The sequence below is a fragment of the Pseudoalteromonas rubra genome, assembly GCF_005887095.1.
GTDB classification, from domain to species: domain Bacteria; phylum Pseudomonadota; class Gammaproteobacteria; order Enterobacterales; family Alteromonadaceae; genus Pseudoalteromonas; species Pseudoalteromonas rubra_E.
In genome coordinates this window covers 1-106,234 of sequence record NZ_PNCI01000029.1, presented here as the reverse complement: position 1 = coordinate 106,234, position 106,234 = coordinate 1, and the positions used below count along the sequence as shown (strand labels likewise).

Annotated in this window: 89 protein-coding genes; 61 read left to right on the top strand and 28 right to left on the bottom strand. The window is 47.6% G+C overall.

Going from position 1 to position 106,234, the window contains the following annotated elements; genetic code table 11:
* Positions 1-264: 264 nt before the first annotated feature.
* Entirely contained in the window at positions 265-957 is a 693-nt protein-coding gene (locus CWB99_RS13435; RefSeq protein WP_283235366.1) for an EamA family transporter, read from the bottom strand.
* A 381-nt stretch (positions 958-1,338) separates the two neighbouring features.
* Here CWB99_RS13435 and CWB99_RS13430 point away from each other — a divergent pair, with 381 nt between their 5' ends.
* On the top strand, positions 1,339-3,555 hold the full coding sequence (locus CWB99_RS13430) for a TonB-dependent receptor (RefSeq protein ID WP_138552056.1): 2,217 nt from the start codon (positions 1,339-1,341) through the stop codon (positions 3,553-3,555).
* A 176-nt stretch (positions 3,556-3,731) separates the two neighbouring features.
* Positions 3,732-4,967, top strand: a complete 1,236-nt coding sequence (locus CWB99_RS13425; protein ID WP_138552057.1) for a hypothetical protein — start codon at positions 3,732-3,734, stop codon at positions 4,965-4,967.
* Positions 4,968-5,293: 326 nt separating this feature from the next.
* On the opposite strand, the gene CWB99_RS13420 is transcribed toward CWB99_RS13425, so the two are convergent.
* The 6 genes from CWB99_RS13420 to glk form a co-directional block, all read right to left on the bottom strand.
* Complete coding sequence (locus CWB99_RS13420) at positions 5,294-6,724, bottom strand: YfcC family protein (RefSeq protein ID WP_138552058.1); 1,431 nt, start codon at positions 6,722-6,724, stop codon at positions 5,294-5,296.
* Between the two features lie 201 nt (positions 6,725-6,925).
* The gene (gene gap / locus CWB99_RS13415) at positions 6,926-7,930 is read right to left on the bottom strand and encodes a type I glyceraldehyde-3-phosphate dehydrogenase (RefSeq protein ID WP_138552059.1); all 1,005 of its coding nucleotides are present in this window, start codon (positions 7,928-7,930) and stop codon (positions 6,926-6,928) included.
* A gap of 17 nt (positions 7,931-7,947) precedes the next feature.
* A complete protein-coding gene (locus CWB99_RS13410) occupies positions 7,948-8,568 on the bottom strand; it encodes a bifunctional 4-hydroxy-2-oxoglutarate aldolase/2-dehydro-3-deoxy-phosphogluconate aldolase (RefSeq protein WP_138552060.1) in 621 nt (206 codons plus the stop codon).
* 23 nt (positions 8,569-8,591) lie between these two features.
* Complete coding sequence (gene edd, locus CWB99_RS13405; RefSeq protein WP_138552061.1) at positions 8,592-10,445, bottom strand: phosphogluconate dehydratase; 1,854 nt, start codon at positions 10,443-10,445, stop codon at positions 8,592-8,594.
* Between the two features lie 271 nt (positions 10,446-10,716).
* Positions 10,717-11,730, bottom strand: a complete 1,014-nt coding sequence (locus CWB99_RS13400; protein ID WP_138543680.1) for a LacI family DNA-binding transcriptional regulator — start codon at positions 11,728-11,730, stop codon at positions 10,717-10,719.
* Between the two features lie 14 nt (positions 11,731-11,744).
* Positions 11,745-12,761, bottom strand: a complete 1,017-nt coding sequence (gene glk / locus CWB99_RS13395) for a glucokinase (RefSeq protein WP_138552062.1) — start codon at positions 12,759-12,761, stop codon at positions 11,745-11,747.
* 387 nt (positions 12,762-13,148) lie between these two features.
* On the opposite strand from glk, the gene CWB99_RS13390 reads away from it, so the two are divergent.
* Entirely contained in the window at positions 13,149-14,171 is a 1,023-nt protein-coding gene (locus CWB99_RS13390) for a LacI family DNA-binding transcriptional regulator (protein WP_138552063.1), read from the top strand.
* Positions 14,172-14,180: 9 nt separating this feature from the next.
* Here the strand turns inward: CWB99_RS13390 and CWB99_RS13385 are convergent, their stop codons facing one another.
* A complete protein-coding gene (locus CWB99_RS13385) occupies positions 14,181-16,484 on the bottom strand; it encodes a methyl-accepting chemotaxis protein (RefSeq protein WP_138552064.1) in 2,304 nt (767 codons plus the stop codon).
* 96 nt (positions 16,485-16,580) lie between these two features.
* Complete coding sequence (locus CWB99_RS13380) at positions 16,581-17,510, bottom strand: ABC transporter substrate-binding protein (RefSeq protein ID WP_249331890.1); 930 nt, start codon at positions 17,508-17,510, stop codon at positions 16,581-16,583.
* 200 nt (positions 17,511-17,710) lie between these two features.
* On the opposite strand from CWB99_RS13380, the gene CWB99_RS13375 reads away from it, so the two are divergent.
* A complete protein-coding gene (locus tag CWB99_RS13375) occupies positions 17,711-17,905 on the top strand; it encodes a hypothetical protein (RefSeq protein WP_138552065.1) in 195 nt (64 codons plus the stop codon).
* A gap of 35 nt (positions 17,906-17,940) precedes the next feature.
* On the opposite strand, the gene msrA is transcribed toward CWB99_RS13375, so the two are convergent.
* Entirely contained in the window at positions 17,941-19,188 is a 1,248-nt protein-coding gene (gene msrA, locus CWB99_RS13370; protein ID WP_138552129.1) for a peptide-methionine (S)-S-oxide reductase MsrA, read from the bottom strand.
* Between the two features lie 233 nt (positions 19,189-19,421).
* On the opposite strand from msrA, the gene CWB99_RS13365 reads away from it, so the two are divergent.
* The 7 genes from CWB99_RS13365 to asnB all read left to right on the top strand — a co-directional run bounded on the left by CWB99_RS13365 (position 19,422) and on the right by asnB (position 26,974).
* Positions 19,422-20,936, top strand: a complete 1,515-nt coding sequence (locus CWB99_RS13365; RefSeq protein ID WP_138552066.1) for a leucyl aminopeptidase — start codon at positions 19,422-19,424, stop codon at positions 20,934-20,936.
* Positions 20,937-21,135: 199 nt separating this feature from the next.
* Positions 21,136-21,792, top strand: a complete 657-nt coding sequence (pxpB, locus tag CWB99_RS13360; RefSeq protein ID WP_138552067.1) for a 5-oxoprolinase subunit PxpB — start codon at positions 21,136-21,138, stop codon at positions 21,790-21,792.
* A complete protein-coding gene (locus CWB99_RS13355; RefSeq protein WP_138552068.1) occupies positions 21,786-22,721 on the top strand; it encodes a biotin-dependent carboxyltransferase family protein in 936 nt (311 codons plus the stop codon). Before pxpB ends, CWB99_RS13355 begins: the two co-directional genes overlap by 7 nt.
* Positions 22,718-23,461, top strand: coding sequence for a DUF969 domain-containing protein (locus tag CWB99_RS13350; protein ID WP_138552069.1), 744 nt, complete (start codon positions 22,718-22,720; stop codon positions 23,459-23,461). The genes CWB99_RS13355 and CWB99_RS13350 overlap by 4 nt, the downstream gene beginning before the upstream one ends.
* Positions 23,458-24,477 (top strand): DUF979 domain-containing protein, encoded by a 1,020-nt coding sequence (locus CWB99_RS13345; protein WP_138552070.1) that lies wholly within the window; start codon positions 23,458-23,460, stop codon positions 24,475-24,477. The genes CWB99_RS13350 and CWB99_RS13345 overlap by 4 nt, the downstream gene beginning before the upstream one ends.
* Positions 24,470-25,132: a pyroglutamyl-peptidase I gene (gene pcp, locus CWB99_RS13340; protein ID WP_138543691.1), complete on the top strand. Its 663-nt coding sequence runs from the start codon at positions 24,470-24,472 to the stop codon at positions 25,130-25,132. Before CWB99_RS13345 ends, pcp begins: the two co-directional genes overlap by 8 nt.
* A 168-nt stretch (positions 25,133-25,300) precedes the next feature.
* Positions 25,301-26,974, top strand: a complete 1,674-nt coding sequence (gene asnB, locus CWB99_RS13335; protein ID WP_138552071.1) for an asparagine synthase B — start codon at positions 25,301-25,303, stop codon at positions 26,972-26,974.
* Between the two features lie 35 nt (positions 26,975-27,009).
* Here the strand turns inward: asnB and pssA are convergent, their stop codons facing one another.
* Positions 27,010-28,335 (bottom strand): CDP-diacylglycerol--serine O-phosphatidyltransferase, encoded by a 1,326-nt coding sequence (pssA, locus tag CWB99_RS13330; RefSeq protein ID WP_138552072.1) that lies wholly within the window; start codon positions 28,333-28,335, stop codon positions 27,010-27,012.
* Between the two features lie 258 nt (positions 28,336-28,593).
* On the opposite strand from pssA, the gene trxB reads away from it, so the two are divergent.
* The 4 genes from trxB to infA all read left to right on the top strand — a co-directional run bounded on the left by trxB (position 28,594) and on the right by infA (position 31,397).
* Positions 28,594-29,547 carry a thioredoxin-disulfide reductase gene (gene trxB, locus CWB99_RS13325; RefSeq protein ID WP_138552073.1) on the top strand — a complete coding sequence of 318 codons (954 nt, stop codon included), beginning with the start codon at positions 28,594-28,596 and terminating at the stop codon, positions 29,545-29,547.
* A gap of 126 nt (positions 29,548-29,673) precedes the next feature.
* Positions 29,674-30,390 carry a leucyl/phenylalanyl-tRNA--protein transferase gene (aat, locus tag CWB99_RS13320; protein ID WP_138552074.1) on the top strand — a complete coding sequence of 239 codons (717 nt, stop codon included), beginning with the start codon at positions 29,674-29,676 and terminating at the stop codon, positions 30,388-30,390.
* A complete protein-coding gene (locus tag CWB99_RS13315; RefSeq protein WP_138552075.1) occupies positions 30,383-31,087 on the top strand; it encodes an arginyltransferase in 705 nt (234 codons plus the stop codon). The genes aat and CWB99_RS13315 overlap by 8 nt, the downstream gene beginning before the upstream one ends.
* 91 nt (positions 31,088-31,178) lie before the next feature.
* Positions 31,179-31,397, top strand: a complete 219-nt coding sequence (gene infA, locus CWB99_RS13310) for a translation initiation factor IF-1 (RefSeq protein WP_002962494.1) — start codon at positions 31,179-31,181, stop codon at positions 31,395-31,397.
* A gap of 106 nt (positions 31,398-31,503) precedes the next feature.
* Here the strand turns inward: infA and clpA are convergent, their stop codons facing one another.
* Together clpA and clpS are read right to left on the bottom strand one after the other, a co-directional pair.
* A complete protein-coding gene (gene clpA, locus CWB99_RS13305; protein ID WP_138552076.1) occupies positions 31,504-33,771 on the bottom strand; it encodes an ATP-dependent Clp protease ATP-binding subunit ClpA in 2,268 nt (755 codons plus the stop codon).
* Positions 33,772-33,799: 28 nt separating this feature from the next.
* Positions 33,800-34,117 carry an ATP-dependent Clp protease adapter ClpS gene (clpS, locus tag CWB99_RS13300; RefSeq protein ID WP_054013812.1) on the bottom strand — a complete coding sequence of 106 codons (318 nt, stop codon included), beginning with the start codon at positions 34,115-34,117 and terminating at the stop codon, positions 33,800-33,802.
* Positions 34,118-34,323: 206 nt separating this feature from the next.
* On the opposite strand from clpS, the gene cspD reads away from it, so the two are divergent.
* The 8 genes from cspD (at position 34,324) to CWB99_RS13260 (ending at position 42,968) form a co-directional block, all read left to right on the top strand.
* Positions 34,324-34,542 (top strand): cold shock domain-containing protein CspD, encoded by a 219-nt coding sequence (gene cspD, locus CWB99_RS13295; protein ID WP_046003210.1) that lies wholly within the window; start codon positions 34,324-34,326, stop codon positions 34,540-34,542.
* A gap of 408 nt (positions 34,543-34,950) precedes the next feature.
* Positions 34,951-37,173, top strand: coding sequence for an NADP-dependent isocitrate dehydrogenase (locus tag CWB99_RS13290; protein ID WP_138552077.1), 2,223 nt, complete (start codon positions 34,951-34,953; stop codon positions 37,171-37,173).
* Between the two features lie 103 nt (positions 37,174-37,276).
* A complete protein-coding gene (locus tag CWB99_RS13285) occupies positions 37,277-37,936 on the top strand; it encodes a pseudouridine synthase (RefSeq protein WP_138552078.1) in 660 nt (219 codons plus the stop codon).
* A 107-nt stretch (positions 37,937-38,043) separates the two neighbouring features.
* Positions 38,044-39,144 (top strand): tRNA 2-thiouridine(34) synthase MnmA, encoded by a 1,101-nt coding sequence (mnmA, locus tag CWB99_RS13280; protein WP_054013814.1) that lies wholly within the window; start codon positions 38,044-38,046, stop codon positions 39,142-39,144.
* Complete coding sequence (gene hflD, locus CWB99_RS13275) at positions 39,144-39,746, top strand: high frequency lysogenization protein HflD (RefSeq protein WP_138552079.1); 603 nt, start codon at positions 39,144-39,146, stop codon at positions 39,744-39,746. The genes mnmA and hflD overlap by 1 nt, the downstream gene beginning before the upstream one ends.
* 35 nt (positions 39,747-39,781) lie before the next feature.
* Positions 39,782-41,152 carry an adenylosuccinate lyase gene (gene purB / locus CWB99_RS13270; RefSeq protein ID WP_138552080.1) on the top strand — a complete coding sequence of 457 codons (1,371 nt, stop codon included), beginning with the start codon at positions 39,782-39,784 and terminating at the stop codon, positions 41,150-41,152.
* An 80-nt stretch (positions 41,153-41,232) separates the two neighbouring features.
* The gene (locus CWB99_RS13265) at positions 41,233-42,387 is read left to right on the top strand and encodes a cupin domain-containing protein (protein WP_138552081.1); all 1,155 of its coding nucleotides are present in this window, start codon (positions 41,233-41,235) and stop codon (positions 42,385-42,387) included.
* A 122-nt stretch (positions 42,388-42,509) separates the two neighbouring features.
* Positions 42,510-42,968, top strand: coding sequence for a GNAT family N-acetyltransferase (locus CWB99_RS13260; protein ID WP_138552082.1), 459 nt, complete (start codon positions 42,510-42,512; stop codon positions 42,966-42,968).
* Here the strand turns inward: CWB99_RS13260 and CWB99_RS13255 are convergent.
* Positions 42,952-43,383 carry a DUF4826 family protein gene (locus CWB99_RS13255; RefSeq protein ID WP_138552083.1) on the bottom strand — a complete coding sequence of 144 codons (432 nt, stop codon included), beginning with the start codon at positions 43,381-43,383 and terminating at the stop codon, positions 42,952-42,954. The genes CWB99_RS13260 and CWB99_RS13255 overlap by 17 nt on opposite strands.
* A gap of 182 nt (positions 43,384-43,565) precedes the next feature.
* On the opposite strand from CWB99_RS13255, the gene CWB99_RS13250 reads away from it, so the two are divergent.
* Genes CWB99_RS13250 through CWB99_RS13205 form a run of 10 tightly spaced genes read left to right on the top strand, consistent with a single transcriptional unit; the run spans position 43,566 to position 54,096 of the window.
* Positions 43,566-44,705 carry a methyl-accepting chemotaxis protein gene (locus CWB99_RS13250; RefSeq protein ID WP_138552084.1) on the top strand — a complete coding sequence of 380 codons (1,140 nt, stop codon included), beginning with the start codon at positions 43,566-43,568 and terminating at the stop codon, positions 44,703-44,705.
* Between the two features lie 21 nt (positions 44,706-44,726).
* Positions 44,727-45,095 (top strand): response regulator, encoded by a 369-nt coding sequence (locus CWB99_RS13245; RefSeq protein WP_138552085.1) that lies wholly within the window; start codon positions 44,727-44,729, stop codon positions 45,093-45,095.
* Positions 45,096-45,100: 5 nt separating this feature from the next.
* Positions 45,101-45,382 carry an STAS domain-containing protein gene (locus CWB99_RS13240; RefSeq protein ID WP_138552086.1) on the top strand — a complete coding sequence of 94 codons (282 nt, stop codon included), beginning with the start codon at positions 45,101-45,103 and terminating at the stop codon, positions 45,380-45,382.
* 2 nt (positions 45,383-45,384) lie between these two features.
* On the top strand, positions 45,385-47,475 hold the full coding sequence (locus tag CWB99_RS13235) for a chemotaxis protein CheA (protein WP_138552087.1): 2,091 nt from the start codon (positions 45,385-45,387) through the stop codon (positions 47,473-47,475).
* Positions 47,476-47,497: 22 nt separating this feature from the next.
* Complete coding sequence (locus CWB99_RS13230) at positions 47,498-49,477, top strand: methyl-accepting chemotaxis protein (protein WP_171045335.1); 1,980 nt, start codon at positions 47,498-47,500, stop codon at positions 49,475-49,477.
* Between the two features lie 6 nt (positions 49,478-49,483).
* Positions 49,484-50,053: a chemotaxis protein CheW gene (locus CWB99_RS13225; protein WP_138552088.1), complete on the top strand. Its 570-nt coding sequence runs from the start codon at positions 49,484-49,486 to the stop codon at positions 50,051-50,053.
* A 1-nt stretch (position 50,054) separates the two neighbouring features.
* On the top strand, positions 50,055-50,600 hold the full coding sequence (locus CWB99_RS13220) for a chemotaxis protein CheW (protein ID WP_249331887.1): 546 nt from the start codon (positions 50,055-50,057) through the stop codon (positions 50,598-50,600).
* Between the two features lie 6 nt (positions 50,601-50,606).
* Positions 50,607-51,410 carry a CheR family methyltransferase gene (locus CWB99_RS13215; RefSeq protein WP_138552089.1) on the top strand — a complete coding sequence of 268 codons (804 nt, stop codon included), beginning with the start codon at positions 50,607-50,609 and terminating at the stop codon, positions 51,408-51,410.
* Positions 51,407-52,471: a protein-glutamate methylesterase/protein-glutamine glutaminase gene (locus tag CWB99_RS13210; RefSeq protein ID WP_138552090.1), complete on the top strand. Its 1,065-nt coding sequence runs from the start codon at positions 51,407-51,409 to the stop codon at positions 52,469-52,471. The genes CWB99_RS13215 and CWB99_RS13210 overlap by 4 nt, the downstream gene beginning before the upstream one ends.
* 5 nt (positions 52,472-52,476) lie before the next feature.
* Positions 52,477-54,096, top strand: coding sequence for a bifunctional diguanylate cyclase/phosphodiesterase (locus CWB99_RS13205; protein ID WP_138552091.1), 1,620 nt, complete (start codon positions 52,477-52,479; stop codon positions 54,094-54,096).
* A 50-nt stretch (positions 54,097-54,146) separates the two neighbouring features.
* On the opposite strand, the gene CWB99_RS13200 is transcribed toward CWB99_RS13205, so the two are convergent.
* Genes CWB99_RS13200 through CWB99_RS13190 form a run of 3 tightly spaced genes read right to left on the bottom strand, consistent with a single transcriptional unit; the run spans position 54,147 to position 57,280 of the window.
* On the bottom strand, positions 54,147-55,373 hold the full coding sequence (locus CWB99_RS13200; protein ID WP_138552092.1) for a lipoprotein-releasing ABC transporter permease subunit: 1,227 nt from the start codon (positions 55,371-55,373) through the stop codon (positions 54,147-54,149).
* A gap of 4 nt (positions 55,374-55,377) precedes the next feature.
* Positions 55,378-56,076, bottom strand: coding sequence for a lipoprotein-releasing ABC transporter ATP-binding protein LolD (gene lolD / locus CWB99_RS13195; protein WP_138552093.1), 699 nt, complete (start codon positions 56,074-56,076; stop codon positions 55,378-55,380).
* Positions 56,069-57,280, bottom strand: coding sequence for a lipoprotein-releasing ABC transporter permease subunit (locus CWB99_RS13190; protein WP_138552094.1), 1,212 nt, complete (start codon positions 57,278-57,280; stop codon positions 56,069-56,071). Before CWB99_RS13190 ends, lolD begins: the two co-directional genes overlap by 8 nt.
* A gap of 168 nt (positions 57,281-57,448) precedes the next feature.
* Here CWB99_RS13190 and CWB99_RS13185 point away from each other — a divergent pair, with 168 nt between their 5' ends.
* Positions 57,449-59,110 carry a SulP family inorganic anion transporter gene (locus tag CWB99_RS13185; protein ID WP_138552095.1) on the top strand — a complete coding sequence of 554 codons (1,662 nt, stop codon included), beginning with the start codon at positions 57,449-57,451 and terminating at the stop codon, positions 59,108-59,110.
* Here CWB99_RS13185 and CWB99_RS13180 read toward each other — a convergent pair.
* A complete protein-coding gene (locus tag CWB99_RS13180) occupies positions 59,107-59,973 on the bottom strand; it encodes a LysR family transcriptional regulator (protein ID WP_138552096.1) in 867 nt (288 codons plus the stop codon). The two genes, CWB99_RS13185 and CWB99_RS13180, sit on opposite strands and share 4 nt — an antisense overlap.
* Positions 59,974-60,067: 94 nt before the next feature.
* Here CWB99_RS13180 and CWB99_RS13175 point away from each other — a divergent pair, with 94 nt between their 5' ends.
* Positions 60,068-61,192, top strand: coding sequence for an S-(hydroxymethyl)glutathione dehydrogenase/class III alcohol dehydrogenase (locus tag CWB99_RS13175; protein ID WP_054013831.1), 1,125 nt, complete (start codon positions 60,068-60,070; stop codon positions 61,190-61,192).
* A 9-nt stretch (positions 61,193-61,201) separates the two neighbouring features.
* Positions 61,202-62,044, top strand: a complete 843-nt coding sequence (fghA, locus tag CWB99_RS13170; RefSeq protein WP_138552097.1) for an S-formylglutathione hydrolase — start codon at positions 61,202-61,204, stop codon at positions 62,042-62,044.
* Between the two features lie 49 nt (positions 62,045-62,093).
* Here fghA and CWB99_RS13165 read toward each other — a convergent pair whose 3' ends face one another.
* Positions 62,094-63,995, bottom strand: a complete 1,902-nt coding sequence (locus CWB99_RS13165) for a beta-ketoacyl synthase (protein ID WP_138552098.1) — start codon at positions 63,993-63,995, stop codon at positions 62,094-62,096.
* Positions 63,996-64,112: 117 nt separating this feature from the next.
* Between CWB99_RS13165 and CWB99_RS13160 the strand changes: the two genes are divergently transcribed.
* A complete protein-coding gene (locus CWB99_RS13160; protein WP_138552099.1) occupies positions 64,113-65,108 on the top strand; it encodes a GlxA family transcriptional regulator in 996 nt (331 codons plus the stop codon).
* Here the strand turns inward: CWB99_RS13160 and CWB99_RS13155 are convergent, their stop codons facing one another.
* The 5 genes from CWB99_RS13155 to CWB99_RS13135 all read right to left on the bottom strand — a co-directional run bounded on the left by CWB99_RS13155 (position 65,109) and on the right by CWB99_RS13135 (position 72,634).
* On the bottom strand, positions 65,109-65,585 hold the full coding sequence (locus CWB99_RS13155; protein WP_138552100.1) for a GreA/GreB family elongation factor: 477 nt from the start codon (positions 65,583-65,585) through the stop codon (positions 65,109-65,111). It abuts the gene before it with no gap.
* A gap of 135 nt (positions 65,586-65,720) precedes the next feature.
* Positions 65,721-67,631: a hypothetical protein gene (locus CWB99_RS13150; RefSeq protein ID WP_138552101.1), complete on the bottom strand. Its 1,911-nt coding sequence runs from the start codon at positions 67,629-67,631 to the stop codon at positions 65,721-65,723.
* A 12-nt stretch (positions 67,632-67,643) separates the two neighbouring features.
* Positions 67,644-68,738, bottom strand: coding sequence for a hypothetical protein (locus CWB99_RS13145; RefSeq protein ID WP_138552102.1), 1,095 nt, complete (start codon positions 68,736-68,738; stop codon positions 67,644-67,646).
* A gap of 61 nt (positions 68,739-68,799) precedes the next feature.
* Positions 68,800-71,841, bottom strand: a complete 3,042-nt coding sequence (locus CWB99_RS13140) for a hypothetical protein (protein WP_138552103.1) — start codon at positions 71,839-71,841, stop codon at positions 68,800-68,802.
* Positions 71,842-72,049: 208 nt separating this feature from the next.
* Positions 72,050-72,634: a hypothetical protein gene (locus CWB99_RS13135; protein WP_212748519.1), complete on the bottom strand. Its 585-nt coding sequence runs from the start codon at positions 72,632-72,634 to the stop codon at positions 72,050-72,052.
* A gap of 223 nt (positions 72,635-72,857) precedes the next feature.
* Between CWB99_RS13135 and ccoN the strand changes: the two genes are divergently transcribed.
* The 12 genes from ccoN (at position 72,858) to CWB99_RS13075 (ending at position 85,164) form a co-directional block, all read left to right on the top strand.
* The gene (gene ccoN, locus CWB99_RS13130) at positions 72,858-74,291 is read left to right on the top strand and encodes a cytochrome-c oxidase, cbb3-type subunit I (protein ID WP_138552104.1); all 1,434 of its coding nucleotides are present in this window, start codon (positions 72,858-72,860) and stop codon (positions 74,289-74,291) included.
* A gap of 12 nt (positions 74,292-74,303) precedes the next feature.
* Positions 74,304-74,924, top strand: coding sequence for a cytochrome-c oxidase, cbb3-type subunit II (gene ccoO / locus CWB99_RS13125; protein WP_138552105.1), 621 nt, complete (start codon positions 74,304-74,306; stop codon positions 74,922-74,924).
* A 6-nt stretch (positions 74,925-74,930) separates the two neighbouring features.
* A complete protein-coding gene (locus CWB99_RS13120; RefSeq protein WP_010373992.1) occupies positions 74,931-75,116 on the top strand; it encodes a cbb3-type cytochrome oxidase subunit 3 in 186 nt (61 codons plus the stop codon).
* Positions 75,113-76,078: a cytochrome-c oxidase, cbb3-type subunit III gene (gene ccoP, locus CWB99_RS13115; protein ID WP_138543728.1), complete on the top strand. Its 966-nt coding sequence runs from the start codon at positions 75,113-75,115 to the stop codon at positions 76,076-76,078. The genes CWB99_RS13120 and ccoP overlap by 4 nt, the downstream gene beginning before the upstream one ends.
* Positions 76,079-76,196: 118 nt before the next feature.
* A complete protein-coding gene (locus CWB99_RS13110; RefSeq protein ID WP_054013842.1) occupies positions 76,197-76,688 on the top strand; it encodes a FixH family protein in 492 nt (163 codons plus the stop codon).
* Positions 76,689-76,693: 5 nt separating this feature from the next.
* Entirely contained in the window at positions 76,694-79,069 is a 2,376-nt protein-coding gene (locus CWB99_RS13105) for a heavy metal translocating P-type ATPase (protein ID WP_138552106.1), read from the top strand.
* Entirely contained in the window at positions 79,066-79,248 is a 183-nt protein-coding gene (gene ccoS, locus CWB99_RS13100) for a cbb3-type cytochrome oxidase assembly protein CcoS (RefSeq protein WP_054013844.1), read from the top strand. The genes CWB99_RS13105 and ccoS overlap by 4 nt, the downstream gene beginning before the upstream one ends.
* Positions 79,226-79,897: a sulfite exporter TauE/SafE family protein gene (locus tag CWB99_RS13095; RefSeq protein WP_138552107.1), complete on the top strand. Its 672-nt coding sequence runs from the start codon at positions 79,226-79,228 to the stop codon at positions 79,895-79,897. Before ccoS ends, CWB99_RS13095 begins: the two co-directional genes overlap by 23 nt.
* A 227-nt stretch (positions 79,898-80,124) precedes the next feature.
* Positions 80,125-80,853: an FNR family transcription factor gene (locus CWB99_RS13090; RefSeq protein WP_138552108.1), complete on the top strand. Its 729-nt coding sequence runs from the start codon at positions 80,125-80,127 to the stop codon at positions 80,851-80,853.
* A 100-nt stretch (positions 80,854-80,953) separates the two neighbouring features.
* Positions 80,954-81,877: a universal stress protein UspE gene (uspE, locus tag CWB99_RS13085; protein ID WP_138552109.1), complete on the top strand. Its 924-nt coding sequence runs from the start codon at positions 80,954-80,956 to the stop codon at positions 81,875-81,877.
* Positions 81,878-82,025: 148 nt separating this feature from the next.
* Positions 82,026-82,943 (top strand): tRNA 2-thiocytidine(32) synthetase TtcA, encoded by a 918-nt coding sequence (gene ttcA / locus CWB99_RS13080; protein WP_138552110.1) that lies wholly within the window; start codon positions 82,026-82,028, stop codon positions 82,941-82,943.
* 241 nt (positions 82,944-83,184) lie between these two features.
* Positions 83,185-85,164, top strand: coding sequence for a methyl-accepting chemotaxis protein (locus CWB99_RS13075; RefSeq protein WP_138552111.1), 1,980 nt, complete (start codon positions 83,185-83,187; stop codon positions 85,162-85,164).
* Between the two features lie 63 nt (positions 85,165-85,227).
* Here the strand turns inward: CWB99_RS13075 and arsJ are convergent, their stop codons facing one another.
* The gene (gene arsJ / locus CWB99_RS13070) at positions 85,228-86,427 is read right to left on the bottom strand and encodes an organoarsenical effux MFS transporter ArsJ (RefSeq protein ID WP_138552112.1); all 1,200 of its coding nucleotides are present in this window, start codon (positions 86,425-86,427) and stop codon (positions 85,228-85,230) included.
* 2 nt (positions 86,428-86,429) lie between these two features.
* A complete protein-coding gene (locus tag CWB99_RS13065) occupies positions 86,430-87,443 on the bottom strand; it encodes an ArsJ-associated glyceraldehyde-3-phosphate dehydrogenase (RefSeq protein WP_138552113.1) in 1,014 nt (337 codons plus the stop codon).
* Between the two features lie 227 nt (positions 87,444-87,670).
* Here CWB99_RS13065 and rsmF point away from each other — a divergent pair, with 227 nt between their 5' ends.
* The 3 genes from rsmF to map all read left to right on the top strand — a co-directional run bounded on the left by rsmF (position 87,671) and on the right by map (position 90,554).
* Positions 87,671-89,110, top strand: coding sequence for a 16S rRNA (cytosine(1407)-C(5))-methyltransferase RsmF (gene rsmF, locus CWB99_RS13060; protein ID WP_138552114.1), 1,440 nt, complete (start codon positions 87,671-87,673; stop codon positions 89,108-89,110).
* A gap of 459 nt (positions 89,111-89,569) precedes the next feature.
* Positions 89,570-89,782 carry a ParD-like family protein gene (locus CWB99_RS13055; RefSeq protein WP_138552115.1) on the top strand — a complete coding sequence of 71 codons (213 nt, stop codon included), beginning with the start codon at positions 89,570-89,572 and terminating at the stop codon, positions 89,780-89,782.
* Positions 89,757-90,554 (top strand): type I methionyl aminopeptidase, encoded by a 798-nt coding sequence (gene map, locus CWB99_RS13050; RefSeq protein ID WP_138552116.1) that lies wholly within the window; start codon positions 89,757-89,759, stop codon positions 90,552-90,554. Before CWB99_RS13055 ends, map begins: the two co-directional genes overlap by 26 nt.
* A 148-nt stretch (positions 90,555-90,702) precedes the next feature.
* Here the strand turns inward: map and CWB99_RS13045 are convergent, their stop codons facing one another.
* Positions 90,703-90,951, bottom strand: coding sequence for a YkgJ family cysteine cluster protein (locus tag CWB99_RS13045; protein ID WP_138552117.1), 249 nt, complete (start codon positions 90,949-90,951; stop codon positions 90,703-90,705).
* A 228-nt stretch (positions 90,952-91,179) separates the two neighbouring features.
* Between CWB99_RS13045 and CWB99_RS13040 the strand changes: the two genes are divergently transcribed.
* The 4 genes from CWB99_RS13040 to CWB99_RS13025 all read left to right on the top strand — a co-directional run bounded on the left by CWB99_RS13040 (position 91,180) and on the right by CWB99_RS13025 (position 98,667).
* A complete protein-coding gene (locus tag CWB99_RS13040; RefSeq protein WP_138552118.1) occupies positions 91,180-92,355 on the top strand; it encodes an efflux RND transporter periplasmic adaptor subunit in 1,176 nt (391 codons plus the stop codon).
* 3 nt (positions 92,356-92,358) lie between these two features.
* On the top strand, positions 92,359-95,502 hold the full coding sequence (locus CWB99_RS13035; protein ID WP_138552119.1) for an efflux RND transporter permease subunit: 3,144 nt from the start codon (positions 92,359-92,361) through the stop codon (positions 95,500-95,502).
* Between the two features lie 219 nt (positions 95,503-95,721).
* The gene (locus tag CWB99_RS13030; RefSeq protein ID WP_138552120.1) at positions 95,722-98,067 is read left to right on the top strand and encodes a hypothetical protein; all 2,346 of its coding nucleotides are present in this window, start codon (positions 95,722-95,724) and stop codon (positions 98,065-98,067) included.
* A 162-nt stretch (positions 98,068-98,229) separates the two neighbouring features.
* Complete coding sequence (locus tag CWB99_RS13025) at positions 98,230-98,667, top strand: hypothetical protein (RefSeq protein ID WP_138552121.1); 438 nt, start codon at positions 98,230-98,232, stop codon at positions 98,665-98,667.
* Positions 98,668-98,783: 116 nt separating this feature from the next.
* On the opposite strand, the gene CWB99_RS13020 is transcribed toward CWB99_RS13025, so the two are convergent.
* Positions 98,784-101,048, bottom strand: coding sequence for an acyl-CoA dehydrogenase (locus CWB99_RS13020; protein WP_138552122.1), 2,265 nt, complete (start codon positions 101,046-101,048; stop codon positions 98,784-98,786).
* A 148-nt stretch (positions 101,049-101,196) separates the two neighbouring features.
* On the opposite strand from CWB99_RS13020, the gene CWB99_RS13015 reads away from it, so the two are divergent.
* From CWB99_RS13015 to CWB99_RS12995, 5 genes are all read left to right on the top strand, one after another.
* The gene (locus CWB99_RS13015; RefSeq protein WP_138552123.1) at positions 101,197-103,008 is read left to right on the top strand and encodes a M2 family metallopeptidase; all 1,812 of its coding nucleotides are present in this window, start codon (positions 101,197-101,199) and stop codon (positions 103,006-103,008) included.
* A gap of 129 nt (positions 103,009-103,137) precedes the next feature.
* Positions 103,138-103,947: an ABC transporter permease subunit gene (locus tag CWB99_RS13010; RefSeq protein ID WP_138552124.1), complete on the top strand. Its 810-nt coding sequence runs from the start codon at positions 103,138-103,140 to the stop codon at positions 103,945-103,947.
* Positions 103,944-104,861: an ABC transporter ATP-binding protein gene (locus CWB99_RS13005; RefSeq protein ID WP_138552125.1), complete on the top strand. Its 918-nt coding sequence runs from the start codon at positions 103,944-103,946 to the stop codon at positions 104,859-104,861. The genes CWB99_RS13010 and CWB99_RS13005 overlap by 4 nt, the downstream gene beginning before the upstream one ends.
* A 257-nt stretch (positions 104,862-105,118) precedes the next feature.
* Complete coding sequence (locus tag CWB99_RS13000) at positions 105,119-105,610, top strand: SixA phosphatase family protein (protein ID WP_138552126.1); 492 nt, start codon at positions 105,119-105,121, stop codon at positions 105,608-105,610.
* A gap of 200 nt (positions 105,611-105,810) precedes the next feature.
* On the top strand, positions 105,811-106,234 hold a 424-nt coding region (locus tag CWB99_RS12995; RefSeq protein ID WP_212748518.1), incomplete at its 3' end, for a hypothetical protein.

Below are 106,234 nucleotides of genomic sequence, written 5' to 3'. Positions count from 1 at the left end.
AGAACAACTAAATAGCAAAATCTTTGCCTTGTTATCGAGCATATTTTCTCGCCTCAAAATAGAACGCTTAATTAAGCAAATTGGTATTAACTGGATTTTAATTGTGTCGAATTTTTTCACATTGGGCTGGGATACTCAAGGGACTTAGACCAATTGTCTAGCGCTGATTGCAACAAGGCGAACAAAATTCGCTCACCTTGTAACAATATTCGGATTGCCAAGAGAATTTGGTCAATTAAACCTCGTCTTTGCCAGGTATAATTATCAGCTGACTTTTTGCTTTAACCCAGCCCTGCCTAAGACAGCTCTATATAGCCGCTCACCCAGAACCGAAAATGTCAGACCACTGAGGATCACGGCACCGCCAACCACCTCAAACAGGCTTATCTGTTCATCCAGGATCACGCTGGCCCCTATCATACCTACCAAAGGGATCAACAAAGCGAACGGCGTCACTGCCGCAGCGCGATGTTTGCCAAGTAACCAGCCCCACAAAGCAAACGCCAGCAAGGTAGAAACGGGCCCCACATAGAGTAACGCTAGCCAGGATTGTGCACTGGTATTTTGGATCAGGATGACTGGCGTATTACTTTCCAGATAATAAGACAATACGAACAAAGGCAGTGGCGCCACAGCACTGACCCAGACCATAAAATGCAGCAAGTTAACTTGCTTTAACTGTTTCATGATGAGATTCGACACCGCCCAGCTCAAAGCCGCACACAGGATCAACGCCATGCCATACAAAGTGACGCTGCCTGTTTCGCTCAAAAAGAACAAACCAAACCCACTACACGCAATGACCGCACCAGCTATCTGAAAACGACTTGCCTGCTCTTTTAACACCAGTGCACTGAGCACAATCGTAAACACCACCTGGGCTTGCAGTAATAAAGATGCAATGCCCGCTGAGGCATCTTTTTCCATTGCAAAATGAGTTAGCGCACATAATTGCAAATTACAGCACAATAAAAGCTGACTGTAGCGAGTTTTTACTAAAAAGGTACATTCATGTAAAATTACCTAATACAACGACAATGCTATGCAAAAATCGAGCAAAATAAAAATTTTTAACCAAGTTTTATTGCAAAATTATTTCATTCCATTGTAGAATGCACGCCCAACCGAATAGCAGCTTTTGCTGACCTTTCATTCTTAAAATTCTTGTTAACAAAAGTCATGCAGTCCCCATATGGTGATTGCTTTTTTGTGCGCGTCAATTTTATAAATGTCAAAAGTCAGCTCAGTGATAGCCATTCAACCTGGTTGGCGACTACCCTCGCAGAAACCACCACACACGAGATTTAAAATTAACCGTTTCTAACTTGAGGAACATACATGAGCACCACAGCACGCAATCTTACTCCGATCGCAACCGCCATGGCATTGGCAATGGCCGGCCTATCTTCAGCCACAGTGTTGGCAGAAGAAGCCCAAGCTGAGAAATCAAAAATCGAAGCCATCACGGTAACCGCGACCAAGCGTTCACAGGTTATCTATGAAGTACCGATCGCTATGAGTGCATTCTCAGGGGATGATCTGGATGCACAAGGTATCTCAGACATCACTGATGTGGGCAAATTTGTTCCAAACCTGAATATTACCGGCTTCTCAGCTGGTCACAACTCCTCTGCCAACCCGTTTATCCGCGGCATTGGTTTACAAGATCACCTGATCACCACAGATCCTGGCGTAAGCGTTTATGTTGACGGTGTTTACCTGGGTCGCCAGGTTGGCCAAAACTGGAACCTGGCCAACATCGAGCGTATTGAAGTACTGCGTGGTCCTCAGGGTACGCTGTATGGCCGTAACTCAATCGGTGGCGCAATTAACATCATCACTAAGCAACCAGATCAGGAAGCAGTGACTAAGGTTAGCGCAGAGACTGGTACACGTGGTCGTATCAAAGCGAGCATGTTCACGAACCAGGCAGTGACTGATGAACTGGCGTTCAACTTCAATATGGGCTTCAACCGCCGCGGTGGTCTGGGTGAATTTACTAACCTGCCAAATGCTGAATACGATGTGGGTGAAAACCAGGAATTCCACGGCCGCGTCTCTGTTAAATACACCCCCACTGATGACCTGCGTCTGGTACTGACTGCGGATGCGAATGACGGTGAAGGTGGTACACGTCCGTTTACCGTTTTGATCGATGAGATGCCGGAAGGACGTCTTTATAAAGCAGGTTTACGTAACCACATGGTAGCTGCTGACCCATATGACAATGCCACCAGCAGCATTGAGACGGCCACGGTATCAAACAAGGCAAATGGTGTATCACTCACAGCAGAATACGATATCAACGCAGATTTTGGCACTAAGTTCATCTTCAGTAAGCGCTCGTCAGAGTACAAAGCAGGGCTTGATGATGACGGAACTGCCATTGCACTTGACCACTACCCTGAGCGTGGTGAAGCCGATCAAACTTCTGTAGAACTTCAGCTAACTGGCTATCTGGGTCGCGCAGACTTCGTAACCGGCATTTACTGGTTTAACGAAGAGGGCAGCAACCGCCAGAGCTCAGACGAAGCAAGCTTTGATGGTGGCCCAACTAAACTAGAACTGGATCAGGAAACGACCAGTCGCGCTGTATTCTTTAACCTGGGCTATGACCTGACAGATGACTTACGCCTGAGTGGTGGTGTGCGCTATACTGAAGACGAAAAAGAAGCGTCAACAAATGTATTCGACCCTGTCGGCACCATCTCGTCTAGTAAAGACTGGGATGAAATTTCCTGGGAAGCCGCTGCCAACTATACTTTTGAAAATGGTCTGAACTGGTACGGCACAGTGCAAACTGGCTACCAGTCTGGTCAGTACCCTGCTCGCCCATATTTCTTGATCGGCCAGTTCTTTGGTGAAGGTGGCTTTGACAACCCGAATGCAGCCGCCGCTGTGCGTGCAAACAACGCATTTATGGCGAGCGAAAACATCAGTGCGATTAATTACGAAACCGGTTTTAAAGGTCAGCTGACTGATGACTTCAGCATGAGTGTGGCATTTTTCAATACAGAATATGAAGACTTGCCTTATCAGGTAAACGTTGTTACCGATGCTGGGTTTGACACCAACAATCTGATCGTTGAGCAAACTTCTCGCGGTATCGAGTTTGAGAGCACCTATTATGTTACAGACAGCTTCACCCTGCATTCAAGCTTTGGCTATATGGATGTGGATGTAGAAGAGCAAAATGGCATCAAGCCGGTTGCACCTCTGACTCCAGAGTGGACTGCCTCAATCAGCCCGTCTTATGAGTTTGAACTGGACAACAATGCAACAGTAAACACCCGTTTTGACATTTCATACCGCGACAGCATGTATGGTGAGCCGAGCTCAGATCCACGCCGTATGACGCAAATTGATGATCGTACCACAGTAAACTTTGATATTTCGTACGCGCCAGCTAATGCCAACTGGGATATCTCTCTGTATGGCCGCAACATCTTTGATGAGCGCTACGACGATGCACGCCTCAACACCGGAGACTACATCCTGGTTATCAAGAGCAATGATGCCAGCGAATTCGGCGTTCGCTACCGCGCAACATTCTAATTCGCAATGAATTTAACAGACTGTCATCTTCTTGCTGACAGTCTGTTTACCCTCCCAAATTACACCTATTCGGCCAGCCTCTCCTGTCGTTTACAATAGTTCACCCTCACAGTTGAAGAACAAAGAAGAACAGACTAGAATCCGCGTTTTTCATATGGATACGGAATAAATCAAACATGAGATTCTTACCTAACAAGAAGCTGTTCTTATGCGCAACAATGGCCTTGTCACTCACTGCATGTGGCGGTGGTTCAGACAACAAGGACCCAAATACATCTTCTGTCGAAGACAATAAAATTAGCTACACCGAATTACCCAATTTTATTAATGTAAAAGAAGGTGAAAAGGTCACGCTATCTCTGAATACTTCCGGGGCAAATGCAAGCAACCTCAATTTTACCTGGACCGTTCGTGGCGTTGATGGTGACGTGCCATTTACAGGACAAGGCACTGATACAATCACATTTACCGCGCCAGAAGTGACTCAACAGAGCTCTCTGAGCATTTCTGTAAAACTGAACACCTCTAATGTGATAGGTTTTGTGGACCAGCACAGCTCTGTGTCTGTCGCGGATACAAACTCAAACACCGTTACACCACAACCTGATACGGGTAGCGTAGTCGAGGAGCTTGATTTAAGTGTGCTTGTCTCTGGCAGTACCTGGATGGAGACCGTTCACCAGTATATTAAAACACCGCGTACGGAAGGTGGCTATGATCACACTACCGTCAAAGTCTCGCGCCCTTTCGACATTGTTAGCTTCGATCAAAGTGAACATACGTTTTCTGCTCAAGTGTGCGGTGAGCAACAAAGTACCAATGTGAAAGTCGATGACTTTTTTGCCAATACTGACTGTACAGAGGGTACTAAGTCAACTGTACTGACTCAAGGTCAAGACAGCTTTACCATCACCAAAATGTGTGGTGACGACGTTGCTGCTACCAGCACATTCAAACAAGTCAGTGAAAACACTCAAACGAGTTTTGGCAAGTTAGCAGTTAACTTTGCGAACTACCCGCAGCTTGCTGAAACAAACCAGCTTTGCGGTATTATCGCCACATCTCATGTGGAAGCAAAGGACGGTAATGGTCAGACATTAACCAGTGCCGACGCCACAGTCGTGCGTTTGGTTAGTCAGTACGAAGGTAGCCCGTTTGAGCTATCCTTCACATTTGGCGGCGAGCCAAGTGACTCATTTGCTAGCTTATCCAGTGTAGGAACTGGCAATTTTGCGCAGCTCGAAACATCCTTATACCCTGAGATAAGTCAGCTCAAGAGCGACTCAGGGATGCTCAGACTGGACTGGGACAATACGGACACACATATCAAGGCTGAATTTAACTTCGACCTGCCGCTTAGCACGTTCGAAGATGAAGAGGTCACAGGTAATTTCGAGTTAAAACTCGACTGATATCAATTCACTGATCATCAGACTATAAAAAAGGGCTACGATTAAATCGTGGCCCTTTTTTTAGCCTGTAAACCAGCACACAACATCGGCTGATCGTCACACCCCCTGCGATTGAATTTACGATGATAGCCAGAAGAACGCCCTATCGATTCATAGCAATCGGCATAATTTATACCAATCTTGAGACGAGTAAATATCGGCGATTGGTTATGCATTAATGCGGGTTGATATCACACTGTAAAATGATGGCTATTGCAGTTTGATTGATACGCCGCATAGAGTGAGCACGTGGCTCACTCTATGCGATACAAAGTATCTTATCCGGCTTACTTTGCTTGTGTTTGTGCAGTCTCTTCCACTTTAGGCTGGACGTCTTCGCCGTAACCAAAGGTAACAGCCAGAACCAGTACAACGGATGCAGCCAGCATCAGTTTACCAAACAGTGGCAGACAGAACCGGAACCATAAGTGATAAGGTACTCCTGCCATACCAATGATCCCCATCAGAACCGCATTGGTCGGAATGATCATGTTAGAGAAGCCATCACCAAACTGGTATGCCAGTACTGCAACCTGACGGTATACACCAATAATATCACCGACCGGTGCCATCAGTGGCATAGTGACATAGGCCTGACCACTGCCTGAAGGAATAAACAAATTCAGCAGCGTTTGCATTATAAACATACCTACAGCTGCCAGTTCAGCACCCAGATGTGATAATGGTGACGACATGGCATAAACCAAAGTATGAAGGATCTGACCATCTTCCATTATCAATGCAATACCACGTGCCACACCGATTAAAATAGCGGTGCTTGCTAAGTCTTTCACCCCTTCAATAAACTCATTGGCCGCACGGTCTGCCCCTATCTGGCCAATTAAAGTCGTGAAAATACCCCAAGAAATAAATACGGCACCCAGTTCATACAGATACCAGCCCTTTTGAGAAATACCCCATACCGCCGTCACAATCGCGGCAACCAGACCAAACAAAATCATTTGGTGACGTTTATTTAGTGCCGGATAATTTGCCTCAGCACTGCCGGCTAACGGACATGGTAAACCTTTGGTCAAGGATAACTCAGGGTTTGCCTGGACTTTTTTGGCATAACTCCAGACATGATGAAAACCAATCAATACAAACGGCAGGAATATTGCCAGCCGCAGTTCAATGCCCGAGTACACAGGAATGTCTGCTACCTTCTGAGCCACCATTACGGTAAAAGGATTAAAGGCGGACACGCCGTAACCGATACCGTAACCCGCAACCACCATGCCCACGGCAGTCATTGCATCAAGGCGCATCGCTTTACATAGTCCGACCAGGATAAGTACAAAAGGAATATACTCTCCGGCTGTGCCTATGGCACCTGAGGCCAGCGCAAAGCAGAATACCACCATGAAAATTAGAATATTCGGCTTATGACCAAATCGCTCCAGCAAGCGGCCAATTAGCGCATCTATGGTGCCCGTTGCACGTGCGATTGACAGTACACCACCAACAATAAAGACGAAGAAAATAACATCTTGTGCCGCTGCAAAGGCGCGCGGAATCGCAACCAGAAAATCCATTGGAGTTAGATGCGTTTGCGCTTGTGCAAGCGCGTAAGTACCAGGAACTACGGCCTGACGACCGTTGTCGAGTGTTACTGTCTCGAAGAAGCCTTGCGGAACAAGCCAGGTTGCGAGATACGCTACCAGCATCATAGACAATAATAGGATGAGCGTATGGGGAACTTTGAACCCTTCTTTCATGTTAATTCTTTGTCGTTAATTTAAATTGTGCGCAGTGTAATAAAAATTGGCCCTATGGTGCAAACACCACGCGCCTAATGAGCCAACTTTGTCGTTAAAAAAGGTAACAAGAAGCCCCTTGGGGAAAAATCCAACAGAAATAAAAAGCCCTGCACTAAGCAGGGCTCACATGACGCAAGAAAAAATGCTAACTGATCCGGCTTACAGGAATTGGCCTAGTGCTTTTACCTGGTCAAGCATACGGTTTGAGAAACCCCATTCGTTGTCGTACCAGGCCATCACTTTAACCAGTTTGCCATCCACTTTAGTCTGGGTTGCATCAAATACTGATGAAGCTGGGTTATGGTTAAAGTCAACGGATACCAGTGGCAATGTGTTGTACTCAAGAATACCAGCCATTGCACCATCAGCAGCGCCTTTTAGGATCTCGTTAACTTCATCGGCAGACGTCTCGCGCTTAGCGATAAACGTAAGATCAACCAAAGAAACATTCACCGTCGGTACACGCACCGCCATACCATCAAGTTTGCCAGCCAGCTCTGGTAATACCAGACCCACAGCCTTCGCTGCACCGGTTTTTGTCGGGATCATTGACTGTGTTGCACTACGCGCGCGGTATAAGTCTTTATGGTAAACATCACACAGGTTTTGATCATTTGTGTAAGCATGGATAGTGGTCATACTGCCCTGCTCAATCCCTATGGTGTCATTAAGGGCTTTCGCTACTGGCGCCAGGCAGTTAGTCGTACATGATGCATTGGAAATTATGTTGCTATCTGCATTCAAGACCTCACTGTTTACGCCATGTACAACAGTGGCATCCATATCTGTACCAGGTGCAGATACGATCACTTTCTTCGCACCCGCTGCAATGTGCTTGCCTGCTGTTTCACGTGAAGTAAACAAACCTGTACATTCAAGTACGATATCTACCTTAAGGTCGCGCCAAGGTAATTGTGCAGGATCGCGCTCCTGAGTCAGGGTGATTTCGTCATCACCGATAACCAGGGTGTTGCCTTTTAGCTCAACCGGAAAATTAAAGCGCCCATGTACCGAGTCAAACTGGGTCAGGTGTGCGTTAGTCTGTGCAGGTGCCAAGTCGTTAATCGCGACAATCTTGATCTGATCATTCTGACCTGCTTCGTAAAGCGCTCTCAGTACATTTCGACCGATACGGCCATAGCCATTAATTGCAATATTAATCATAACCCTATTCCCCTAAATTAGTTTACTTCACTTGCTTGTCGAGCAAGCGCTTCAATGGCTTGCCAGTCTTTGTTTGCGATAAGTGCTTTATCCAGCATCCAAGTACCACCGACACAAATCACATTTTTTAGTGCCAGGTAGTCGGGTGCTGTCGTTAAGCTGATCCCACCTGTTGGGCAAAACGTCACCTGAGGTAAAGGACCACCGATTGATTTCAGCATGGCAGTACCACCTGCAGCCTCTGCCGGGAAAAACTTCAAAAACTTAAAGCCCTGAGCGGCCAGCTCCATGGCTTCGCTTGGCGTCGCAGCGCCCGGAAGAAATGGAATATCTGAGCCCTTTGCCAGCGCCAGCAATTCCGAGCTTACGCCCGGGCTCACCATAAAATCAGCACCAGCTTCGACGGACGCGTCGAATGACGCTTTATCAACGACGGTTCCGGTCCCTACATAGGCCTCTGGTACCGCTTCTTTCATCGCTTTGACCGCCTGTGCAGCAACCGGTGTACGCAACGTCACTTCCAGTGCACGCAGACCACCACGATATAGCGCCTGTGCCAGTGGCACGGCATCTTCTAAGTCTTCAATGACGATAACGGGTACTACCGGTGCCGCTGATAAAATCTCTTTAATGCTCATAATGTCCTCATTCCCAGTTGCTGTTATTCTTCTATGCCGAATGCACTTGCGCCTAAGTCGGCACTGCTGACAATATTTCTGAAACCGCTAAATAACTCTCGGCCCGTACCAAAAGTTGGACCAACCTCGGTCAGTTCAATCTCACGCTGAGCAAGCTCTTCATCGCTGACGTGCAGAATCAGTTCACCTTTAGGTGCATCAAGCGTGATCAAATCACCCTCCCGCACTTTCGCAATCGGCCCACCTTCAACGGCTTCTGGCGCCAGGTGGATAGCAGCAGGCACTTTACCCGATGCACCTGACATCCGGCCGTCGGTGACGATAGCTACCTTAAAGCCTTCATCCTGCAAGCTCGCCATTACCGGTGTCAGCTTATGTAGCTCAGGCATCCCTTTTGCCTTAGGACCTTGCTCTTTCAGTACGGCAATAAAGTCCTGGTTTAGCTCGCCACGGGTGTACGCTTCTTGTAGTGCAGCTTGTGAACTGAACACTTTGGCAGGAGCCGAGACCACTTGATGCTGCTCTGCAACCGCCGACACCTTGATCACTGACTTACCTAAGTTACCGCTTAGCAGCTGCAAACCGCCCTGTTTGTTAAATGGATTCGATACCGGTCTGAGTACCTCTTCATCCAAAGAGTCTGCCGGGCAATCTACCCACTTCACTTTCGCAGGACCCGTGCTGTCAGTCATGATGAGTGTCGGGTCAACATCCAATACGGGTTCCTGGGTGTAGGCATCTAAGCCTTCACCGACGATGGTTTTAACATCATTGTGCAGGTAACCTGCATCGCGCAGTTCACGCATCAAAAAGCCCATACCACCGGCAGCCTGGAAATGATTCACATCCGCTGAACCATTAGGATAAATACGTGTCAGTAGTGGCACGACTTCTGACAAGTCAGCCATGTCTTTCCAGGTGATTTGAACGCCAGCGGCCTTGGCCATCGCCACCAGGTGGATAGCATGGTTGGTAGAACCACCCGTTGCCAGCAAACCAACTAAGCCGTTAATGACGGTTTTTTCGCTGACGACATCCGCCAGACTGTTAACCGGGCCATCGCCTAACAGTTGCTTCAACATTGTCTCAACCGCACTGGCGGTCAGGCCTTCACGCAACTCAGTGTACGGGTTGATGAATGAACTGCCTGGTAAGTGCAGGCCCATGATTTCCATCAGCATCTGGTTTGAGTTCGCGGTTCCGTAGAAAGTACAGGTACCCGCACTGTGGTAAGACGCGCTTTCTGCTTCCAGTAACTCTTCACGGCTGACCAACCCTTGTGCAAACTTCTGTCTGACGCGTGCCTTTTCTTTGTTCGGAATACCTGACTGCATTGGACCGGCAGGCAGGAAGTAAATAGGAAGATGTCCAAATGACAGTGCGCCAATCAGTAACCCGGGGACGATTTTGTCACACACGCCCAGACAAAATACACCGTCAAACACATCATGTGATAGCGCAACTGCTGTCGACATTGCAATAACATCGCGGGAAAACAAGGACAGCTCCATACCATCACGCCCTTGCGTTACGCCATCGCACATTGCGGGGACGCCACCTGCGACCTGAGCCGTGGCATCGTATTTTTCAGCAATCGCCTTAATCTGCTCAGGATACTCTTTATAAGGCACGTGAGCAGACAACATGTCGTTGTAAGCATTGATGATAGCCAAGTTAGGCTGCTCATCGGCTTTTAATCTTGCTTTGTCACTGCTCGAACAGGCCGCCATCACGTGTGCCAGGTTACCACAGCCCAGTCCGGTTCTGACGCGAGTTTGTTTTTTTGCTTGTTCTATGCGCTCAAGATAGGCCTGACGAGATTGCTGACTGCGGGTGATAACGCGTTGAGTGACTTCATGAATTCGAGGATGCAACATAATTCAACTCTCTATTGTTAGAGGAAAAGGCTCAGTACAGCTCTCCCTGTACTGAGCAGCTTTGATTTACCCGTTCAAAGGTACGCTGTCAGGTTGTCTCTCACCCCAACCTGACACCGGTGTCACTATATTTACTCATGTTTGTGACACCGGTGTCAACCCTTACTTTAAATTTAGTCTAAATTTCATCAATGACCAAATAATGAACAAACAACAAACAAAAAAGCCCGACCAAGATTGGCCGGGCTTTGGGCAAGTATAAAAATGGGATTTAGTGGTTTTTGGCTGTGGATTCGCGCGTAATGAGCCGTGCTTCCAGAACGCGCTGATATACCTGCTCCTGGGGTTCCGAGATTTGCATGATCAGTTGCTCTACAGCCAATCTCGTCATCTCCTCAACAGGCTGCGCAATAGTCGTCAGACCAGGCCAAATGTGCCGCGCGATCGGCGCATTATCAAACCCAGCGATAGACAGATCTTCCGGTACGCGCAATTGCCGTTGAGTTGCCAGCTTAAGTACCGCCGCAGCCATGTAGTCGTTAGACGCGAATACGGCCGACGGACGTGGTGTCATATCCAGAATAGCCTTAGCGCTGTCTGCACCTGAGTGGTAACTAAAGTTACCCTCAGCAACCAGACGTTCCTGAAGTGGGATCTGGTGTTGTTCAAGTGCTCGTTTATAGCCGTTAAAGCGATTTTCAGTCGCACTGTGGTCCGGGTGACCTTTGATAAAGGCAATATCGGTATGACCCAGTGCAATGAGGTGTTCGGTCAGCTCATAGGCACCCTGCTCGTCATTGCTACAGATAGAGATAGATTCATCATCCTGAATAGCAGAAGCCACTAGCGCATAGTTGATATTTTTTTGCTTTAAAAAATCAATTAGTTCGCGCGAATCAGAAAATGGTGGCGTCAATACAAGCCCATCCAATCGAGATGTTGTCAGCAGCTGGTCAATATTATCAATCAATGCCTCACCGCGAAGCTCACACGGGTGGATCAGCAAGTTGTAATTGTGTTTATGACAGGCTTCTAACGCACCGCTTTGTACACGGGTTATATAGCTTTTACTCGGATTGTCATACAGGCAACCAATAATGAAACTCTTGTTGCGCGCTAACCCACGCGCAATAGGATTTGGTCTGTAATCGAGCTCTTTAAAAACTTTGAGTACTTTCTCACGCGTTGCAGGGCTGACATTAGGTTCATTATTCAATACCCGGGATACTGTCTTTTTCGACACACCCGCATACTGTGCGACACTGTTAATGGTCACTTTTTTCATTACACTTGTCCTGACTATCTGGTACTGGCACGCTCATGTAGGCACGCAGCAGCGCCAATCAAAGGGATATTTTCCTGTACTACTAAAGTGACTGGGATCTGACCCGCATACTGGCTCATCGGACCTTTGGTAACAAACCGTTCGGCGAACTGGCTTGATTTTAAGCGCTGCGCCATACGAGGCAATATCCCACCACCGATGAACACACCACCGAGTGCGCCAAATGTCAAAGACAGATCACCAGCAACACTGCCGATCCAGTCACAGAAGTGATTCAACGTAGCATCGCAGATTTCACATTCCTCTGCACGTTCACTGATCTGAGCCGCACTCAACCTCTCAGCCGTGTGTCCTTTTACTTTTGCCATAGCCTGATATAAATGTGCTAAGCCACGACCCGAAAAGACTTCTTCAACAGAAACATGCGCAATCTCCTGCTTCAATGCAACCAACAGCTGCTGGTCCAGCTCAGTGACCGCAGCCAAACTGATGTGACCGGCCTCGCAACTCATTACGGCACTGCCGTTAATGTCTCGGGCCAGACACGCAGCACCAAAACCAGTGCCTGGTCCCATCACCGCGATATTGGCACCAGCTTGAGCCTGACCCGATTTTATTTCGATATTTTGTTCTGGGTCCAGGTAAGGTGCAGCATAGGCAAAAGCAGCAAAATCGTTGATGACCGCTAATTCGCTAAAACCAAATTGTTGTTTGATATCCTGACTGTTGAATTGCCAACCTAAATTAGTCAGATAAACCTGCTGTGCCTTAACCGGTCCGGCCACAGCCAGACAAGCACGCAACGGTTTGGCTATGGGAAGTTCATTTAGGTAACGACTGATGGCTGTTTCAAAAGAGGGAAAATCGGCGCTGGGATACGTTGACTGGTGACTTATTACAAACTGATTAGTACTCGAATTGTACTGGGTTATAACGGCAAAACGGGCGTTGGTACCACCAATGTCCGCGACGACAATAGGCTCAAACACGTGGCCTTTATTATTCGAGCTATGAGGTGTTGTCTGGCTCATGTTGTTTTTCTCTTTTATCCGGGTGCACTGAATGCACAACTTCCAAGGTAACTGGCTCGGGTGATGGTGCCAAGCTTCAGCTGTATAACTTTGCACGTTCAGCTGAAAAAATGCTGTCCCCGGAGGGACAGCCAATACGTTTTGACAACAAAATGATAAAACAGTGATATTATGACACCGGTGTCAGACGGAGGCAATAAAAATTTTCGCTTGATCGATACCGCATTTACTAACTGCGCATTTTCACAGCAACTATTTCTGAAACCCGCAATATTTTGGTAAGCAGGTCGGTCAAGTATGTTACCAGGACAGCAACATGGATATTACGCTTGCAAATTTTATTCATTCGCTGACAATAATCAGGTTATCACTTAGAACAAATAAACTATGAAACCAAAAGGTAAAGCCACCTCTTTTGATATCGCCCACTTTGCGGGTGTGTCTCAGTCTACTGTGTCACGCGCACTGAGAAACAGTCCGCTGGTTAATGAAGAAACCCGACGTCGTGTCTGGGAAGTGGCAAAACAGCTGAATTATAAAGTCGATAAAAATGCCAGTAACCTGCGTACTCAGCAAAGCAGTACACTGGCCCTGTTGTTGTTTGAGGACCCCACCGGGGACGAGTCGCAGATCAACCCCTTCTTTCTTAACATGCTCGGAAGCATCACCCGCGCCTGTGCAAAGCAAGGCTATGATCTGCTGGTTTCCTTTCAGTCCACCAGTCAGGACTGGCGAGCAGATTACGAAGACAGCCACAGGGCCGATGGCATTATTCTGCTTGGTTATGGAGATTACATGGACTATCAGTCTCGTCTCCAGCAGCTCCTCTCACAGGACACTAAGTTTGTTTGCTGGGGCGCAACGGTCGACGGGCGAGACGATTTAACGGTCAGTTGTGATAACTATGGTGGTGGTAAGCTGGCGGCAGAGCATCTCCTACAGCAAAATCGCTCCCAGTATGTCTTTATCGGCGACGCATCCGACCACAGCCCGGAGTTTTTCGCGCGCTTTAAGGGCTTTCGGGATACCCTGACAGCACAAGGTTTAGCATTACCCGAGCGCCAAATCGCTAACGCGATTTCAACGGAAGAGTCTGGCTATCATGCCACCCGCTCATTGTTGGCCAACAATATTCAATTTGATGCGTTATTTGCAGCCAGCGATCTCATTGCCATTGGTGCGCTCAAAGCGCTCAAAGAAGCCGGTAAAGACGTACCGGGTGATGTTGCCGTTATTGGCTTCGACAATATCGCAGCTGCCAGTTTTATTTCGCCAGCCTTGACCACAGTACAGCAAAATACCACTCTGGCAGGCCAAATGCTGGTCAACAACCTGCTTAACCTGATCAAAGGGGAAGCGGTGACCGACACCCTGCTTCCGCCTAAGCTAATTGTTAGAAAATCTGCCTGAACACCTGTGTTACAGATGAAATTTACTGATCTGCTGCTTGAGTAATAGTGCATCCTCATCCGCAGCAGCGGCCATTGCATTAACCTCTGTGATAATGGCACAGTTTGCCTGCGCCAGGGTTGTGATATCTGATATTTGCTGAGTCACATCTTTTGCCACGGCACTTTGTTCAGTGGCTGCCGTCGCCATTTGCTCATTGAAGGCTTCGATTTTGCAAATTTGATCGTTAATTTGCTGCAACGAGTCCCGCGTGCAGTCCGTTGATGATAAGTTGTTTTCTGTTAACGCATGTGCTTCGCGTATTGCAGACATCGCATTTGCCGAACCACTTTGAAGACCTTGTATCATGCGGTTGATTTCTTCTGTCGATTGTTGAGTCCGCTGTGCCAAAGATCTCACTTCATCGGCCACAACAGAAAACCCTCTGCCCTGCTCACCCGCTCGGGCTGCCTCAATCGCAGCATTCAATGCCAGTAGATTCGTTTGCTCCGCAATTGTCTGGATCACCTCCAATACCTGGCTGATGTTATTGGACTGTTCCTGTAAAGCCGTCATTTGTTGCATAGTCAGGTCCATTGCCTGCTCCAGACTTCGCGATGACTGCATATTTTTAGCCACATTACTCTTACCCTGCTCTGACGCGCTCACCGCGTCATGACTGGCTTCACTGGTGTATTGTGCATTTTTAGCTACGTCCTCTGAAGTTGCAGCCATTTGCTCCATTGCCGCAGCAATGTGCACGGTTAAATCCGTTTGTGTGTCGCTCTTATTCGTAAGCTCTGTAAAGTTTGCTTGTAGCTGTGTCATTTGACCGGAAAGCTTTTCGGCGCTGGAGTTGACCTGATTTAAAGTATCGGCAAAGGTTTCAAACATAGAATTCAAAGCGCGCTCTACCTGGCCCATTTCGTCCTGACTATTCGACTCATTAAACCGCAAAGTTAAATCCAGCGAGGTCGCAACCTGATTGATAAACCGGCTCATCTTTTGAATGGGCGTTGCGATAATATTGCCCAGCACCCATGCACAAAACAGCGCAATCGCTATCAATATGACGGTTATGATAATCGCCATCGTTGTGATCTGATTGGTTATTTCTTCTACATCTGCAAAGGCCTCAGACTGATCGAGCTCGCTCAGTAGCGCCCAGGTTTTGCCGTTTATCTCGACGGAAGTATAAGCAGATGCCACAGCAACATTGCGATAATCTTCTATGATGGCGAACCCGGAGCGACCCGACAGTGCTGCTTCGACAGCCTGAGTACGGACACTTTGCAACCCGACCGATGTATCAAACCTGTCTATTGCGGCAATCACTTGTGGCTCGACATCAGCCTTTGCCAGTACCTGCAGATAGCCTGCTTTATCTTCCAGTAAAAAGCGGCTCATGCTACGCATTTTAAAGTCACTGCCTACCAGGTAGGTTTCGCCCGATTCTCCCAGCCCTCGAGCTTGCCAGTTCTGCTGGTAAGTCAGGATATCATTGAGTCTGTCGATCGGCATTTGAAACACCAATACAGCCAGGATATTTCCTTCTCTGACAATCGGCGTCGCAACAAATGACGCAGCTGCATTATAAGACGGTAAATACGGAGCAAAATCAACAAAGGCTATCTCTCCCGAAGAGAGTGTTCTGGCAGCTCGAAAAACGTCACCAAGCCCACTTTGCGCATAAGGACCACGCAGCAGTGACGTCGCATAGTCCAATTCCTTGAATACGGAATACACCACATGACCACTTTGTGCATCGACAATAAAAATATCGTAATAACCAAACTGCTCCAGGAAGCCATTGAAAAAGGGGTGATGCAGACGGTGGGCAGCATCATACTTACTACCATCTTGTAAGCTGTTCAGGGCATTTTTACTCCCCAAAGGATGTGTATTTTGCGCTATGTACTTTTCCTGCCAGTATCTGGCTGGCGCATCAAGGGCGTTCAACAGGCGCCGTGTATCTGTCGGTTTACCATTTCTTTGCGTAAATACCTGTCCAAATTCATCACGATAATAACGGCCAAGCGTACCTTGTTCGGGCTGTGCGCCCATTTGTTTGAAAGTATCGGTAAATTGCAGTGCCGCGTTACGGGTGGCTTCACTTGTTGCCAGCGTCAATAACTGGCCATTGATGAAGTCAAAATACGCCGTTAACTGCTCTTTCTTTGCGTCTCTGAGCCCCACCAGGCGTTGCTGGACCTGCATAGTCAGGGTGCTGGTTACATCTTTTTGAGTAACTATGCCCACACTAAAGGACAAAATAATAAGCGCAACCGTTACGAGAGTTGAGACGCTTACAATAAGCTTTAATTTGATGCTCACGGCACCTCCAGCGTAATCCTGACTTGTAAAGTCGACAAGTACTAAAAGCTTAGTTCAAGATCTCCACTCATGTTGTTTTTTATTGCATTTACAGAGTTAGTCAGCACATTTGGCAAACCACTTACGCCACTGGACATGATTGGTTTCAAGCCAATGTTTTGCAACCAGTGCAGGCGTAAAATTCTCAAGATTAACCATGGCTGCCAGTTGCTCAAGCGTGGTGCTGTCCATGTCGAACTGACGCAGGCCCTGTGCCAGGCAGGGGTATTGTTCAAAAAACACGGTGCTGACTATCTTTTTTAACCACCCGGATTTAGGGTTTCCGCAATCAAACAAAAACCTGGAATTGACTCCCCAGCCTGGTTCAGTCTCACACCTTGGATCAAAGTCTGGAAACTCAACAAATTCACCGGGGTAAACGGCTCCCACCCAGTTAGGTGTCCAGTTAAACATCAGGATCGGTTGCTTGATTTTGTGCGCGATGGCCAACTTTTTCCACAATGCCTCTCCACTGTCGACCTGTTCTACAACAAAGGGCAGCTGTAATGCGCGGATCCTGGCGCGATCAGGCTTTTCCCAGGGCCCTGCAATATACACACCCTTGCCCTGGGAGCCGGGCCTGGAGAAAACGCCGGCACATTGGATCAGTGCCTCCCAGTGTGGCAACCCTGGGCAATGTTGCTTAACATACAGCGGATACCACCAATCTTCGCGGGTTTTCAGCGTGTAATCACCCAGGTCAACAATCACCTGACTACGCATAAGTTGTGCATATTTGTCTGCCATGGTGCCTTCCCAGACTTCCACTTGCACGTCGGCCATCCCGGCTTTCAGTAAAAACCACTGACCCTCTGTTTTGGCCTCGATAAATTCAGTTTGATAACCAAGCTCGGTAAAAATATTGGCCACAATATGAGACAAAACTTGTTGGCTCGTCCAGTCATTGTAGAGAATTTGAACGGGCTGCATGGCACGCAATGGCATTGACAACAACAAAGTCCAAACACAAAGGACACGACACACCATAATGAACACCTGTCAAAGGGTGAATGACTATCAGTATAGGTGCAATCTTTCATTCTGGTCAGTCTACAAACCCACTCATTGCCTTGCTAAATATACAAACAAAAAACAACATTGAAATATTTTTGCAACAAAACTTTAAATATATTAAGGTGTGGTTGTTCGCAATTCGAACAAAGCAAACTCAACAAAGGAATAACGACATGAAACTTAATCTAAACAAAAAGAACATCAAAACACTCAGTGCAGACAAAGCTACCCTGGCATTACAAGCGACACCGCAAGTTGCCGGTGGTGCACCCAAGAGCTATTTCAATAACTGTGCACCAACAGAAAACCGAGAGTGCTGGGAAGATTCTATTGGCAACTGCCCTTATACCATGGCATTTGGATGCTAATCCTTTAGCAACCATTTGATGTCAACGCGGGATTTCTACTGACTTACCTGGTAGTCCTGCCTAGATTTAAACTCCAATACGGTCGCATTGATGCAGTAGCGATCGCTTCCACCTGGACCTTCATTGGCAAAAACGTGACCTAAATGGATCCCGGAAGAACGAGAACGGATCTCTGTGCGTTGCATACCGTAACTGTTATCTTCATGATACGTGACGCTGCCTGCCACCGGGTGCTTAAAGGAGAGCCAGCCGGTTCCTGAGTTAAACCTGTTTTTGGTGTCGAATAAAGCTTGTCCGCTTAACTTATCAATGAATACACCATCACCAGTTTGCTTAAACAAATCATATTGCTTACAAAACGGGCGATCTGTGCCCTGTTCAAACGCCGTCTTGAACGCTTCACTGTCACCCAGCTTGAAAGCGCCCAGTGCACGGTAAAATTCATCACGATCCATATAGCCCTGAAAGCCTGCGACTTCTTTACCTGCTTCTAGAAACAAGATAGTCGGTGTCGCCCAGGTTGCGGACATAATACTCAACCCCTGCAACTGGTTTGCACGACGATAATGCAGTGCAATGGTACCCTGATAATCATTCACGACTTGTTGTTTGAACTTTTCACAGTAAGGACAATATGGCGCATCAATAACAACAATATGCTTGCCAACCATTAATGGCTTATTGTCGACGTTTTCTTCAACTGTTTGTTTAAAGGTCACACCTGTACTGTGATCAGGGCAATAACCATTGGGGTTTTTCACCAAATAGTTCTGGTGGTACTCTTCTGCCCTGATAAACGCCACTAAAGGCTTAATTGCCGTTTGAATCGGACCATAACCAGCTTTACTCAGCAATAACTGATATTGGTCCCGCAACGCCTCTGCTTTGGTTTGCTGCTCCTCTTGTGTATACAAGATAGTTGAGCGATATTGAGTGCCCACGTCGTTACCCTGACGGTTTTTCTGTGTCGGGTCATGACTTTCAAAATACACTTTTAGCAATGACTCCGTGGACAGCCGACTGGCGTTGTAGGTAACGCGTACTACCTCCGCGTAATTATTAGGATCAAACCGTCGGCTCGGTGCAGTAATCGCTTTGTAGCTAGCCTTAAAGCCGCGACCATCAGCATAACCAGATTCGGCATCAATCACGCCAGGTAAGGCCTCATAGCGTTTCTCTGCCCCCCAAAAACACCCAGAGCCCAGTACCAGGGTTTTAATATGTGAACTGGCTTTGCCTGGCATATTGCTAGCTGGAGTATCGTTGGCTTGAGTAAAACCCATTACCCCTAACAGCGCCAGACCCAGAATGAGTCTTTTATTCACACCGGATTCCTTAAAATTGACTACAGATGCCTAGTGAGACCGCACAAGCTGGATGACACTTTCACTTTTGCACAAAAAACCTTTTTGTCGGCGCTTTAACTAGGATTCCGTGTCGTTCAACGACATTTAATTAATTAATCGCCTGGTTTAAGGTAAAACGAATGCCAAATTAGTTATTGAGGGTTTAATCAATGTCATTATCTACTCGTCTGTGCGCACTCAGTGTTGCCCTGTTCGGATCTGCCTCTGCGCTTGCCGCCGATATCCAATTCACCAGTAAACTGAATGAAAAGACAAATGCACTGGTCGTATTTCAGGATAACGAGCAAAGCAATGCATTTAAATTCCTCGACAGAGATACCCGCAAACAGCTTACCAAAGCGCTTGAAGCAGACAAGTTTTCTGGTGACTATGGTAAAGTCGTCGAACTACTTGCGCCAGTTGATTCGAAGCATCAGCGTATCCTTGTCGTTGGTCTGGGCGAGCTTGAAGAGCTGGACAGCGCCAAAATGGCAAAGCTCGGTGGTAATCTGCACGCGAAACTGGAGAAAAAAGAAGTAGACACCGTCAGTGTCGCAATTCAAGGTCTCAATGGTCAGCTAAGTAATCACGAGCTTGCGGCGCAATATGCGCACGGTGCCAATTTACGTGACCACACGTTTGAGTTGTATAAGAAAGAGCCGAACACACACAGCATGACGTATAGCCTGAATGTGGATGATCAGCGTAAAACCCAGGCCGAATACACCACTTTAAGCCACATTGAACAGGGCGTATTCCTGGCAAGAGACTTAACTTCTGAAGTGCCGACTGAAATGACACCGGTTGACTTTGTGAATGCCGCAAAACAACTTGAACAATACGGTGTTGAGATCAAAGTTCTGGAGCCTGAAGAAATTAAGTCTCTGGGCATGAACGCCCTTGAAGCAGTTGGTCGCGGAAGTAAGCAAGGGTCTCGTCTTATTGTTGCACACTATAAGGGGAACAATGACACGCCTGTCGCATTGGTTGGTAAAGGGATCACATTTGATTCTGGTGGTTACAGTATCAAAACCGGTAAATCGATTGCACGCATGAAGTCGGATATGGCCGGCGCCGCTGCGGTACTGGGTACAGTCAAGGCTATGGCCTTAGCTAAAGCGGATGTGAACGTTGTTGCTGTGATGGGTATGGCCGCCAACATGGTCTCTGAAAACTCATATGCACCCGGTGACGTACTGCGCACAGCCGAAGGCCTGAGTGTAGAGATCCTCAATACCGATGCTGAAGGCCGCTTGGTTCTGAGTGATGCCATGTGGTATGCCCGCACCTACTACAAACCAGAAGTTATGGTTGACCTGGCCACATTAACTGGCTCAAAGATCCGTGCCGTTGGTAATCGCTATGCCGCTGTTTTTTCTGACGACGAGAACCTGATCTCTGAATTCACCATGGCAGGCAAGGCCGTTAATGAGCCGCTTTGGCGCCTTCCGCTAGGCTACAAAGATATGTTGAAATCCGACATTGCAGATATCGCTAACATTGGTTCAGGTGGCCCAGGCGCCACGACAGCTGCCTCTTTCTTGCAACATTTTGCTGGTGAGACTCGCTGGCTGCACATTGATATTGCAGGTAACGCACTGGCGTCCACAGGTAAAGGCGAAGTCTCTGCTGGAGGCACCGGATTTGGTGTGCGCCTGTTGAGCGAGTGGCTTTTGAACAACTAACAGAACCCCAACCCAAGAGAGCCATGCGACCACAGCATGGCTTTTTTTTGCATGTCTGTAGACACACACTGACAGTGTTGGACACTTTGGGCAAGACAGCCAATGATAAGCTTGCTATTCTTTGCCTCGGGACCCCGCCGCGCCGGCATAACTTCAGAGTTAGCCTAGTGTGACAATAATAAAATGAAAATAAGAAACCATGAATCAGGAACAGACTTATCTGCTTGGTGAGCAAGCTGTGGTGCTTGATCTTAATTGCGCCCGGCTCGATGATGCTCAACAGAACCGACTGTTTGCATTGCATCGCCACTTACAACAACTCAAGGTTGGCAGTGACATAGTGGTTGGTAAAACCTCTATCACGCTGGTTTTAAAAAACCCCGCTCACTGCAGCACGTGGCAAGAACGACTCTTGACGCTCTGGGAAGAACTGAGTGCAACAGACTTTCAGCCTACCACACATACTATTCCGGTTATTTACGGCAAACAAGCCGGCCCAGATCTCTTACCATTAGCCGCGCAACTAGACCTGTCGCCACAGGACATTGTTGAGCTACACAGTTCACCGATTTATCAGGTCAAGTTTCTGGGCTTTTTACCTGGCTTCGCCTATCTGGGTACGGTACCACAGCAACTTCAGGTCGCCCGACTGGACTCACCAAGAACACAGGTACCCGCAGGCTCTGTTGCCATTGCAGAAGATCTCAGTGCAATCTACCCCAGTGGCTCTCCGGGTGGCTGGCGACTGCTGGGGCACAGCTCAACACGATTATTCGATGCCCAAGCCCAATCGCCTTGTTTGCTCCAGCCAGGTGATAACGTCAAATTTGTACCTCAAAAGGAGGGACTGTGCTAGAAATCATCAAACCTGGCGTTCAGATGTGCATTCAGGATCTTGGCCGATTTGGCTATCGTCACCTGGGAGTAACACAAAGCGGCGTACTCGACCCTATGGCGATGAAAATTGCCAATACCTTACTGGGTAACCCTCTTGATACTGCGGTCCTTGAAATCACGGTCGGTCTCAGTCAGTTGCGCTTTCATCAGCCAACCAACTTCGCCGTGACCGGCGGCGATCTCAATGCGCGCCTGGACGACTGTGCACTGACACCAGGCTGGCGTTACTTTGCCAAGTCCGGGCAAGTGCTCAGGTTTGCTTCCAGCCCCAGCGCACTGCGCGCCTATGTCAGTGTAGAAGGTGGCTTCAATCTCCATCCTGTCATGGGCTCAGATTCCACAGATCTGCAAGCAGGGTTTGGCGGAATAGAGGGCAAAGCGTTATCTGCAGCGGACCAGCTAAGCTATAAAGCCTGTGAAGAAAAACAAAGTGTAGGGGCATTACAGCCTCCCTACCAAAGCCACATCCGTGTGCTGCCCGGCCCCCATTGCAAACACTTGAACCATTCAACAGAGCAACTGTTGTGTAGCCAGCAATGGCAGGTTTCAGCCGACAGTAATCGGATGGGCATGCGCCTCAATACCTCAGCCCCAATCAGTCACCAGGTTGCGATAAACAGTCAGGCTGTGCTACCTGGTACGATTCAGCTGCCACCAAACGGAGCGCCCATTGTATTGCTGAACGACTGTCAGACCACCGGTGGTTATCCGATGATAGCCCAAGTGATCAGCGCTGATCTGCGACACTTTGCCCAACTGGCTGCAGGCGTTCAGGTCAGTTTTAGCCTGGCGACTCAGGTCCTGGCGCACCAGGAGACACAAAAACAACAACATCATCTCAATCAATTGCGCATAGCGCTGACCCATCGCGACAGGAGTTTTTCGTGAGCGAACTTAATTTTTTACCCCTGAGTGGGATTCTAGTGGTGATCCTCGGATTTGCCCTGCGATTCAACCCCCTGCTGGTTGTAACCTGTGCCGGTATCGTTACGGGCTGGGCTGTTGACTTAGACTTTATTACCATGCTGGAAACCTTCGGCGAGAAGTTTCTTAATTCACGCCAGCTAGCAAGCTTTTTACTCTTGCTCCCCGTGATTGCGATTCTGGAACGATATGGCTTACAACAGCACGCCAAGAGCTGGATAGCCAGTATCAAAGGCGCAACCACAGCCAGGATCCTGAGCGTCTATTTTGTGGTGCGTGAATGCAGCGCCGCGTTGGGGCTGATTAACCTGGCAGGCCAGGCTCAAACGGTACGTCCTTTGCTGGCCCCCATGGCACTTGGTGCAGCAAGCAACCTGCATGGCGACCTGCCCAAACCAATCCGGGATATGATCAGTGCGCATGCGGCAGCATGTGACAATATTGCCGTCTTTTTTGGTGAGGATATATTCATTGCCTTTGGCGCCGTATTATTGATGGATGCTTTCTTAAGAGAAAATGGCATAACGGGTATTGAACCGCTGCATATTGGTCTGTGGGCAATTCCGACTGCCATCGCCGCATTAATTGTTCACCTGTTCCGCCTGGCACGACTTGAAGCCAAAATACGTGCACAAGTTGCTTTGCATGCTGAGCAAAGTCAATCAGATACACAGAGCCCGGTAACCAGGGAGGAGCTTGCATGAGTGCGATGAGATCCTCTGCTGACGCGCAGCCTGCTTTACTGTCAATTGAAAATATCTATTTACTTATCGGCTTTGTGGTGCTGTTTCTGGTAATCAAAACACTGCAAGATAAACACCATCCCAAACGACTAACCACGGCACTATTCTGGGGCTTGTTTGGCAGCGTTTTCTTATTTGGCGACTTATCTCTCAGTTACCTTGGAGAAAGTCTCACCTATCGCTGGGTTGGTGTGTTTGTCATACTCATCGCCTTGCTGGCGGGCATGGGCAAAGTTTCGATGGGCCACTACGATATACCCAGTGAGGAAGAACAAACCGCCAGTGCCAGGAAGATCGGCAATAAATTGTTTATTCCGGCGGTTCTTATTCCCATTGTCACGGTCATTTGTACCATTGTGCTCAAGGATATCCAAATTGGGAGTCTGTTTGTCTTCGATCAGAGCCATGTTACCCTCGCTGCACTCACTCTGGCTTGTGCAATCGCTTTGCTAGTGAGCTGGAAATTCACCGGAGGTAGTCCGGTTCAAGCGCTCGGTGAATCACGCCGCCTGGTTGATTCCATTGGCTGGGCTGCAATCCTGCCGCAAATGCTTGCGATGCTGGGTGGTGTTTTCATAGTATCTAATACAGGCACGGCCATTCAGGATCTGGTCACCCTGTTTGTCTCACCCGATAACCGCTTTATGCTTGTGGTTATTTATTGTGTTGGTATGGCCTTGTTTACTATGGTCATGGGCAATGCATTTGCCGCCTTCCCTGTCATGACAGCCGGTATTGCCGTGCCTTTCTTAATTCAGGGTCATGGCGCAAGTGCGGCTCCGCTTGTTGCAATCGGTATGTATTCTGGCTATTGCGGCACGCTGATGACACCAATGGCAGCCAATTTCAACATTGTCCCTGCTGCGCTGTTAGATTTAAAAGACAAGTACCAGGTCATTAAGGTACAGATCCCAACGGCTCTGTCCCTGTTGGCTATCAACATCTTGCTCATGTATGGAGTAATCTTCAATGACTAAAGGAACACACAAAACCGTGTTATTGACCGGGTTTGAACCCTTCGGCGGAGAGTCGATTAACCCCTCATGGCAGGCGGTACACCAGCTCGATGGCTGCCATATTGGTGAGTTCACTATTCGCACCAAAGAACTCCCCTGCGAGTTCGACCATGCCCTGACACAGCTCAACCGTGCCATCGATAAATATGCTCCGTCGCTGGTACTGTGTGTTGGCCAGGCAGGGGGTCGTGCCGATATTTCTATCGAACGCGTGGCCATCAATGTAAATGATGCCCGCATCGCTGACAACGCAGGGGCACAACCCATAGATACCCCCGTGTTGGCAGGTGGCCCGGCGGCTTATTTTGCCGCGTTGCCTGTAAAGCACATGCTCAATGATTTAAGGCAAGCACAGATCCCGGCCAGTATTTCAAACACTGCTGGCACCTATGTATGTAATCATGTGATGTACGGACTTCTACATTATATTCATGAGCATCAGCTCGAATGTCGGGGAGGATTTATCCATATTCCTTATTTACCCGAGCAGGCCCTGCACCACACTGGTGCACCAAGTATGAGCGCTACTATGGTGATTGATGCTCTCAAAGTGATGATTTCATCCGCTCTGCGCCATGACAGTGATCTTCAGATAGCCGCAGGCACCACTCACTAATACACACGCCCTGCTTTGGTTCATTTTCGCACCAAAACAGGGCAAAACCTATCCAATAAAATCGCTGTTTTTTATGTGACTTGCGATCTCATTTCTGATAGTACTAAGGGCACGAGACGGCACCAATGTGTGCACTCGATAATAATAGTTAACAGGAATGAGGTTATTATGTGTTCAATTTTTGGTGTGCTGGAGATTAAATCCGACCCAGCCATTCTGCGTGAGCAGGCAATAGAAATGTCTAAGCGATTGCGACACCGCGGTCCTGACTGGTCAGGTGTCTATGCCAGTGATAAAGCCATTCTGGTGCACGAGCGCCTCGCCATTGTAGGCGTATCCAGCGGTGCCCAACCACTATACAACCCGGAGCGAACCCACATTCTCGCAGTCAACGGGGAAATCTATAACCACAAAGAGCTGGCTCAGAAGCTCACTGTGCCCTTCACGTTCCAGACTCAATCAGACTGTGAGGTGTTACTGGCGTTATATAAACAAAAAGGTCCTGAGTTCCTCGATGACCTGAACGGTATTTTTGCCTTTTGTCTGTATGATGAGCAGGAAGGTGCCTATCTGATAGGTCGCGATCACATTGGTATTATCCCGCTATACACAGGGCGGGACCAGCATGGCAATTTTTATGTCGCCAGTGAAATGAAGGCGCTTACACCAATTTGCAACCAGATTGAAGAGTTTCCGCCGGGACATTATCTTTATTCTAAAGAAGGCACGTTAAGACCCTATTATCAGCGAGACTGGCAAAAGTTTGAGGCAGTTAAAGATAACGAGGCCGCTGCAAGTACAGTTAAAGACGCCCTTGAGGCAGCCGTAAAGCGTCAGCTAATGTGTGATGTACCTTATGGCGTGTTGCTATCAGGTGGTTTGGACTCGTCGGTTATCTCCGCCATTACTCAAAAGTTTGCCGCACGACGCATAGAAGACGATGATGCGACGGAAGCCTGGTGGCCAAAACTACACTCCTTTTCTATCGGACTTGAAGGCTCACCCGATCTGGCTGCTGCTCAAAAGGTTGCGGATCAGATAGGCACAGTTCACCACCCTATTCATTTCACAGTACAGCAAGGTATCGATGCGCTAAAAGAGGTCATTTATCACCTCGAAACCTATGACGTGACCACCGTACGTGCCTCGACACCAATGTACCTGATGGCCCGCTATATCAAGGCAATGGGCATTAAAATGGTACTCTCCGGTGAAGGTGCCGATGAGTTATTTGGTGGTTACTTGTATTTCCACAAAGCGCCCAATAGCCAGGAGTTCCATGAAGAGCTTAACCGCAAGGTTGCCAAGCTACATATGTTTGATTGCCTGCGCGCCAACAAATCCATGGCAGCCTGGGGTGTGGAAGCAAGGGTTCCGTTCCTGGACAAAGAGTTCGTAGATATCGCCATGCGCACCAACCCTGAATACAAGATGTGCAAAGAGGGTCGAATTGAGAAACACATTATTCGGGAGGCATTTGATGGCTATCTCCCTGATGAGGTGCTGTGGCGTCAAAAAGAGCAATTCTCTGACGGCGTTGGATATTCCTGGATAGACTCATTAAAAGAGTATGTGAATGACAAGGTCAGCGATCAGGAGCTGGCCAGTGCCGAGTACCGCTTCCCTATCAATACGCCTGACAGTAAAGAAGCCTATTACTATCGCTGCATTTTTGAATCTCACTTCCCGGGTGATGCAGCAGCCAAATGCGTTCCGCATGGCAAATCTGTTGCCTGTTCAACGCCCGAAGCGCTGGCCTGGGATGCGTCTTTTGAGCAAAATGCCGATCCCTCCGGACGTGCAGCTAATGTGCACAGCCATGCTTACCAAAGCGCAAAATAGCGTAGACAATAAAAAGGGCCTGACGGCCCTTTTTATTAAATAAACTTTTTAATGATAAAGTCGACTTTCACTCGCTTCGCCTGTCCGAGAATTTTCTTCACCGCAGACGGGTAATCGTCTACTGTTTCCAAATCCTGAGGCCCGCTGAGCTTGGTACAATTGGCCAGGATGGCCTCTCGCTCTTGGGTTATCGCCTGTTCGAGTTTTTGCTCGGGATCTTCTATCAAAATACCATTTTCGATGTCCAACCCCCAGGCACGAGGATTTAGGTTGTGCCCTGTCATCAGATGGACCTGATTGTCACGGTTAATCCCTTTTAGGTGGAATGAGTTGTTTCCATCGCGCCATAAATACACATTTAAATGTCCTGAGTTGATATAGCGCCGTTGCGACTTGAGGAATTTGTACAAAATGGTTTCGTACAAATAAGGTAAGGCACCAATTCGACTAAATGGCTGATCGGGCGCAATGTAAAAGTCATTTGCGGTTTTATCGCCAATTACGATGGTGACTGTTTTCCCTTCTTTAAGCAACCGGCGTAATGACCGAAGCAACGGTGCAGGAAAGTTAAAGTATGGCGTGTATAAAAGCAGCTCCCGCTCAGTGGTATCAAATAGGGCCTTAATCAGACGATTTAGCTTATTCGTTCGACGACCAAAGCCTAAAAAGGCACGAACATTTAAGCCACCTGTCGCAGTTGCTGAGCGCATATCGTACTGTGCTTTTTTAAGCTGCTTCATCAGTTGCTTTTGCGCCACCTTCAACTCGGAAAATGGCTTTAGCGGACGAAGATCCAACCTGGGCACCGCCTCGCTGGATAATAAATAAGTATCCAGGAAATGACAAAAACTTGCTGCCAACGCACTATTTTCAATCACAAAATAGCGATCCAGGCGGTACTTATCGCCATGTTGCAAGTACACATTATTGATGCTTGCGCCGCTGTACAAAACGGTGTCGTCGATAACAAAGCCTTTAAGGTGCAATACGCCAAACAATTCTTTGGCCTTAACCGGCACACCATACACTTTTACTTGTGAGCCAAACTCGGCCTGCATGTCGCAATACAGCTTTGCGTTACCCTCAGATTTGGCTTCACCTATCAGTCCGCGCTGTGCCCGATGAAAATCAACCAGTACATGGATTTCAAGATGTGGACGTGCCACAGCCACCTCATGTAGCGCGGCTAATATTTCACGACCCGCCTCATCGTCCTGTAAATACAGTGCGGTCAAGTAGATGCGCTGTTGTGCGCCACGAATAAGTGACAAAAGCTGCGCATGATACTGTTTCGCATCAGTCAGTATTTCGCAACTTTGTGCGTCCAGTGCAAACCCAGGTTTATCCTGCCAAAATGCCATAACTACCTTTAAAAACAGACTAACGTCAAATAGACAGAGAAAAATTCCCTAGAACATAGCAAAAAAAAACTCTCAGGTCATGAAATACCGATCATTTACGATGCTATGGTACAAATTCTCATCAAGTACAGTATATTTGACAGCTTCTGATTTTATACAGAATCGATTTTTGCAATTTATTTTACTTCTGGCTTGAATTTCATAGAATCGGCAGCACTAACTAGAGAAGATAGAAATTTTATTTTAGGAATTGTTTACATGACTGATGCAAAACATTGCAAACTGTTGATCTTGGGCTCAGGACCTGCTGGCTATACCGCCGCAGTCTATGCTGCACGTGCCAATCTTAACCCAGTGCTTATTACGGGCATGCAGCAAGGTGGTCAGCTGACCACAACAACAGAAGTTGAAAACTGGCCTGGCGATGCACATGGTCTTACTGGACCTGCACTGATGGATCGTATGAAAGAGCACGCCGAGCGTTTTGAAACTGAAATCATTTTTGATCACATCAACAAAGTAGATGTGACGAAGCGCCCTTTCACCCTGACAGGTGATCAGGGCACTTACACCTGTGATGCCCTGATCATTGCAACAGGCGCATCAGCAAAATACCTTGGCCTGGAGTCAGAAACAAACTTCCAGGGTCGTGGTGTATCAGCCTGTGCTACCTGTGATGGGTTTTTCTACCGCGGGCAGAAAGTGGCTGTTGTTGGTGGTGGTAATACCGCTGTTGAAGAAGCACTGTACCTGTCAAACATCGCTGAAGAAGTACATGTGATCCACAGACGTGATACTTTCCGTAGCGAAAAAATTCTCTCAGATCGTCTGATGGAAAAAGCTAACAATGGTAATGTTGTTCTGCATCTGAACAAAACGTTGGATGAAGTGCTGGGCGATGACATGGGCGTCACTGGCATTCGCATTAAAGATACTGACTCTGACAATACCGAGCAGCTTGATCTTGCCGGTGTCTTTATTGCGATTGGTCACAAACCCAATACAGACATGTTTGCAGGCCAGCTGGAAATGAAAGATGGCTACCTGGTTGTACAGTCGGGCCTGAATGGTAATGCAACTCAAACCAGTGTTGAAGGCGTATTTGCTGCAGGTGACGTGTCTGATCACATCTATCGTCAGGCTATTACCTCTGCTGGCACTGGCTGTATGGCTGCATTAGACGCTGAACGTTACTTAGATAACCTTAAGTAATCTCAGCGTGACTGAAGACGTGTTTCGAAAAACACGTCTTCAGCATAAAATCCCCACTCCTAACCTAAAATAGGTTAGACTAATGTCATATATCAGGTTTTTAGTTTGTAATTCAGAACCGCCAATATGACACAGCAACTGTTTCATCTGTCTGCCACTGACTTTGTTTTTCCCCCTTGTCATTTTGCACTCAAAGACCCCGACGGCTTACTCGCCGTGGGTGGATGTCTGAGCACAGCAAGACTGCGCCGAGCCTATCAGCAAGGTATTTTTCCCTGGTTCAATGAGAGAGAACCGATTATGTGGTGGGCGCCCAGTGAGCGTGGCATCATGGAACTGGATGAGTTTCATATCAGCCGTTCGCTTAAAAAGTCTGTCCGTAAACTGGCACCTGACGTCACCATAAATACGGCTTTTGAGCAGGTTATCACGGCGTGCCGGCAACAAAGGGTCGACAAGGAAGGTACCTGGATAAACAAAGCCATGCTGAAAGCCTATATTCAGGGGCATAAGGAAGGCTTTGTTCATAGTGTTGAAGTATGGCAACAGGGTGCGTTAATAGGCGGCTTGTATGGTGTCATGCTAAACGGCGTTTTTTGTGGTGAATCTATGTTTTATCGCACGCCTGACGCGTCGAAGCTGGCCATGTGGGCATTGGTTAACTGGCTCAAGCGACATGAGGCTCATTTTATAGATTGTCAGCTGGAAAACCCCTATTTATTGTCTCTGGGTGCAAAAGTCATATCAAGAAAAGAATTTTTAGCTAAACTTAGATTAGCAAGCCATTATCAAGTGCCTGAAACGATGTGGCATCCGCAACCATTGAGGGCGATATATGACTGAACATTTCCCTTCAAAAATTGGCCTGAGCCAACAATTTGATTGCAGCTATCTGGCTGACCAAAAAGAACAGCTACTGGTGATCCTGGATAGTAACTGTTATACGCCAGTGCGCTTTGAAACTTTGCTCTCATTTGGATTTCGCCGCAGCGGCGACCAGATATATCGCCCCCACTGCCCCGCATGCCAGGCCTGTCAGTCCGTCCGTGTTTTGGCTAATGACTATCAACCTTCTCGCTCTCAAAAGCGTAAATGGAATAAAATTAACTCAGAGTTTCGTTTTGAATATAACACTCAAGAGCAACCAGGCTACTACCCGCTTTACGAAAAGTATATCACCATGCGGCATAGTGATGGTTCGATGTACCCGCCTAACCGGCTTCAGTACGAAAGCTTCTTGTTTTGCCGCTGGCTGCCTGTTACTTTTATCGAGCTGTGGCACAAAGAGCAGCTGGTAGCCGTTGCAGTAACAGACACCATGCCTACAGCTCTCTCTGCCATTTATACCTTTTTTGATCCTGACTACGCTGAATTAAGCTTAGGGACCATTATGATCATGGCGCAACTCGACTATGCGCGCCAACAAGATAAAACCTATCTTTACCTGGGTTATCAGATAGACGCCTGCCCTAAAATGCGCTACAAGCAGCAATATTTACCTGCACAACAGTTCAAAAGCGATGTCTGGGTCAACATTTAGATTACAAAATTCGCGCTCCCGCCTTTACTTATCGCGCGCTTTTCGGCAAAATCTGCACCGTTAAACTTATCAAAGAGGTGATACGCTCCCCATGGCGAAAGAAGACGTTATTGAAATGCAAGGCACGGTCCTTGACACTTTACCAAATACTATGTTCCGTGTTGAATTGGAAAATGGTCACGTAGTTGTGGCACATATCTCTGGTAAAATGCGTAAAAACTACATCCGCATTTTGACCGGCGACAAGGTGACTGTTGAAATGACACCTTATGACCTGAGCAAAGGACGCATCGTCTTCCGCGCGCGTTAATTCGCCCAGCTCAGGTACACTTGCCGCGACAGGCTAAGTCGTACAAAGAGACGATTAAAACAAAAAGCCCGGCGACTGCCGGGCTTTTTGTTGTCTTCGCTCCAATTTAGGCGGGCTCTGCCACGCTGGATTCAAATTTAAATGCCAGTTTTTTATCTTTGACCGAGATAGTGACTGTTCCTCCGTCAACCAGCTCACCAAACAAAATTTCGTTTGCCAGTGGCTTCTTAAGGTTGTCCTGAATCACTCTGGCCATTGGACGTGCGCCCATCGACTTGTCATATCCTATATCTGCCAACCAGTCTCTGGCTTCGTTAGTTAAATCAAGACACACAGATTTCTTATCAAGCTGAGCTTGTAATTCAACAATAAACTTATCAACAACCTGCAAGATAACGTCTTTCTCAAGGTGGTTAAACCAAATGATATTGTCTAAACGGTTTCTAAACTCAGGGGTGAATACTTTATTGATCTCAACCAGCGCATCGTGTGAATGATCTTGCTCCTGGAAGCCTATAGACTGACGCACAGTCTCCTGCACACCCGCGTTAGTCGTCATCACCACTATCACGTTACGAAAATCCGCCTTGCGACCATTGTTGTCCGTTAGCGTGCCATGGTCCATGACCTGCAACAGAATGTTGTAGATGTCCGGGTGCGCCTTTTCAATTTCGTCCAGCAACACCACAGAGTGAGGATGTTTAATCACTGCATCGGTCAGCAAGCCACCCTGTTCAAACCCTACATAACCGGGAGGCGCACCTATCAGCCGGCTTACGGCATGACGCTCTGAGTATTCAGACATATCAAACCGCACAAACTCAATGCCCATACACTTCGCCAGCTGTTTGGTCACCTCTGTTTTGCCCACCCCCGTTGGTCCAGCAAACAAGAACGACCCAATTGGCTTATCCTCGCTACCCAGACCGGAACGTGACAGCCGGATTGCTGAGGTTAATGCATCGATAGATTCGTCCTGACCGAAAACCAGCATTTTGAGGTTACGATCAAGATTTTTGAGCACTTCTTTGTCGCTCGAAGACACATTTTGCTGAGGAATACGTGCAATTTTAGACACTATCTGCTCAATATCCGACACCCCAATGGTCTTTTTACGACGTGAAGCAGGCAACAGACGCTGATTAGCCCCCGCTTCATCAATCACGTCAATGGCTTTGTCAGGCAAATGACGTTCATTAATGTATTTTGCGCTCAGCTCAGCCGCAGCCTTCAACGCTTTTTGTGTATAGCGTATACCATGGTGTTCCTCGTAACGCTCTTTCAGGCCGCTGAGAATTTTGGCTGTATCGGCAACGCTAGGTTCTACAATGTCAATTTTCTGGAATCGACGCACCAGGGCACGATCTTTTTCAAAAATGTTTTTGAACTCAGAATAAGTTGTCGACCCCAGGCAACGCAGCTGACCGCTTGATAGCAGAGGTTTAATCAGATTAGAGGCATCCATAACACCACCCGACGCAGCACCGGCACCTATGATGGTATGGATTTCATCAATGAATAAAATGGCGTTTGGCTTTGCCTGTAGCTCTTTCAACAATGCTTTAAAACGTTTCTCAAAGTCGCCCCGATACTTAGTACCGGCAAGCAAAGCGCCCATGTCCAGCGAATACACTACGGCATCGGCTATTACATCAGGCACCAGCTCATTCACAATACGATAAGCCAGGCCTTCAGCAATGGCTGTTTTACCAACACCGGCTTCCCCCACCAACAGTGGGTTGTTTTTCTTTCTGCGACACAAAACCTGAATGGTCCGCTCAACTTCCTGATCGCGACCAACTAATGGATCTATTTGTCCCGCTTTTGCTAGCACATTCAGATTGGCAGTGAAGTTTTCCAGTTTCGTCTTTTCCTCAGACGCCGTTTCGTGGTTTTCTTCATGCATTTCTTCGTTATCTTCAGGCTCAACCTCGTCATCCGACTTTGAAATGCCGTGGCTAATATAGTTAACGATATCCAGCCGACTTACATCGGCCTTTTTAAGAAGGTAAACAGCCTGACTTTCCTGCTCAGAGAAAATAGCCACTAACACGTTTACTCCTGTCACTTCATTGCGACCAGAGGATTGCACATGAAAAACCGCCCTTTGCAGTACTCGCTGAAAGCCAAGTGTCGGCTGCGTTTCACGGTCTTCTTCTAAATCTGGAATGACAGGAGTTGTCTCATCAATAAATTCTGATAACTCCCGTTTTAGCCCCTCTGTTTCAACGCCACACGCATTAAGTGCTTCACTGGCAGAGGGGTTATCAATCAATGCGAGCAGTAAGTGTTCTACCGTCATAAATTCGTGGCGACGATTTCTCGCCTCACGAAACGCGGTATTCAGAGTAATTTCTAAGTCTTTATTTAGCATTGGCAACCCCCAACGAGAATATATAAGGTCATTCCTGCTCACAACTACAGAGCAGCGGGTGCTCGTGATCCCGAGCATATCGATTTACCTGCTCAGCCTTTGTATGGGCAATGTCGGCAGGATACAGTCCACATACCGCTTTTCCCTCGTGATGTACTTTTAACATCACATCAGTTGCTCTTTCGCTATCCATACTGAAAAATGTCATCAAAACTTCAATGACAAAGTCCATAGGTGTGTAATCATCATTGTTTAAAATCACTTTGTACTTGCGCGGCGGTTGTAACTTTTGCTTCTGTTCGTCGCGTACCGCGTCAACCACACCAGATTCGTTTGTCCCAGTCATAATAAAATATAGTCTTGTCTTATCAACTCAAGCAACTTGAATTGAAAAATAAATAAATTGTTAAAAAATCGCTTTAAAAACTTGACTGTCTGGCCAAATAAACTACAGTCTTTACCTAGCTGGACATAATCATCATATGGGCAGCTTAGCAAATTTCAAAGGTTAGATTAACTTAATTTAGTCAACTTATAGAAGGATGTAGAAGTATGGCTTGCGGAAAAGTCAAATGGTTCAACAACGCCAAAGGGTTTGGTTTCATCGTAGAAGACGGCAGCGAGGAAGATATCTTTGCCCATTACTCCACGATTGTAATGGATGGATACAAAACGCTTAAAGCTGGTCAGGATGTAACATTCGATCTGCAAGAAGGTCCCAAAGGCCTGCACGCTACCAACATCGCGCCGCTTGCGGACGAAGTCGTGTAGCTATTGCAATATTTTGGCACACTCAAAGCGGGTTACGTTTGTTGCTCGCTTAATCCCTTCATCAATTAGTCTCATTTCTTCCATCTTAGTTCATAAAATTTTATATCTTTATTAAATTGCATTAGCGACTTAGTGATTTGGTTGATACAATCCCCGCCGGTGTCAGGTCGGGCTCCGTTGTAGCTGGCCCAAAAACGCGTCAGGTGTGTTAGATATTTTTATTGCCCCAAACTAGTAACAATACCTAACAAACTTGCTACATGCCGAGCTCAACCATCCGCATGATGACCCGAATATGGGTTACCAAGCGGATGGCTGAATAAAGATCGTGTATGCGGATACGTCCTTGAATAGCAAGCTTTTGCTTTGTTGAACGGCTGTTTAGCCCTAAACTATCTAGGAATGATGATGACATCAAAAATTATTTACACTAAAACAGATGAAGCGCCGGCTCTGGCAACTTATTCTCTATTGCCAGTTATTCAGGCTTATACCAAAGCGGCTGGTGTTGAAGTTGAAACCCGTGATATCTCACTGGCAGGCCGTGTCATTGCTAACTTCCCCGAGTTTCTGAGCGAAGAGCAAAGAATTGGTGATGCTCTGGCTGAGCTGGGCGAGCTGGCAAAAACGCCAGAAGCCAATATCATCAAACTCCCTAATATCAGTGCATCTATCCCTCAGTTGAAAGCCACCATTAAAGAGCTGCAGGAAAAAGGTTACGCCCTTCCAGACTATCCAGAAGAGCCAAAAGACGATAAAGAAGCTGCAATCAAAGCGACTTACGACAAGATCAAAGGTAGTGCAGTAAACCCTGTTCTGCGTGAAGGTAACTCAGATCGTCGCGCGCCAGCTTCCGTTAAAGCGTATGCGCGTAAAAACCCACACTCAATGGGTGCCTGGTCAAAAGATTCACAGTCTTATGTTGCCAGCATGAGCGAAGGTGACTTCTTTGGTTCAGAGCAGTCAACAACCATCGCCGAAGCGACCGATGTTCGCATCGAGCACGTTGCTGCTGACGGCACAGTGTCTGTCCTTAAGCAAAGCACACCTTTGCTTGCTGGTGAAATCATTGATGCGTCACGCATGAGCGTAGCGGCATTGCGCAGCTTCCTGGAAGCTGAAGTAGAAGCAGCCAAAGAAAAAGGCGTATTGTTCTCACTGCACATGAAAGCCACAATGATGAAGGTCTCTGATCCAATCATCTTCGGCCACGCTGTAAAAGTCTTCTATAAAGAAGTATTTGCTAAACACGGCGAAACCTTCGAAAAACTAGGTGTCGATGTCAACAATGGTATTGGCGATGTTTACAATAAGCTTGCCAGCCTGGATGATGCAACACGCGCTGAAATCGAAGCTGACCTGGCTGCGGTTTATGATGTACGCCCAAGCATTGCAATGGTTGACTCTGACCGCGGTATCACTAACCTGCACGTACCAAGTGATGTGATCATCGATGCATCAATGCCAGCTGCAATCCGTACCAGTGGTCAAATGTGGAACGCCGAAGGTAAGCAGCAAGACACCAGCTTTGTAATTCCAGACCGTTGTTATTCTGGTGTTTATCAGGCAACCATTGAGTTCTGTAAAGAGCACGGCGCGTTTGATCCTCGTACTATGGGTACTATCCCTAACGTTGGTCTGATGGCACAAAAAGCAGAAGAATACGGTTCACACGACAAAACTTTCGAAGCACCATCGGCGGGTCAAATCCGCGTTGTTGATCAAGCCGGTAACGTACTGCTTCAGCATGACGTAGAGCAAGGTGATATCTGGCGTATGTGTCAGGTAAAAGATGCACCAATCAGAGACTGGGTTAAGCTTGCTGTTAACCGTTCACGCGCATCAAATACCCCAGCGGTATTCTGGTTGAACGAAAACCGTGCACACGATGCAGAGCTGATCAAAAAAGTAAACGCCTACCTGCCAGAACATGATACTGATGGTCTGGAAATTCACATCCTGGCACCAGTTGAAGCCACTAAGCTCTCACTGGCAAGAATGAAAGACGGTCAGGATACTATTTCTGTGACTGGTAACGTACTACGTGACTACCTGACTGACCTGTTCCCAATTCTTGAACTTGGTACCAGCGCAAAAATGCTGTCTATCGTTCCTCTGATGAACGGCGGTGGTCTATTCGAAACGGGTGCGGGCGGCTCTGCACCTAAACACGTTCAGCAGTTTGAAAAAGAGAACCACCTGCGTTGGGATTCTCTGGGTGAGTTCCTGGCACTGGCTGCGTCTTTAGAGCACCTGAGCCAGGCGACTGGTAACAGCAAGGCACAAGTTCTCGCTGATACGCTGGACGCCGCGACAGGTAAATTCCTGGACGAGAATAAGTCTCCATCACGTAAAGTGAAAGAGCTGGACAACCGTGGTAGTCACTTCTACCTGGCTATGTACTGGGCACAAGCACTTGCAGAGCAATCACAAGATGCAGAGCTTCAGGCTAAATTCGCAGACGTTGCAAAAGGTCTGACCGACAACGAAGCGGCAATCGTCAGTGAACTGAACGACGTTCAGGGCCAAGCGATGAATATCGGCGGATACTTCCAGCCTGACGATGCGCTGGCTGCTGACGCAATGCGTCCCAGCAAAACGTTTAACGACGTATTAGCAAGCATGGCGTAACGCGCCATTCAACAAAAAAAAGGTGGCTCAACAGCCACCTTTTTTATTTGGCTTCAATCTTTGCTACACTCGCGCCATCGCTCCACTAGCTAAACATCTAACCATGCCCGCACCGCGCCAAAAAAACCGACCACATACACCTAACCGCACCTCTGCTAAGCGTCCGGTCAACCAACGCCCAGGCCCTAAACGTACAGCCAAGCCGAGGGTTTCGCCGGATCAGGTGAAGGTGGTGCTGTTTAATAAGCCTTTTGATGTTCTGTGCCAGTTTACAGACGATAAAAACCGTCAGACACTCGCTGACTTTGTTGATATAAAAGGCGTATACGCTGCTGGCAGGCTTGACCGTGATAGCGAGGGTCTGCTATTGCTCACCAATTGCGGCCGCTTACAGCATAAGCTGACTGAACCGGGTAAAAAAACCGACAAGACCTACTGGGTCCAGATAGAGGGCGAGCCAGACCAAGCTGCCTTGCAGGCACTGCGTGATGGCGTCGTCCTCAAAGATGGTCCTACCCGACCCGCCAAGGTTAACCTGATCACAGCACCAGGCGTTTGGCCACGTAATCCGCCTATTCGTGAACGTAAAAACATTCCCACCAGCTGGCTTGAAATTACCATATCTGAGGGCCGTAACCGTCAGGTTCGGCGTATGACAGCGCATGTCGGCCACCCCACACTGAGACTAATACGTTACCGGATCGGACCCTATACCCTGGATGGGATTGATAACGGTCAATATCAGGTGGTGAAGGCAAAATAACCCCACCGCGAAAAACTTGGGATTAATCAAACCGCGACTTCCGGGCACCTTGATTTACATGCTATAATGCAGCTCACTTTTTTGTAATCAAAATACACAGCGAGTTTATGAGCGATAACAGTCAAATTAAAGTCATCGTCGGTATGTCCGGCGGCGTAGATTCCTCCGTTTCTGCCTACCTGCTAAAACAGCAGGGGTATCAGGTTGAAGGCCTGTTCATGAAGAACTGGGAAGAAGACGACAATGACGAATACTGTGCCGCTGCTGAAGATTTGAAAGATGCTCAGGCTGTCTGCGACAAACTGGGCATCGAGCTACACACTGTCAATTTTGCTGCAGAATACTGGGACAACGTATTTGAGTACTTTTTAGCCGAATACAAGGCTGGCCGCACACCCAACCCGGATATCATGTGCAACAAAGAGATCAAATTTAAAGCTTTTCTTGAGTTTGCTGCAGAGGCACTGGGTGCCGATTATATCGCAACGGGCCACTACGTGCGCCGTGAGGAACGTGATGGCAAGTTTGCCATGTTACGCGGCCTGGACAATAACAAAGATCAGAGTTACTTCCTGTATACACTCAGCCATGAGCACGTAGCCCAAACCCTGTTCCCGGTAGGCAACATTGAAAAGCCGGAAGTGCGCCGTATTGCAGAAGAGCAAGATTTGATCACGCATGATAAGAAAGACAGTACAGGCATTTGCTTTATCGGTGAGCGCAAGTTCAAAGACTTCCTGCAAAAATTCTTGCCGGCTCAACCTGGTAAAATTGAGGACAGCGAAGGCAACCATGTTGGTGAGCACGAAGGCCTGATGTACCACACACTTGGCCAGCGTAAAGGCCTGTTGATCGGTGGCATGAAAGAAGGCTCCGGCGAGCCCTGGTATGTTGTCGATAAAGACGTGGAGCGCAATGTACTGGTCGTTGGACAAGGCAAAAACCACCCTCGCCTGTTCAGCAATGGCCTCAATGCGAATCAACTTCACTGGGTCGACCGTGTCGGTCCACAAGGTACTACCCGATGCACAGTTAAAACCCGTTATCGCCAGGAAGACATTCCTTGTACATTACTCGTTGGTCAGGACGGCATGGCCCGGGTGTTATTCGATGAACCACAAAAGGCCGTGACCCCAGGCCAATCTGCGGTATTTTATCAGGACGATGTGTGTCTTGGCGGTGGTATCATTGAATCGGTGATCAAGTAATGCAACGAGACGTCGTGATCCCATTGGCAGCCATGTGCCAGGTTGCAAAATTAGTGCAAAAATGTGCCCGCTACGGCACCTTTAACGGCCATGAAACAGCCAGTTTATTAAGAAGCATCACTATCACTTCGCCAAAAAATCCACAGGATGTCTACGAAGACCCGGGCGCGGTAAAGCAAGGTTGCCGTGCTTTGGTGGACCAGCTGAGTGCTCAGGGCGAAAAAGATGTAGAAATGGTCAAATATGTGGGCAGCCTGATGCAGCTGGAACGTGCTTTGTCTGCCAACAGCAAAGCCATGGCTGAACTTGGCAAACGCATCGAACAGCTCGACAGACAGTTGCAGCATTTCGACATTGTTGATGAGCAAATCGTTGGGGCACTTGCGGATATTTACAGCCAGGTAGTGAGTCCGGTTGGACCGAAGATTCAAATTTTTGGTAAACCCGAGTTACTTAAACAATCTCATGTACAACATCAGATCCGGGCCCTGCTGTTGGCCGGGATCCGCAGTGCAGTGCTGTGGCGTCAGCTTGGAGGTAAGCGTCGTCAGTTCTTCTTTGCAAAGAAGAAAATCATCGCTGCTGCACAAAGTTATATTTAAATATCGTTCAAAAAACCAATTAGTTAGGAGAAGTTATGGAGCTTTCAGCGTTAACCGCTATCTCTCCAGTGGATGGCCGCTACGGTAGCAAAACCAGTGAGCTGAGAAGTATTTTCAGTGAGTTTGGCTTGATCAAATACCGTGTGACCGTTGAAGTACGTTGGCTACAAGCCTTAGCTAACGCAGCTGCGATCAACGAAGTTCCAGCCTTCAGTGAGCAGGCAAACGCCCTGCTGGATAGCATAGTTGATAACTTTAGCGAAGCCGATGCTGCGCGTGTCAAAGAGATTGAGCGCACAACCAACCATGACGTTAAAGCCGTTGAGTATCTGTTAAAAGAGAAAGTGGCAGACAATGCAGAGCTTCAGGCTGTTAATGAGTTTATTCACTTTGCCTGTACGTCAGAAGACATTAACAACCTGTCGCACGGTCTGATGCTGAGTGAAGCACGCGACCAAGTACTGCTGCCATACTGTGATAAGCTGCTTGCAGCCATCAAGGAAAAAGCGATTGAATATAAATCTGTTGCTATGATGACCCGCACCCACGGTCAACCAGCTTCTCCTTCTACTATGGGTAAAGAATTCGCCAACGTCTATGTGCGCCTGCAGCGTCAACGTGAGCAGATCGCTAACGTGCAGATCTTAGGCAAAATCAATGGTGCAGTAGGTAACTACAATGCACACCTGAGCGCTTACCCGGATTATGACTGGCACAACCATGCAGAGCATTTTGTCACCAGCCTGGGTCTGACCTGGAACGCGTTTACCACCCAGATCGAGCCGCACGATTATATTGCTGAACTGTTCGACGCTGTGGCACGTTTCAACACCATTTTGCTCGACTTTGACCGTGACGTGTGGGGCTACATTGCACTGAACCACTTCAAGCAAAAAACCATTGCTGGTGAAATCGGCTCTTCAACCATGCCACATAAAGTAAACCCAATTGACTTCGAAAATTCAGAAGGCAACCTGGGCATTGCAAATGCCATTTTCACTCACCTTGCACAGAAACTACCCGTTTCTCGCTGGCAGCGTGACCTGACTGATTCAACAGTACTGCGCAACCTGGGTGTTGGTATGGGTTATACCCTGATCGCCTACCAGGCAACGCTAAAAGGGATCAGCAAGCTGGAAGTGAATGCCGATCGCCTGTTGGCTGAGCTGGACGACAACTGGGAGCTGCTTGCGGAGCCAATTCAGACAGTCATGCGCAAATACGGCATTGAAAAGCCGTATGAGAAGCTCAAAGAGCTGACACGTGGCAAACGCGTTAACCAGGAGATTATGGCTGAGTTTATCGATGGTTTAGACCTGCCAGAGCAAGTTAAAGCTGACATGAAGCTAATGACGCCTGCCAACTACATTGGCCGTGCCGAAGCTTTCATTGATGAGTTAAACTAAACTGAGTTAATCTCACCTAAATCTGAGAAGCGAAAGTTGCGGCGCAGTGCCGAACTTTCGCTTTTTTATTGGAGCCCTTTATGTATCAGCTATCTCTCAATGCCCTCACCGAGGCAGCTTTCCTTACTCAGTATTGGCAAAAAAAACCGCTGCTTATCAAACATGGCTTTAAGGATTTCAGCGACCCCCTATCGCCAGAAGAGCTGGCCGGTCTGGCAATGGAAGAAAACATAGAGTCGCGTATTGTCACTAATCATGACAATCACTGGGATGCACATCATGGTCCGTTTGAAGATTTCACTTTACTTACCGAGCAACACAGTACTTTACTGGTACAAGCGGTTGACCATTGGCATCCTCAGGCGGCGACTTTACTTGAGCCCTTTCGGTTTATTCCAAACTGGCGAATTGATGACTTAATGATCAGTTTTTCAACGCCCGGGGGCGGTGTTGGTCCGCACCTCGACCAGTACGATGTCTTTATTATTCAGGGTCAGGGCAAACGACGCTGGCGTGTCGGTATGCCCGATGCAAGCCTGAAGCAATTTGCTCAAAACAAGAGTTTGTTGCAGGTAGAACAGTTCGAAGCTGTCATAGACGCAGAGTTAGAGCCTGGAGATATTTTGTATATTCCGCCTGGCTGCCCTCACGAAGGCTATGCTGTTGAGAATGCAATGAACTATTCTGTGGGTTTCAGAGCGCCGGATCAAAGAGATCTGCTCTCCAGTCTCGCAGACCATCTGATAGACTCCGAGCTCGGCTCAACTCGGTACAGTGACCCGGATCTGACGTTGCGTGACTCTTTGGGCGAGATCAGTAGCCAGGATAAAGGTAAGATCCGCAGTATGCTTGAATCAGTGCTTCATGACAGTGACATATTCGATGAATGGCTCGGCCGTACTTTGAGTGAACCTAAGCACGAGATGGACCTGGCACCGCTGGATCCGCCACTGACCGCTGATGCTTTACTGGAGGATATTTCACCTGATGATGTACTGGTGCGATCAGGTGGGGTCAGGGCACTGTATCAAGTAACGACACAAATTGTGATACTGAGCGTAAATGGGCAAAACTTTACCCTTCCTCTTGAGGTCTTACCAGCGGTGAAACAGCTGACAGATCAGGCAACTACTCCTATCTCCTCATTATTGAGCGCAATTGAATGTTTGGAATTTAAACAAACTTTAACTACGCTTATTAACGATGGGTCCTTTTACATTGAGGACTGGGTGTAATTACCTGAATCTAAGGGTTAGTCACACAATAAAGGGCATCGACCAGTTCGGTGCCTTAATAATAAAGAGCACAGGCTGGTCCCTTGGTCAGGCGTGATTATGATGTTTGATGCGAGGCAATCATGAATTACCACGTCGATAGAGTGAGTTGGCAAAAAACTCAGGGACAACTGCGCCAAATCCGTGAACGCGTCTTTGTTTACGAGCTTCATCTACCTAAAGAAGTTGAATTTGATCAACACGACAAAACCGCAGAGCATGTGCTGGTGCGGGACGAAAATCAGTGCCCTATCGGAACAGGCAGGCTATGCTGTGATGGCTTGATAAGTCGGATTGCGATTGTTCGGGCGCACCGAAATCGCGAGGCCTACCAGTCTTTAATTGGCTTTTTGAGCATTCTGGCTGAACAGAAAGGCTACGAGAATGTGTTTGTGCAGTGCATCCTGGATGAAGTGCCAACGTTTCTGAAGTCGGGCTTTTCTAAACAAGGCAGCGTATTTATGGAGGCAGGCATTCCAAGACAGCGTATGAAATGCCCGGTGAAAGAAATGAATTGCGAGCCTTTTACGATGCTGCATTAGGCCAGATTTGATCCTTGCTTGCCAGATCGTATAAACCATGCGCATGCTTAATCAAAATGTTGGCATATTCTGCTTGGGCTTGCTCAGGGCGCTCCGCCGCTAGGATTTTATCCGCTTTGAGTTGCCACTGATAGGAAAAGTGCTTGAGTGCTGCGCGAGCGTCTGCTGCGCCACTCACTGGCATAGCGTCAGTGGGGACTTTACCTGATATCACCCAATACCCTTTACCTAAATTATCTTTAACTTTCCATATACCACAAATTGGCGGCAGAATACGTGACTCTTTCGCCAGAATATTCAAACCCAGTATACCTTTTTCTGCCAGGTATTTTTGTGCTGCCTGCAAAGATGTCTGTTGCCATTGGGCAAGCAATTGCTGTTGCTCATTACTTAATGGTGTATCTTGTTTATTCATTCTGTTTACTTCATTGTCGTTTTCCCCCTACTTTAGGGCTTATGCCCAACGGATGCAAGCGCTGCCTCGGCGTTCAATCAGAGCGCGACTTGTGCTTGGTGATGAGTGATTATTAGCATTTGCACAATAAATGGACTTGACTAGTATTAAAGAACTATTTCAGTGGCCACAGTGGAGCCAATATGCTTCCGCTTTCCATCGCAATTCAGTTCATGATTTTTGCCATCACCTGGTATGGGGCAGGCTGGGGTTTTGCTCTGGTTGTGACTGGCTTATCTGGCTTGGGGCTGTTTATCCTCCATCGTATAGCTCAAACACAAACGCCCACAGATGATCTTGTCGTATCGGCTAATTCAGATGGACAACACAGCGACCTGACTTGCCTTGAACAACTTGGCCATACCATTACCCCTCAGCTGAGAGATCAGATTAACAGTGCCCGTGAGCAAACCAAGCAAGCCGTCGATAATATGTCCGCTGAATTTTCACAGCTTGTCAGCAATATAAGCTCAACGCTCAGCAGTCTGGACGATAGCAGCGCTAACAGCCTGCAGCAAACAGCGCAGCACAGCCGTGAACAACTTACTCAGATCCTCGCGTATCTCGAACAGTCCAACGTCAGCCAGCAACAAAGAACAGAAACCTTTAAAACCATGGTAGAGCAAAGTAAAGAGTTACAGGCCATGTCAATTGACGTCGCTAAAATTGCTGAGCAAACCAATTTACTGGCACTCAATGCCTCGATTGAAGCCGCCCGTGCCGGAGACAATGGCCGTGGCTTTGCGGTTGTTGCTGATGAGGTGCGCGCGCTTGCTAATTCAAGCGGCGAGACAGGGGTTAAGATCAATAAGATGGTCGAAACTATTGCCCAGGCAATGCAAAGCTCTATGACCATGATGGAAAGCGAGCTCGAAGAGCGCCAGGCCCTGACTGACAGATATCAGCAACAAATTAATGAAGTGATTGATACCTGGCTCACCTTATCACAAAACGTAGAGCAACAAGCGCAGGTACTGCAAACCTCAAATGAGGACAATCGGCAGAAAATCTCTGAAATACTGGTTGATTTACAATTTCAGGACCGTGTCGATCAGATCCAGGACAGCGTTACGATTGCCCTGGATATTATGACGCGAGAATTGGATGAGTTTATCGCGCAGCGTCGCAGCAGTGCCAACGCCCGATTCAATCATGAAAGGATCAGTGACGCGTTATCGCGCACAGCTGCAACACGAGAGCAAAGGCATATTCTGGCGGCTAAAAGTGGCAATGCCAGGAATGACAAGGGCGACGATACAGTCGACGATCTCACTTTTTTCTGACATACAGCATGAGGCTAAGTTATGAGCAAAACCATACTAGTGGTGGATGATTCCGATTCGTTAAGACAAGTTGTAAATATTGCGCTAACAGGTGCTGGCTATCAGGTGATTGAAGCGTGTGATGGCAAAGATGCACTGAGTAAACTCACCGGCAATAAGGTGCATCTCATCATCAGCGACGTCAACATGCCCAATATGAATGGCATTGAATTCGTCAAAAATGTTAAACAACTCCCACAGTACAAGTTCACCCCTGTGATTATGCTGACCACAGAAAACCAGCAAAGCATGATGGAAGAAGGCAAAAAAGCCGGAGCGAAGGCCTGGATGGTCAAACCCTTCAAGCCTGCACAAATGCTTCAGGCCGTATCTAAATTACTGATGATGTGACAGCCATGTCCGAGTGTTTTAAGTTTCCTGCGGAGCTGACCATCTACGAAGTACAGGATGTGCATACGGAACTCATCGCTTTTTTGGCAGGAAAACAGCAGATAGCGCTGGATCTTAGCCAGATCGAAGAGCTCGACAGCGCCGGGATCCAGCTGGCTATCTGGCTGGTAAATTATTGCCGCAACACAGGTGTTCAGATAGGCACCCTTGTCTTATCCGATCTGCTCACTGCCAGACTGTCTTTATTAAATGTGCCTCTCTCAGGCGCCACTAAGAGTGAGCCTTAGTTATGTCTGTTGATTTGAGTGCCGCCATCACCACCTTTGTCAACGAGTCAAAAGAGCTACTGGCCGAGATGGAAAACAGCTTGCTTGATCTCGAAAGCAGTGAAGCCAGTGCTGATCAGGAAGAGACCATCAATGCTATCTTCCGCGCCATTCATACCATTAAAGGCAGTGCCGGATTATTTGGCTTTGACTACGTCGTGAGCCTGACGCACATTGCCGAGACGGTACTGGATGACGTCCGTGCTGGTAACAAGGAAATGAGCAAAGACCTGCTTTCCTTATATCTGGAAACCGGTGACTTATGTGATGAATTGATCCAACTGGCCGCATCCCAAAGTGAGCCCAGTGCACAACAACTTACCCAGCTTGCAGAGTTAACCAAGCAGTTCAGTGAATTTACCGACAACGTCGACACGCCGCAAAATAAAGATGCTGATAGTGAAACACAGTCGCAAGATGGACCCTGGTTTATATGTTTCGTGCCTAACGAGAATGTGCTGCGCAACGGTCTGGATCCTTACCCATTTATCCACTTTCTGAACAACGAAGTAGAATCACTTGAAGTGGCCACCAATTGTACTGCGCTCAATGCCGATACACCCTACGACCCTGAATCCTGTTACCTGGCCTTTTTGATGTTATTTCAAACCAGCCAGAGCAAAAGCGTGATAGAGGACATTTTCGAATTTATAAAAAATGATGCAGTAGTTGAGATTTTACCACCTGATCAGTGTCACTACAGCGCCATTGAAGATTGCGCAAAACATTTTCCAGACCCAGCTCAGTTTCATGCCACTTTGGCACAACTGACGCAATCACGCCTCCCGGCCCGGCCTTTGGAACCAGCATCTATACCAGACGATACCGAGCCACCAGCTCAGACAAAAGGTAAGAAGAAAAATAAGCTTCACACGAGCAAAACGCTTCGGGTTGAAGCCATGAAGCTAGATCGATTGATCGATCAGGTTGGGGAAATGGTGATCACGGGGGCCAGAACCAATTTACTGGCACACGAAACGGGTAACGAAACACTGATTGAAGCCATGGCTCTGCTGGAACGCCTGGTTGAGAACATACGAGACAGCTCATTAAAACTGCGTATGGTCCAGATTGGTGAAACCTTTAATAAATTCAAACGCGTTGTTCGCGATGTGGCCGATGAGTTGGGCAAAGAGGTGGAGCTCAATATTGTGGGCGCCGACACCGAGCTGGACAAAACCTTTGTTGAAAAAGTCAGCGATCCACTGATGCATATTATTCGTAATGCCATTGATCATGGTATTGAATCACCCGAACAACGACTGGCCGCAGGTAAACCGACATGTGGTCAGCTGACGCTTAAGGCCTACCATGATTCTGGCTCCATCGTCATCGAAATTCAGGACGATGGTCAGGGGCTGGATCAAAGCAAGATAATGACCCGGGCCATTGAAAATGGCTTACTCAATCAAGAACACTCATTACAGGATAAAGAAATCAATCTGCTGATTTTTGAACCCGGATTCTCTACCGCCGCTGCAGTGACCAGTATTTCCGGTCGTGGCGTGGGCATGGACGTGGTGAAACGCAATGTTGAGAGCCTGCGTGGTAGTGTAGAAGTCGACAGCACCAAAGGATTAGGCTCTAAGATTATCATTCGCCTGCCACTGACCTTATCCATCATAGACGGATTTATGTTTACCGTCGGTGATGAAGACTATGTGATCCCCCTGGATACCGTGGTTGAATGCCTGGAACTACACGAGGTGGTTTCTGAATCCGATATTCAGGATAAAAACTACATTAACCTCAGAACTGAGGTCCTGCCCTTTATTCGTCTGCGCACCCTGTTTGGGATCGAGCAGCAAATTGAACACGCGAAGGAATCACTGGTCATCGTCCAGTTTGGCACGCTTAGAGCTGGCCTGGTCGTGGACTCGCTGCAAGGAGAGTTTCAGACTGTTGTAAAACCTCTGGGGAGGCTGTTCGAAGGCCTCAAATGTATCAGCGGCGCTACCATACTCGGCAGTGGCAAAGTGGCCATTATTCTTGATGTATCTGCCTTGATCCGCACCGCAATTACTATGTACGAGTCCTTAGAACTCAAGCATTAGTCAGATAAATCGGAGCATAAAGATGTTTAAGAATCTGACCATCAAAAACAAAATCATTCTGGCCATGTTTACCATGGGGCTGCTGCTGTTGGTGATTGCCGTGTCTGTGCAAATGAAAAATGGTCGTATCGAAGGATTTGCCACCGATGTGGGTCAAACCGACATCCCCGAAGCCATCTATGCACTGAATATGCTCGATGAACTTGGCGACATGAACAGCAATGTGCTGGAATACATTGCCGGTGAAGCCGATGAAAAAGCAGACTTTTTGTCTAATTACAGTGAGTTTACAAACTATCTGGAAGACCTTAAACGGCTCAACTCTGTTGATACCAGCTACATTCGTCAACTGGAGGATTTGGTGCGCCGTTATGCAAGCGAAAACCAGGAACTGATCTTTGATCGCTTTGATCCCCTTCAGGAGGAAAAAGCAGTCGAAAAGTATGAGTACCTCAACCGCGAATTCGCAGAGCCACTGGAAAGCCTGCTCGATTCACAGAAAGAGGCAGAAGTGGCTGATGCCGGCAGCAGCGGTGACTTTGCTGAAGTGGTTAACGATGATTTACCCGGCGTACGCTATTACCTGGAGCTGATAGACGAGCAAGGCGACATGATGAGCTCGCTGAATGCCTACATGCGGGGACGAGTGGGTGCCACCGCCGCGTTCGAAAAAGACGCACGGACCTTTTCCAACTTTCTGGCAGAACTCAAACCGCTCGAGAGAAAACCACTGGAAATAAAAGCCATTGGTGATATCGAACGCATGTATCTGGGGCTCTATAACGGCGGTAAAGAGATTTTCGCGATGTACGACCCCAGACAGAAAATCCAGGCGTCTAAAGATGTTGACCGGCTCGAGCATGATATTTTCAGTAAAATAGAGGAAATACTGGAAAAGATCTCCAACGAAGCCATTGCTGAAAGCACCACCTCTCTCAATGACCTGATGTCTGCCGCTCGTGACAGTATCCAGCTGGTGTGGGGCTTGCTGATAGTCGCCATTGTGCTTGCTATCGCCACCGCCGCCTTCTTGATCCGCGGGATTGTGCTCCCTATTAATGCACTCGCGGATGCCGCGGAGGACCTGCGCTCAGGAGAAGGCGACCTGACCCGCCGTATCCCGGATTTTGGCAATGACGAAATAGGACAGACGGCACAAAGTTTTAACGGCTTCATTGAGCGACTGCAAAACATTTTATTAGATATTCAGGAGTCCGTTGAGTCCATCGCCCACAGCACCAACGAAGTCAGCACCACCTCCCGTATGCTCAGCTCCACCTCGAATCAGCTTGCTGCCAGCGTTGAGGAAACCTCCGCATCACTGGAGCAAATGAGCTCTTCTATCTCGATGAATACGGAGAACTCGAAAATGACCAATGACATTGCCAAGCAGTCCAGCAGTGAAGCAAACGATGGCGGCCAGGCGGTAAAAGACACGGTTCAGGCCATGACACAGATTGCCGAAAAAATTGGTATTATCGAAGACATTGCTTATAAAACCAACCTGCTGGCACTGAACGCTGCCATTGAGGCCGCCAGAGCCGGTGAACATGGTAAAGGCTTTGCCGTGGTAGCAGATGAAGTGAGAAAACTGGCAGAACGCTCTCAGGTTGCCGCACAGGACATCAGTACACTGGCCGACAACAGTGTTAAAATCGCCCAACATGCCGGTGCTATGCTCGACAGAATGGTGCCTAACATCGGCAAAACCGCCGATCTGGTACAAGAGATCACCGCCGCCTCAACCGAGCAAAGCACCAGTGTTGCTGAAATCAACCGCACCGTTGCCCAGCTTGATGAAATTGCCCAGCAAAATGCCTCCGCCTCAGAAGAGCTCGCCTCAACCGCTAAAATGGTTCAGGACCAGACCGGGGATATTCGCTCTACCGTCGGTTACTTTAAATTGAGTAATAACGGCCGTGGCAGTAAAGGGCGCCCTGCTCATATGGCCCATGAAAACGGTCATAGTCGGGAAGACGGTTATACCCCGTTTGATGAGTAATGTGCTATGAATGACTCAGTTTCCAGCACTGGTACCACGGCTTATGACCACAATAAGTACCTGGCGTTTGAACTTAACGGCGCGTCGTATTCAATCAGTATTTCCATTGTCAGGGAGATAATGGAGTACATTGAGGTAGACAAGATCCCCATGGCGCCCGATTTTATTATTGGTGCCATCAACCTCAGAGGGCTGGTTATCCCGGTATTTGATTTATCCGTCAGGCTTAACAAGCCTGTACAGGCCATCACCAATCGCACTTGTATCATTGTGGCTGAATGCAACTACAAAGCACAAAATATTACTGTTGGTCTGAAAGTAGATATGGTCACCAAAGTGTTAGATATCCCGGCTCACGAAATTGATCAGGTGCCCAGTATTGCCGGCCAGTTTCATAGTCGTTTTGTATATGGTCTGGCCAAATTAACAGACAACCTGATGACCATACTGGACATCACTAAAATACTGACGCTGGATGATATGCAGTTGTTTGACGACTTGCAGCAGCAACACAAACAGCTGTCATTTGAACTGCCTCTTGATGCCGACTCCAACGCACAGTTTAAGGAGACCTAGCATGAATTCAGAAACTATGGTGGCAGAAAATACGGCAAGCAATGATGAGCTCCATTCTTTGCTCGTGTCTATCGGAAACGACACCTTTGGCATTCCGATAGAGTCAGTCAAAGAGGTTATTGAGCTGACAGATACTACTATGGTGCCCATGTGCAATCAGGTGATCCGAGGCGTGATCAATGTTCGGGGCAGCGTGATCCCCGTACTGGACCTGCAGCATCGCCTGATGTTGAAAAACCCTCAACCCTACAACAAATACAGCTGTATTGTATTGTATGACTTCTACGACCCCAGCCTGGATGAAATCATGACACTTGGCATGCTGGTCAGCAGCGTGATGTCCATCCAGTTCATTAATTGTACTCAGCTGGAAGACTCACCCTCATTTGGCGCCAATATTCCCCGTCATTTCGTCTGGAAAATGGCCAAGATCAATAATCAGCTCACTATTTTGCTGGATATGAAAAGCGTGCTCAATATCAGCGAAATCAATACTCAGCTGAAGTCCTCTCAGGCCGAGTTTTTTACCCGGTTTTGCCAGCGCTAGGTCTCTATGGCGATTTCAGCGCTGGAATTTCAACAACTCAATCGGCTGTTTGAACAACATACCGGGATAAGCCTGGGTAAAAATAAAGCCGATATTGTGGCCAGTCGCCTTGCCAGCCGGTTACGCGCCAGTCGCAGTCCGTCTTTTAGCAAATACTACCGATTATTACTGACGCCCGAGGGCAAAGATGAACTACAGATTTTCATCGACAAGCTGACCACACATGAGACCTATTTTTTTCGCGAGCAGGCCCAGTTTGAATTTCTTTACCACTACTATCAACACAATCGCCCCAGACATTCACCAATCCGCGCCTGGAGTGCGGCCTGTTCCAGCGGTGAAGAAGCCTACTCACTCGCCATGATCCTCGATGATCTGTTTTACAATCGACCCTGGCATGTTATCGGAACGGATATTTCTGAAATGTCGGTGCTGATGGCCAGAGATGCCCGCTATGCGATTTCCACCGTAGGGAAGATCCCTAAACGGTACCGGATCCGCTATTGCATGAAAGGAACAGGCAAGAATGCCGATAATTTTACGCTTATCTCCACACTGAAGAAACAATGTAGTTTTCAGGAAGATAACTTGTTGAACCTGACCACGGTGGATTTCTCTTTTGATGTTATTTTTTTACGCAATGTGCTGATCTATTTTGACAAACCCAAACAACAAGCCATCCTAAGTAATATCATCAAACGTTTAAACCATGGCGGTTTACTCTTTTTAGGACACTCGGAAGCCATGCGTGACAAGCCCGCATGCCTGCAAACTCTGAGTCCGTGCATCTATAAGAAGGTGGCCTTATGACCAGCGTCTTTATCATCGATGATTCTGCCCTGATGCGCCAGATCATGAGTGAGGTCATCGCCCATGAGCGCACCTTAAATGTCAGTGGAACAGCACCGGACCCCATCATTGCCGAGCGAAAAATGAAGCTCAACTGGCCGGATGTTATCTTGCTGGACGTGGAGATGCCAAAAATGGATGGCTTAACCTTCCTGAAAAAAATCATGCAGGAACGTCCTACGCCGGTGATCATCTGCTCGGCGCTGGCGCAGGAAAAAACCACCACTGCCATCGAGGCATTGGCCTGTGGCGCGGTCGATGTCATTGCCAAACCCACTCAGGGGCTGGGGGAGTTTCTGCACAGCGACTCGGTCTCGCAGATCATTGATGCCATTAAAGCCGCTAACAAAGCCAAAGTTCGTCAGCTAAAATATCTGGATGAAGGCACGTTTCGGGAATTGCATACGACAGAAGAAGTACTGCCTGCACACAAAACCGCACAACCACCCGACAGCGCAGGGAAAGTCATTGCCGTAGGTGCCTCTACCGGTGGTACAGAGGCAATTGCCCGGCTGCTCCAGCTACTGCCAGTTCATTCTCCTCCCATTGTCATTGTGCAACATATGCCAGGCAAGTTTACGGCGGCGTTTGCACAACGTCTTAATGACATCACACCACATACCGTCACGGAAGGACAAACCGCCGTACGGATCCGCCCCGGCCATGTTTATATAGCGCCGGGTGGGCAGCATATGTTGGTAAAACGTCAAGGCTCGGACTACTATTTAGAAATACGCGATGGGCCACTTGTGAGCCGTCATAAGCCTTCGGTCGATGTGCTGTTTCGCTCTGTGGCTCAGTCGGTAGGAAACCATGCCATTGGCGTGATCCTGACCGGTATGGGAAATGACGGAGCCAGCGGTTTGCTGGAAATGAAGCAAAAAGGTGCGGTCACTTTTGCAGAAAGTGAAGCCAGCTGTGTGGTATTTGGCATGCCAAAAGAAGCCATCGCAAGGGGGGCCGTCGACAAAATCTATGCGCTAAGTAACCTCCCTTATCAGATCCAAAAAGCGCTTGGGTGATCTGTATGAAAAAGCAACTGAGTCAACTTCTGGACATTGCCTATCTCAGCTATGATGAGCAAGGCCAGATCCTAGCCCTCTCTGGTGCAGCACAGCGCATGCTGGATTTAAAACCTGGCGATGTCCTGTCACAAAAGCTGGTGTTTATTGACGAAGATTTTAAAGAGCTCAGTATTTCTGAGATCTTGTTCGATCCTATCTTTGACCAGATAGAGCTCGGCGTCAGTATTGATAACAGCAGTGTTACCTGGGTCAAGTTGTATAGCTTCAGACAAGATGATCTCCATTATATCCGGCTGGAGCCCATAGAAGAGTTGATTTCTGTCAGGCGCCTGAATAAACAGTTAGCTATCCGCGACCCCCATACCGGATTACTCTACCGGGATGCCTTCATCAGCAAAATTAAAGAGCAACCTCACCAGGGCACCATTTGCTGCGTCCGCATCTGTAATTTTCAACGTATTTCAGAGGTGTGGAATATTGGCGTCGCCAACTTGGTGTTTATGGAGATCCTGGCGCGATTTCAGGGCGAGTTCGACAAGGGCATTTTTTCGAAACATTCCTCCGATTGTTACTGCGTGTTTATTCCGCATTTTGTGCCCATCAATATAGAAACGCTGTACAAACAGCTCAATGAGCCATTCAACTTTAACGGCAACAGCTTCTACAGCAATGTCTCTCTTGGATACTATAAAGAACAACCCGACGACGACCATGAGCTGAGTCTCAACAAAGCGGAAATGGCAACCTTTGATTCGCTCGCGGATCATAATCGCCTGGTAGAATTCAAAGAGACGCTGGCCAAGCAGATTGAACGACAAAACAAAATTGAAACCGGTCTGCGCAGTGCCCTTTATCAAGGCAATCTTGAGGACAGTTTTGAAGTCGTCTTTCAGCCAATACATGACACCAAAACCGAACGCCTGATTGGTGCGGAATGTCTGATGCGCTGGGAGCTTGACGGCCAACCTATTCCGCCTACTGAGTTTATTCCTGTCATAGAAAGTACAGGAGAAATCAACAAACTTACGCACTTTACGCTAAGCCAGATCAACGTATTAAAGGCGCTGCTGGCCGAAGAGCAAATTGAAGCCAGTTTGTTTCGCTTCGCCATTAATATCAGCGTTGTAGAAATTCTCGATGTTAACTTTACCACCCGACTGCTGCAAGCTCTGGACAGACTGGCACTCAATCCCGCTAAGATTAAACTAGAGCTGACTGAGTCGGCCCTGATTGACAATTTTAATTACATTAATGAGATTTTACAGAAACTGCAAAGTCAGGGGCTGATGATATCCATAGATGACTTTGGCACTGGCTACTCCAGCTTGAGTTACTTGTGCAAACTGCATTTCGACGAGATAAAAATAGACCGGGCCTTCGTTACGCACGTTGTCAGTGACGGAAAAATGCAATCCTTATTTAATTCCATCGTGTCACTGGCAAAAAATCTTGATAAACCTCTGGTTGCAGAGGGCATTGAACACTTAGATCAGATGATTTACGCCAAGGCCAAAGGCGTTGAATATGTACAGGGCTATTACTACAGCAAGCCATTGAGTATTGAAGATTTTGTAGACTATGTTGTCGCCGACAAGTCAAGCTACCTACACTTTGAAGAGTAACGCACTCAAAACGCATACATTACATATGCGTTGTGAGTACTTTATTAGTCCTAACCACCCAGAACTCTGGCGGGGTCGACTTTGACAGCCTGCCACGCTGGATACAGGCAGGACAATACGGCAATCACCAGAGTGATAGACAACACGGCCACGACATCAAACCACATCAACTGACTGGGCAAAAACTCTATAAAGTATACTCCCTGAAGCGGGTTATCCCCATCCATCTCAACCCAGGCACGGAATAAGTCTGAGATATTCAATGCCAACACAATGCCAATAAACAGGCCAACCAGTGCCCCGATGAGCGCATAACTTACCCCCTGTATAGCGAAGGTAGCAAATATAGTGCTGTCTTTCGCACCCATGGTTTTTAAAATGGCGATATCCGCCTGCTTTTCCTTTACTTCCATCACCATGGAAGACACTATGTTAAAACTGGCGACTGCAATTATCAAAAACACCACCAGGTAGACTATGGTTCTGACCATCTGTATGTCCTGATAAAGACTGCCCTGGGTACGAAACCAGCTGTTAACATAAACCAGATCGGGTAACGCTCTGCCCGCAGACATCGCAACTTGATGGGCCGAAAAAACATCATCGACTTTTGCGCGCAGTCCGGTAACTTGGTCCTCAGCCAGCCCCATTGCCTGTTGCAACCTGCTCACCGATACCAAGGCTAATGAGCGGTCAATTGGCCCACCCATATCAATGGTTCCAGCCAATATAAAGTTTAACCGCTTTGGTGCCGCCAGGGGAGAATCAGCCTGAGGATTGGCCACCAATAGCGTGAGTTTATCACCGCGCGTTAGCCCCAGCTCCTCGGCGATATGCCGACCCAACACAATATCATCCCCGGACAATTCAGACAGTGACGCTTCGCTGATAAACTGACCTACATCCGAGACACTATGGTGAGAGTTAAAATCAACTCCTTTCACTTCAGCGGCTTTCAACTCACCGCGGAACTGCACCATGGCTGTAACAGTGATCTCTGGCACTGCTGCAACAATGCCTGGTTGCGCCTCCAGTAGACGAACCTTATCAGGCCAGTCTGAAATCGGGTCGTAAGGAGCTTGATAAGCCACATGCGGCACCACAGACAACAAGCGGATCTTTAGCTGCTGCTCAAATCCATTGATGACAGATAATGCGACAATCAATACGGCCACACCCAGCATCACACCAAGCGTTGACGATTTGCTCAAAAACCCGATCAACCCGGCCTGATGCTTGGAAGCACGTAACCGGTTACTGATAAATATACTCAGCATTGCACTAAGCCTCACTTTGTAACGTCTGTTCTACCAGAACACCGTCATCCAGTGCCACTGCACGACCTAGCTTAGCAGCAAGCTCCAGATCGTGTGTCACCACCACAAAGCTGGTCTTCAGCTCCCGGTTAAGCTCCTTGAGTAAGGTATAAATTTTCAACGCATTTTGTTTATCCAGGTTCCCCGTCGGCTCATCCGCCAGTACCAAGGCTGGGCGGGTGACCAGTGCCCTGGCAATCGCCACGCGCTGACGTTCACCACCGGATAGCTCAGATGGACGATGACCGCCGCGATGTGCCAGTCCCACTTTATCCAGCATTTCCTCAGCCTGAGCATGCGCTGCTTTGGGCGACTGACCCGATATCAGCAGCGGCATTGCGACATTTTCAAGCGCAGTGAAATCCATCAACAAATGATGAAACTGATAGATAAAGCCCAGGTTTTGGTTGCGAAAATCGGCTTGCTTGCGACGCGACAAGCTGGCGACATCTGTGCCCTTAATTTGAACTGTGCCACTGCTGGCAGTATCCAGTGTACCAAGAATATGTAGCAAGGTACTTTTACCCGATCCTGAACTGCCAACAATCGCCAGCATATCTCCCTGTGCAAGCGCCAGTTCGACTCCTTTTAACACCTCAACCTGCTGCCCCGCTTCATCATAGGCCTTGTTCAGACCCTGACATTCAATTACTAAATCACTCATACCTTAACACCTCAGCAGGAAGCACTTTTGCGGCTTTAAACGCCGGATACAATGTTGCTAGAAAACTCAATAACAAACTGGTTGCAACTATCAGACTCAAACTCAACCAGTCGAACCTAACTGGTAACTCAGCACCACCAAGTAAGGACAAGCCGCTAAGTGCTACCACTTCATTGATATTGCTGGCCAGCAGATACCCAAATACCGTGCCCAATAGGGTCCCAACTAAACCGTTATACAACCCCTGAACCATAAATACCCGAGCGATGGCACTCGGTGTCAATCCCAGAGTTTGTAAAATAGCGACTTCGCCCTGCTTTTCACTGACCATCATGGATAAAGCAGAAACAATATTAAAGACCGCGACAATCACAATCAGCCCGAGTAACAGAGACATGATACGTTTTTCCATCGCCACAGCAGCAAATAGCGCCCCCTGTTGTACATGCCAGTCTGAATACGTCAGCCCTGACAGCAGTGGAGCATGTGTGGTTTTGAACTCATTAACGGCAAACGCATCTTTGAGGGTAATACTGATATCAAAGTCTGCTGGTTTGCGCTTAAGCAGACGTTGCAAACTCTTACCATCGGCAAAAGCCAAGTTGACATCGGCTTCACTGCGCGTGTTATAGATCAACGCCACAGTGAACAAGCGCTGCTTGGGAACCCGTCCCATTGGTGTGTAGCTGCTGATATCCGGCATGATGACCCGAACTTTTTGCCCTAAACGCACGTCCAGTTGGTTTGCCAGGTAGCGACTCAATGCCAGTTGATATTTCTGCTCACGAAATTGCGCTATGCTGCCCGCTTCGACATGGGGCTCGAGTGCGGAAGGATAACCACTGAAAGCGCCCTGTAGTCGTACCCCAACCAGATCTTTGTTGGTCTGCAGGATCACATCACTGGTAACATAAGGTGTAACCCGTTTAACCTCAGGTAAAGTGGCTAATTTATCTAGTAACTGCGCCGCACCAGTCTTTTGGTCTTCTGACGACTTATGCAGCTGTACATGGGGGATCAAGTCGAGCATGGCGTTTTTAAGGCTCTGCTCAAACCCGTTCATCACGGAACTGACCGTGATTAGTGCCATTAAGCCAAGTGTAATACCGGCAATGGAAAAAAACGAAATAAAAGACACGAACCCGTTACCTTTTGTGGCACGGCTGTATCTGAGCCCTATAAAAAGGCTAACAGGCTGAAACATAATAGTTTATTTTTCTATATATAAGTTCAGTGCACGATACTAGCACAATCAAGAAAGCGGGGTCATACCTTTGGCCCCAAAAAAAAATGTAAAATTTTTTTAATTGTGGCTCTAAATTACACTAGGTTTTAGTGTAGAATGCGGCAAATCTCGCGGTATGGACCTTCAATGTTTTCGTTATCAAGATTTAAACATATGAATTTCAAGGGAGATTTGTTCGGTGGTGTGACCACTGCAATCATTTCCCTACCACTCGCCCTCGCCTTTGGCGTGGCATCCGGAGCCGGAGCTGAAGCCGGTATGTGGGGCGCAATTCTCGTTGGCCTCTTCGCTGCCTTGTTTGGCGGTTCAACTTCCCTGATCTCAGAGCCAACTGGCCCGATGACGGTCATAATGACAGCAGTACTGACCACTATGGTATCAAAGTACCCTGAAGCAGGACCGGCAATGGCCTTCACAGTGGTAATGATGGCCGGGGCATTTCAAATATTACTAGGTACACTCAAGCTTGGTAAATATGTCACTTTAATGCCCTACAGCGTGGTTTCCGGGTTTATGTCAGGTATTGGCGTTATATTGATCATCCTGCAACTGGCACCACTGCTGGGTCATCAGGCCCCTCCCGGAGGTGTACCCGGGACCTTATCTGCATTTCCAGACCTGTTTCTCAACCTACATTTCTCCGAGCTCTTTTTAGGTCTTCTGACTTTGGGTGTCCTCTTCTACATGCCAAAGAAGTACCGCCAGTACGTACCCGCTCAGCTAGTTGCTCTAGTCGTCGTTACCCTGATATCTATCCTGCTTTTTGATACCGACAGCATTCGTAGAATTGGTGAAATTCCCAGCGGCCTGCCTGAGATTGTCTGGCCGACTTTTACCCCGGAATTGTTTACTGAAATGGTCATCGACGCACTGGTGCTGGGCACACTTGGGTGTATAGACACATTACTGACAGCCGTCATTGGAGACAGTTTGACCCGTACCGAGCATGACTCAGACAAAGAGCTTCGTGGTCAGGGTATTGCAAACATGATTGCAGGCTTTTTTGGTGCGTTACCAGGTGCCGGTGCCACGATGGGCACCGTGGTAAATATTCAGGTAGGTGCACGCTCTCCGCTGGCCGGTATCTTCCGGGCACTGATCCTGATGGCCGTTGTCTTTGTTGCAGGCAGCCTGACCGAACCAATCCCGATGGCTGTACTGGCTGGTATCGCCGTCTATGTCGGCATTAACATTCTCGATTGGAGCTTTATCCAGCGCGCGCACAAACTCAGTATTAGCCAGATGGCCATCATGTACGGTGTTATGCTGCTCACCGTATTTGTCGACTTGATGGTTGCTGTTGGTTTGGGTGTGTTTATTTCCAATATTATGGTAATCGAACGCCTTAGTCGTGTTCAGGAACAACATGTTAAAGCGATAAGTGATGCCGATGAGGATGTACCGCTATCTAAACACGAGCGCGCATTGCTGGAACAGGCCAAGGGCCAGCTGTTGTTTTTTTACCTGTCAGGGCCAATGATCTTCAGCGTATCAAAAGCAATTACCCGCCAGCACCGCCATATTGGCGAGTATAAGACGATGGTGCTCGATTTAAGTGATGTGGCCATGCTGGATGTAACCGTCAGCCTGGCAATTGAAAACGCCATCAGCGACGCACTGGACGCGAATTGCCAGGTCTTTATTTACTCACCAAATAAAGACACCAGCGAGCAGCTGCAGAAATTTGATATTCGCAGTAAGCTGGGAGAGCATGCATTCTGTAACAGCCGCGAACAGGCGCTGAGCAGAGCACTGGAAGCCATGGAAGCAAACAGTATTGAAGCTTAGAGCTGCTCAGCTAAAAAGTCGATAAGTGCACGAATAGCCGTCGACAAGTATTTTCTGGGTGGGTAAACCGCCCAGATCCCCTCCTCCATCGGTGTAAAGTCATCCAAGACTGTCACTAGCTCCCCACATTCAAGGGCTTCCTGAACATAATAATGGGGGAGTTGTACGACTCCTAATCCCTGCCTGGCCGCATCAAGTAAGGCCCAGCCACTGTTACATCTGAGAGTTCCGGATACTTTTACATGCCGTTCTACACTATGGTCCATAAAGCGCCAGTACTGCGCATTGCCCAGCAGGCAATTGTGCTCAGCTAAATCTCGGATGTGCTTAATTGGCTGATGGTGTTTCAGGTAACCAGGAGAAACACACACCAAAGTACGCCGCTGAGACAAACGCTTCGCATGCAATGACGAGTCTTTAAGCTGGCCAATTCTAATCGCCAGGTCCACGCCCTGCTCTACCAAGTCCAACTGGGCATTGGTCAACTCCATATCCACAGTCACGGAAGGAAAGCGACACATAAATTGGTGCACCAGCGGCATAATATATTGCTCACCATACATCACGGGGGCCGTCATCCTGATTTTCCCCGTCGGTTGAGAATCTCTTTGCCGCAAAGCGGCCGTCGCATCCTCGTAGGCATGCTGCAGCAGCCGCGCATGACTCAGAAATACCTGACCTTCCGGAGTCAGAGCCAGGTTGCGCGTTGTACGTGTGAGTAGCTGATACCCGAGCTCTGATTCAAGGGTCTTCACTCGACGGCTTACCTGTGCCACGGAGGTATCCAGCTGTTGTGCGGCTCCCGTAAATGACCCACAGGTCGCCACCGCTACAAATTCATCTAAACCTGACCATCTGTCCATTATTACAAATACGTAAAAGTCTTTCTTAATTTTTAAGATTATCAAACTCTCATAGCAAGTTATACTTTTGTTTTCACACTACAAAACTGGAGTAATGATGGCTGAGTTTATTAAATCACGGGCAGCGATTGCCTGGGGGCCAGGACAACCACTGAGCATTGAGGAAGTGGATGTAATGATGCCCAAGGCGGGCGAAGTATTAGTCAAAATCGTTGCCACCGGCGTGTGTCACACAGATGCATTCACTTTGTCTGGCGACGATCCTGAAGGCGTGTTCCCGGCTATTTTAGGCCACGAAGGGGGCGGTATTGTCGAGGCTGTGGGCGAAGGTGTGACCAGCGTGGCGGTTGGCGATCATGTTATCCCACTATACACACCTGAATGCGGTGAATGTAAGTTCTGTACCTCAGGTAAAACAAACCTGTGCCAAAAAATCCGTACGACCCAGGGTAAAGGTGTTATGCCGGACGGTACCACACGTTTCTACAAAGATGGTGAGCCGATTTATCACTACATGGGCACCTCGACCTTCTCTGAGTACACAGTACTGCCCGAGATTTCTCTGGCAAAAGTAAATAAAAGTGCCCCCCTTGAAGAGATCTGCTTGCTAGGCTGTGGCGTGACCACAGGCATGGGCGCTGTCATGAATACCGCAAAAGTCCAACCTGGTGATACAGTGGCTATCTTCGGGCTTGGTGGGATCGGCCTGTCAGCTGTGATAGGTGCAGTTATGGCGGGTGCGAGCCGGATCATAGGCGTGGATATCAACACAGACAAGTATGCACTGGCACAAAAACTCGGCGCAACAGACGTTATTAATCCGAATGATTACGACAAACCCATTCAGGAAGTCATCGTAGAGATGACCGATGGTGGCGTGGACTTTTCATTTGAGTGTATTGGAAACGTCAATGTAATGCGCAGTGCACTCGAATGCTGCCATAAAGGTTGGGGCGAATCTGTCATCATCGGCGTTGCTGGTGCAGGTCAGGAAATCTCTACTCGTCCTTTCCAGCTGGTCACAGGCCGAGTCTGGCGTGGCACCGCATTTGGCGGAGTTAAAGGTCGCTCCGAACTGCCAGAAATCGTCGAGCGCTACCTCGCAGGTGAGTTTAAACTGGATGATTTCATCACTCATACCATGTCACTCGATGATATCAACGAGGCCTTTGATCTGATGCATCAGGGCAAAAGTATTCGTTCTGTTATCCATTTCTAAGGGAAGCATATGGAATTAGTGAGTGAGAACAGGGTCGCCGGTGGCTGGCATCGACGCTATCGCCACCAAAGTCAGCACACTCAGTGTGACATGACCTTTGCTATCTTTCTGCCAGAGCAGGTAGATAACACCCAGCCAGTGCCTGTACTTTACTGGCTGTCAGGATTGACCTGCACTGACGAGAACTTCATGCAAAAAGCCGGTGCATTTAAGCGGGCCAATGAGTTAGGTATCGCCATTGTGGCACCGGACACCTCGCCGCGCGGAGAAGATGTACCTGACGACCCCCAGCAGAGCTATGACTTTGGTCTGGGAGCAGGCTTTTATATCAACGCCACACAAGCCCCCTATGATAAACACTATCAGATGTACAGCTACGTAAGCGAAGAGTTACCTGCGCTGATCGAACAGCAGTTCCCGGTTTCTGAAAAGCGTGCCATTGCGGGTCATTCTATGGGCGGTCATGGTGCACTGGTCGTCGGGCTGAAAAACCCATCGCGCTATTGCAGTATCTCTGCATTTAGCCCTATTTCTAACCCGGCAGATTGCCCGTGGGGTAAAAAAGCATTTTCAGGCTACCTGGGTGAAGAGCATAAAGCCTGGCTGGCCTATGACGCCTGCCACTTACTCGAACATAGCAAGGACAGTCTGAAGGTGCCTGTTCGCGTTGATCAGGGCGAGGCCGATCAGTTCCTTGATGAGCAGCTTAAGCCAGAAGCTCTGGTTAAATCGGCTCAGGCTGCGGACTACCCCCTTACACTGACGATGCACCCGGGTTATGACCACAGCTACTTCTTTATTTCGTCATTCATTGATGCGCATCTGGATTTTCACGCTCAGTATCTGAAATGAACCATAAAAAAAGGCGCTGACGCGCCTTTTGTTTGCTTAACATAGTATTTTATACGGTCAAGTCACCATACTGGTTGTTCACTGTCAGTTTGACTGATTTGTCAAAGCCCGGAATACCCAGCGCTTCTTTACTCAACTGCAATTGCGATTCATCGATCATGCCATTACCAAAGCGATAAATAAGCTCGTACTGGCCGAGATCAGCCGCCTGTTGATAGCTGGCTTGCTGTTGTTTTGTTTCTGCCAGCTTTGCACCGTGCTGTGCAAATTCAGCTTCGCCATAACGCTTGGTTAGCATCTTCAGCGTCATCGCAGGTGACAGGACTGTCGCAGTCGCGTTATTACCACCAAACCCTTTGGAGTTAATAAAGGCAATATCCATTTCTCCACAGGGGTAATGATGTGTACGAATATCCAAGTGTTGATCATAAACATCGTCAGCAACTGCGTCTATGGTTGTCACGCCCGGCATAATTTGATGGCTAAAAACGCCCAATGCCATGGCAAGCTGGTCGCCCGATGCAGGGCCAATTGTATGACCCACAAATGCTTTGGGTGCTGCCACTTTCCAGCCATCAATACCAAAGGTCTCTGCAATACGATGGTAAATGAAAGATTCTGTCACACGGTTTTGTGGTGTGCTCGAGCCATGCGCAAGAATAAAGCTACGTTGTTGCAGCGCTTCTGTGCCTGCGATTTGTTCTGCCAGAGCAACAGACTTCGCCATCGTGATGTAATTACCAGGACCCGGCGCAGTAATTGACTTTTTAACACCATCAGCATTGACATACACATCGGCGACTGAGCCCATAATATCGGCCCCCAGCTCCAGCGCCAGCTTGTCATCCATCAGAATGGTAACCTGAGCCCCTTCTCCGATGGTAAAGCCACAATTTTCGCCAAACGGACGACTGGTTCGGCGATAGTCGACCTGTTCGGTATTATCCAGCTTACGTAAACCTTCCTCGTTTGCCAGTGCCCCCATATTACCAAAGCCTTCTATGACCTCCGGAGTAAGTGCACATTCCACACTGGCAACGACCGCAACACGGGTACGACCCGCCTGAATATCATTGACCGCCGCACGCAAATTATACAGGAAAGTCGCACAAGCGCCGGATGTGGAAAAGGTCGTGCCCACACTACCCGTTACATAGGCGTTAATGAAGTCTGTCGACATAGTGTTAAGACCCAATGCTAGCTGTTTAGTGCTCACCCGCTCGCCTTTCATTCGGCTACGCATCAGCCCACCAAGCCCCTCATCGTTCACTTGCCCTACCACTGAGGCTGAGTAAGTGCCAATCTGATCAGGCTCAACGCTGTTCATCACTGTTTGCCAGTCTAATCCCGTTGAACGTATCGCATCGGTCGCAGCAAAAATCGTTGCCTGGAGGCCACGCGGTTGATAACGGCTATTATACATCACTGACGGTTCAAACCCGGTTGGCAGCTGACCAGCCGCTTTAATAGGGTTATCTCTGTGACTGTCAACTTTCACTTCCAGCTGCTCAGGAATGAACACCTGAACTGTTTTTTCGTCAATAAACTCTAATTGCCAGCTAGATGGAACCGGCGTTGGTAAGTCACGTTTACGGCAGGTGAAAGTCAGACCACTATCGTCACTTGCCTGCATAGTCAATTTCTGCTGCCAGTGTGTTGCGTCAACGTCAAAGTGATTTTTTTCAATTTTTCGGATCAGTGTGCCTTCTATGATCTGGCGACCAAACAGAGATTCAATCTGATCCGGGCTCACAACTTCACCATCTGCAGTAACCAGTTCAGAGCCCTGCAACGATACCAAATTCATCAAAGTTGCCAGACCCAAAAAGGTTTCCTGCCTCGCAGCATCATCCAGGCTGTCTAATACAATACGGCGATACCCCTGATGGAATGAGGTTCTGCCGGAGGCGTTTACGCCTCCCATGCCCACAATAATTGGTAATGCTGTCATATCAATCTCTTATCTACTAAAACTCATAATCCGATTTTAGAACGAAGGAAAATATGTTACTTTACATTTTTCGCCATATAACATGCAAATTGCGCCACCAATTAGAGGTCGGATGAGATGAATCCCCGTAGCCACCGCATTGCCTTCACAATTTATGAGCAAATGCTTATCACCAGTGTAACGCTACCGGTTGAGATGCTCCGTGCCGGAGAAGCATTTGCCAGGCGCCATCTCGGTCATGAATTTATTCCTCTGAAGCTTGCCTGGCTGAGTGAAACCGGTGGCCCTGTGAACTCATCTATGGGCATCCCATTTTCCGCACATACCAGTTACGCCGCACTTAGTGAATTTGACTATATTATTGTTCCCAGTATCTGGCGTAATCCTCGCCCTGTGCTGCGAAAAAATACCTCACTGGTTTCAAATGCAGCGATGGCATGGCGCGCAGGCGCAACACTCATTGGTGTCGGTACGGGAGTGTGTTTCCTCGCTGAATCGGGGATCCTGGATGGCCATTCGGCTACAACTCACTGGCATTATGCAGAACAATTTAAACGCAGCTACCCGCTTGTCGCTTTGCGACCCGACTACTTTATTACTCAGTCAGAACGCTTGTATACAGTAGCCAGTTTGAATGCACTGGCAGATGTGGTCGTTCATTTAATTGGCCAATTCTATGGCCGTGAGGCTGCTCACCATGTACAACAGAACTTTTCCCATGAAGTACGTAAGCCATACGAAGAGCAAAGATATCTGGAAGGCGCGGTAGATAGACACAGTGACGAGCAAATCGCGTCCATCCAGTTTTGGTTACGTAACAATTGTGCCGACGAAATTACCTTTCCAGAGATCGCGGCTCAGTTTGGCATGAGTTACCGGACTTTCAATCGCCGCTTTAAAGCCGCGACAGGTCAGACTGCCGCGAATTATCTACAAACAGTGCGGGTCAGACAAGTTACCGAACTGCTGGCCTCAACAAACTTAAGCATTCAGGAAATTGCACTGGCTTGCGGTTTTAGCTCTCAGGGCCAACTGACTAGGGTATTTAAAAGCGCGATGAATCAAACCCCCAGTCAATATCGCCAGGTGGTCAGGAAAAAGCTGTTTTCCTAGCTATGAAAGACTTATTACCTCGAGCCATTGAGTCGTGCCGTTAAAGTGAAACTCAATTTCTTCTCCTGCGCCACGTCCTTGCAGTGCCCGCCCAATAGGAGACGCTAAGGTGATAACCCTCACTGGCGTAATACCCACAGTCAGCTTTAATCCCCCCTCACAGGGGCCAATATAAAACCAATGATGTTCACTCTGCTCATCCGCCAGCTCAACCAAGGTGCCAACCTGGATAGCCGACGGGCAACTCACTGTATATGTACCCGCAAACGCATGAATGGCCTGATGTGCCTGGTCTACTCGTTCACTCTGGCCCTCCGCCAGATATCCAGACTCTATACTGAGTGAGTCATACTGAGTTTCCGCTGCACTTTGTTCATGAATTGCGTCCGCTCTTGCGCTGTCTGCGGCCTGTTGTGCTTCTTGTAGCTTACACTCCAGAGCGAACTTTAAATGCTCAATCACATGACTTTTATTCACATTTTACCTCTGTAAAACCAATTCATATCAATTTGCCTGATGAGGCCAGAGTAGACGTAATGACAAGTTGATAAAAACAACAAAAGGGCCATACGGCCCTTTTAAATTTCGACTATTTTAGCAAAAAAAACCTGATCAGAATAGCGATTCAAAGCTACCATCAGGAAATAACACACCTGGTATGCCGCGTACAGTTTTCACGTCGCCAATGAGTTTATCCCCGTAATAGTAACCACCGGTGAAATTCCGTCCCTTTTGTTTTACATCCAGCCAGTAACCATCTTTGCCTTTAGCAACAATGTTATTATTGTCACCCGAACGACGTACCTCCAGCTGTATGACGCGGCCACCAAGCAAGTAGCCAAGTTCAGCTGAATTAAGATTGGAAAAATCCCCCTGTTCAGCAGCTAACTGTAACTGAAAGTCAGGGGCGCCTTTGAGGTCAAAATCGGCATGTATACCAAAAGACAGATCTAACGTTGTATCGTATACAAAGGGTGTTCTTTCAGCTGCATAGAATGTCACAGGGGTAACCTGATTAACCGTTTCAAACTGACCTCGCAGACGTAAATTCGGGATCACGCTTTCAACCGTGTCTTGTGGAGACGCCACTCGATTCAATCGCATTCGCAAATACCCTGCGGTTTTGGAATGATCCGTTTGCAGTGTAATAGTCCCCCCAAAGCGAGACATACCAGTGGCAGTTTCAAAGCTTTCAGCTTCTAAAGCACCGTCGAAAAGTAAGTAGATATCATCCAGATCAGCCTGCAATGAAACGCCGCCTTTACGAACTGTAACCACACCGCTTCCGGAAATACGGTCTCCCAGTATCGCGCTCTTGCGCCATTCAGGCATAGTGACATCCATATTGACCTCAAAGCCCTTACTCATGCCGGTGACGCGCCAGTTAAAGGATGGATCTGTGGTATAAACAATATCCAATTCACCCGTTTGATATGTACCCGGTGCTGAGTCTGTCGCCGGAGAGACTGTACTAACAACCTCATAAACCGCTTCAGCTAACACAACAAATGACTCTTTGGCAACGTCATCCGCGACCAAAGTTTCAATATCTTGTAGCTGTGTATTGAGCTCTTCACTGTATTTTTCTTCCTGCAGGCGAATGACACCCAGCGAGTCTCTAAAATGGTTAAGTAGCTCGTTGTTATAAACCGTGGCTGAGTCTTCAAAGGCAATCAAGTCTTGCAATTGCATAGCTTCATTCGCGCTCAGCAGCACCTGATCGACAACGCTGGCAAACAATACGCTCTCTTTCTCGTCAAGCAATGTCTCCATGAAGTACTGATTGACCAGGTTAATGTAACCTTGCCACGCATCATAGTCAGCGTTTTTATATGCAGAATCAAAAGCATCTGCCAAAGGGCTAATCACATCTGAGTCACTGCCCTCCAGATTCAGCTGCCTCATAATATCTGAATAAGTAAACCCTTTTGCTGCGTATTCTGCACGCAGGGAGTGATTTATACTGCTATGACTTAAATGATAGATTGGTGTATTTGTCAAAGACAATACCGTACTGTCCAGCTTCGCATCGCTTAATAGCGTGGCGTATGATGAAAAGAACAACTGGTTCTGTCCAGCTACAGGCTTTGCAGTCAACTCATATTGTACAGATGCAGTGACAGGCTCGTTGTAGTCAATTTCATCGTTGCCATTAAGATCATTTGGATCATTCAGCAAAGCTCGACCACACCCTTGCGCTCTGGGACACGAAATATTTTCTGTGCTGGGATTAAATTCAAACTGATACACGGCCCCTGGTTGCAAATTAACAGTCAGAGTATTTAAGTCATTGGTGGCGAGTTCCTGTTTTTCATTGGAGCTCATTTTGGTCACAACTAATGTACCGGATGTATCACCATACTGAGGGACATAAAAAGTTACGGTTGCCGATAAAGCCTCAGAGGTATCATGTCCTAAGTTGGGCTGGGCTGTATCCACTGTCGGAGCAGGATCACTGCTTCCACCACATGCAGCCAAAGTACCTGCCAAAAGGAAAGGTATGAGCCTATTAATTTGTCGCATTTTGTTACCTCCCTAAAAATCCAGGTTAATGAACCAGTTTAAATTAACATAATGTGCGTCATCGACATTGAGATTATCCATCTTGACAGATAAGCCCGCATGCTGGGTTTTTATTCCCAACTCAAATGCGTCGCTATGTGTTTCATAGCCACCGAAAAACGCCCAATTGTCTCCAAAGTGATACGTTAAATTCGCCTGAAAGAAGGTATCATCAATAAACTTACGCGCCTTCACTGTGGTGGAGAAACTGTCATTAATGCGATAATCAGCCCCGACATAGTAACGGGCGTCGCGCTCGAATGTATATTCTATTTCCTGATCGTACGCAGAGGTACGCAACCGTACCGACGGCGTTGTATCTATGCCGTCTTCTCTTTCAGTAAATGGAATGTCAGTCGTGAATCCATTCACAAACCCGGCACCGGTGTATTTCGTTTCGTACACCAGGTCTTTTCCTGCAGCCCATACTCGTAAATCATCGGTAATTTGCCAATCGATTTCCAGATCAAGACTATAGCCGTCTCCTTTAGGGTTTTCAGTGGGCGTAAAAGATTTGAACAGAATATCCTTAGAGAAATAGTACTCGGCTTCAAGTTTACCTTCTATTTCATCCCCGAAAATGGTGCCATCTACACGAGCGTCCTGAAAATGAGTACTTTTGAAATAAGTAAATTTAGGCGTAACAACCAGTTTTTTATCCAGTAGTTCGAGATCGTAAGACAGGAAAATACCGTTCGTCGTCGCCTGACGACCCCATAGATAATAACGGTAATTACGTTTTTCAAAGGGTAAGTCGTTCTTCTCGGTGTGCGTATAACGTGCTGTATCAGGGTCAAAAGCAAGTAGGTAATCAAAGCGGCTCTGCGCTCCTATACCTATGCCCTTGTATTTCATGCCTAACTCAAACACATTGTAAGTAAAGGCGCTGTCACCTTCAGTCAGAGGCTCGTCAAAATCGTCAACAAACGCCTTAACAGGTTGCGCTTCGGTGTATATCTCACTATGAAACTGGTGAATTAACTGTATGTCACTGGATGCTGAGACTGCCGTCTGAGATATAGGCATACAGCACAGAGAAAGTAGAGGTGTAATTTTTTTTAATGTCATAAACTTAACTTCTAAAAAAAAGGGGAAAGGTCACCCTTTCCCCTTTTTAAATTGGCTTATATTAGTTGTTAGGCTGACCGATAAAGTCAATATCCGTATAGTCGATTGACAAACCAGTAAGGTAATCGATACGGAAACCGTTTGTAATTTCCTCTACAGTACCTACGTCAACAGGCTGATCGGTATCATTAAATAACGATACACTTCCGAGTAGTGGGCCATCTTGATCGATTAGGCCAACTCTAAACACATAACCGTTGAAGTTGTCAATCGACACCTCAGCCACACCAAGGTCGTCGTTGTTATCTTCATTGCGAATATCAAAGTGCGCGGTAAACCCAGTGCCTTCGCTATCACCTTTAAGCACAATTGAAGCCAGCTCTGTTGTATCGTCGACAAACAATGGAGAAGGATTACCTTGCTGGTCAACAGCAGTCAACTCAGAATGGAAGTAACCGTTGAATCCATATTGACCATCCACAAACTCAATCAGGTTGAACGTTTTGCCACGAGAAATATCAAAGTCTCGTGCATCTTCAACATTCTGGATACTGCCATCAACATAAAGTACTGAACAAGATGCATTTGGCATTGCGATGGCGTCTATCGCCCAGCGCTCACACTCGGCCAAATCTGGAGACTTAATTTCAACCTTCTGACCAGAGTCAGCCATTAAAAAACCAGACCAGGTAAAGATAATCTTACTCTCGGCACCAGAGTTAACCTGACCATTGGCTGCAATCTTCTCGTCACCTTTGGTATTTTCCAGATTCAGAGCGTAAGTGTTTGTGTTGTAGCTATACTTCCAGTCAGGGAAGTTAGGAGCTGTGCCACTATGGTCACCAGAGTCTAATCCCGAATCCCAGATATCTTTCACAACATCATAGATAATCTCGCCCGCATTAAATGTTGCATCAGCGCCTTCTTTAGTGACGAAACTGATGTCAACCATTTTTTCCGTACCCTGCATAGCCAGCGCCGTCATTCTGTAGTCTTCAATTTGTTGCGCTGTGTCACCTTGAAGTACAGAAATCTCAAGAAGTGCTTCACTAATCAATTCATTCGATTCGTTGATAGCGAGATCAGCTTCATCGGTTGATGCATTTTGGTTTTGGGCAAGGGTTTTATAGGTGTTTGCGAGCTCTAGTGACGCTTTTGCAGCTATCTCTGCCGCCTGGTAAGCTGCGATAGCGTCTTGCAGACTAGTCTGAGTTTTTACCAATTCACTCAACGCGGCTTCAGCCGTGGCTTGATCTGTAATTGCAGCTACAGCAGCTATCGCGGTCTGGAGTTGAACTTCCATCTCGCCTTTCTTAGCAATTGCGACTTCTTTACTTTCCTTCGCTGCCAGCAGACCTTCATCTGACGCTTGCTTAGCAACATCAAGCGTGGCACCAAATTCCGCTATCTTCGCATTAGCAGCTGCCAGCTCTGCGGTAATTTGACCACTAAGTTGGTCTTTTCGGGCAACCAAAGTGGTTACCTGAGTTAACAACTCACCCGCTTGCGTGAGTGTTGGCTGATACTTAGCATCTAACGTCACCAAGCCAGCAGCAGCAGAAACCAGTTGTTCAGCACCAGAGAGTTCGCGCGCCAGTAACTTACCTAAATTATCGCCCTCCACGTCTGTCGCAGTCGCAGCCGTAAACTGAGTATTCAGGACAACAGCAGCACTGCCGTAGGCAATGGCTTTTTCCTTGGTTGCAGTATCAGCAGCCAAGGCTTTAACAGCGGCTAATGACGCAGCAAATTCGTCCAGCTGAGCATCACTACCTGTCAGCGTTTGCTTGCCAGCCTCAATACTTGCCAACAATGAAGCATCTAAGCTATCCAAAGAGGTGTCACCATTACCCAGATCGTCAAGTTGGTCGACCACTTTACCGGAGTCATCTTTGAGTTGATCATCTGATGTAGCGCCGTTTTTGACTGCCTTGTCTTTAGCCGCTTTAGCATCAGCCGCAACCTGGGCGACATCAGTCTCGTCAACCCCCGCTTCTATTAACGCTGTTCTAATCGCCTCATCATCACCTGAGACAATCGCGTTGAGTACTTTACCGGCTTTCTGTGTTTCGGTTTTTAGTTTGGAGAATATTTGGCTATCACCCAGATTACCTTGTTCAACATCACCGGATAGCTCAGCTAATACGTCCGCAACTGTTCTGCTTTCTTTACCAGCCAGAGATTGTAGTGAAGATGCTACTTGCACTAATACAAGCGCACCTGCATCAAGCTTTTCAGTGCCATCGACATCAGTGAAGTCAACCACACCACCCAGCGATAAGTCACTGGCCAGCGTTGCAACTAAGGATAGATCACCCACTAGTTGACCAATTACCTGAATACTGGCTTGTCCGACTGCAGCAGAGTCAATCGCAGACTCTCCGGCAAGCAATATACGCGCTGCTGTTGAGGTAAATATCGATAAATTTGCTTTATAGGAGCCATCGTCACCATCTGCATACGACGGTGCATTTTTAGCCGACGCAGCTCTGGCTGCGGTGTTTGCAGAAATCAGCTTAACTACAGACAGCTCGATGTCGTCTTTATACCATTCACCAAAATCAACCTTGCCATTGTCGTTAAAGACTGAACCATCATTTACTTTTACCGCGGTACCCACACCACACCCAGCAAATGCATCACACTTAACCAATGCATCACCGTCTTTGGTTGTTTTCACTGTGATATAGAGAGGCCCAGAAAACCCTTCGTCAACAAAGATCTCATACAAACCTTGTGCCGATGTTTTCAACTCTGCAGGGTTGCCGCTGATTAATTTAGCTTCGGCTTTTTCTTTCGCTTCACTTTCGCTTTCAGCTGTCTCTGTCGCAGACTCTTCGCCAGCAGCTGTTCGATAAGCCAGATCAACCATATTGCCTTGCGCGTCTACAGTCTTCACACTAACCATAGCACCACTTAAAGTTCCTTTAACGGCCTTGCCAGATACTGAAACGTTGAACTTCGCATTAACAGTACTTTCTACTTCGGATGGGGCTGGAGGAGGATTGACAATAGGTTTGTTATCATCACTATCAAATAAGCTACAGCCGGTAAGGCCAAGGCTTAATGCAATGGTGGATGCCACTGGAGTAAGTTTTTTCATGCGCTTTGCCACTAGAGGTCTCCTTAAATAGCTTGCGTGTTTTTCTTTATTTATTTGCCTATGCGAATGTTTTTGTCAAACGAGACTCTAAGCTAATTTGGGTACTTTACGCCCTCAATATACTCAATACTCTTAACAAAGTCATTGCAAAACACACTTCTTTGTAAATAAATATAAAACGCAAAGGTGAACTTTTCCAACATAGATTTCATTCTTGCGTAGTATAAAGACTAAATGTGACATTTCTGACATATTCAGCCTCCCCCGTCAAATCTGCCAGTTTGACGGTCAAACGCCACTCCATCACAGGGTCACTGCAAGCGCCCACCATAACCTCTGCCGACCAAATTTCGCCTTGCTGCTGCGTAAAAAAAACGGGGATGGTTCCCATGTACATCCGGGTACCTTCCAACCAGGCAGACTGTACCTTTATATCAGACGAACTAAGGCCCAGAAACAATTCAAATGGGGTCTCAGGGTGTAGTTTTTTGGCTGAACTCCAAAGCGCCAGACCATCATTTTTACAAGGAGCAGAAGCAATACAATTTAAGGAAGTTTGCGAACTTTCACTTTTTTCTGAACTTTCATGTATAATGGTAGCAGGGTCTGAACAGGCCGTTAGAAAAGTGACTAAAAAAACACCGGTTAATGTGCAAGTTTTCTGCATAATACGAAGTGTGTGACATTGAGAAAAGAAATCCAGTGTAAGTGGAATAGGTCTTTTCGACCAGCCTTTGGCGTCAAGTTTTGCAATTTGTTTTGATATTGCGCAAATCGCGTACTCATTGAACAAGTGACTCGTTCAAAATTTGATTGATGTCATTATTTTAGGTGTTTGTAGTATCTTTTCGTTTGCAAAAAAATTATTATTTCCTTGCAAAAATAAGGGTTTCTCAAGCTGGTTAGAGTTCCGTTCTGTAGGATGTAACTCCAACGGGTTTGTTGAAATAAAAAAACAGGGCCTGTATTACAGGTTAATCATTTCTAATCGCATTAATTGCAGCGGAATCCAGAAAATGAGCCAAACAGTAGCATCACAAACTGAGTACAATTATAAGGTTGTACGCCAATTCGCTATAATGACAGTGATTTGGGGCATCGTTGGCATGGGTGTAGGTGTATTTATCGCGGCGCAACTTGCGTGGCCTGCGTTAAACTTCGACATTCCATGGTTAACTTACTCTCGACTTCGTCCGTTACACACGAACGCAGTAATCTTCGCATTTGGTACAAGTGCACTTTTTGCAACATCTTACTATGTTGTACAACGCACGTGTCAGACGCGTCTATTCTCTGACAAGCTAGCCGCTTTCACTTTCTGGGGCTGGCAGGCAATTATTCTTGCAGCAGCTATCACACTACCACTGGGTATCACATCTTCTAAAGAATATGCTGAACTTGAGTGGCCAATCGATATCGCTATTGCCGTTGTTTGGGTTACGTATGCCGTTGTTTTCTTCGGTACGTTGATCAAACGTAAAGTGTCTCATATCTACGTTGCGAACTGGTTCTACGCGGGCTTCATTATTACCGTTGCGGTACTTCACATCGTAAACAGCATGGCTGTACCTGTATCTCTCACCAAGTCATACTCTATTTATGCGGGTGCGGTTGATGCAATGGTTCAGTGGTGGTACGGCCACAACGCGGTAGGCTTCCTCCTAACTGCAGGCTTCCTGGGTATGATGTACTACTTTGTTCCTAAACAAGCAGGTCGCCCTGTTTACTCTTACCGTTTATCGGTTGTTCACTTCTGGGCACTGGTTTCTCTATACATCTGGGCTGGTCCTCACCACCTACATTACACAGCTCTACCTGACTGGACGCAGTCTTTAGGTATGGTCATGTCAGTGATCCTGTTCGTTCCTTCTTGGGGTGGTATGATCAACGGTATCATGACGCTGTCTGGTGCATGGCACAAACTACGTACTGACCCAGTACTGCGTTTCCTGGTTGTTTCTCTGTCTTTCTACGGTATGTCTACCTTCGAAGGCCCAATGATGGCAATCAAATCTGTAAACGCACTATCACACTACACTGACTGGACTGTCGGCCACGTACACTCAGGTGCACTAGGTTGGGTAGCAATGATCTCTATTGGTGCTATTTATCACCTGATCCCTGCACTATTCGGTCACGCTAACATGTACAGTGTAAAACTGGTTAACACCCATTTCTGGTTACACACAGTTGGTGTTGTTCTGTACATCGTTGCTATGTGGATCTCAGGTGTTATGCAAGGTCTGATGTGGCGTGCAGTTAACTCCGACGGTACTTTGATGTACAGCTTCGTACAATCTCTTGAAGCGTCTAAGCCTTTCTATATCATGCGATTCCTGGGCGGTGTCTTCATCGTGGTTGGTATGCTGGTAATGGCTTACAACGTTTACCGTACTGTGGTAGCTAAGAGTGGTTCTTTGACCACTGAAGCTAACACGCAAATGGCTTAAGGGGTGTCGAGTATGAGCAATAATAACTCAACAAACAAACATGAAATCGTCGAAAAGAACGTTGGCCTGATGGCTATCCTGACGGTTTTCGCCATCAGTTTTGGTGCACTCGTTGAGATCACCCCGCTGATGTTCCAAAAAGACACCACCCAGCCTGTTGACGGCCTGCGCCCTCTTACAGCGCTGGAAATGGAAGGTCGTGATATCTATGTCCGTGAAGGTTGTTACAACTGTCACTCGCAGATGATCCGCCCATTCCGTGACGAAGTTGAGCGCTATGGCCATTACTCTGTAGCTGGTGAATCTGTTTGGGATCACCCGTTCCAGTGGGGCTCTAAGCGTACAGGTCCAGACTTGGCACGTGTTGGTCAGCGTTATTCTGATGACTGGCATTTTGCTCACCTGATGGATCCTCGCTCTGTAGTACCTGAGTCAAATATGCCTGGCTACCCTTGGCTCAATGAGAATGTATTGGACGGTCAATTAACCGCTAAGAAACTTGAAGTGTTCCGTAACTTTGGTGTGCCTTACACCGATGAGGACATTCAGGGCGCTGAGGCAGCAGTAAAGGGCAAGACCGAAATGGAAGCTCTGATCGCCTACCTACAGCAACTTGGCACACATTTGAAGTAATTTGTTATGGATTACGGCACATACAGAGGCATTTTGACTCTGGTAATTTTAGTACTGTTCATAGTGATTGTTGTGTGGGCATACAGCAAGCGTAGCAAACGTCGTTTTGATGACGCTGCGAATGCCATCTTTGAAGATGAAAAGAAACACAACAACACAATCTCAAACGAGGAAAAGGAGTCTGAAAAATGACTAGCTTTTGGAGTATTTGGGTCATCGTATTGACCTTGGCGTGTCTGGCTCTGATCTTTGGCCTGCTGCTTTGGAACCTGAAAAACTACACAGGTGTTGAAGAAGGCGAAAGTTGTGGTCACGAGTTTGACGGGATCGAAGAACTAAACAATCCACTGCCAAAGTGGTGGACTTACATGTTCTTCGCGACATTTATCTGGTCTGTCTACTATCTAGCGGCTTACCCTGGACTGGGTAACTTTGCAGGCTTTCTAAACTGGACTAGCTCAAATCAGGGCGTTACGTCTCTTGAAGAGTCTAAGCAAGCAACGGAAGAAGCCAAAGCGAATGGTCACTGGGTTCAACTTGATAAAGAGTTTGAAGCTGCGGACGAGCGTTTCGGCCCTATCTTTAAAGCGTTTGCTGAGCAAGACATTGAAACCCTGGCAAAAGATCAAAAAGCACTTGAAATTGGTCAGCGCCTGTTCGCTCAGAACTGTGCTCAGTGTCACGGTTCTGATGCGCGTGGCGCCATGGGCTTCCCTAACCTGGCAGATAACGACTGGTTATATGGCGGTACACCTGACAAAATCAAAGAAACACTACTGCAAGGTCGTGTAGCTGCGATGCCAGGTTGGCAGGATGCACTGGGTGACCAGGGTATCAAAGAAATGACCGCTTACGTACTGAGCTTATCTGGTCGTAAGGTAAACCAAAAAGACGCTGATGCAGGCAAAGCGAAATTCGCAATGTGTGCAGCCTGTCACGGTATGGACGGTAAAGGCTCTGTTGCCCATAACCTGCCTTTCGGTGCACCAGACCTGACTGATAACATCTGGTTGTATGGTGGTTCTCAACGTGCTGTTGAAGAAACACTGCGTCACGGCCGTGCCGGCGTAATGCCTGCGTGGAAAGACATTCTGGGTGAAGACAAAGTACACCTGCTAACAGCTTACGTGTATAGCCTCTCTCAGGAGAAATAATCGAATAGATTATAAGTTTATTTAAGATCAAAAAAGCCTCCAATCGGAGGCTTTTTTTTAGGTATTTACACCTAAATAAGATAGAATATTGCCACTGAAATTAAGCTGTTGAGTCGTTATGAACCCTACTCCCTGGTATAAGAATTTTTGGCCTTGGTTTTTAATGTTTTTTCCGCTGGTTACGATAATTGCCTGCGTTTTTTTGGTGATATTTGCCGTCGGTAATGGTCCGGATATGGTAGTCGACGACTACTACAAAAAAGGCAAAGCCATTAACCTTGAACTCAGCAAATTCGATAAAGCTAAAGCTTTGTATTTACATGGTGATCTGGATGTCAGTGAGGACAGAGTCAGTTTTACCTTCACTAAAGGTGATCACAGCAAAGTAAATGCCCTGAAAGCCTCTTTTTATCACCGCACAGTCAAGAAATATGATTTTGAGGTCACCCTGCTGGCCAATGCCGCAGGTGAGTTTACTGCGATTTTGGATGAACCTCATCGTGGTGCGTTTACCGTGTTTCTTGAACCTATGGACCAAAGCTGGAAGTTAAAAGAGAAACTTCAGCTGCCCACCGCACAGAAAGTCGCCATTTCTCCAGAATATAAGTAGACATTATGACAAGCAGTTGTTTTCATTGTCTGGAGCCCGTACCGCCGGGGTTTTCTGCTCACATAGAATTTGAAGGTCAGCCGCAGCCAGTGTGCTGCACTGGCTGTCAGGCGGTCGCCGAAACCATTCTTGCTCAGGGCATGAGCGACTACTATAAATTTAGAACCGACAGTGCGGGCAAGGTCGAAGAGCTGGTGCCAGAACAATTAAAGGAGCTGCTCAGTTACGACAACGCCGATATCCAGCAAGACTTTGTCAGTCAGCAAGGCGAGCTCCAGGAAGTGTTGCTCAGTGTTGAAGGGATCAGCTGCGCGGCCTGTGCCTGGCTTATCGAAAAACAACTACTTGGGCTCAAAGGCATTGCCCGAGTTGATGTGAACACGTCGACACACAGAGCTATGATCCTGTGGCACCCACAGCAATGTAAGCTCAGTGATATCATCAAATCACTACATCAAATTGGCTATAAGGCCTACCCTTTTCAGGCCGATGATGAAGCCGCGCAAAAACAAACCGTCGCTAAAGCCTATTTACGCCGTCTAGGTGTTGCTGGCCTGATGACCATGCAGGTCATGATGTTCGCGTTTGCCATGTATTTTGGCATGTTTTCCGGTATGGAAGACAACTTCGAGCAATATTTCCGGTGGATCAGCTTATTCTTGGCTTCCCCTGTGATCCTCTACTCGGCTATGCCGTTTTTGACCAATGCCATTAAGGGCCTCAGAGCTAAGCAGCTCAATATGGACTTGCCGGTTTCGCTCGCCATATTTGGGGCGTATGCCGCAAGCTGCTATGCCACGGTCATGTCAGTGGGCGAAGTCTATTTCGAATCGATTTGTATGTTCACCTTTTTACTTTTGCTCGGCAAATATCTGGAGTTTAGAGCTCGACTGAAAGCCAGTGAATTTACTGCCAACCTGCAAAAGCTGCTTCCCCTGACTGCACGTAAACTGCTCCCTGACGGCGAACAGAAAATTGTTGCTGCGAAAAGCCTGCAACTGAGCGATCAGATTATGATCAAACCGGGTGAAACCATCCCTGCCGATGGCGTGTTGATCTCAGGCTCCACCACGGTTGATGAATCTATGATGACAGGTGAACACCTGCCTGTTAAAAAGTATCAAACCCACCAGGTCTATGCAGGCACCATCAATCACGATGGCGTGATCACTATCGAAATCAACAAAGTGGGGCAAAACACCCTGCTCAATCAAATTATTAAGCTACAACACAATGCGCTGACAAAACGCCCTAAAATCGTAGAAGTCACCGACAAAGTAGCGCAGTGGTTTGTGGCTTGTTTATTAATTTTCGCTTCTATCACCGCAGTTGCCTGGTACCAGATAGATCCACCTCATGCATTTTGGGTCACTATTTCCGTACTGGTTGCAACTTGTCCATGTGCACTGAGTCTGGCTATCCCAACGGCACTGACATGCGCCGTTGCCACTCTTACCCGAAAAGGGATCCTGATCAAAGAAAGCCATGTACTGGAAACAGTGCCAAAACTCACCAGAATGGCGTTTGACAAGACAGGCACTCTCACTGAAGGACGCTTCTCTATTGAATCCATCAGCGTGCTCGATACAAGCTGGCAGGAATCCGACGTAATGGCGCTGGCTGCCGCGCTTGAACGCTATTCAGAACATCCGATAGCCAAAGCTTTCACCGCACAAGTGGTGTCACCCAGGAAGCTGAGTGATGTGGAAGTCATCACCGGCAGTGGTGTAAAAGCCCGCTTTGGTCAGCAAAAGGTTGCCATTGGTAAGTCTGCCTGGTTTGGTAATCATAGTTCTTTTGCCCAGGCAACCCTCTTTGTCGATGACCAACCTGTTGCTGATTTCTATCTTGCTGACAAAGTCAGAAATAGCGCCCCTGAGATCATCAGCTATGCACAAGGTCAGGGCCTAAGCTGCCATTTGCTTAGTGGAGACAGCTCAAATGCGGTTAAAGACTTGGCCTTAGAACTGGGATTGGATACCTACAAAAATGCCTGCTCTCCGCAGGATAAGCAACAGCAGGTGGAATCCTGGTCTGCACAGCAGCATATTGTTGGCATGGTCGGTGACGGCGTCAATGACAGTCCGGTATTTAACAGTGCGCACTTGTCCATTGCAATGGAGACCGGTGCAGATATTTCCAAGAATACGGCCGATGTCGTGTTGCTTAACAGCGACCTTAAATCACTACAAACACTGCATCAGGTCGCTAAAAAGACCAAAACAGTGATAAAACAGAACCTCACTTTGTCACTCTGTTACAATGGCTCAATATTACCGCTCGCTGCGATGGGACTTGTGCCGCCCTGGGTGGCCGTCATTGGGATGTCTGCGAGCTCGATTCTGGTGATCACTAACTCTTTGAGGTTACTGAAGCTATGAGTATTATCTATATCCTTATTCCCATCGCGATCTTGTTTGTCATTATCGCAATCGGGGTGTTTTTTTGGGCCGTCAAAAGCGAGCAGTTCTCTGATCTGAACAAGCAGGGACACAGCATTCTGTTCGAAGACGACAAAGAGCAACATAATAAAAGTAATGACCGAGATAAGCCTGTTTAGCGCCTTTGTGATGGGCCTGGTTGGTAGCGGCCATTGTCTGGTCATGTGTGGCGGAATCGCATCAAGCCTGCAGCTTGCTCAAACCAAGCAGTCACCTTTTGTCACTGCACTGCTATACAATTTGGGCAGACTAGGCAGTTATATGGTCGCCGGAGCACTGGTTGCCGGGCTCGGCGCGGCATTTGCCAAGCAAAGCACCTTATTTGCCAACATATTGAATGTACTGAGTGGCATATTTATGTTGCTGGTTGGTGTTTATGTGATGCGCCTGGCAGCGACCTTAAATTGGCTAGAAAAAGCAGGAAAATGGTTGCTTTGGCAACGCCTTGTACAACTTAACAAGTATTTACTCCCTGTCGACAGTAAGAAAAAGGCACTGGCATACGGAGCCTTATGGGGCTGGCTACCTTGTGGGCTGGTCTATTCGGCACTGACCTGGACTCTTCGGGCAGACAGTAGCTTCAGCGGTGCGCTCACGATGGCCGCTTTTGCACTGGGTACTTTTCCCGCAATGCTAGCAGTAGGACAAACCGCCCAGTTGCTCAATACGTTTTTAAATCATAAAGCTACGCGTATTGCGCTTGGCAATATTTTTATTTGGTATGGCTTTTATCTACTAATCATTGCAACCGACAAACTAGTACATTAATCTAGGAGCGGTAATACTATTAGATGAGAGTCATTAATCTGAGTCAGAGAATGGGAGTTTTTTGACAATTAATGATCGACGGGTCGTAGTCACTTATCACCCTACAGCCACAATGCCTGTAATAGTAGATGAATATCTGAATAGCAGATATTGAGAAGTTCAAGTATTAAAATATGGCCGCATCTAATAGAATGTCATTAACGTGCGTCATAGATAACGGATTTGTTATGGATTTAAGTAATCGTTCAAAAAGTCAATGTACTATCAGCTGCAACAACTGCAGCATCAGCCAATTGTGTCTGCCCTTCTCTTTAAACGGCAGCGAAATGGATAAGCTGGATGAAATCATCGAGCGCAAAAAACCTCTCCACAAAGGGGACTTTTTGTTCGAGTCAGGTAACGAGCTCAACGCTATTTTTGCGGTGCGCTCTGGATCTTTTAAAACCTATACAATTTCAGAGCAAGGCGATGAACAGATCACCGGGTTTCATCTGGCGGGAGACTTAGTTGGCTTTGATGCCATCAATAAAATGCAGCATCAGAGCTTTGCTCAGGCACTTGAAACATCCATGGTCTGTGAGATCCCATTTGATACTTTAGATGAACTGGCTGGTAAGCTGCCAAAGCTCAGGCAGCAAATTATGCGCCTGATGAGCAGCGAGATAAACTACGATCAGGAAATGCTACTGTTACTGAATAAGAAGACAGCAGAAGAACGCCTCGCAACCTTTATTTACAATCTGTCTAGCCGCTTCGGCGAACGCGGGTTCTCGCGCAAAGAGTTCCGCCTGACCATGACCCGTGGAGAAATAGGCAATTACCTGGGGCTGACCGTTGAAACCATCAGCCGTTTACTAAGCCGTTTCCAGAAGTCAGAAACCATCAAAGTCGAAGGTAAATTCATCACCATTTTGGATATTGATGCGCTAGCCAAGACCGCTGCAATTGCTCTTTGATCTAAGGCAATTAACGGCCCGTTTTTCCTTTATCCCGCGACGATTTCGATTACACTGTAGACAGAGTTGAAATCGTCCGTGCAAGATTAAGGAGCCCATTATGGAACAAATCAAACGCATTCTCACCGTCATAGATCCGACCAAACAACAGCAGAACAGCCTGGAGCGTTCTATCAGTCTGGCCCAAAAAACGGGTGCAAAAATCACCGCCTTTTTATCCATTTATGACTTTTCTTACGAGATGACCACTATGTTGTCGCGAGAAGAGCGTGAGGCGATGAGAGAAGCGGTAATTAAAGACCGTGAGGCCTGGATTTCTGAACTCACCAGCGGCTATCAAAACATCGATATTGAAACCAAAGTAGTCTGGCACAACCGCCCCTACGAGGCCATTATCAAGACCGTGCTTGAACAACAGTTTGATCTTGTGATCAAAGCCACTCATCAGCATGATACGCTTAAGTCTGTCATTTTTACTCCGACAGACTGGCACCTGATCAGAAAGTGCCCTGCCCCGGTATTATTGGTCAAAGATCATGCCTGGCCTGAAAAAGGCGAAATACTTGCGGCAGTCAATGCCGTCAGTGATGATGAACAACATCAGGCGCTGAATCACCGTATCATCAAAGATGCGCAATTTTTATGTGAGCTGGCCAACGCTTCCCTGAGTCTGGTCAACACCTATCCGGCAACACCAGTAAACATCGCCATTGAGATCCCTGAGTTTAATCCATCGCAGTACAATGAAGCAGTGAAGAAGCACCACGAGGAGGAAACCTGGGCACTGGCCGAGCACTTTGGTCTTGGTAAAGCGCAGTGTGTTATTAAAGAAGGCTTACCAGAAGACGTGATCCCCCATATTGCGAATGAGCATAATGCAGAGTTAGTGGTTATTGGTACCGTCGGTCGAACTGGCCTCAGTGCGGCATTAGTCGGTAATACCGCTGAACATGTTATCGATAGCCTTGACTGTGATGTACTGGCACTCAAACCAGATGGGTACAAAAGCCCGCTCGCGCAGTAAATCTATCGTTATGATCGACACGCAGTTGCGTGTCGATCTGCTCTTCCCAACCCCGATTGTAATCTCACCACTTATATTGCAGTTTACTGGTCTGACGGTATAATGCGCCCTTATTTATTTTTGCCGTCATTTTGATATAGGGGGGCGAGTGTCTCACTCACAAGAAGCTAAGCAAGCATATAGCCTTAACAAGTTGCAAAAACGCTTAAGAAGGCTGGCCGGTCAGGCTGTAGGCGATTTTAATATGATCGAAGATGGTGACCGCATTATGGTTTGCCTGTCTGGCGGTAAGGACAGTTATACTCTGCTGGATGTGTTGCAGCACCTTCAGCGTGTCGCCCCTATCAAGTTCGATGTGTTTGCCATCAACCTGGATCAAAAGCAGCCTGGCTTTCCTGAGCATATCCTACCTGAATATCTGGATACCCTTGGCGTAGAATATAAAATCGTTGAGGAAGACACCTACTCAATCGTCAAAGACAAAATTCCCGAAGGCAAGACAACCTGCTCACTGTGTTCACGCCTGCGTCGCGGTATTCTCTACCGAACTGCAAAAGAAATGGGCGCCACTAAAATTGCCTTAGGCCACCATCGTGATGACATGATTGAGACCATGTTTTTAAACATGTTCTATGGCGGTAAATTAAAAGGCATGCCACCTAAACTAATGAGCGATGATGGCCAGCATATGGTGATCCGACCGCTGGCATATTGTAAAGAAGCTGACATTGCACGTTACGCGCAGAGCCAGGCATTCCCCATCATTCCATGTAACCTATGTGGCTCACAGGAAAACCTGCAGCGCAAGCATGTTAAGGCAATGCTGAATGAGTGGAATACAACTCATCCAGGGCGAGTAGAGAGCATTTTCACTGCGATGCAAAATGTTGTGCCGTCTCATTTGGCTGATCACGGCCTGTTCGGTTTCCGCTCTTTGCAAAAAGATGACATCGTTGATGGCGGAGATATCGCACTTGATAAGCCGGAATTTCCGAGTGTGCCTGCGGGCGCAGAACAGGAAGAAGACGAGCAATCCGTTCAGATCCAGGCAATTGAGCTCAGTTAAGGAAACGTTTTTACCGGCTGGGTGCGCCAGCGCCCGGCTTCTGCCCTTGCAGGATCCTGCCATTTAGAGTCAAAACCAATAACGTAAGCAAACCTGGAACGAAAACAAAAAATAAGAATTTAGTTTCTTTTTTTTAACTTTTCGGATGTCACAGTTCCCACTAAAGGGATTTTTGTTTACAATATGTGATAATAATCATTTTCAATTGCATTTAGCAAAATAACCTTAAGTCAGGTACTCCATGTCCACCAAACTCCGTTTGCTGATTTCATTCATGCTCGTTGGCTTACTGCCGGCGGCATTTATGGCAATCACATCCTTAATTACCGCATCAGATGCATTAGAGCGTCAGGCGTATAATCAGCTTACCTCCATCAAACATATTAAACATCGCCAAATCGACGATTACTTCAAGGCCCGCAAGGCAGATCTAAGCCTGATCGCTGCACAATGGCAACAAATGGCCAGTACCAAGACTCAATCAGGCACTGCTGAGATTGCCCGAGACAATCACGCTCTGTTCAAGCATTTTATCGAGCAAAAAGGGTTTTATGATCTGTTTATCATAGAAACGAACGGTTTTATCAGTTATACCGTCGCGAAAGAGAGTGACTATCAGACCAACCTGAGAACTGGACCTTATCGCGATTCCGGACTCGCTCAGTTATTTCGCAACGCGCTCAATGGCAGTCAATTTTCCATCACAGATTATCAACAGTATGCGCCAAGCAATAACGAGCCAGCTGCATTTATTGGGGTACCGGTTCAGGTTGACGGGCAAGTTCACTCCATTATTGCGTTACAAATCGCCATAGATACGATTAACGACATCATGCAACAACGTGATGGTATGGGTAAAACAGGCGAGTCCTATCTGGTAGGCTCAGATTTAAGAATGCGTTCAGATTCATATCTGGACCCGACAGCGCACAGTGTAACGGCCAGCTTTGCCGGCTCAGTAGCACGAAATGGCGTTGATACCTATGCGGTCAGGCGTGGTCTGCAAGGCTTTTCTGAAACAGAGCTGATCATTGATTATAATGGCAACCCAGTTTTGTCGGCCTATATGCCATTTCAGTTTGCAACGCTAAACTGGGTGTTGTTGAGTGAGATTGACAAAGCTGAAGCATTTGCACCGATTTATCAACTGTATTGGTTTATTGCCCTAATTGGCGCTATTGCAATTATCGCAATCAGCGTAGCCACCTGGTTGATCGCCAGCTCGGTACTGCGCCCGCTAGGTGGAGAGCCCAGCACGATGCGCGACATCAGTGAACGGATCGCTTCAGGTGATTTGCGCCAGGATTTTAGCCAGGATGCCAACGTGACCGGTGTATACGGCGCTATGAGGCAGATGACCAGCTATCTCACCGGCGTGATTGGCACTATCAGTGAAACGACTTCTCAGCTTGCCGTTACGGCCAGCCAGACCAGTGCAGCCAGTGAACAGGCCAATACCAGCTTACAGGAGCAACATGCAAACATTGAGCAAGTCGCCCTTGCCATTGCAGCCACGGCTCAGTCCATTGAGAGTGTTGCGAATAGCGCTAATCAGGTTGCCACGCTCAGCGTCAACACGCAAGACAGTACACAGGCCGCGAGTCAGACATTGGCAGAATGCGTTTCTCAAATGACAACTCTCGATCAGGTGATCAGCGATTCTGAGCGTGCTATTAAGGACGTAGAATCCGGAGCTCAGAACATAGGCAAAGTGATTGAGGTGATCCAGGCTATTACCGAGCAGACCAACCTGCTGGCACTCAATGCCGCCATTGAGGCAGCCCGAGCAGGTGAGCATGGTCGCGGTTTTGCCGTCGTTGCGGACGAAGTACGCCAGCTTGCCTACAAAACTCAACAGTCTACCGGTGACATAGAGACCATGATCCAGGAGCTACAAAGTGCGACCGCACAAGCGGTTGATAAAATGCATCAGTCTGCCGAAGTCGCGCAAGCATCCATTTCTGCAACCAATGATAGTGCTGCCAGCCTGCAAACCAGCGTTGCACAAATTCAGGAAATTTCGGCGAGTGCAAAACGTATCGCCCTGGAGGCGCAACAGCAGACCTCGACCACTGAAGAGATCAGTTACAATATTGACGCTATTAAACAAGCCGCACTGGATAACGCAGCAGGTGCAGATCAGGTGGCCAGTGCCAGCCTGGATTTGGATAAGCAGTCAAGAAAACTCAAACAAATCACCGCGAGCTTTAAGCTACCATAGACCTGTCAAAACGTGTCTAAAGTAAGACAAACCTAGATTCAGGTTTGTCTTACTTTCACAGTTCTACCTGGTGTGGCGTTGCAGCCCATAAGTAAGCCCAGTCGCAAGCATGAGCAAAACGCTGGATATCAGCAAGCAGCTAACTAGCCCGCCATACTGATAGGCCAGGCCCGATAATATGGTTCCCGCAAGGCGACCCATCGCATTCGCCATGTAATAGAAGCCAACATCCATTGACACTCCATCTTCATCAGCAAAATGCACAATCAAAAAGCTGTGCAGAGAGGAGTTGACTGCAAACACGGCACCAAATATCAGTAAACCCGCCACAATCGACACCTGTACATACCACTGGGACCACAATGCCAGGGCTATTAAAGCAGGCAACAGAGTCAGCAGAGCCACCCAGATAAACGCTTGTTGCGTATTTGAGCGCCGATTACCAAGCAGCTTGGGTGCATTGGCCTGAACCAGCCCGTACGCAATAACCCAGCTTGCCATAAAACCGCCAACCCACCAGTGATCCCAGCCAAACACACTGGCCAGATATACCGGCAAAGCCACCACAAACCAGACATCACGGGAAGCAAATAAAAACAACCGTGCGGCGGATAACCAGTTTACCTGCTGACTGGTCGAAAACATCTCTGAGAATTTAGGCTTGTGTTTTTTCTTACCCAGATCCTGCTTGAGTAATATTAAGCTGAGCACCCAGGTTATCAGTAGCATCGTGCTCATAAACCACAGTGCGCCCTGAAAGCCTAGCTGTGTCAGGAGCAGGCCGCCCATGAAGAAGCCCACCCCCTTGAGCGCATTTTTCGACCCAGTAAGAATAGCTACCCACTTAAACAGTGCACCATCCTGCTCTTTGGGTACCAGCAGCTTTATGGCGCTTTTGGCACTCATTTTATTCAAGTCTTTGGCAATGCCGGATAACGCCTGAGCCACCATCACATACGCGACGCTCAGCCACTGCGGATCCACAACCAGCATAAGCAGCGCGACAATTTGCAAGAACAAGCCCACATTCATGGTCTTGTTCAGGCCCATTCTGGCACCCAGCCAGCCACCAACCAGATTGGTCACCACCCCAAACACTTCGTAAAGTAAAAATAACGAGGCAATAGCGATAGGACTGTAGCCCAGCTGATGGAAATACAACACCACCAGCATGCGTAATGCCCCATCAGTCAGGGTAAACGACCAATAATTACCAGTTATAACCAGATACTGCTTAATGGGCGCAGAAAGCTGCTGTAACACGCTTACCCCCAGCGCTGTGCAATCACGTGACGGACCAGATCTGCAGTACGGTTAGCGTAACCCCATTCATTGTCATACCAAACATAGAGTTTAACCTGAGTCCCATTTACCACCATGGTAGACAGTGCGTCTACGATAGCACTGCGAGGGTCTGTTTTATAATCAATAGACACCAGAGGGCGTGTTTCATAGCCCAAAATACCTGCAAGATCCCCTTGCGCAGCTTGCTCCATCCAGCTGTTGATTTCTTCCACTGTGGTTTCACGGTTAACTTCAAACACGCAGTCCGTGATTGATGCATTGGTCAGCGGCACTCGCACGGCGTGGCCATTCAACTTGCCTTTGAGTTCCGGGAATATATGGGTAATTGCCGTTGCCGACCCTGTTGTTGTTGGAATTAAGCTGGTACCGCAGGCACGCGCTCTGCGCAAGTCTTTGTGCGGAGCATCAATAATTGTCTGGGTGTTTGTGATGTCGTGGATGGTCGTCATCGAGCCATGTTTAATGCCGATGTTGTCCTGCAAAACTTTTACAACCGGGGCCAGACAATTAGTCGTGCATGAGGCCGCTGTGACAATTGGGTGAGAGTCAGCATCAAATAGCTGATGGTTAACGCCCATCACGACATTCAGAACCCCCTCTTCTTTCACAGGCGCAGTTACAACCACCTGCTTTACACCCTGAGAAAAATAGCCAGCCAGCTTTTCTTTGCTTTTCAATTTACCACTGGCTTCAATCACTAAATCACAGTCTGACCAGTCAATTTTTTCCAGCTGAGTTTGCTGCTCCACCGCGATGCGTTTATCTGCAATCACCATGGTTTTCTCATCGCTGGCCTCGGCTTCCCACTCCCATTTGCCATGCACTGAGTCAAAAGTCATCAGATGCGCCAGAGTATACGCATCGCCGCCTGGGTCATTGATTTTTACAATTTCAATGCCTGCAGTTTGCCATAGTGCCCGCATGGTTAATCTTCCCATGCGTCCGAATCCATTGATACCTACTTTGATAGTCATGTGAGTTACCTTTTTAATTACACTGACCTCTCCCAAGCTCCTCAGAAGAAGTCTAAGATTCCATCGTTCTAAACATACGAAATATATTATATATGTTTTTCCGTATATTCAAGAGGGACAGGTACTACATCCTCGCAACAAAGAATATAGCGCGTCGAGATGAGTCTATCCCAGAGTGATGTCAATTAGTGGTAAACTAGCCACATTAAGTGCAAGAGATAATGACTTTGGACACTAAAACTTATATTCCGGCTGAATTTATTGAAGATGTCGCAAGCTACATACCAGCGCATCTGACTATGGATGATTTCATCGCAAGCTGCCGCAAGGGCTTGAGACGCGCGGTCCGTGTTAATACACTGAAAATGTCACAACAAGAATTTGAACATCAGGCAGCACAACTGAACTGGCAGATTGAGCCTATCCCCTGGTGCCAACAAGGCTACTGGCTGAGCCGTCCGAATGACGAAGAAAGTAACCTGCCTATCGGTAATACAGCATTGCACCTTAGTGGCTGTATTTATGTGCAGGAGGCAAGTTCCATGTTGCCTCCTATGGCACTGGCCACCTCGCTGGCACCCGGAGACACTGTACTGGATATGGCGGCAGCACCAGGGTCGAAAACCTCCCAGCTGGCAGCTCTGATGGATAACCAGGGAATACTGATTGCTAATGAGCTTTCCTCGTCCCGACTGAAAACACTGGCTGCCACCCTCAAGCGCATGGGCGTTGCAAACTGTGCACTGTCACATTTTGATGGTCAGGTGTTTGGTGACTACATGTATGAGAGTTTTGACCATATACTACTTGATGCGCCCTGCTCCGGAGAAGGGACAGTCCGTAAAGACCCTGACGCACTTAAAAACTGGTCGCTGGCATCCAATCAGGACATTGCAGAAGTACAAAAAACACTGATCCACAGTGCCTTTCTGGCACTCAAACCCGGTGGTACCTTAGTGTATTCGACCTGCACCCTGACCCCACTGGAAAACCAGCAGATCTGTGATCATCTGCTCGACACCTTCGCAGGAGACGTCGAGATCATGTCACTCCATGATCTGTTCCCTGAGGCCGATAAAGCCGCAACAGAGCAAGGTTATCTGCACGTCTGGCCTCAAATCTACGACAGTGAAGGCTTCTTCATAGCCAAATTCAAAAAAACAGCCAGCGTGGTGCATTCACAGCAGAAGAGAAAGAAAGGGCAATTTCCTTTTTCGCCCTGCGCCAAAAAAGACTTACAAGCATTTTCGACCAGTATCAAACAACAATTTGGAATTGAAGCGCTGCCCGGACAGTTAATGAGCCGTGATAAAGAGCTATGGCTGTTTCCACAGCACATGGAGACACTACAGGAAAAGATAAAGTACTCTCGCATTGGCATCAAAGTCGCCACCACTCACAAAAATGGCGTGAAACTGGAGCATGAATTTGCCACTTGCCTGGGCCAACTGGCAACCAGCAACACTTTCGCACTCAATGCCAGTCAGGCAAAAGCTTACTTTCAGGGACAGGATATTCGTCTTGACTCTGCGGGTCCGGCGCAAGGTGAGGTGGTACTTACGCTATGTGGTGCACCTGTCGGGCTTGGCAAATGGCAGAAGGCCAAAATCAAGAACAAGCTTCCACGGGATTTAGTCCTAAATGGCCAGTTGATAACTTGGGTATAACCTGAACAAAAGGTTTTGATAATTTTAAGACGATTCATTCATATGAAATTAACATGTTGTTTTTATTGAAATAATTAATATTTCAAATGTTTGTAAATTTTATGAAGCCTTAGCTACACTTAAATGACTTTCTACTTCTCCCTTGTAATTAGAAGGTGTTTTTAAGTTAGCGCACGGCTCCAAATTTGAGCCTTTCCCTAAGCCCGACTCACACAGAGTCGGGCGTTTTTTTATCTGTGGGAATGTACGAAAATTACGGATTGTTGCGCTCTGGTATTACAACAACATGCTCTGGCATCAGCTGCTTTTAATCTCAATACGCCCCCTATGAGCCCGGTACTTACGCTAATTTCAACCTGCTTTTCATGTAACGCAATCAGACCCGCGATGAATGGTATTGCTTCTTTGCCTGATATCATTATATGATTCATATATACATCATATACACAATGAATAACCATGGGTATCGTTAAAATTTCAGATGAAGTACACGAAGAACTGCGACAGGCAAGTCAGGTCATGTCACGCTCCATCAATGCACAAGCAGAGTTCTGGATCAAAATGGGCCGGCTGGCCGAGCTGAATCCTGACATGACCTTTGCGCAATTGATCAGACAACAACTTAATCACACAAGGAGTGACACCATTGACTCAGGTCACGATCAAAAATAATGCCGCTATCTCGCTTATGCGGGAGTCTGGGGCCATGTTAGCTCAAGTCTTTAAAGCCCTGGATCAGCAAGTAAAACCCGGGGTGACAACATTGCAGCTGGACGAATTCGTTGAACATTATATCGTGGATGTATTGGGCGCTATTCCCGCTAGTAAGGGGCAATATGGCTACCCCTACTCCATCAACACATCAGTGAATGAAGTCGTCTGCCATGGCATGCCCAGTGCACGTCATATCATAAGCGATCAGGATATTCTGAATGTAGACATTACCCTTAAGCACCAAGGTTATATCGCTGATTCCAGTAAGATGTATGTGATGCCGAACGCCAGTAACATGGCTCGGGCGCTGGTAGACAATACGGTCGCTGCACTTTGGCGAGGGATCAGTCAAGTGAAACCAGGCGCCACACTGGGCGACATAGGCTATGCAATTGGAGACTTCGCGCGAATAAAAGGGTTAAGCGTGGTGCGGGAGTATTGCGGCCACGGAATTGGTACCGAGATGCATGAGGCGCCAGAAGTGTTGCATTTCGGACGTCCGGGCACTGGGATGAAGCTTGTACCTGGCATGACATTCACTATTGAACCTATGCTCAACCAGGGCAGTCACAAGGTTAAAACACTCAAAGATGGCTGGACCGTAGTGACACGAGATCGCGCACTGTCGGCTCAGGCAGAGCACACCATACTGGTGACACCTACCGGGTGCGATGTCCTGACCCTAAGAGAAGAAGAAAACGCTGCAGGTTTGTTAGCCAATATCAGTTAATTCACTTAAACCGGCAACCCAGAGGTGACTGAATGTTGGCGATAACAAATGAAAAATTTGCTGCTTTTGGCTACCTGAAGTGAGCATCTAGCACTGCTAGCAGCAGAGTAAGTCTCCCGCACGCATTATCTGCTCATGCCGATTGGTGCTAAGTACATTGCTCAAGCTCAGTAATCAGCCACATTGCATGTGCGTTATCCTTACCACAGACATCTTCGCAGGGTACAAAGTCTCCACATACTTTAGGCCGACGAGGGTCGCCAAATAATTTACACAGGTTGTCATCATCCAGTTGTATACAGCGCTCCCCCGCAGGCTTGCCCTGCGGCATCCCTGGGATTGGCGAGCTGATACTCGGTGCTATACAACAGGCTCCACAGCCTAAACGACACTGCATCTGATCCTTTACAATTTAGTTTTAGTGAATAATAAAGCACGCCATTATACGACAACTCGTCAACGAAAACACTAAGGCCATTATTTTATCAGACGTAAGCAAGCTGACATCCTTGCAATGCCTTGTTACACAATTTGAAATGTTTAAAACACCCAGACACATCTGTTCGCGTATCCTTAATCAGGTTAGAGAAATCGATTCAACCGTTATTGATGGAAGGAATAACTCGTGGCTAGTAAAAAACAAATTCTATTACCCGTTGCGGTGCTCGTCGGTAGCTTGGCTACCGCTTTTGCATTTTCAGCAATGAAGCAACCGCCCGAAGAAAAACCCGAAAAAGTCATTCATCCATTGGTTGAAGTTCAGCCAATTGATATGGCTCCCATGCAACTAATGGTGGAATCTTACGGGCTCGTTACCCCTAAATACAGCACCGAACTGGTTGCTCAAGTCAGTGGACAACTCATTGCCCTGTCGGACAAATTCGTCAAAGGCGGCTTTGTGCAACAAGGAGAAACCCTGGCTCGCATTGACCCTAATGACTATGAGGCAGCGTTAATTGAGGCCGAAGCCAGCCTGGCTCAGGCACATTCTGCACTGGAAATCGAACAAGCCCAGGCACACGTTGCAAAAACAGAATGGCAACGTATTAAAGACAATGCGCAATCGACGATCCCTTCTGAACTCTATTTGCGCAAACCACAACTGGCAGAAAAACTGGCACGTTTCAAAGCAGCTCAGGCCAGTGTTAAGCGAGCAAAGCGGAACCTCGAGCGCACCTATATCAAGGCACCTTATGACGCAATTATTACCAGTCGCTCTTTAAGTCTGGGCAGCGTTGTCAATCCAGGCAGTACCCTGGGTGTCCTGAATGCAACATCAGTGGCCGAAATCCGTTTACCCGTTGCAGACCATGAACTGAGGTACCTGAACAATTATGGCATTGATGCTGAGGTAACTTTATCCGCAAAAGTGGCGGGGCAAGCCGTTTCATGGCAAGGAAAAATCGTACGCAGCGAAGGCGTTGTCGACAACAAAAGTCGGATGACTTATCTGGTGGCTCAGGTGAGTACGCCTTATCAGGAACAAGCACAACCGCTGCGCTTTGGCACTTACCTGACGGCGCAAATTCAGGGGATCTCCGTGGCTAATGCGATGCGTATTCCACGTCACCTAATCCACGAAGGAAAAGTTGCGTTGCTCGATCACAACCAGCAGCTCACCTTTAAGCCCATTGCTGTTATCCGTGAAGTAGATGGCTATGCGATAGCGACTGAGGGTCTGACTGACGGCCAGCAATTGATCACATCCGCACTGGAATACCCTTCAGAGGGAATGCAGCTGCGTCTTGACTCATCGCCTGTCATTACACCAGATACACAACTGGCACTGAAGGAGGAGTAACCTATGGAAGGCTCGCGCGAAAAAGGCTTAATTGCCTGGTTTGCTCGCAACCCAGTTGCGGCCAACCTGTTGATGATTTTTATACTGGTCGGTGGCTTACTCAGTGCCTTTACTATCCGCAAACAAATGTTTCCCCAGTTTGAAAATAACTGGTTGAGTGTGCAGGCGGTTTACCCAGGAGCTGCACCACAGGAAGTGGAAGAAGGGATCACCATCAAAGTAGAGGAATCAATGGAAGGGCTGGAAGGCATCAAGCGCCTGATCACCTATTCCAATCGTGGTTTCTCACAAACCTGGATAGAAGTCGAAGAAAAGTATGACCCCCAGGAGGTGCTGGACGAAGTAAAAATGCAGGTTGACTCGATTTCTACTTTTCCGGCCGATATGGAACGACCTATTATTCGCCGTGATAAGTTTGAGCAGGAAGTAATGTGGCTGTCACTCAATGGAGATATGAATTTCCACCAGCTGAAACAACTGGGTAACGAAATACACGACGAGATGCTTGCCCTGCCAGGCGTTAACCTGGTCGACTTTAATGGCGGCCTGAACTATGAGATCAGCATCGAAATCAGTCCAGATCGCCTGCGTGAGTATGGTCTGACATTCAGAGATATTTCTGAAGCAGTTAAAAACTTTTCTGCAAATATGTCCGCCGGACAGATCCGCTCTGACAATGGTTATATTTCTATGCGGGTTGAAAATCAGGCCTACCGTGGGCATGAGTTTGAACAGCTCCCTTTACTGACACTTGCAGATGGCGCACAAATTAAATTGGGCGATGTTGCGAAAGTCACCGATGGTTTTGAGGAAGGCCTACTCTACTCTCGTTATAACGGTAGAAATTCACTGGTATTCGAAGTTCGGGCGTCAAAAGATCAGGATATCACCAAGGTCGCTCAGGTCATGAAAACTTACCTGGCTGATAAAGCTACCCAACTGCCCCAGGGCGTTGAGTTGGAGCCCTTTATTGATTTGACTTACTATCTCGAAGGCCGCCTTAACATGATGATAGAAAACATGATGTGGGGTGGTATTCTGGTGATGCTAATGTTGGCTTTGTTCTTACGCGTCCGCTTAGCTTTCTGGGTCATGATGGGCCTGCCAGTATCATTTTTGGGGGCGTTCTTGTTTATGCCAATGGGCATGCTGGACGTCACAATTAACCTTGCCTCTCTATTTGCCTTTATTCTGGTGCTTGGCATCGTCGTTGATGACGCGATTGTTGTTGGGGAATCCGCCCACGCCGAGATTGAGAAACACGGCCACAGTCTGGATAATGTGGTTCGGGGTGTTAAACGTGTTGCTATCCCAGCCACATTTGGCGTACTGACCACGGTCGCGGCGTTTTTACCTCAGACTTTTGCAACGGGTCCGGCGGCTGCATTCTCAAAGGCCATCGGTGGCGTCATCATTTTATGCCTGCTGTTCTCTTTGGTTGAGTCTAAACTTATCCTGCCAGCGCACCTTGCTGCCATGAAGGACCGCCCCGACAATCCCAAAAATCCTTTACATCGTGCCAGAGCACTCATTGATGGTGCATTGAAAAACTTCATTGAAAATCTCTATCGTCCGTTTATAGAAAAATGTATTCATTACCGATACACAGTGATTGTGGCATTTTTGTCTATCATCATTGTGAGTGGCGGTATGTTTGCAGGTGGTCTGGTTAAGTTTGTTGCGAACCCGAAAATCCCCCATGACTTCCCACGCATCACAATAGATATGAACTTATCCTCTTCCGAGTCTGCGACACTGGCTACAGCTAAAAAAGTTGAGCAGGTCATTCTGGATGTTGAGAAGCAGATCGAGGCTGAGTATGGCACTAAGATGATCAAAGACCTGTCTGTGAACCTGCGCGGACGTACCACGGCATCTATCATGGCAATTCTGGTTGAACCCCATAAGCGCCCAATCGATACCTTTGCGCTCAGTGCTCTATGGCGGGAAAATATGCCCCCTCTGCCTGGAGTCAAGTCGTTGAACATTCAGGACAGCATTATGAATGGTGGCCGGGATGACGGTGATATCAGCTTCCGCCTTGAAGGGAAAAACAAGGAAACCTTACAGGAAGTTGCAGGTAAACTTAAAGAGAAACTACGTACGATTGCTGGGGTGGGTGATGTCAATGACTCTATGCAATCGAGCACCGAAGAAGTTCAGCTGGAGCTTAAACCTTTGGCCTACAGCATGGGGCTGACGCTGGCCGATGTGGCTTCTCAGGTAAACTTCAGTTACTACGGTCTGGAAGCACAGCGTATACTGCGCCGCGGCGAAGAGATTAAAGTGATGATCCGCTACCCGCAAGAACAGCGCAACACCATCAGTGATATTCAGGCTGTTCGGATCATTACTCCAAGTGGTGCAGAGGTACCGCTGGGAGAAATCGCCGATATCCATCTGGTCGAAGGGGTTAACCGGATCCGTCGTGAAAACGCCAAACGCACAATTAATGTCTGGGCGTCGGTTGATACAGATCAGGCTGAGCCATTCAAGATAGCTGAAGAGATCCGTGATGAATATCTGCCATCGCTGCTCAAGAACTACCCTGGGGTCAGCAGCAGTGTTGCCGGTCGAATTCAGGAAGAAATGGACAGTGTAGCCGAGCAAATTCGGGATTTTGCTTTATCCTTGATGATTATTTTTGCACTACTGGCTATTCCATTACGTTCTTACTCTCAGCCGATCTTGATCATGTCCGTGATCCCATTTGGCGTTGTAGGCGCAGTATTTGGCCATATGGTACTTGGTATGACCATGAGCAGCCTGTCATTCTTCGGCATCATTGCCGTCGCAGGCGTAGTCGTCAATGACTCACTGGTTATGGTTGATTTTGTGAACAAGGCACGTGAACAAGGAATGACCATCAAAGAAGCCGTTGTTGAGGCTGGTTGCAGACGTTTCAGAGCAATTTTACTGACGTCACTAACCACCTTTATTGGTTTGGTTCCTATTCTCCTGGAAACCAGCCTGCAGGCCCAGATTGTTATACCCATGGCTGTTTCGCTGGCTTTTGGCGTGTTGTTTGCGACCGTGATTACGTTAATTCTGATCCCCTGCCAATACGTTGCGCTGGAAGACCTTAAGCGCCTTGTGAAACGCTTCAAAAAACAGCCAACAAGTGCTGAGGCATTGCAACAAAACTAACAGTTACGATTCATAGTTCTACCCAACCAACTAAGCCCGGTACTGCACTGGGCTTTTATTTTCATATCAGTTGGCAACAATTGACATCAGTTGACAGCAAATTCGTTCAAATTTGTCGACTATTCTAAATACACAATCTCACAAATAAACGTTTCCAAAATCGCACCACGCTATTGTACTATGCTTATCGAAATAAAAACGCAATAAAAGGAATGAATAATGCGAAACTATCTGCTGCTCTCCACTTTTGGGGTTCTAGCCGCCTGTGGTGGTTCTTCTAATAACGACAATAAATCACCGTCAACAGACAATAGGCAACAAATCGTCAACCAGGCACCTAGTGTCAGTCTGGAAGGCAATACGTTAGTCAACTCGGGTGATATCTTGTCTCTGACAGCCACAGTATCGGATCCAGAGAATGATTCGGTCACCGGTGTATGGAGCAGCTCCCTTGCAGGTGTTCAGTTTATCGATACCACTAACGGCGCACATCATGTGATTTTCCCGGATGTTGACGAGCAGACACAAGTCACCTTGACCTACACAGTCACAGACAGTCACAACAACCAAGTGAGTAAAACCTGGCAGGTAACTGTGATGCCCAAGTCCGCTGCCGGACACATTGAGCTTGCCGACACCCTGACGCTGACAGGCGGAGGCCTAGCATCCGTTACCGCGACCTTCACCATGACATCTAAGATAGAAAAAGTTGACTGGCGCAGCGACGGCTTTGAATTAACTAATACCGATATCCAGTCGAATCATGACACCCGCGCCGGACAAAGTACTTTCAGCATTGAATTACCTGAGGTCACGCAAACTCAACAATTTGATATTATATTTGAAATTACCACCAGTGATGAAATCATCTCTAAAACCATCAAAGTTACACTGACACCGGAGTCTGAGCCATCACTCAGTGTCAGCCTGCCTGAGCAAGTTATTGTCAATGAGAAGAATTTACTGACAATTCAGGCGACAACGACCAGTACCGATGAGATCATCAGTTATGAATGGCAATGGCAAGGCACGCCTCAGCCTTCTCAGCAAACCCAGGGGAAAGGGGCCTATACTTTTAGCGCACCGGAAGTGAGTGAAGATCAGACCTTTACACTCCAGCTCACTGTTACCATGAAGGGCGATATCAAAAAAACCGCTGAGACATCTGTTGTGGTGCGCAACATCACCGATCTACAAGGTCTTGAGCTCACTATGGACCGCTCGTTCGCAGTGCCCGGGCAAACAATCACCGTGAATTCCAATTTAACCAATTTCGACGATGTTGAAAGCGTTTCATGGATTATTCCGGAATTTGGCGATGACTTACTGGAAAAATCGAACAACAAACTCGTGATCACTATTCCAGAAGAAGACACCATTCAAACGTCACGACAAATTGAGTACAAGGTGAAGCTGAAAAATGGTACCGAACAATCCACCTTTGTTAATTTCACTTACGTCAGTAGCACAGTAGCAAAAACCCTGATGATAGTCAGAGACCCCGGCGAATTTTCTATTTATCCGGACGTCCCAGCCACGTTAGACCTGACATTTAATGGCGGCGTTGATATCGAAGAGGTCATAGTCTCAAGCAGTGATTACGACCATTACGATAATCTTCAGTGGTCTCTTGAAGATCAGAGATTAACGCTGAACCTGCATAAGAAAACGATTACTCGTAAAGGTCTGACGGTCATTAAGATCACAGCTAAAGCCGGTGATATTGTGCGTGAAAGCACGATCCTTGGCACGGCTCACAGCGCCATTATCATACCTTATGCTGGCGTAGAAGAGACCTATATTATGGGCAGTGAAGCGCAAGTCTTTGGGCAAGTTTTCCACCTGGATGGTAAGCACAATATGCCAAGTCACTGGCAGGCAAAGAGCACGGATGATAATGTGACCATTAAGCAAGTGTCTGATACCAGCGCTTCTATTAGGTATAACAGTGAGTTAGAGCGCATCGTGACACTTGAATTTCACGCCACAGATGAACATGATCAGACCGATCATAGTGATGTCAAACTGAGATATGAAAGCAACCATACTTTCCGGGGTGATGACTATGTTTGTAAAGTGACGGATGGCAAATTTGAATCTTGTCGTGAAACCTTGGGTCAGACTCTCAACCTGGACGCTCCTGCCGAACTCAAACAAGTGATAACTAAGGGCGACTATGCCTGCTTGCTTGGCAATTATGGCACTGTCGTTTGTAATGCCAAGGGCGATAACCCGGTAAAAAACGTCCCTGCACAATTGCTCGCAGCAAAACTTAACGCCGTTGACGCAAACAATGTATGTGCTCAGCTAAGCGATGCCAGCTGGCAGTGCTGGGGTAGCCGAGGCACTGAACTGACAGACCTGCTGGCCGCAAATGCGACCGTACATAAAGTGCTGGCAAACGGGTCTCTCACCTGCCTGGTCAGTAACAAAGACATAAAATGTTATGACGGTGACACACAAACCAAACTAATCGAAGACGTATTACCGCAAGACTTGTTTATCTATATCAGAGAAATTTGCTACCGAACTAGTCGTGGCGTTCTAAAATGCGATATTGAGTAAGTTAACTTTCAAACAGTTGCAGTAAAATGCTGCAACTGTTTTTCACTTCCTGGTGCTCTTTAGCTGCCCCTCACCATTATCCCCGTATTTTACCGACCTGTACTTTACAAAAGCTCGATTAAACGACAAACTAAAGTCATAATCACCTCAATTACTACTAATATGAAATTATTACTTACTTTCTCGACTGTAATCCTATTGATGTTATCTGGCTGTGGTGGTGATGACGCGGCTCGTGGCGATAAAAATACCCCGGGATACGCAGCTACGGTTTTTTTTGACGCACTGTACAATAAAAAAGACATGGAACTGGCGCTGAGTCGCTCTACGCCTCGTATGGGCAGAATAATGCGCTCTTACGGCACCCCCTCCCAGTTTGCCAGAAACCTGATCAACATGCAGTACGACCAGGTAACCATAGAAGTGGATATGACTAACCAAAGCCTGCGAGAACAATATGGTAACGAAGCCAGGATCAACCTGATTTTCACCGGTATGTTACATGGAGAGCAAGTTGACGACATGCGCAGTGTTCAACTTATCAGACGTAAGGGCGAGTGGTACGTCGATAAAATCAATGCGGATCCTTTTGCCCGCTAGCGCTTGTTGTCCCAGCGAAATCAGAATAAACAGGTTTTACGTAGCCAGAAATGAATCTGGCTACGTAAAACCAACTCAGTATTTCATTACAACTCACAAGCAAATACCCAAGCGGGTTAGGCCGCGTCATCCACACTTAAAGCAAGCCGGCTGCAATGGAACCAATCGGCCAAGCGTTCACGCTCTTCTTCATCAAGAACACATTCAGCCACCGCCATAGCGAGCTGCTCATCAGTGCTTAAAGCAAGCAGATTCGTCTGATGAGCTTTCTGCCAACGTTCAAACTTGTGTAACCCCTGCTCACATTTTGGAAATAACTTAAACGCCTGCTCTAATGCCTCCAGCCCTGCATGCCCTGAGGTACTACATAAGCTGCTAACGCGGGCAAGAGTCAGTTTATTGCGATATAAACTATCACACAACTCAATGATGAGCTTGTCCGAAGGCCCCGAAAAACCCCTGCCAAAAGGCATAAACCACCTTTTTGCAATCGTTTTAAGTCCATCTGGTGCAAAGTTGTCAACAAAACCCTTGTGAGCCTGCTCGAACGCACTGAGATGATAATGCATGGCGTAATGCAACAGGGGTAAATCGCTACACTGGCGACCATCGTCCTCAAACTTTTTCAGTGCACAAGAACCCAGATAGAGATGGCTTAACATATCGCCTAACCTGGCTGAACGCATTTCTTGTAGTTTTAACTTACCGCCGAGTACAAGCATCGCAAGATCGCTCTGAATGGCTAAGATTTGGCTATACCAGGTTAAGGTTTTATAGTATCTGGCTACCTCTCCGCCTACAGGGGCAGATGAGAAGAAACCTAAGGTCAGCCCATTAAAAGACGCTTTAAGAAATGTTTTGCAACTGTGTGCCAGATGGTCGGTTAGCACTTTATCGAACTGGTACAACGCTATTTCCGCATCTTGTTCTTGAACTGCCGCCATTTCTTTTAACACATAAGGGTGGCAACGAGTCGCCCCCTGACCAAAAATCATTAGGTTACGTGTTAAGATATTTGCCCCTTCAACCGTAATACTAATTGGCATGCCCTGATAATGCAGAGCCAGATAGTTTAGAGGACCTCTTTGAATCGCCTTGCCGCCATGTAAGTCCATCGCATCATTAACACTTATCCGCGCCATTTCAGTAAGGTGGTACTTAGCAATTGCCGTAATAACTGCCGGACTCTTATTCAAATCAATCGCCAAAGCAGTATTTTGCCGCGTCGCCTCTATGCTGTAACTCAGTCCGGCAATTCGGGCTAAGACTGACTGAACTCCTTCAAATCGACACAAGGGTTGTTTGAACTGTCGCCTTACACTGCAATACGCCGTCGTTGCTCTGGCACTCAGTTGTGCTGTACCGGCACTCAGTGCTGGTAAGGAAATACCTCGCCCTGCACTCAGGCAAGCCACCAACATGCGCCACCCTTTTCCTATGCCTTCTTGCTCACCGATGACCCAGTCTAGCGGGATAAACACCCCCTGCCCCTCAGTCGTACCATTCATAAAGGCCAGGCCCATAGGATCATGTCTGGGGCCAACCTTTACACCTTCATGATCAGTCGGTATTAAGGCACAGGTAATACCTAACTCACTTTGCTCAGACAGCAAGTGGTCCGGATCGTATACTTTGAAAGCCAGCCCCAATACGGTCGCCACGGGTGCTAAGGTGATGTAACGCTTCTGCCAGCTAACCTTGAGACCTAAGGTCATTTCGCCATTGAATTCTTGCTTACACACAACAGCAAAGTCCGTGATCCCGCCAGCATCGGATCCCGCCTCCAGCGATGTGAGCGCAAAGCAAGGCAAGACGGAGCCATCGGCAAGCCTGGGCAACCAACTCTGCTGTTGCTGCGTTGTACCGAAATGAAGTAGTAGCTCAGCAGGCCCAAGGCTATTCGGCACCATAACAGTCACCGCCGTCGACAAGCTGCGGGTTGCAATTTGCGCGACAATGGCAGAGTTTGCCTGGGCACTGAATGCTTTACCGCCAAATTTTTCGGGAATGATAAAAGAAAAAAAGCCTTTTTCCTTCAAGAACTGCCAGACATCAGGCGGTAAGTCGCCAGCAGCGCAAATCTGACTTTCATCCAACATCGCCATGAGCTCAGCCAGCTCATGCTCGATAAAATCTCGTTCCCGGTCGCTGAGTGCTGGCTTACCCGTTTGTAACCAGTGCGACCAGTTTGGCTTGCCACTGAACAAGCTGGCGTCCCACCAGGTATCTCCGGCTTCCATCGCTTCGCGCTCGGTTTGTGATAATTGTGGTAGCGCACGCTTAAAGTACACCATGGCCGGGCCCGAAATAATTTTCAGCCTGACTTCCTTGATATAAAAAATGAAACACACAACAACAATGAGTAGTATCAGTAACCACATGGTATGAGCACCTTCCAGTTAATGGCGCTTTAAGTATGGAACAAATGCCACTTATCTCAATATTTTTACACCGCTTGTCTGGTGTGAATTGTCGCTTTCATTCGACACTGGTATCATCAGCGTTCTAATAACGATAATTGGAACAATGATGGCACTACAATTCAAACTCAGCCTGGGCGCCTTAGTGGTTGCCGGGGCACTCTCTCTGAGTGGATGTAACTCAACAACCAGTTCAACATTAACGGAAAAAGACGCGGAAGCATTTCTGACCAAAGCAGAAAAAGAACTCCAGGATTTAAGCTATCGCAGTGCACGTTCAGCCTGGATCTACGCTAACTTCATCACCGAAGACACCGCGTCACTGGCTGCCGACGTTAGTCAGGAATACACCGAAAAGCTGGTTGCACTGGCTAATGAAGCCGCCAAGTTTGATGAGCTGGAGCTGAGCTACGACAACCGTCGCAAACTGGACAAGCTTAAACTGAACCTGACCTTACCAGCCCCTAAAGATGCAGAAAAAACAGCCGAACTAGCTAAGCTATCTGCTGAACTCGACGGCATGTATGGTAAAGGCAAGTACTGTAAAGATGGCAAGTGCATGAGCCTGGGTGACATGACGTCCAAAATGGCCAACAGCCGTAACTATGAAGAGCTATTGGATATCTGGCAAGGTTGGCGCCAAGTCTCTCCGCAAATGCGTCCAATATATAAAGATCTCGTTTCCCTGGCAAATGAAGGCGCACAGGAACTGGGGTATCGTGATACAGGTGCAATGTGGCGCAGCAAATATGACATGCCTGCAGATGACTTTGCCAAAGAACTAGATCGTATTTGGGGTCAGGTCAAACCACTTTATGATTCACTGCACTGTCATGTTCGTGCCAAGTTAGGCGAGAAATATGGTGAAGACAAAGTGCCTCAGGATCAGCCTATTCCAGCTCACCTGCTAGGCAATATGTGGGCTCAGCAATGGGGTAATATCTATGATCTGGTTGCCCCTGAAAATGCTGATCCAGGTTATGATGTAACCGAGTTGCTCGAAAAGCACAATTACGACGAAATCAAAATGGTTAAAGGTGCAGAGAAGTTCTTTACTTCGATGGGCTTTGAACCACTACCAGAAACATTCTGGACGCGCTCATTGTTCACCAAACCACAGGATCGCGACGTACAGTGTCACGCTTCAGCCTGGAACTTGGATAATAAAGACGACCTGCGTATCAAGATGTGTATCCAGCGCACTGGTGAAGAATTCTCTGTGATCCACCACGAGCTAGGACACAACTTCTATCAACGCGCTTATAACAAGCTACAACTGTACTATCAGGAAAGTGCCAACGACGGTTTCCATGAAGCAATCGGCGATACGATTGCCCTGTCGGTTACACCTGGCTACCTAAAAGAAATCGGCCTGTTGGAACAAGTGCCTGACGAGTCAAAAGACATTGGTCTGCTGATGAAGATGGCACTGGACAAAATTGCCTTCATTCCTTTTGGCCTGCTAGTTGACCAGTGGCGCTGGAAAGTTTACTCCGGTGAGATCAGCCCGGCTGAATACAATAAAGCCTGGTGGGAATTACGTGAGAAATATCAGGGTCTTCAGGCGCCAGTTACGCGTACTGAAAACGACTTTGATCCAGGTGCAAAATACCACGTACCAGGTAACGTACCTTACACACGTTACTTCCTGGCGCATATTCTGCAGTTCGAATTCCACAAAGCATTGTGCGAAATTTCAGGCAACAAAGAGGCCATTCACCGCTGCTCTGTTTACAACTCAAAAGAAGCTGGTGAGCGCCTGAATGCCATGCTCGAAATGGGCAGCAGCCGTCCATGGCAGGAAGCACTGGAGAGCGTCACTGGTAGCCAACAAATGGATGCCACCGCTATCCTGGATTACTTTGCACCACTTCAGACCTATCTGGATGAGCAAAACAAAAACCGCCAGTGCGGTTGGTAATCCGTTAGCTTAATCACTTTATGAAAGGAGCCAGTCGGCTCCTTTTTTAAGTGCGCCACACCTTGAAACAATTCTCAGCTTTTCCAATCACTCACTTGTGCGGTAAGGTATCCGCAAAAGGAGTGCACTATGTCACTAAAAAGAATCATGTTATTAAGTCAGTTTGAACTGACACGCTTGTTTGCCACAAAACGTGGCTGGCTGGCACTGGCAGCCTTTATTATGGTGTGGCTGATGATTTTACGTTATCCCATCTATCATGCGGTTTCGGTACTAAATAGCCCTGAATTCTCCGATATCGCGGTACAAATTGCCGGCTCAGTGGGATTATACTCGCTCGCACGCTGGCCCGAGGCTGAGCTATCGGTCTACTGGATCATTGCCTTGTTCAGCTTTCCCGTTTTTACCTTATTTGTCAGCGCTGATCAGACCGTAGAAGACAGTAAACGGGGTACCCTCAGATTTCTGACATTGCGCGCCAGCCGCAGTGAAATCATGCTCGGCCGATTTTCAGGGCAGGCGCTCATTTTATTGGCACTGATCCTTGCCTCCGCCCTCGCGGCTTGGGTGCTTATGCTCACACGAGACCCCGCTCTGGCATTCAATGGTCTGGGTAAATTAACCTCAATTACCGCGTTACTGGCGTTAACCACTCTCCCCTTTATCGCCCTGATGAGTTTACTCAACTTGCTGGCAAGCTCTGCACGTCTAAGTATCATTTATGCCAGTTTGTTATTCACAGTAGGAAACCTGCTAATTGGGTATCTGGCATCCCACATTGAACTGGCTGACTGGCTATATTATCTGTTACCTGGGGTGCATATCAGCAGTATTGCGCCCTGGTACAATATCGACTGGCATACTGTTGCTATCCCCTTACTGCAATCCCTGGCACTGCTGAGCACCGCATACTGGCTAATGAAAAGGAAAGATCTATGAGTACCTCGACGTCATCCGTCATTGAAGTCAACGAGCTGACAAAGCACTTTGGCAGCAAGTGCGCGCTAGACAAAGTGAGCTTCACCATAGATCAGGGCCATACCATTGCATTGGTTGGTCCCAATGGGGCAGGCAAAACCACGCTGTTTAGTATCTTGTGCGGCTTTTTAAGAGCCGACTCAGGGGCTGTTCGCGTATTAGGCCACACACCCGGCGATAGCTCACTGTTTGGCATACTCAGTGCTCTGCCACAGGATGCTCAACTTGATCCGCGTTTTTCGGTAGGCAAACAGCTAACATTTTATGGCCAGTTACAGGGCTTAAGTCGTGCACAAGCTCAGCAAGAGACAGCACGGGTGCTAGAGCAAGTCGACCTCAGCAATCAAATCAATGCCAAAGCCTCAGAGCTATCCCACGGTATGAGAAAGCGCATCTGTATTGCGCAAGCTTTAATTGGGAAGCCTAGAATTGTACTACTGGACGAAGCAACGGCGGGTCTGGATCCCATCAATGCTAAAGCAATCAGGACACTGGTCGCCGACTTAAGCAAAGACATGACGTTTATACTGAGTTCTCATGATCTGAGTGAGCTCGAGCGACTGTGCGATACTGTCCTGTATCTTGAACAAGGGAAACTCACCAGTCACCAAAGATACGGGCAAAATGGCTCAGATACTGCTTACCTAACCTTGCAAGTGAAGCAACCAGACAGCCAAATGCAATTACATATTGCCCGGCTGGACGGTGTGAAACACGTTCGTCAGTCACAGCCCGATGAGTTTGTCATTGAATATGATACCCACCAAGTAGCGCTGGATATCGCGCTGCTTAAACTTTGCCATCATCATGGCTGGGTATATAAACAGCTAATCAACGGCAATACACTCGAAAACCAGCTGTTTGCCACGCCATAGACTACACTAGAAAAAGTGATACTAACTTGCTTAATTAAGCGTTCTATTTCGAGGCGAGAAAATAGGGTCGATTACACCGCTCTCGCGTCCTGCTGGCGCTGGGGTACCTATGCCCATGTGGGCGAGGCAAAAATTGTGACCTATATCTTAGGTATAGGTTCTAAATGAGAAATTTTTAATACAGTTAGCGTCATATTTGCTCCGTCAAATTGAACAGGTAATAACTGAAATTGATATTATGCGCAGCCAGGGCTTCTATGAATAAAACTCTCAGACTTATTCGCCATGCTAAATCGAGCTGGCAGGAGCCAATGCTGCACGATATTGACCGCCCACTCAAGCCTAAGGGCGTTCGTCGTACTCAGGCACTGGCACAACAACTGGGTCCACTGCCCGATACACATGTCTTTGCCAGCCCAGCACGGCGCGCCCGCGATACCGCCCATATACTGCATATGCAGTGTAATATCAGCAAACCGATTGAGGTAATTCAGGCACTCTATACCTTTGACGCACAGGACCTGATGGACTGCCTGCATCTGTTACCCGATGAGTGTAATGACGTCACAGTAGTATGCCACAACCCGGCTATAACGATCCTGGTTAATCACCTGATTACGGGCCAGTTCGATAACATAGTGACCGCAGGTTATATCGAGTTAAAACTAACAGTGCCCCAGTGGCACAAACTGGCGATTGACTCAGTTTCATTGCAGCAAGTTATCTTCCGCCCTGAACTATCAGATTAAGCATAAAACCGTCATGACAGTCTGGGAATACCCCGAACCCGCCGACATACCAACAGAAATTTGAGCCGTTTTGCCTCACCCAACTGACAGTCCACTATCAGCACTTTCTTCCAATTAAACTTGTACACATTTAGATTCCACGCTCAAATCTGATAGACTATTGCCGATTTATAAAACCATAAAACAGGGACAGCAAAAATATGAACAAGTTTAAAGTCACTCCTCTAATGATAGCCTTAACGGCCATACTCTCCGGTTGCGGCGGTGGGGGCAGCGATGGTAATCAAACCCAGACTGAACAACAAAAAGTAGAAAACGAATCAGTCAGAGTCCTGGACGACCCATCGGGTAAATCTATTGCCGAGCTATCGCAAGCTACTACAGCACTGATAAGTAACAGATACAAAGGAGTAACAACGCCAGCCAAGCTGGATGATGAATTGCTCAGAAAAGGGTTTATACATCTGTTTGATGGTTCCACCGCCGGGTTCTCAGACATGGATATGCCTTATTTACAGAATCACATTTCTAGTGATGGTTCAATTAGTGGCACCTCTCAGTGCCCCACATCAGGTCAGGTTAGCTATCAGGGTAAAGTTGACGGACAAGGCAATGGTGCCGTGC

Bases quoted from the DNA above. Each gene is read 5' to 3' on its own strand.
- CWB99_RS13430 (WP_138552056.1), top strand. From the start codon at position 1,339: ATGAGCACCACAGCACGCAATCTTACTCCGATCGCAACCGCCATGGCA.
- CWB99_RS13425 (WP_138552057.1), top strand. From the start codon at position 3,732: ATGAGATTCTTACCTAACAAGAAGCTGTTCTTATGCGCAACAATGGCC.
- CWB99_RS13420 (WP_138552058.1), bottom strand. From the start codon at position 6,724: ATGAAAGAAGGGTTCAAAGTTCCCCATACGCTCATCCTATTATTGTCT.
- gap (WP_138552059.1), bottom strand. From the start codon at position 7,930: ATGATTAATATTGCAATTAATGGCTATGGCCGTATCGGTCGAAATGTA.
- CWB99_RS13410 (WP_138552060.1), bottom strand. From the start codon at position 8,568: ATGAGCATTAAAGAGATTTTATCAGCGGCACCGGTAGTACCCGTTATC.
- edd (WP_138552061.1), bottom strand. From the start codon at position 10,445: ATGTTGCATCCTCGAATTCATGAAGTCACTCAACGCGTTATCACCCGC.
- CWB99_RS13400 (WP_138543680.1), bottom strand. From the start codon at position 11,730: ATGAAAAAAGTGACCATTAACAGTGTCGCACAGTATGCGGGTGTGTCG.
- glk (WP_138552062.1), bottom strand. From the start codon at position 12,761: ATGAGCCAGACAACACCTCATAGCTCGAATAATAAAGGCCACGTGTTT.
- CWB99_RS13390 (WP_138552063.1), top strand. From the start codon at position 13,149: ATGAAACCAAAAGGTAAAGCCACCTCTTTTGATATCGCCCACTTTGCG.
- CWB99_RS13380 (WP_249331890.1), bottom strand. From the start codon at position 17,510: ATGGTGTGTCGTGTCCTTTGTGTTTGGACTTTGTTGTTGTCAATGCCA.
- CWB99_RS13375 (WP_138552065.1), top strand. From the start codon at position 17,711: ATGAAACTTAATCTAAACAAAAAGAACATCAAAACACTCAGTGCAGAC.
- msrA (WP_138552129.1), bottom strand. From the start codon at position 19,188: ATGGGTTTTACTCAAGCCAACGATACTCCAGCTAGCAATATGCCAGGC.
- CWB99_RS13365 (WP_138552066.1), top strand. From the start codon at position 19,422: ATGTCATTATCTACTCGTCTGTGCGCACTCAGTGTTGCCCTGTTCGGA.
- pxpB (WP_138552067.1), top strand. From the start codon at position 21,136: ATGAATCAGGAACAGACTTATCTGCTTGGTGAGCAAGCTGTGGTGCTT.
- CWB99_RS13345 (WP_138552070.1), top strand. From the start codon at position 23,458: ATGAGTGCGATGAGATCCTCTGCTGACGCGCAGCCTGCTTTACTGTCA.
- pcp (WP_138543691.1), top strand. From the start codon at position 24,470: ATGACTAAAGGAACACACAAAACCGTGTTATTGACCGGGTTTGAACCC.
- asnB (WP_138552071.1), top strand. From the start codon at position 25,301: ATGTGTTCAATTTTTGGTGTGCTGGAGATTAAATCCGACCCAGCCATT.
- pssA (WP_138552072.1), bottom strand. From the start codon at position 28,335: ATGGCATTTTGGCAGGATAAACCTGGGTTTGCACTGGACGCACAAAGT.
- trxB (WP_138552073.1), top strand. From the start codon at position 28,594: ATGACTGATGCAAAACATTGCAAACTGTTGATCTTGGGCTCAGGACCT.
- aat (WP_138552074.1), top strand. From the start codon at position 29,674: ATGACACAGCAACTGTTTCATCTGTCTGCCACTGACTTTGTTTTTCCC.
- CWB99_RS13315 (WP_138552075.1), top strand. From the start codon at position 30,383: ATGACTGAACATTTCCCTTCAAAAATTGGCCTGAGCCAACAATTTGAT.
- infA (WP_002962494.1), top strand. From the start codon at position 31,179: ATGGCGAAAGAAGACGTTATTGAAATGCAAGGCACGGTCCTTGACACT.
- clpA (WP_138552076.1), bottom strand. From the start codon at position 33,771: ATGCTAAATAAAGACTTAGAAATTACTCTGAATACCGCGTTTCGTGAG.
- clpS (WP_054013812.1), bottom strand. From the start codon at position 34,117: ATGACTGGGACAAACGAATCTGGTGTGGTTGACGCGGTACGCGACGAA.
- cspD (WP_046003210.1), top strand. From the start codon at position 34,324: ATGGCTTGCGGAAAAGTCAAATGGTTCAACAACGCCAAAGGGTTTGGT.
- CWB99_RS13290 (WP_138552077.1), top strand. From the start codon at position 34,951: ATGACATCAAAAATTATTTACACTAAAACAGATGAAGCGCCGGCTCTG.
- CWB99_RS13285 (WP_138552078.1), top strand. From the start codon at position 37,277: ATGCCCGCACCGCGCCAAAAAAACCGACCACATACACCTAACCGCACC.
- mnmA (WP_054013814.1), top strand. From the start codon at position 38,044: ATGAGCGATAACAGTCAAATTAAAGTCATCGTCGGTATGTCCGGCGGC.
- hflD (WP_138552079.1), top strand. From the start codon at position 39,144: ATGCAACGAGACGTCGTGATCCCATTGGCAGCCATGTGCCAGGTTGCA.
- purB (WP_138552080.1), top strand. From the start codon at position 39,782: ATGGAGCTTTCAGCGTTAACCGCTATCTCTCCAGTGGATGGCCGCTAC.
- CWB99_RS13265 (WP_138552081.1), top strand. From the start codon at position 41,233: ATGTATCAGCTATCTCTCAATGCCCTCACCGAGGCAGCTTTCCTTACT.
- CWB99_RS13260 (WP_138552082.1), top strand. From the start codon at position 42,510: ATGAATTACCACGTCGATAGAGTGAGTTGGCAAAAAACTCAGGGACAA.
- CWB99_RS13255 (WP_138552083.1), bottom strand. From the start codon at position 43,383: ATGAATAAACAAGATACACCATTAAGTAATGAGCAACAGCAATTGCTT.
- CWB99_RS13250 (WP_138552084.1), top strand. From the start codon at position 43,566: ATGCTTCCGCTTTCCATCGCAATTCAGTTCATGATTTTTGCCATCACC.
- CWB99_RS13245 (WP_138552085.1), top strand. From the start codon at position 44,727: ATGAGCAAAACCATACTAGTGGTGGATGATTCCGATTCGTTAAGACAA.
- CWB99_RS13240 (WP_138552086.1), top strand. From the start codon at position 45,101: ATGTCCGAGTGTTTTAAGTTTCCTGCGGAGCTGACCATCTACGAAGTA.
- CWB99_RS13235 (WP_138552087.1), top strand. From the start codon at position 45,385: ATGTCTGTTGATTTGAGTGCCGCCATCACCACCTTTGTCAACGAGTCA.
- CWB99_RS13230 (WP_171045335.1), top strand. From the start codon at position 47,498: ATGTTTAAGAATCTGACCATCAAAAACAAAATCATTCTGGCCATGTTT.
- CWB99_RS13225 (WP_138552088.1), top strand. From the start codon at position 49,484: ATGAATGACTCAGTTTCCAGCACTGGTACCACGGCTTATGACCACAAT.
- CWB99_RS13220 (WP_249331887.1), top strand. From the start codon at position 50,055: ATGAATTCAGAAACTATGGTGGCAGAAAATACGGCAAGCAATGATGAG.
- CWB99_RS13215 (WP_138552089.1), top strand. From the start codon at position 50,607: ATGGCGATTTCAGCGCTGGAATTTCAACAACTCAATCGGCTGTTTGAA.
- CWB99_RS13210 (WP_138552090.1), top strand. From the start codon at position 51,407: ATGACCAGCGTCTTTATCATCGATGATTCTGCCCTGATGCGCCAGATC.
- CWB99_RS13205 (WP_138552091.1), top strand. From the start codon at position 52,477: ATGAAAAAGCAACTGAGTCAACTTCTGGACATTGCCTATCTCAGCTAT.
- CWB99_RS13200 (WP_138552092.1), bottom strand. From the start codon at position 55,373: ATGCTGAGTATATTTATCAGTAACCGGTTACGTGCTTCCAAGCATCAG.
- lolD (WP_138552093.1), bottom strand. From the start codon at position 56,076: ATGAGTGATTTAGTAATTGAATGTCAGGGTCTGAACAAGGCCTATGAT.
- CWB99_RS13190 (WP_138552094.1), bottom strand. From the start codon at position 57,280: ATGTTTCAGCCTGTTAGCCTTTTTATAGGGCTCAGATACAGCCGTGCC.
- CWB99_RS13185 (WP_138552095.1), top strand. From the start codon at position 57,449: ATGTTTTCGTTATCAAGATTTAAACATATGAATTTCAAGGGAGATTTG.
- CWB99_RS13180 (WP_138552096.1), bottom strand. From the start codon at position 59,973: ATGGACAGATGGTCAGGTTTAGATGAATTTGTAGCGGTGGCGACCTGT.
- CWB99_RS13175 (WP_054013831.1), top strand. From the start codon at position 60,068: ATGATGGCTGAGTTTATTAAATCACGGGCAGCGATTGCCTGGGGGCCA.
- fghA (WP_138552097.1), top strand. From the start codon at position 61,202: ATGGAATTAGTGAGTGAGAACAGGGTCGCCGGTGGCTGGCATCGACGC.
- CWB99_RS13165 (WP_138552098.1), bottom strand. From the start codon at position 63,995: ATGACAGCATTACCAATTATTGTGGGCATGGGAGGCGTAAACGCCTCC.
- CWB99_RS13160 (WP_138552099.1), top strand. From the start codon at position 64,113: ATGAATCCCCGTAGCCACCGCATTGCCTTCACAATTTATGAGCAAATG.
- CWB99_RS13150 (WP_138552101.1), bottom strand. From the start codon at position 67,631: ATGCGACAAATTAATAGGCTCATACCTTTCCTTTTGGCAGGTACTTTG.
- CWB99_RS13145 (WP_138552102.1), bottom strand. From the start codon at position 68,738: ATGACATTAAAAAAAATTACACCTCTACTTTCTCTGTGCTGTATGCCT.
- CWB99_RS13140 (WP_138552103.1), bottom strand. From the start codon at position 71,841: ATGAAAAAACTTACTCCAGTGGCATCCACCATTGCATTAAGCCTTGGC.
- ccoN (WP_138552104.1), top strand. From the start codon at position 72,858: ATGAGCCAAACAGTAGCATCACAAACTGAGTACAATTATAAGGTTGTA.
- ccoO (WP_138552105.1), top strand. From the start codon at position 74,304: ATGAGCAATAATAACTCAACAAACAAACATGAAATCGTCGAAAAGAAC.
- CWB99_RS13120 (WP_010373992.1), top strand. From the start codon at position 74,931: ATGGATTACGGCACATACAGAGGCATTTTGACTCTGGTAATTTTAGTA.
- ccoP (WP_138543728.1), top strand. From the start codon at position 75,113: ATGACTAGCTTTTGGAGTATTTGGGTCATCGTATTGACCTTGGCGTGT.
- CWB99_RS13110 (WP_054013842.1), top strand. From the start codon at position 76,197: ATGAACCCTACTCCCTGGTATAAGAATTTTTGGCCTTGGTTTTTAATG.
- CWB99_RS13105 (WP_138552106.1), top strand. From the start codon at position 76,694: ATGACAAGCAGTTGTTTTCATTGTCTGGAGCCCGTACCGCCGGGGTTT.
- ccoS (WP_054013844.1), top strand. From the start codon at position 79,066: ATGAGTATTATCTATATCCTTATTCCCATCGCGATCTTGTTTGTCATT.
- CWB99_RS13095 (WP_138552107.1), top strand. From the start codon at position 79,226: ATGACCGAGATAAGCCTGTTTAGCGCCTTTGTGATGGGCCTGGTTGGT.
- CWB99_RS13090 (WP_138552108.1), top strand. From the start codon at position 80,125: ATGGATTTAAGTAATCGTTCAAAAAGTCAATGTACTATCAGCTGCAAC.
- uspE (WP_138552109.1), top strand. From the start codon at position 80,954: ATGGAACAAATCAAACGCATTCTCACCGTCATAGATCCGACCAAACAA.
- CWB99_RS13075 (WP_138552111.1), top strand. From the start codon at position 83,185: ATGTCCACCAAACTCCGTTTGCTGATTTCATTCATGCTCGTTGGCTTA.
- CWB99_RS13065 (WP_138552113.1), bottom strand. From the start codon at position 87,443: ATGACTATCAAAGTAGGTATCAATGGATTCGGACGCATGGGAAGATTA.
- CWB99_RS13055 (WP_138552115.1), top strand. From the start codon at position 89,570: ATGGGTATCGTTAAAATTTCAGATGAAGTACACGAAGAACTGCGACAG.
- CWB99_RS13045 (WP_138552117.1), bottom strand. From the start codon at position 90,951: ATGCAGTGTCGTTTAGGCTGTGGAGCCTGTTGTATAGCACCGAGTATC.
- CWB99_RS13035 (WP_138552119.1), top strand. From the start codon at position 92,359: ATGGAAGGCTCGCGCGAAAAAGGCTTAATTGCCTGGTTTGCTCGCAAC.
- CWB99_RS13030 (WP_138552120.1), top strand. From the start codon at position 95,722: ATGCGAAACTATCTGCTGCTCTCCACTTTTGGGGTTCTAGCCGCCTGT.
- CWB99_RS13025 (WP_138552121.1), top strand. From the start codon at position 98,230: ATGAAATTATTACTTACTTTCTCGACTGTAATCCTATTGATGTTATCT.
- CWB99_RS13020 (WP_138552122.1), bottom strand. From the start codon at position 101,048: ATGTGGTTACTGATACTACTCATTGTTGTTGTGTGTTTCATTTTTTAT.
- CWB99_RS13015 (WP_138552123.1), top strand. From the start codon at position 101,197: ATGGCACTACAATTCAAACTCAGCCTGGGCGCCTTAGTGGTTGCCGGG.
- CWB99_RS13010 (WP_138552124.1), top strand. From the start codon at position 103,138: ATGTCACTAAAAAGAATCATGTTATTAAGTCAGTTTGAACTGACACGC.
- CWB99_RS13005 (WP_138552125.1), top strand. From the start codon at position 103,944: ATGAGTACCTCGACGTCATCCGTCATTGAAGTCAACGAGCTGACAAAG.
- CWB99_RS13000 (WP_138552126.1), top strand. From the start codon at position 105,119: ATGAATAAAACTCTCAGACTTATTCGCCATGCTAAATCGAGCTGGCAG.